This window comes from Tabrizicola soli, from assembly GCF_015999335.1.
Lineage (GTDB): Bacteria > Pseudomonadota > Alphaproteobacteria > Rhodobacterales > Rhodobacteraceae > Tabrizicola > Tabrizicola soli.
The window spans coordinates 54,150-161,754 of sequence record NZ_JAEACP010000008.1 but is presented as its reverse complement, the minus strand read 5'-3'; the positions used below and the strand labels follow the sequence as shown (position 1 = coordinate 161,754).

Genomic DNA, 107,605 nt, shown 5'->3' with positions numbered 1-107,605 from the left:
GGTCAGCACCGACAGCTGGTTGAGGAGCGAGGACATCGCCTTGAACCAGACCGGGTTGCCGTTCGGGTTGAAGGCGCGGCGCAGCTCCAGCTTCAGCTCGGGCTGGGCGACGTCGGGGCCGGTGGCCAGGAAGACCCGCACCTCCTGCTGAACGATGTTGCGCAGGTAGTCCGTGCCGAGCTGCGCCTGCGACACCGCCGTGGCATCGGCAAGCAGCTGCGCGGCGGGCACGCGGCCGGCGATGGCATCGGCGGCAAAGCGGGGCGGGAAGGACAGGACGAACATGATCTCGCCCCGGTCCATCGCGGCGGCGGCCTGATCGGCGCTCATCGCGACCGGCGTCTGGAACCAGGGCGGCATCAGCGCGTCCGGGATCCGTCGCGACAGGGGCGAGCGGTCCTCGTCGACGATGGCGATGGAGGCATTGCGCACCGTGTCGCCCGCGCCCTGGGCCTCGAGCATGACGGCCACGACGAAGGACCAGGCGATCAGGATCACCATGACCGGATCGCCAAGGACGCTTTTCAGCTCTTTCCCGGTCAGCCAGAAGGTGTTGATCAGGGGGCGCATCTACCGCTCCTGCTTCTTCAGGAGGGCAACCGCGATCGCGGTGAAGACCGGCCCGAACAGCGCAAGCCGCATCAGCGCGCCGCCAAGGTCGGCCAGCCCCAGCCCCTTGGTATAGCTGCCGACGCTGGCCATCATGTACCAGGTGGTGGGCCAGAGGCTGCCCATCACCCGCGCGGGACCCTCCAGCGAGGAGACCGGGGTCAGCATCCCGGAAAACTGCAGGGTCGGCATCACCGACAGCACGGTGGCGGCGAAGACCGCGGTGACCTGGGTCGCCGTCAGCATCGACACCATCAGGCCGAAGCCGGTGGCCGCCACGACATAGAGGACGGTCGCCAGCACCAGGGCCAGCGGGTTGCCATGCAGCGGCACCCGCAGCACCAGCACCACAAGCGCCGTCAGGATGGCGAAGTTCAGAAGGCCGATGCCGATATAGACCAGCTGCTTGCCGATCAGGAACTCGGCCCGGCCGGTCGGCGTGACGTAGAAGTTGGTGATCGTCCCGATCTCCTTTTCCCGGGCCACGCTGACCGCCATCAGGATCGCCGGGAACAGCAGAAGCAGCAGCGGCGGGATCGACGGCCCGATCGAGGGCAGGCTGGCCATGTCGGGGTTGTATCGGAATCGCGGCTCCAGCGTGACCGGGGGCGGCATCTGCGCCTCGGCCCGCCCCGGCGCGATCCCGGCCGGCGAGGCGCCATGCGCGCCGGAGACATAGCTTTCGACGGTGCCGGCGCGGCCGGTATCGGCGCCGTCGATGGTCGCGGCGACGGCGGCGCCATGCCCGGCCCGCAGATCGGCGCCGAAGCGGGGCGGGATCTCCAGCGCAAGCGCGAGCTCCCCGCTGGTCATGCGGTCGTCCAGCGCCTGCACGTCCAGGACCGGCGGTTGCAGCTTGAACCAGGGGGAATCGCGGAAGGCCGAGACATAGGCCCGGCTCGCGGGGCTGTCGTCATGATCGAGCACGGCAAAGGGAATGTCGCGCACCTCCTGGGAAATGCCGAAGGACATGACCAGCAGCAGAAGCGCGCTGCCGAGGAAGGCGAAGGCCAGCCGCACCGGATCGCGGCGCACCTGCATCGCCTCGCGCGAGGTGAAAGCGAGGAGACGGCGGAGACTGAAGCCCGCCGCATCCGGCGGGGGGGCCGCCTTGGCGGCCAGCGCGGGCGGCGCCTGTGTCTCCGGGGGCAGTTCGGCGGCCATATAGGCGATGAAGGCCTCCTCCAGCGAGGCCGCGCCGCTGTCGGCCACGATCCTGGCGGGCGGGTCCGACACCAGGACGCGCCCGGCATGCATCAGCGAGATCCGGTCGCAGCGCATCGCCTCGTCCATGAAATGGGTCGAGATGAAGATCGTCACCCGCTCGTTGCGCGACAGGTCGAGGAGCAGCCGCCAGAAATCGTCCCGCGCCTGCGGATCGACGCCCGAGGTGGGCTCGTCCAGGATCAGGATCTCGGGCGAATGGATCACCGCCACCGCCAGCGACAGCCGCTGCCGCAGCCCCAGCGGCAGGTCGCCGGCCTTATGGTCCATGTGCCCGGTCAGCCCGAAGCGGGGCACCAGGTCGGCCAGGCGCTGTTCCGAAAGCGCCGCCCCGAGGTGGTAGAGCCGCGCATGCAGGACCAGGTTCTCCCGCACGGTAAGCTCGCCGTAAAGCGAGAAGGATTGCGACATGAAGCCGACGCGGGCCCGCGCCGCCATGCCCTGATCGGCGACCGGCTGGCCGAAGATCCAGGCCTCGCCCTCGGAGGCGGGCAGGAGGCCGGTGAGCATCTTCATCGTCGTCGTCTTGCCGCAGCCGTTCGAGCCGAGAAAGCCGAAGATCTCGCCCCGGCGGATGTCGAAGCTGACCGAATCCACCGCGACGAAATCATCGAAACGGCGGGTCAGGTTGCGCGCGCGGATTGCGATCTCGCCGCTGTCGGGCAGGGGGGTGGCGGCAGGGGGCTGCGGGGCTGCTTCTTCCTTTTCGCCCGACCGGCGCAGGAGCGAGACATAGGCATCACCGACCGAAGCGGTGCCCGTGCTTGCCATCAGATCCTCCGGCGGACCCTCGGCCAGCACGCGGCCGGCGTCCATCGCCACCAGATGATCGAACAGCGCCGCCTCCTCCATATAGGCGGTCGAGACCAGCACGCTCATCTGCCGCCGGTCGGCGCGGATCGTGGCGATCAGGTCCCAGAACTGCCGCCGGGACAGGGGGTCGACGCCGGTGGTCGGTTCGTCCAGCAGCAGGAAATCCGGGTCGTGGATCAGCGAGGAACAGAGCCCCAGCTTCTGCTTCATCCCGCCCGACAGCTTGCCCGCCGGCCGGTCGAGGAAGGGATGCAGCCCGGTGGCCCGGGTCAGCCGGTCGATGCGGTCGCGCCGTTCGCCGCGGCCGAGGGCGAAGAGCTTGCCGAAGAACTCCATGTTCTCGCGCACCGAGAGGTCGTGATAGAGGTTCCGCCCCAGTCCCTGCGGCATGAAGGCGATGCGCCCGCCCATCGCCCTGCGGTGGCGGGCCTGGGCCATGTCGCCGCCAAGGCAGGTCACCTCGCCGTGCTGCAGCCGCTTGGCCCCGGCGACCAGGCCCATCAGGGTCGACTTGCCCACCCCGTCCGGCCCGATCAGGCCGACCATCCGCCCCGCCGGCAGCGCCAGCGTCAGATCGGCCAGCGCCACCATCCTGCCATAGCGGTGCGTGACACCCTGAAGCTGCGCCACAGGGTCGGGTAGGGCCGTCATGGCCTGGCCTTGCCCGGCAGGCCGACAGGGGGCGGGGTCAGACCCTCGGGCCAGGCGGCCAGCGTGCCATCCGGGGCGGCCAGCCGGACCCAGGCCACGCCCCGCACGCCCGTCTTGACCTGGTCCACGCGGGACAGCACGAATTCGGAGGGTATCCGCACCCGGACCCGGAACATCAGGCTTTCGCGCTCGTTCAGCGTTTCCACCTGCTTGGGCGTGAACTGCGCCTGCGGCGAGACGAAGATCACCTGTGCCGGGATGGATCGGTCGGGTGCCACATCGGCGACGATCCGCGCCTCGTCGCCGATCACGACGCGCGGGGCGTCGGTCGCGGGCAGGAAGAACTCCATATAGACCTCATCGAGGTCGATCAGCGTCAGGATCTTGCCGCCGCTGCCGACGATCTCGCCCTGCTGGGCAAGGCGATAAAGGACCCGGGCAGCGCCAGGCGAGGTGAGCGTCGCATCGGCGATGCGTTCGGCGATCTCGGCCCGGACGGCCTTCTCGGCCTCGACGGCCCGCTCCTGCGACAGGCGCATCGCCTCGGCGGCGGCGAGATTGGCCTCGGCCAGTTGCGTCTCGGTCCGCTTCACGTCCAGGTTCTCGCGCGAGATCACGTCACGTTCGCCCAGCGTCTCGGCGCGGGCCTGTTCGCTTTGCGCCAGCGCAAGCCGCGCCTGCGCTTCCTTCACCTGCGCCGCCGCCACCCCGACCGAGGCCTCGGCGCTGGCGACGGCCGCATCCGCCCTGGCCAGCTGCGCGCGCAATTCGGCGGTGTCCATCACCGCAAGCACATCGCCCTCCTGCACGAGATCCCCCTCGCGCACCCGGACTTCGGCCACCCGACCGGCCAGCCGGGGCGAAATGTCGACCAGGTCGGCCTCGATCCGCCCGTTGCCGCGGGAAAACCCCTCGGGCGGCAGGTCGGAGGGGCGGAACAGCACGGTCCAGGCGCCAAGGCCCAGAAGTCCGGCAAGAAGAAGGACGATGATGAGGATACGGCGTGACATCGCTGGGATCTCCGGCAGCGGCAGGGGTCTTTCAGGGGACTGGCGACGGCTCCCGCGCCTGTGGCCCGGCAAGGAGGCCAGCACGGTAGATCGTCCATACCCGCGCGGCATCGGCCCGCATGCGCGCGCTGTCGCCGTGGATGAGGTGCTGCATCACCAGCCCCTGAATCATCCCGAGGAAAAGCGCGGCGGCGGCTTCGATATCGAGGGTCGGATGCAGGACACCTTCGGCGCGGGCGGCGGCAAGGATCCGGCGCAGCCGGTTGCCGTAGTTTTCCACCAGGGTCCGCGCCATCCGCTTCGCCGGGGTCTCGCCGGCGTTCTGCAACTGGCCCGCCATCATGCGCGGAACGCCGGGATGTTCGGCAATGAAGTCCACATGGCCAAGGAACATCGCCTGAAGCGCGGCCAGCGGGTCCGCCTCGGCCCCCGCCAGCCGGTCGATACGCGCCAGCAGGCGGTCGGAGACCCATTCCATCACGCCCTGCCAGATCGCATCCTTGGTGGGGTAATGCCGGAAAAGCGCCCCCTGGGTAAGCTTCATCCGCGCCGCGATGGCCGAGGTGGTTATCTCTTCGGGATTGGACCTGGCCGCAAGCTCGACCACCGCCTCGACCGCTTCGGCCCGGCGTTCGTCCGACGGCAGATGCTTCGCGCGTGATGTCATGGTAAGCTTCGCATAAAAGTGAGTATCTACTTACTTTGATCAAGACATGAGCTGTTTGTCAATAAATCTAGTATGAGAAGCTGTTCGCACACGCCAGTCCGTCAAGCATGTCCAGATTTCTGTAATAGGCCGCTTGCTTTCCTCTCGGCCAGGAACCGGACCCGGGACGGTTCTTTCAAAGGTTGTCATTGTCCTGCGCATCTGCGGGTCCATTCGACGTGCCGTCGCCCGAGCCTTTCCGGAATCGTCCCTGTGCAGCCTCGGCCCAAGGCAATAAATTTGACAATACTGCACCGCAGAAAGTCAAAAAAATATCAGTTCATCATTCCCCCTGTGGTAGCAGGGCCTGATTCCTTGCGGCAAGATAAGGGTGCAGGGGCGAGCGTCAGGCTCCGCTGCGCCGTGGGGGAGACGCGGCGGAAGGGGGGATCGCATGAAGCCGGATCTAGAAGTCGTCCAGATCGGCCAGGGCCAGTCCTTCAAGGCCTGGGAGCACGGCTATCCGTTCCACACCGTCCGCTGGCATTTCCACCCCGAGCTCGAGGTGCACCAGGTCGTCGCGACCTCGGGCCGGTACTACATCGGCGACTTCATCGGCGAGTTTGCCCCCGGCAATCTCGTGCTGACCGGGCCGAACCTGCCGCACAACTGGGTCTCGCATATTGCCGAGGGCGAAACCGTCCCCCTGCGCAGCCGGGTGCTGCAATTCCCCGAAGAGCTGCTCCTGCGTATCGCCGAGCTGTTTCCCGATACCGGCGGCTTCGCGGGCCTGTTCCAGCTCAGCCGGCGTGGCGTCCTGTTCTCGGACGGCTGCTCGGAGCGTTGCGCGCCGATCCTGGCCGAGCTGACCCAGGCCCGCGGACCGCGCCGGGCCAGCCTGTTCCTTGACCTGCTGGCAACCCTTGCGGCCGACGGCGGGACGCGGGCGCTGGCCTCGGACGCCTACCTGCCCGACCCGTCCGGCTTCATGACGGCCGGGGTCAACAAGGCGCTGGCCTATATCAACGACAACCTGACCGAGGATTTCGGCGAAACCGACCTTGCCGCCACCGCCGGGATGACGCCATCCGCCTTCTCGCGCAGCTTCCGCCGGCATACGGGCATGGGGGTGGTGGAATATGTCAACCGCCTGCGGATCAATCTCGCCTGCCAGATGTTGATGAACGACGCCGGCAAGACGGTGACGGACATCTGCTATGCGGTGGGCTTCAACAACCTGTCCAACTTCAACCGTCAGTTCCTGCGACGAAAGGGAATGCCGCCCAGCCGGTTCCGCGCGCTGCACGAGGACAACAGCACGCTGGCCGCCTGACCCGAACAAGGACCGAGATGACTGGCCGCGCCCGACCCTCCGGTGCGCAGCGCGGCCGGGTGTTGCCTGACGCCGGGCAACCGAACAGCGCAGCCGGGAATGACCGCGCCGTCCCGGACGGCAGGACAGAAGACGTCACCTTAGGGAGAGAGAGAATGAAACGCACCCACCTGACCCTCATGGCCGGCACCGCCCTGGCCCTGCTTTCGGGCACCGCCTTCGCGCAAGAGGCCGCGACCGTGGCCTTCCTGATGCCCGACCAGGCCTCCACCCGCTATGAGGAGCACGACTATCCCGGCTTCCAGGCCGAGATGGCGAAGCTTTGCCCCGACTGCACGGTGATCTATCAGAACGCCAATGCCGACGTGGCGCTGCAACAGCAGCAGTTCAACTCGGTGCTGGCGCAGGGCGCGAAGGTGATCGTGCTGGATCCCGTCGACTCGGCTGCCGCCGCCGCGCTGGTGACGCTGGCGCAGTCGCAGGGCGTCAAGGTCATCGCCTATGACCGCCCGATCCCGGATGCCCCGGCGGATTACTACGTGTCCTTCGACAACAAGGGCATCGGCCAGGCCATCGCGCAATCGCTGGTCGACCACCTGAAGGCCAGCGGCGTGCCGGACGGCGCGGGGGTCCTCCAGATCAACGGCTCGCCCACCGACGCCGCCGCCGGGCTGATCCGCGACGGCATCGACTCGGCGCTCGACGCCTCGCCCTACAAGACGCTGGCCGAGTTCGACACGCCCGACTGGGCGCCGCCGGAAGCCCAGCAATGGGCGGCGGGCCAGATCACCCGCTTCGGGGCCGAGATCGTCGGCGTGGTCGCCGCGAATGACGGCACCGGCGGCGGCGCGGTGGCGGCCTTCAAGGCTGCGGGCGTCGATCCCGTCCCGCCGGTGACGGGCAACGACGCGACCATCGCGGCGCTGCAACTGATCATCTCGGGCGACCAGTACAACACCATCTCGAAACCCTCCGAGATCGTGGCGGCTGCGGCAGCCAACGTCGCGGTGGCCTTCCTCAAGGGCGAGACACCCGAGGCGAAGACCACGCTCTACGACACGCCCTCGGAGCTTTTCGTCCCGGCGGTGGTGACGGCCGAGAACATCAAGGCGGAAATCTTCGACAAGGGCATCAACACGCCCGAGGAAATCTGCACCGGCGAATATGCCGAAGGTTGCAAGGCACTGGGGATCACCCAGTAATTGACCAGGCCCGGTCCCTTAAGGGGCCGGGCACTTCATGGGGGAGGAAGACATGCAGGCACGCGAAAGACTGCCCGCGAAGGGGGAACGCATCCTCTCGCTCCGCGGCGTTTCCAAGCGCTTCGGCGCGGTCTCGGCGCTGACCGACATCGAGCTTGACGTCCACGCGGGCGAGGTGGTGGCGCTGGTCGGCGACAACGGCGCAGGCAAGTCCACGCTGGTCAAGGTGCTGGCGGGCGTCCACCAGCCGACCGAGGGCGCCATCGAATACATGGGCCGCCCGGTCACGCTGGATACCCCCGCGACGGCGCTGGAGATGGGGATCGCCACCGTCTTCCAGGACCTCGCGCTCTGCGAGAACCTCGACGTGGTGGCGAACCTCTTCCTCGGCCACGAACTGTCGCCCTGGCGGCTGGACGAGGTCCAGATGGAGGTCCGGGCCTGGACGCTCCTCAAGGAACTCGCCGCCCGCATTCCTTCCGTCCGCGAACCCGTCGCATCGCTGTCGGGCGGCCAGCGCCAGACCGTGGCCATCGCGCGCTCGCTTCTCCTCGACCCCCGGATCATCATGCTGGACGAACCCACCGCCGCGCTTGGCGTGGCGCAGACCGCCGAGGTGCTGAACCTCATCGAGCGCGTCCGCGACCGGGGTCTCGGCGTCATCATCATCAGCCACAACATGGAAGACGTCCGCGCCGTCGCCGACCGCATCGTGGTCCTGCGCCTTGGCCGCAACAACGGCGTCTTCACCGCCGAGACCTCGCATCAGGACCTGGTCGCCGCGATCACCGGGGCCAGCGAGAATTCCGTCTCGCGCAGGCAGGAACGGCTGGCAGCCGAAGCAGGGGGGACACCGGCATGAGCGACAAACCCACTCTCGACCGGGCCGATGCACGCGTCCACCACGACGACAGCCTGAAAGGCGCGCTGAAGGACTTCTCCGACCGGCTGCGGTCCGGCGACCTCGGGATGCTCCCGGTCATCATCGGGCTGATCCTGATTTCCACCGTGTTTTCAATGCTGAACCCGGTGTTCCTCGCGCCGAACAACCTCGTCAACCTGCTCTTCGACTGCGCCACCGTCGGCGTCATCTCCCTCGGCATCGTCTGCGTCCTGATGCTGGGCGAGATCGACCTTTCCGTCGGCTCGATGAGCGGCCTTGCCTCGGCGATGATCGGCGTCCTCTGGGTCAATGCGGGTGTGTCCCTGCCGCTGGCGATCCTCGCCGCACTCGCCACCGGCGCGCTGATCGGGGCGGTCTACGCGGTCCTTTACAACCGCCTCGGGATGCCCAGCTTCGTCTCCACCCTCTCGGGCCTTCTCGCCATTCTCGGCTTGCAACTCTACATCCTCGGCCCCACCGGCTCGATCAACCTGCCCTTCGCCTCGCCGCTGGTGGGCTTCGGCCAGCTCTGGATCCTGCCCGCCTGGCTCTCCTATCTCCTCGGCCTCGTGCCCGGAGCCGTCATGGTCTGGGTCGGCCTGTCGGTCATGCGGCAGCGCCAGGCGGCGGGTCTCTCCTCGCAGCCCCTGACCCGCCTCGTCCTCAAGGCCGCCGCCCTGACCGTGGCGCTGGAGGGAGCGATCTACTACCTGCACCTCGGGCGCGGCGTGCCTATGATGTTCGGCCTTTTCGTCCTTCTGGCCGTGATCCTGAACTACGGCCTGACCCGCACCCAATGGGGCCGGTCGATGTTCGCCGTCGGCGGCAACAGGGAGGCCGCGCGGCGGTCGGGGATCAACGTCCGCCGCATCTACCTGTCGGCCTTCATGCTCTGCTCCACGCTCGCGGCCTTGGGCGGCATCCTCTCGGCCTCGCGCCTCGCCTCCTCCAGCCAGCAGGCCGGGACCGGCGACGTGAACCTGAACGCCATCGCGGCGGCGGTGATCGGCGGGACCAGCCTTTTCGGCGGGCGCGGCTCGGCCTGGTCGGCGGTGCTGGGGATCATCGTGATCCAGGCGATTTCCAACGGGCTGACGCTGCTGAACCTGTCGTCATCCCTGCGCTACATGATCACCGGGGGCGTCCTTGCCATCGCCGTGATCGTCGACAGCCTGGCCCGCCAGTCGCGCGTCAGCCATGGCCGGGGGTAAGGAGACCGACATGAGACTGCACGGAAAAGTGGCCGCGATCACCGGCGCGGCCTCGGGGATCGGCCTCGAATGCGCCCGCGCGATGCTGGCGGAAGGGGCAAAGGTGGTGCTGATCGACCGCGCCGGGGACCGGCTGCAGGCGCTGTGCCAGGAGCTTGGGCCGGAGGCGAAGCCGCTGGTGGTGGACCTTCTCGACGGCGCGCAGGTCTCGGGCATGCTGCCCCGCATCCTGGCGCTGACCGGCCAGTTGGACATCTTCCACGCCAATGCCGGGGGCTATGTCGGCGGCCCGGTGCAGGACGGCGACCCTGATGCCTGGGACCGGATGCTCAACCTCAATATCAACGCGGCCTTCCGGTCGATCCATGCGGTGCTCCCCCACATGATCGAGCGGAAGACGGGCGACATCCTGCTGACCTCCTCCATCGCCGGTGTCGTGCCCGTGGTGTGGGAACCGATCTACACCGCCTCGAAATTCGCCGTGCAGGCCTTCGCCCATACGATCCGCCGCCAGCTTGCCCCGCATGGCATCCGTGTCGGCGCGGTCCTGCCCGGCCCGGTGGTGACGGCTTTGCTGGACGACTGGCCGAAGGCGAAGATGGAGGAGGCGCTGGCCAACGGCAGCCTGATGCAGCCCACGGAGGTGGCCGAGGCGGTGCTGTTCATGCTGACCCGCCGCAAGGGGGTGGTGGTGCGCGACCTGGTGATCCTGCCCAATACGGTGGACCTGTAAGATGCTGATCGGGGTCGATGTCGGAACGGGATCGGCGCGGGCGGGGGTGTTCGATGCCTCCGGGCGGCTTCTGGGCGTGGGCAAGCATCCCGTCACCATGTGGCAGGAGCCGGGCGAGATCGTCGAGCAATCCTCGGAGCAGATCTGGCAAGCCGTCTGCGCCGCCGTGCGCGAGGCGATGGTCGAGGCAGGCGTCACGCCCCAGTCGATCCGGGGCATCGGCTTCGACGCCACTTGTTCGCTCGTCGCCGTGGGCGACCGGGGACAGGGCATCCCCGTCGGCCCCTCCGGCGACCCGGCCCGCAACGTCATCGTCTGGATGGACCACCGCGCGCAAGCCGAAGCCGAGGAGATCAACGCCGGCGGCCATGCCGTGCTGGACTATGTCGGCGGCCGCATCTCGCCCGAGATGGAGACGCCGAAGCTCCTCTGGCTTGCCCGCCACCTGCCCGACAGCTTCGCCGGGGCGGCGCATTTCTTCGACCTGTCGGACTATCTGACCTGGCGCGCCACCGGCCGCCTGGCGCGATCCTCCTGCACGGTCACCTGCAAATGGACCTACCTCGCGCATGAGGGCCGCTGGGATCCGGGCTATTTCCACGCCATCGGCCTAAACGCGCTGGCCGAGGAAGGCTTCCGGCGCATCGGGACCGAGGTCGTTCCGCCGGGCACCCCGCTGGGGGGCCTCAAGGCAACCGCCGCCGCCGATCTCGGCCTGCCCGCCGGGGTAACGGTCGCCGCCGCGCTGATCGACGCCCATGCCGGGGGGCTTGGCACGCTTGGCGTCATCCTCCCCGGCAGCGTCCCCGATCCGACAAAGCGGCTGGCCTATATCTTCGGCACCTCCGCCTGCTCCATGGCCTCCACCCAAGGCGCCACCCCGGTCCCCGGCGTCTGGGGTCCCTATTTCGACGCCATGCTGCCGGGCCTCTGGCTGAACGAAGGCGGCCAGTCTGCCGCCGGGGCGGCGCTGGACCATCTTGTCCACCTGCACCGCGACGCCCCCGCCCTTGCCGCCGAGGCCGGGGCGCGCGGCCTCTCCCTGATCGCCCATGTCGCGGCCCATGCCGCAACGCTGGGCCCGACCCTGTCGGACACGATCCACGCCGCGGCCGAGATCATCGTCGTGCCCGAGTTCATCGGCAACCGCTCGCCCTTCGCCGAGCCGGACGCACGCGCGGTCATCTCGGGGCTTGGCCTCGATCGCGGGATCGACAGCCTGGCGCAGCTATATCTCGCCGGGCTCTCGGGCATCGGCTACGGGCTGCGGCAGCTTCTCGACCGTTTCGCCGACAAGGGGATCGGGATCGACACGATCATCGCCAGCGGCGGCGCGGCGCAAAGCCCGCTGTCCTGCCAGATCCTCGCCGACAGCGCCGCCCGCCCCGTTGCCCTTCCCGCCGCGCCCGAGCCGGTGCTGCTTGGCTCGGCCATGCTTGCCGCCACCGCTTCGGGCCTCTACCGGACCGCCGCCGAGGCCATGGCGGCCATGTCGGGAAGCGCCAGGGTCTTCCTGCCGGCAAGCGGCGATCTGGCAAGGCTTCATGCCGACCGCTACGAAGCCTTCTCGGCCTTCCAGCGCACCGCGCGGGTGCTGCGGGGGAAACTTCGATCGCGTTAGGCCCGCCCGGCGAGACAAGACCTCATGATCGGCCATGGTGCATGGCCGCCAGCATCCGCATGCGGGGGCCAGCGTGGTGGAAGAACATCCTGTAGGCCTCGCAAAGATAGTTCTTCGGGCCATCGTCTGACCTGAGGAACCGATGTTTCGGGCAGCCGCCGTTGCAGGCAAAGAGAAACGGGCACTTCCGGCATTCGGCCGCCAGGCTGTCCGCCTTGTCCTGGCCGAAGGCCCGCGCCTTTTCGGACCAGACCAGATCGCGCAGGGGCGTTTCCGCGATGTTTCCGATCCGGTAGGGCGGATAGACGAAATGGTCGCAGGCATAGACGTCGCCGTTATGCTCCAGCGCCAGTGCGTTGCCGCAGGTTTCGGCGAAGATGCACAGCATCGAAGGCAGGCCCGCCCAGAGCGCCAGTTGCGTCTCGATGAACTGCACGAAGACGCGGCCGACGTCCTGGCGATACCAGATGTCGAAGATGTCACAGAGGAACTTGCCATAGGCCTTGGGTGCCACGCTCCACGGGGCGGCGGGGAGGTCGGGGCCGGTTTCGATCTGCGGCGGCGCGGCCATCCGCTTGCCGCTGGCCCGTTCCACGATCGGGATGAATTGCAGGTAGGGCGAGCCGAGATCGCGGAGGAAACGGTAAAGCTCCTTGCCGCGATGGATATTGGCGTGGTGCACCGTCGTCAGGATGTTGAACTCGACCCCGGCCGCGCGCAGATGGTCCAGCCCCCGCATCACCATGTCGAAGGTGGGCCTGCCGGCGCGGTCCCTGCGGTAGTGGTCGTGCTTCTGCCGCGGGCCATCGACGCTGAGGCCGACCAGGAAATCCTGCGCGGCCAGAAAGGCCGCCCACTCCGCGTCCAGGAGGGTGCCGTTGGTCTGGATGCTGTTGGTGATCCTGACGCCGTCCGGGCGATGCCTGGCCTGCAGTTCGACGATCCGGCGGAAATACTCCAGGCCAAGCAGAGTGGGCTCGCCCCCCTGCCAGGCGAAGTGGACCTCGGCCTGCCCCGCCTCGAGCGTGGTCGCGATATGCGCGCGGACATAATGGTCCAGCGTCGCCTCGGACATGCGGAATTTCCGCTCGGCCGGGTACTGCTCTTCCTTCTCGGTATAGTAGCAATAGCTGCAGTCGATGTTGCAGCGCGGCCCGACCGGCTTGGTCATCAGGTGGTACGGGGTGGCGGTCATGGTGTCGGCTATTCCCCGCGGGGAAATCGCCTGCTCTCCTCCAGCACGTTCAGGTCCATGTGGTTGCGCATGTAACGCTCGCTCGCCCGTTGCAGCGGCTGGTAATCCCAGGGGAAATAGGCCCCGTTGCGCAGGGCCTCATAGACGATCCAGCGCCGGGCCTGGCTTTGGCGCACCTCGGCGTCGAAGGCAACCATGTCCCATTGCGTCCGGACCCGATCCCGGAAGGCGGCCACGAGATCGGCATGGTCGGGGTCTCCGGCCAGATTGCGCGTCTCGCCCGGGTCTTCGACGAGGTCGAAAAGCTGCGGCGGATCGATCTCGCAATGGATGAACTTGTAGCGTCCGTCGCGGATCGCGACCATGGGCGCATGGCTGCCTTCGGCCGCATATTCCATCAGGACGGGGCCGCGCGATGCTCCGGCGGCGACGGGCAGCAGCGACCTGCCGTCGGTCCAGGGGGTGATCTCGTCCAGCGCGATCCCGGCCAGCGCGGCCAGCGTCGGGGTGACGTCCAGCGTCGAGACAGGCGTTTCGACCAGGTCCGGTTGCAGCGTCGGGCTTGCGATCATCAGCGGCACGCGAGAAGCGCCCTCGCGGAAGCTCATCTTGAACCACATCCCCCGTTCGCCCAGCATTTCGCCATGGTCCGAGACGAAGAGGATGATCGTCTCCTGATCCATCCGGGTCCGCGCCAGCGTGTCGAGCAGCTCTCCGATCTTGCCGTCGACATAGGAGATGTTGGCGAAATACCCCTGACGGGCGCGGCGGACATCCCGGTCCGTGATGTCGAAGCCGCGATAATCGCTTGCCAGGTTCAGGCGCTGGGAATGCGGGTCCTGCCGGTCGAAGGGAATGGCGGGCTGTTCGGGGTCAAGCGCCGGGCAATCGTCGTAGAGGTCCCAGTATTTCTTGCGGGCGACGAAGGGGTCATGTGGATGCGACAGCGACACCGTCATGCACCAGGGGCGACGCGCGGGGTCGTCGCTGCCGCGTGACAGTTCGTAAAGCTTCTGGTTGGCCAGGAACACGACCTCGTCGTCGTATTCCATCTGGTTCGTCGTCTCGGCCACGCCCGCCCCGGTGACCGAGCCGAGGTTGTGATACCACCAGTCGATCCGCTCGCCAGGCTTGCGATAGTCCGGGGTCCAGCCGAAATCGGCCGGATAGATGTCGGTGGTCAGGCGTTCCTCGAAGCCGTGCATCTGGTCCGGTCCGACGAAATGCATCTTGCCCGACAGGATGGTCCGATAGCCCGCCCGCCGCAGATGGTGGGCATAGGTCGGAATGTCCGAGGCGAATTCGGCGGCATTGTCGTAGACGCGGGTCCGGGACGGCAGTTGCCCCGACATGAACGAGGCCCGCGCCGGCGCGCAAAGCGGGCTTGCGGTATAGCTGTTGGCAAAGCGCAGCGAGCGCCCTGCCAATGCTCTCAGGTTCGGCGCATGCAGGAATGCTGCCGGACCGTCCGGGAACAAGGTCCCGTTCAGCTGGTCGACCATCAGGACCAGGATGTTCGGCTGTCGCATCGTGCAGCGCCCTTCGTCGGTTCAGAGGCCAAGCGCGGCTTTCACCGCAGGCTCGCCGGGCTGACCGTCGAGCGTGGTCACGCCGTCAAGCCACCCGGCCAGAACGCCGGGGTTCGCCTTCAGCCACTCCGCCGCCGCCGCCGAGGCATCCTGCCCGCCCAGGATCTTGCCCATGAGCTGGTTCTCCATCCCGATCTCGAAGGCCATGTTGCCGAACAGGCGGGCCGCGTTCGGGCAGGTCTCGGGCCAGCCCTTGCGCGCCAGGGTATGGACATCGGCGCCGCCGTAGTCCGGGCCGAAATAGGCGTCGCCGCCCGACAGGTACTCCAAGGGGAACTGTTCGTTCATCGGATGCGGCGCCCAGGCCAGGAAGACGATGCCCTCCTCCGCCTTCACCGCGCGCTCCACCTGCGCCAGCATCCCTTGCTCGCTGGATTCGACGAGATGCCAGCCCGTCAGCCCGAAGTCGCCCTCGTCGATCATCTTCTGGATACTGGCATTGGCCGGCGCCCCGGCCTCGATCCCGTAGATCGTGCTGTCGAATTCTTCGGCATGGGCGGCAAGATCGGCGAAATCCTTGATGCCACGGTCCTTCATATAGGCCGGCACCGCCAGCGTGAACTTTGCGCCGGCCAGATTTCGGGCCAGGACCTCGATGGCACCGGCGCTGTTCAGGTCGTCGATGAAATGTTGCTGGGCCGGCATCCAGTTGCCAAGGAACACATCCGTATCCCCCGATTTCATCGCCTCGTAGCCGATCGGCACCGAGAGCGAGCGGATGTCCGGCTGGTAGCCCAGCGCCGTCAGCACGACATGCGCCACCCCGTTGGTCGCGGTGATGTCCGTCCAGCCCGGATCCGACATGCGGATCACCTTGCAGCCCGCGTCATCCGCCAGCGCGCCAAGCGTCGTGCAGCCAACCAGCCCCGCCGCGAGCATGACTGTAATGGAAACCCGCATCTTCCCCCTCCTGAGAATGCATTGCAATTTTATATCGGACCGGATGAACTGCCATGTGAAGATGGATTTTTTTCAGATCTGACCAAAGGGAATTTTATATCAGATGCGCGATATCGACCTGGGCTGGATCAGGGTCTTCGTCGAAGTGGGCCGCCGTGGCAGCCTGTCCGAGGCCGCGAGGGCGCTGCACCTGACCCAGCCCGCCGTCAGCTATCAGATCAAGCGGGCCGAGCAGGAATTCGGCACCCCGCTGATCCGCAGGCTGCATCGCGGCGTGGAATTGACCGACAACGGCGAGGCCCTGTTCGACATCCTCTCCGGCAGCGTCGAGCGTATCGACAAGCTGGCAAGCCGGATCAGGGCGCGTCCGGGACAGAACCTGCTGCGGCTTCATACCGACTACGCCTTCTCCGGCCTGTGGCTGATCCCGCGGATCCACCGCTTCAGCCAGGCCAATCCCGGCATCGACATCCAGGTGATCGCCTCGCAGCACAGCGATCCCGGCCAGTTGCAGCCCAACGACGTCGCCGTGTTCTTCGGCTCGCATGACCGCTTCGGCCCGGACGCGACCCTGCTCATGGCGGAAAGGGTGGTGCCCGTCTGCGCCCCCGCGCTGGCAAGCGACCATCCGGCGGGAAGGCCCGGTTCGTTCCGGCTGATCCACCTCGACAGCAAGGATCCGTCGCCCTGGCTTGACTGGCGCCGCTACCTTGCGGCGATCGGCCAGGGGGACGCGCCGCTGAAGGATAGCGGCAACCTGCGGCTGAACACTTATTCCCTGGTGATCGAGGCCGCGATGGGCGGACAGGGTCTGGCGCTTGGCTGGCGGGGGCTGATCGACGGTCATCTGGAACGCGGAACGCTTGTTCCTCTCGGCAGGGAGGTCACCTTGCCCGGGTCAGGGTACTTTCTTGTCGGCAACGGCGACAGCGGCCCGGCGACGCAGCGCCTGAAGGAATGGCTTCTGCGAGAGACGGAAGGCAGAGACTAGACGGGCGGCCCGCCGCATCGGGAACTGTGGGCTGCGGCTTGCAAGCCATTGGAGACCCTGGGTAAACCTTGGAAGCGTGGTGCCGGTGAAGGGACTCGAACCCCCGACCCCATCATTACGAATGACGTGCTCTACCAGCTGAGCTACACCGGCACGCTTCCATGGCCCGGCTATTAGCACCGGCTGCCGCGACTGTGTAGCCCCAATTTACGCCCGTCAGGTCGCGCGGCGGGCGATCTCGTCCAGGGGCGGTTGCTCCTCGGGTTCCTCCGGCGGGGGCAGGGCTTCGGGTTCCGGCGCGGGGCGGGGCTCGATCAGCGGCAGAAGCTCGGCCAAGGCGGGAGAGGCGGCGGCGGTCGCCGGGGGCTCGCGCCAGGAAAGGGTGTCGAAGCTGCCGCAATTGTCGCAGACCGGCTGCCAGCCGTCATGGATCGCGTGGCAATGGTCGCAGACCCATTGCGGGCCGCGCGGGGCAGCGATGGCCTTGGCCACCAGTTCGCGCACGGCGGCATCCTCGGCCCCTTCGCCGCGCGCGATCGAGGCGAGGATCGCCAGCGACCGCTGGGTCGGATGGCGGGTCGGCACATCGCCAAGCGCGCGGCGGGCCTCGGGGAAATCCTCGGCCGCGACCAGAAGCTCGGCCAGAAGCATCCGCGTCTCGTCGTGGTCGGGGTGCAGGGCGGTCAAGGTGCGGAAGCGTTTCAGGCGCTCTTGCGGCGTTTCCTGCGGTTCGATCTCGGCGAAGGCGGCGGCGAGGTCGGGGTGGGGCAGGACCTCCCAGGCCTTTTTCAGCACGCGGGCGGCGTTGCGGTGTTCGCCCTTGCCGACATAGCCGCGCGCGGCCATGGCGGCGGCGGGGATCAGGTCGGGAGAGAGGCGGTTGGCCTCGATCGCGGCCTCGCGGGCCTCGATGCTGGCGCTTTCGTCGATCACGCTGCGTGCCTGTTGCAGCGCCAGCACCGCGTCGCGGCGGCGATAGACGTCCTTGGGCAGGCTGCCGGTCTTGAGTTTCGCCCCCAGCGTCGCCCGCGCGCCGGACCAGTCGCCGGCGTCGGATTGCAGCTTGAGCAGGATGTCCTGAGTCTCGGCATGGCGCGGGCGGAGCTGGAACGCCTTTTCGGCCAGTTTCAGCGCCAGTTCACGGTCGCCCTCGGCCAGTTTCTGCTGCATCAGGCCACGGATGCCGACGAAGCGGGTCGCATCCTGGGCCAGCAGCGCCTTGTAGGCCTCGGTCGCCTCTTTCCGCTCGCCTGCCGCTTCGGCCGCCTGGGCGATCAGGAGCGTGGTGAGTTCGGGCTTGCGCAGCAGGCGTTCGGCGCTGCGGGCGCGGGACAGCGCCTGGCGCGGCTCGCCCGAGGCGAGGGCCAGCATCGCCTCCGACAGGGCGCGATAGCCCTTGCGCTCGCGGTTGCGGTCGAAATAGCGGGAAATCGCGGTCTCGTCGCCATTCAGGAAGCGGATCACCGCGCCCAGAAGGCCAAGGATCCGCAGCGCCAGCCAGACGGCGAGCAGCAGGAGGACGGCAAGGACGACCGCCTGGACCGGGCCGATGGTGAACTCCCAGCCGGCGACGGTGATGCGCATGGCGCCGCCGGTTTCGGCAAGGATCCCGGCCCCGATGGCCAAGGCGGCGACGAGGGCGATGAAGAGGATGACCTTGGTCAGGGATACCAGCATCATTTGCCCTCCAGCGCGGCAAGAACGGCCAGCCGCGCCTCGGCCCGGGCGATCCAGTCGGCGATGGGCGCGCGGATCGGTTCCGGCAGGGTCTTCACCTCGGCCAGGGCGTCGGCCAGACGGCCCTCGGCCAAAGCGAATTCGGCGCGGGAGAGCACGGCGTCGGGGTCGTCGCCTTCGCGCGGGGTGAGGGAGCGTGCGCCGGTCTGGGCGGCGAGGAAATCGGTCAGCCGCGCGCCCCAGCCGGTATCCGGGGCATTGGCGCGGGCGAGTTGCAGCGACTGCCGCGCGGCCTCGGGGAAGTCTGCCTGCAGCGCGGCGAGGGTCGCGATCCCCGCGGCATGGGGCGAGAGGCTGGCGGCGAGGTCGGGGTCGTTCAGCGCGGCAAGCTCGGCCTCGAAGGGGACGCCGGAGGCCACGGTCTCGCGCAGCTGGTCGAGCCGGGCCTTGTGCGCCGCCGCTTCGGCTGCGGCTGTCGCCTCATCGGCGCGGCGGGAAGCCTCGGCTTCGGCTTCGGCCAGGCGGGCGAGGGCGGCGTCCACCTCGGCCTGATCGGCGGCGGGGGGCTGCGCGGAGAGTTGCTGCTCCAGCCTGGCGAGGCGCGCGGCAAGGGCGGCCGTGCCGGCATCGCCGTCCTGGGGCAGGGTCTCGAGCGCGGCAATGCGCTGGTCCAGATCGTCCAGCCGGGCGGTGTCGGGCCGGGACGCGGGTGCGCCTTCCAGCTCGGCAAGGCGGGAGGCGACGGTCGCGACCTCGGAGCGGAGCGCGGCGAGGGCGGCGGCCTGGTCCTGGTCGGCCTGGGCCAGGGGGGCGAGATCGGCGGGCGGCGGGACAAGGCCGAAGACGTTGTAATGCGAGAGCGCAAAGCCCCCCAGCGCGGCCAGGGCGCCGCCAAGCAGGGGGCCGAGGATGCCGGGGCCGCGCCGGGGCGGCGGGGATGGCGAAGGACCGGGCGCGGGGTCGGCGGGTGCGGAATCGGGATGCGGCAGGATCTCGGCGGCCAGGGCGTCCGCAGGCAGGGCATCGGAGGGCAGGGCGGGGCTTTCCGCCGCCGCCTCGGCCGGGGTGTCGGCTGCGGCTTCGGCCTCCGCCTCGGTCAGGGGATCCTTGCGTCTTGCCATGGCAGCGGCCCTTTCACCAATTCCATCCCACCTAAGCACTCGCCGCAGGGGCGTTCAAGGCGGCGGGGCTGCGGCAATCAGCTCGTCCAGACCCTGAAGCATCGCCTCGGCATCCGGCCGCCGGGCCACCACCACCCGCCCCCGCAGGCCCAGCAACTCATCGGCCACGTTCCGGCTCATCGCCACGAGGCCGAGGCTGGCGGCATGGTCCGGCGGCAGGGCGGCCCGGAACAGCGCCGCGCTGCGGGGCGAGAACAGCGGCACGATCACAACGCCAGGCTTCCGGAGCAGTTCCGCCGCCGCCGGGGCGAGGGGCTGCGCCTCCTGCCGGTAGATGACGGTAGCCTCGGCCGGGACACCCGCGACCGTAAGCCTCGGGGCCACGTTTCCGCGCGACTCCGCGCCGCGCAGGTGGAGGAGCCGGCCGGGGGGCGGATTGGCCAGGATCGCGGCGATCAGCGACTCGGCATCGCCCTCGGCAGCGCGGGTCTGGAAGCCCGCCGACCGTGCCTCTTGTGCCGTCCGGCCCCCGACGCACCAGGTGAGGCGCGGCAGCGCGGCGCGATACGGCAGGGCGGCCGTCACCCCTTGCAGCGAGGTGAAGATCACCGCCGCGAAGGGGCCGGGGGGCAGGTCGGGGGAAAGGTTCACCGGCCGCATCAACGGCGAGAGGACCGGCCGCACCCTGTCGCCGTAGCGGCCGCGCAGGGCGGCGGCAAAGCTTCTCGACTGTTCCTCGGGCCGGGTCAGGAGCACCGGCACGACTCTGGATTGTATCGCCATGCCCATGGTGTTACCTGCCCCTGACCCCTTTCGCAACGGCGGCCATGGACCGGACCCTGACCCTCCTCGGCATCGAATCAAGCTGCGACGATACCGCCGCGGCGGTGGTGCGGCTGGGCGGGGCCGGGCCGGAGATCCTGTCCTCGGTCGTGCTGGGCCAGACCGCGCTGCACGAGGCGTTCGGCGGGGTCGTCCCCGAGATCGCCGCCCGTGCCCATGCCGAGCGGCTGGATGGCGTGGTGGCGGAGGCGCTGGCGGCGGCCGGTGTGCCGCTGGCCGGACTGGACGGGATCGCGGTGACGGCGGGGCCGGGGCTGATCGGCGGCGTCCTCTCCGGCGTGATGCTGGCGCGCGGGCTGGCGGCGGCGACGGGCTTGCCGCTGGTCGCGGTGAACCACCTGGCAGGCCATGCGCTGACACCCCGGCTGACCGATGGCGTCGCTTTTCCCTATCTGATGCTGCTGGTCTCGGGCGGGCATTGCCAGTTCCTGTCCGTCGAGGGCGTCGATCGCTTTCGCCGCCTGGGCGGCACGATCGACGACGCGCCGGGCGAGGCTTTCGACAAGACCGCGAAGCTTCTGGCCCTGCCGCAGCCCGGTGGCCCCTCGGTCGAGGCCGAGGCGGCGCTGGGCGATCCGGGCCGGTTCCGCTTTCCCCGGCCGCTTCTGGACCGCGAGGGCTGCGATCTTTCGTTCTCGGGCCTGAAAACCGCGCTGCTGCGGGCGCGGGATGCGCTGGTGGCGGAAAAGGGCGGGATCACGCTTCAGGACCGCCGCGATCTTTGCGCAGGGTTCCAGGCGGCGGTGGCCGAGGTGCTGGCGGTCAAGACCGCGCGGGCGCTGGAGCTGTGCGGGGTCCGGCCCACGGCGCTGTGCGTGGCCGGCGGGGTGGCCGCGAACAAGGCGATCCGGGCGCGGCTGGAGGCGGTGGCGGAGCGCGCCGGGGTGCCGTTCCTGGCCCCGCCCTTGCGGCTGTGCACCGACAATGCGGCGATGATCGCCTGGGCGGGGATCGAGCGGCGGCGGGCCGGACTGGAGACGCCGCCCCATTTCGCGGCCCGGCCCCGCTGGCCGCTGGACGAAACGGCGCCGGCGCTGCTGGGCTCGGGCAGGAAGGGGGCCAAGGCGTGATCGGGATTGTCGGGGCGGGGGCCTTCGGGACGGCGCTGGCGGTGGCGCTGGCCAATGGCGGGCGCGAGGTGCGGATGTGGGCGCGCGATCCGGCGCAGGTGCGCGCGATGCAGACGGCGCGGCAGAACGCCCGGGCCTTGCCGGGGGTGATGCTGCCGGAGAACCTTGCGGTCGAGGCCGAGCTCGCGGCGGTTCTGGGCGGTCGCGCGCTGCTGCTGGCGGTGCCGACGCAGGCGCTGGGCGGGCTTCTGGACCGCTGGCCGCAGATCGGCGCGCGCCAGCCGCTGGTCGCCTGCTGCAAGGGCGTGGACCTTGCCAGCCTTCTCGGCCCGGTCGAGATGATCCTTGCCCGGCGTCCAGGGGCCGAGGCGGCGATCCTGACCGGGCCGAGCTTTGCCTTTGACATCGCGCGGGGATTGCCGACGGCGCTGACCCTGGCCGCGACCGGCGATGCCTCGGCGCTGCAGGAGCTGCTGTCGACCCCGACCCTGCGGCTTTACCGCACGGACGACGTGCGCGGCGCGGAACTGGGTGGGGCGCTGAAGAATGTCATCGCCATTGCGGCGGGCGTGGTGATCGGCGCCGGCCTGGGCGACAGCGCGCGGGCGGCCCTGATGACGCGCGGCTATGCCGAGATGGTGCGCCTTGCCGAAGTCCTGGGCGCGCGGGCCGAGACGCTGGCCGGCCTGTCGGGCTTTGGCGATCTGGTGCTGACCTGCACCTCCAGCCAGTCGCGCAACTTTCGCTTCGGGGTCGCACTCGGCCGGAGAGAGGCCTTCGACCCCGCGGTCACGGTCGAGGGCGTGGCCACCGCCCGCGCCGTGGTGCGGCTGGCCGCCGAACGCGGCGTCGACATGCCGGTGACCGCCATGGTCGATGCCCTTGCCTCGGGCCGGATCACCTTGGAGAGTGCCGAAGCCCATCTGATGAACCGTCCGCTGAAACAGGAATGAGAGATGCGTTACGCCCTGATCTGCCTTGACAAACCCAATGCGCTGCAGACCCGCGTCGAGAACCGCGCCGCCCATCTGGCGCATATCCAGGCCTCGGGCGTGGTCGAGCAGGCGGGGCCCTTCATCGACGCCGCCGGGCAGATGTGCGGCAGCCTCGTGATCCTGAACGTCGCATCGAAGGCGGAAGCCGATTCCTGGGCGGCGGCGGATCCCTATGCCAAGGCCGGGCTGTTCCAGTCGGTGATGATCCAGGAATGGAAGAAGGTGATCGGATGACCTACTGGCTGTTCAAGTCCGAGCCCGACGTCTGGGGCTGGGACCATCAGGTCGCCAAGGGCGACGAGGGCGAGGAATGGCATGGGGTGCGCAACTATCAGGCGCGCAACAACATGCGGGCGATGCGGCTGGGCGACCGGGGGTTCTTCTACCACTCGAACGTCGGCAAGGAGATCGTCGGCATCGTCGAGGTCTGCCGCGAAAGCGCGCCGGATTCCACCACCGACGATCCGCGCTGGGATTGCGTCTGGATCAAGGCGGTCAAACCCTTGAAGCGGGCGATCAGCCTTGAGGAATGCAAGGTCACGCCGGGGCTGGAGAAGATGGTGCTGGTCAACAACACCCGCCTGTCGGTCCAGCCGGTGGCCGCCCCGGAATGGGAGATCATCTGCCGCCTGGGCGGGGTGGAGCCCTGAGCCTCAGCCCCGGATCGGCGGGGTGATCTCACCCGGCGGCGGGGGGATCGGGTCCTGGGGCGGGACCGGCTGCGGATCGGGATAGCCGGGCTGGGGGTCGTCCCCCGGCACCGGCAGGTCGGGCGGCATTTCCGGCAGGTCGGGGCCGGGATTTCCCGGCAGGCTGTCGGGAGTGGCCGGCTGGCGGCGGGGGTCGGGCAGGCCCATCTTCGTCTCCGCTGGTTGTGGTGCGGCGCAATAAACCCCCGGCCCGGCCTTATGTTCCCGGACCTCAGTCCTTGTGTTCGGGCAGGTCGCGCAACTCGTCCTTGGTCCAGTTGCTGACGCCATGCACCTTGCCGTTTTCGTCGCGCATCAGGTCAAGCTGGTCCAGCCCGACCGCCACCGGCTTCGTGCCGATGCCGAGAAAGCCGCCCACGTCGATCACCACCTTTGTCGAGGCGGCGCCCTGGTGCAGGTGGCCGATGGTGCCGATCCGGTTGTCCTCGCGGTCGTAGACCGGGCAGTCGCGCAGGACGGCCTCGGTCATTTCCGAGGCGGCAAGCGGGGTGTGGCGGGAATGGTCCATGAGCGTTCTCCTTGCTTTGGGACCAGAACCCGCTTGCCCGGCCGATGTTCCCGCTTTTGTGGGAACAGTCCGGCACGCCCGGCGGTTGTCCGGGAAAGCGAGGACCCGGTGGAACACCTTCTGTCATCCCTGCCAAGGCTTGTGCGCTTCATGCTGCGGCATTTCGCGAATGGCGCGGTGCTGGGCCTGATCCTGGCCGAACTCTTGCTGTGGGGCGATGTCCTGGGACTGCGCCAGCTGGTCGTGCTGGCCGAGGCCGGGGCGATCCTGACGCTGGCCTTCCTGGCCTATGCGGCGATGCTGTTCGGGACCCTGGCGATGAGCGTCGCGGTGATGAACCTCGGGCCGGAGTGATCGTCACTCCTCCAGCCGGTCCGCGGCACCCTTCAGCGCCTGCAGCCGTCCGAAGGCGGTGGCGGCATCGGCCTTGGCCTCCATCCAGTCGACGGTCTGCCGCGCGATGGTGGCGGTCAGTTCGGTCCGGCGGATGTCGGCCCAGCGGCGGTAGGCGATGTCCACCAGCCCGGCCGCGACCGGGGGCAGGTCGGCGGGCGCGGCGGCGGCGTTGATCGCCTGCATCTGCGCCCGGCTGCGCTCCAGCTGCCCGGCCGCCTGGCGCAGGCCGGCAAGCCTCTGGTCCAGCACCAGCTGCGACAGCGTCGCGAGCATCTGGAGGTCCTTCAGGCGGGTCATCGGCGGCGGGCCCGCCGGCGCATCGCATCGGCAAAGCGGATCGCGGCGGCGACGGCGCGGTAATGCTCGGCCCGGATCTCCTGGCCGATCTCGACCGCGGCGTGCAGCGCGCGGGCGGTCGGGGGGTCGCGGTGGACCGGGATCCCGTTCTCGGCCGCACGCTCGCGGATGCGTTTCGCGATCTCGTCCACCCCCTTGGCGACGCAGACCGGCGCCCCTTTCCCGTCGCGGTCCCAGCGCAGGGCGACGGCGTAATGGGTCGGGTTGACCACCACCACATCGGCCTGGGCCACATCCGCCAGCATCCGGTTCGTCGCCACCTCCTGCGCGCGCTGGCGGCGGGCGGATTTCAGGTGCGGGTCGCCCTCGCTCTCCTTGAACTCGTCCAGCATTTCCTTGCGCGACATGCGGTTGCGCTCACGGTGGCGGTGGATCTGCCACAGGTAATCGACCCCGCCCAGCACCAGCGCGATCAGGAATACGATGAGCAGGAAGTCGATGGTCAGGCGGCCCAAGAGCGCCGCCGACATGCCGGGGCTGAGGTAGAGCGCGCCCAGAACCTCGGGCAGGCGGGCGGCGAGGAAGTGGTAGAGGATCGCCGCGATCAGCCCCAGTTTCAGCGCGCTTTTGGCGAATTCCATCACGCCATCCGGCCCGAACTTCTGCTTTGCCGTCGCGATGGGCGAGATCCGCGACAGTTTCGGCATCAGCTTCTCGGGCGCAAAGACCATCCCGCGCGTGGCGAGGATCACCGCCAGCACCAGGATCCCCGGCACCAGCAGCAAGAGGAGCGGCGGGCCGACGAAGGCGACGAGGAGCCCCGCCAGCGTCGTGCTTGCCCCCGAGGTCAGGATTCCGGCCAGCCGGTCGGCCTGGTCGAGCATCACCATCCCGGCGCTACCCATCCGCTGCACCAGCCAGGTCCCCATACCGGCCAGCGCCAGCAGAAGCCCGCCCTGCGCCGCCGCCCCGAGGAGATCGGTCGAGCGTGGCAGGTCGCCGCGCCGCCGCGCCTCGTCCAGCTTCTGCTGCGAGGGCGCGTGTTCCTTGTCGCCGTCGTCCGCCTCGCTCATGGGGACGGATCGAAGGGTTGGGCCACCTGGGCGGCAAAGGCGTCAAGCCAGACTGCCAGAAGAAGCGGCGTGACCACGGACAGAAGCGCGAGCGCGCCCAGGGTCAGGGCCGGAGCCCCGACCATCGCGACCATGAGCTGCGGCATCGCCCGGTTGATCGCGCCGATGGCAAGGTTGTAGACTGTCGAGGCGATGACGAAGGGGGCGGCCAGCGAGAAGGCCAGCGCAAAGGTCGTGCCCACCCGCTCCAGCCCCCAGTCGAGGATCCGGGCCGGATCGGGATAGGCGCCGGCGGGAAACAGGTCGTAGGACAGCACCAGCATCCCGGCGGCGCGGACATGCAGCCCGGCCGCAAGCGCCAAGGCGACGCCGGCGATCATGAGGAGGTTGCCGATGGCCGGCTGCGGCTCGGGCGCGGCGCCGGCGAAAAGCTGCGAGAGCGTGGTCGCCTGGGCGATGATCGAGGCGGCCGTCTGCAGCGCCATGACGAAAAGCCGCAGCCCGATCCCGAGGATCAGCCCGGCCAGCGCCTCGCCACCCAGGGCGACAAGGCCCGGCTGCAGGCCGGTCGCGGCGACATGTTCGGCCACGAAGGGCGTGACCACCAGGGTCAGGACGATAGCCGCCGCCAGTTTCACCCGCTGCGGAACCGCGGTCCCGCCCAGGCCCGGCATCAGCGCGACCGCCGCGCCGACCCGCAGGAAGGCCAGTGCCGCGGCCCAGACCAGGCCATCGGCCAGATCCAGAAGCCCGGCCAGATCCCGGATCAGCTGGTTCATGCCGGAACCTGCCCAAGAAGGGCGGGCCGGGCGTCGGTGCCGATCTCCTCATAGGAGAGGACCGGCATCTGCAATCCCTTGGCCAGGACGACGGTCCGCAGGAAGCGCCGCCGCACCACCGAAGTGACCAGCGCCGGATAGACCCCGCCCTCGGAGGCGCGGTTGACCCTTTCGGTCAAGCCATTGGCCAGGCGGGCGAAAAGATCGGGCGGCAGGGCGATGTCGCGCTGCCCGTCGATCTGGTAGGTGGTGAAGGCCTTCTCCCATTCCGGCGCAAGCTGGATCAGCGGGACCGAGCCGTCCGCCCGTTTCAGCTCGGCGACGATCTGGAAGCCGAGGCGCTGGCGGACATGTTCGCATATCGCCTCGGGCGCGCCCAGGCTCCGGGCCTCGGCCACCGATTCCAGGATCAGCGGCAGGTTGCGGATCGAGACGCGTTCGTCCAGCAACAACCGCAGCACGGCATGAAGAAGGTCGAGCGGCACCTTGTCGGGCAGAAGCTCGTCCAGAAGGCGGCGGTTGGCCTCGGCCCGGACCGGATCGGAAAGCTTGACGAATTCGTCCAGCAGCCGCCGCAACCCCCGCAGCGTGAGGAGGCGCGAGAGATTGGCCTTCAGCACCTCGAGGAGATGGGTGGCAAGGACCTCGGTCGGAGAGACCACGGTCAGGCCCGAAAGCGCGGCATCCTCTTGCTGGTCGGGGCTGATCCAGCGGGCCGGGGCGCCATAGACCGGCTCTTTCACGTCGAGCCCGTCGGGCGCCTGGGCCCCCTCGGTCAACAGCACCAGCACCCGGTCGGGGAAAAGCCGGTCGGCTGCGCGCTCGACCCCGTGCAGGCGGATGCGATACTGGCCGGGGGCCAGCGTGCCTTCGTCGGTCAGCCGGATCTCGGGCAGGATGAAGCCGAAGGAGACCGCCACATGATTGCGCATGTTGGCGATCCGGCCGTCCAGCCCGGTGGCCGGATCCAGCGCCATCGCCACCAGGTTCGGTGCGAACTCGATATGGATGTCGTCGAAGTCGAGCACGTCGCCGATGGACCTGGCGCGGACCGGCTCGGCCTCGGGCGCGGCGGGTTCGGCGGGCCTTGTGGCCTGTCGCGCCTGCCAGAAGGCCAGCCCGCCAAGCGCGAGGGCCGCCAGCATGAAGGGCAGGAAGGGCATTCCCGGCACGAGGGCGAACAGCGCCATCAGCCCCGCGACCGTGCCCAGCGCGGCCGGATAGCGCCCGAGCTGCTGGAAGAAGGAGACATCGACCGCGCCCTTCTGGCTGCCCTTGGCAAGCAGCAGCGCGGCGGCGATCGAGATGATGACGGCCGGGATCTGGCTGACCAGCGCATCGCCAACGGTGAGGATCGTATAGGTCTCGAACGCGGTGGCGGCGTCGATTCCATGCAGGAAGATGCCGACGATCAGCCCGACCACGATGTTCAGCCCGGTGATCAGCAGGCCGGCGATCGCGTCGCCCTTCACGAATTTCGACGCGCCGTCGAGCGAGCCGAAGAAGTTCGTCTCGGCCAGCTCCTGCTCGCGCCGCCGCCGCGCCTCGGCATGGTCGATGGCCCCGGCGGACATGTCGGCGTCGATCGCCAGCTGGCGGCCCGGCATCCCGTCCAGCGCAAAGCGCGCGCCGACCTCGGCCATGCGGCCCGCGCCCTTGGTGATGACGATGAAGTTGACGATCAGCAGGACGATGAAGATCACCACCCCCAGGATCAGGTTGCCGCCCATGACGAACTCGGCAAAGCCCTGGATCACATGGCCGGCGGCGGCGGTCCCGGTGTGCCCTTTGCCGATGATGAGCTTGGTCGAGGAGACGTTCAGCGACAGCCGCAGCAGGAGCGAGGCCAGCAGGATCGTCGGGAAGGCCGAGAAATCCAGCGGCCGATCGATGAAGAGCGTGACGGTCAGCATCAGGATCGCGAGCGCGAAGGAGACGGCGAGACCCAGGTCCAGAAGGAAGGCCGGGACCGGCAGGATCATCATCACGATCACCGCCATCAGGGCGATGGCCAGCAGGATCGTCGGCCGGAAGATCGCGCCGATGGAAAACCCCGCCATCTCAGTTTCCTCCGATCAGGCGAAGTCCGGCGCCGGTCGCGGGGACCAGCGAGCCGTTTGCCCCGCCCGTCCCGGCAAGGAGCAGGGGAAAGCGGTTCTCGCGCGGTTCGGGATCCCCGGATGTGATCTCGTCCGGGTCCAGGGCGGCATAGACGGTCTCGAACTTCGCTTGGTAGCGTTCGGCATGTTCCGGCGTCTGCGAGTGATAGGCCGCGGCGGCGGCGGCCCAGTCGCCGGTCCGGGTGAAATTCTCGGCCAGGAAGCCCGCCGCATAGGTAGCATTTGCGGCCGGATCCAGCATCTCGGCCAGTGAGGCGAAACCCTTGGAATGCCAGCGCAGGTTCAGCTGGAAGCAGCCCAGGTCGACATTGGTCAGCCCTTGGTCCAGCATCGACCTGGCATGAGCCTCGGCTTCGCTGGCGGTGTCGAACCAGTGACCCTCGCCGCCGACGTTCACCGTCCAGGGCCAGGGCCGGGCATCACGGCCGGTTTCCACCAGCGTCACCGCCACAAGCACCCGCTCCGGCACGCCGGTCTCTTGTGCCGCCGTGCGGGCGGCGTCGATGCAGAGCGCCGAGGGATCGCCGCGGGCGGCGAGGTCCGGCGCAAAGCCCGGAAGGATCAGGATGCTTGCCAGCATCGGTGCAATCGAAGGACGGACAGTCATTCCCAACTCCGCAGTCCGGCTTCTGCCGGGATCGTCTCAGGCTAGCGGGCGAATCTTGCCAAGCGGTTAGCGGGCACGGGGTTTACGGGGCGACCGGCGACGGGACGGCGGCCAGAAGGGCCGCGACGGCCGCGCGCGCGCGGGTTCCCTCCTCGGCCAGGCGGGTGCCGCGGGCCAGAAGCCCTCCCTCCGCTTCAGGGTCCGGTGCGACCACGAGGGTGGCTGCGGCCTTCCACGGCGCGTCGCCCTCGGCGCTCAGGCCGGGCCAGTCCCGCGTCCAGGTCCGAAGGCGCGCCGCCTCCTCGGCCTCGCCTGCGGCCATGAGCAGGGCGCGGGCAGGGGCAAAATCGCCCAGCTGGACATGCGCACGGCCGCGCAGGGTTCGTGCCTCGGGCAGGTCCAGCCCACTCAGCAGGGCCAGCGCCGCCCGGGCATCGCCGCGCGCAAGCTCTCCCTCGGCGGCGAGCAGCCGGTCCCCGGCCGCAGCCTCTGGCCCGAGCGGCCCGAGCCATTGCAGCGCCGGATCGGCAAATCCGAGGTCGAGCAACCGCCGTGCGATCTGGCCACGGACCTCTGGCGCGATTCCGGGCGGGTCCTGATCGGCCGCCAGCACGGCATGGGCCAGAAAGTCGTCATCCCTGGCCAGCCGGCCGGCGATCTGCCAAAGCTCGGGCGGCGCGGTCCCTTCGCTTGCGTCGAAGGCCGCGGCTGTCTGACCGGAAAGGGCCAGGGCAAGCACCAGAGCACGGCGGATCGAAGGTTCATCCGGGCGGCCATCGCTTTCCCCCAGTACGGCGGCAAGCGAGTCCGCCACCTCCGGCGAAAGCGGTTCGGCCTGTGGCAGATGGGTGTCGACCAGGGTGATCAGCGGCGCGATATCCGCCCCGGCCTCGGCAACGGCGGCCGCCGCATGGTCCCGCGCCGCCTCGGGGCGCTCGGCGTGCAGGTCGACCTTGGCGTCCAGAAGGGCGATGGCCCCGGCATCGGCGAAGGGCGCCCGTTCCATCGAATCGCGGATGAGCCTGGCGGCATCGCCGTCCCCGCGCGCCAGCATCTTTTCCGCGAGCCCCGCGCCAAGCGCCGTGCGCAGGTGGGGCGGCAGCGCAAGGAAACCGCGCTGGATCGCCGCTACGTTGACATCCCTCCCTTGCGGCAGGCGATCCAGCGCGAAGGCGGCCCAGAGCGCGGCGGGTCCGTCACAGGGCAGCATCTTCGCGAAAGGTGTCGTCGGATCGCTTTCGCCTTCGACCAGCCGTGACATCGACTGGTACCAGGCAAGCTCTGGCGGTGCCTCTGCGGTGGGAACCAGGGCCGCATACTGCCGCGCCTCGGCCCCGAAGCCGAGAAAGAGATGCCGCCGCACCGACTCGAGCACGGCGTCGGTCTTCACCGCATCGAACTCGCCATAAAAGCCCGAGCGCCCACCCGCCAGAAGATCCAGCGCCGACTGGCCCTCGCCCCAGGCGGGGAGGTCCAGCATCTCCCCGGGCGCACATTCGGCCAGGATCGCGGGTTCGGTCGAGCCGCCGCCCAGGCTGGCGGCGACTCCGGGCAGTTCGCCGATATGGACATGGCTTCCCGGCAGGTCCTCGAGCGCCGCGTCGGCCACCTTCGGCGGCTTGCCCGGAAGCTCCATGTCGACGACACCTTCGGCAGCGCCCCGGCTGATCTCGGCAAGGAGCTGGTCGCGCAGCGGCTCCAGCGAGACCGCGCCGGTCGCGAGTTCCGGCAGGTCCAGCGGGGAATTTGTGCTGCCCGCGGTTCCGGGAAGATCCGACAGCCAGTCGTAGCCTGTCGCTTCGGCCTGCGGCGCAGGCACGGCCTCGGCCGAGCCGGGGTCGAAGGGCTGTTCGAAGCCCGATCCCGCCGGGGCCGGTCCGTCCTTGATGTCCAGGACGATCACCCCCGGACGATATTCGAAGGGCAGGACATGGCAGTCGCATGCCAATGACAATTGCAGCGCGCCAGAGCCGGGTTCGACTCGCAACGCCTGCAGCCGGGTGCGGGGGATGAGGTCCCAGACCCGGCCAAGCTCGTAATCCGGCTGCGAGGGGCCCGCAAAGGCGAAGCCGTATCCCATCGGCGTCCGGCCGAGGGTCCAGCCCGAAGCCGAGGGAAGCTCCACCACCAGGCGGGTGAACCCGTCATGCTCGCCCGATCTGATGCTGGCGGTCTCGGCCAGGGCGGGGAGCGTCAGCGACAGCAGGAAAAGGCAGGCCAGGCGGATCATGCGGCGTCCTGCTTCAGGGTGCGCATCGCCTCCTCCAGCTCGCCAAAGCCGGGGCGGACATGGTGCGGCGTGTTCTGGCGGCCGACCTCGATGCAGATGTTCGCCGGATGGCGGTGCAGGTTGGCGATCAGCACCTCGCGGATGAGCTGGTAGAAATGGATGTCCTCCTCGACCACGGTCTTCACCCGCGCGGCGAAGGGCCCCATCAGCCCGTAGGCGAGGAACACGCCCAGGAAGGTCCCGACCAGCGCGCCGCCGATCATCTTGCCCAGCACTTCCGGCGGCTGGTCGATCGAGCCCATGGTCTTGATCACCCCCAGCACGGCGGCCACGATCCCCAGCGCGGGAAGCCCGTCGGCCATGGTCTGCAGCGCATGGCTGGAGTGCATCGCATGGTGCAGAGTCGATTCCATCCGCTTGTCCAGCACTTCCTCGACCTGGTGGGGGTCGTCGTAGTTCATCGAAGCCGCGCGCAGCGTGTCGCAGATCAGTTCCATCGCCTCGTGGTCGTGCAGGATGCGCTGGTACTTGTTGAAGATCGACGAGGCCTCGGGCGTTTCGATGTGCTCTTCCAATGCGACCGGATTGGCGCGGGCCAGGCGGATCAGCTCGAACAGCAGGCAGAGCAGGTCGCGGTAGTCGTCCGGCTTCCATTTCGGGCCCTTGAAGACCTTGCCCACGTCCTTGAGCGTGTGCTTCACCGCCGACATGTCGTTCGAGATCAGGAAGGCCCCCACCGCCGCCCCGCCGATCATGATCAACTCGAACGGCAAGGCCTTCAGGATGATGCCCATCTTGCCGCCGGCGAGGACATAGCCGCCGAAGACCATGACGAGGATGACGGCAATTCCGACGAAACCAAGCATCTTGCACCCTGACCCTTTGCCTGCCGCCACTATCCGGGCGGCCGGTTAAGACTTTGTCACCCGCCGCATCATTCCTTCGGCGCGCCGGCATTGCGGCCGGCGACGATCACGCTGACGCCATAGGCGGCCTCGGAGGACATGCCGGAGAGGATGGCGGCCGCCGGTTCCGGGGGCATCCGGGCCAGGAATCCAGCCGCGAATTCCGGTGACATGGTGTTGAAAAGCGCGGCCGCGTCCTTGGGTTTCATCGCCTGGTAGACGGCGGTGAGGCGCTGGATGTCCTCCTCGGCGGCGCCATCGGCCAGCGCAAGGGTGGCCTTCAGCTCCTCCTCCATCGCCGCCATCCCGGCCATACGGCCGGCCATCGCCTGATCCGCCAGGGCCAGGGCCGCGAGCCGATCCTGCAGGGCGGCCTCTTGGACGGCAAGGCGATCCTCGCGCAGTTTCAGCGCCTCGGCCACGGCGGCGGGGGTCTCGCAGGCGGCGGGGGCGGCTTCGGGGCCGGGCTCCGGCGCGTCCCCGGACCGAGCCAGCGCGCTGCCCACGCCCGAGCCCAGCCGCAAGGCGCCGGAGGTGGCGAAGAGCATGGCGACGATGAAGAGCGCGCCCTGGCCAGCCTTGCGGCGCGCGCTCATTCCGCCGCCTCCATCGTCTCGCGCCGACGGCGGACGAAGCGGGGGCGGCGGTCGTCCTCCGCCGGGTCCGCCTCGGCGGGTCGGGCGGCGGGCTTCGGCTCGGGCAGGTCGTGCAGGGAAGCGACCAGAAGCTCCAGCCGCCGCGTCACTTCCTCGCCCCTCGCGGTCAGCGCGGCCAGGCTTTCGGCCGAGCCATTGGCCGCCCCCCGCGCCTTGTCCAGGGCGGCCGTCATCTCGTCCACCTGGGCCGAAAGCACCGCGATCGCGCCGCCCATCCCGCTTTCCAGCGTGGTGAAGCGCTTCAGCCGCGCCGCCAGGACGTAGCAATAGACCGCGGCCCCGAAAGAGCCTGCGACAAGAAGGATATCAGCGATCAGGTCCATGGCCCGTCCTTCAGTTCAGCACGAATTCGGTGATCAGCAGGTCGCGGACCCGCCCTTCGCCGGTCACGATCTGGATCCGGCGCAACATTTGCGCCCGCAGCCGCGCCATGGCGGCCGGATTCTCGATGTCCGCCGTGTCGATCGCGCGGAGATAGCTGTTCAGCACGTCCAGGATGCGCGGCGCGAGCAGCGCGACATCGTCCTGCGCCGACTCCACCACCTCGACCTGGGCCGAGAAGCGCAGATGCTCGGACCGCGAATCGGGGCCGAGCGAGATCACCAGCGTCTCCAGCGGCACGAAGGCAACGTCGGTCAACGGTCCTGGCGCTTTCCCGGCCGTGGCGCTCTCCTCGCCCCCGCCCAGCACGAGGCCCGACCAGGTTGCGTAAAAGCCGCCGCCGCCAAGGAGAATCGCCAGGACCAGCCCAATCAGCAGGGGTTTCCTCGACCGCTTCGGCGCGGTCTCCTCGGGGTTCGTATCGGTGGTTGCCACGTCCAGCTCCGTCCATTCGACGAAGGGACCATAGGCGTAAGGTCACTAACCGATTGTTAAGCCGCGCAAGTCATTGCTTGGGCATCGGCAGAAGCCAGGATGCGGAGAATCGCCTTGCAGAATGTGTTCACTCTTTGGTCCTCGCTTGACCTGCGCCGCCGGATCGTCGTGGTGGGCGCCACCCTTGCCATGTTTGCCGCCGTCCTCGGCCTCAGCCGAATGGCCGCGGCACCCGATATGGTGCTGCTCTACGCCGAGCTGGAGCCCGGCGCGGCGGGTGAGGTGATCGCGGCGCTGGACCAGCGCGGCGTGCCCTATGAGGTCTCGGGCGATTCGATCCTTGTCGATGCCGTTCAGCGCGACGGGCTGCGGATGGCGTTGGCCGCCGAAGGGCTGCCGGCGGTCGGGGGCGGTGGGTATGAGCTTCTGGACCAGCTTTCCGGTTTCGGCACCACCTCGCAGATGTTCGACGCCGCTTACTGGCGCGCAAAGGAGGGCGAACTGGCGCGGACTCTCCTCGCCATGCCCGAGATCCGGGCCGCCCGTGTCCATATCGCCAGCGGGCCGACACGGGCCTTCCAGAGCGAGACGGATGCCTCGGCCTCGGTCACGCTGACCACGACCACCGGCTCGCTGACCGAGGCGCAGGCGCGGGCGATCCGGCATCTGGTCGCCAGTGCCGTGGCCGGGATGCGGGCCGACAGCGTGCAGATCATCGACACGGTCGGGGGCCTGATCGGCGGCGAGGAGGATGCCGAATTCGCCTCGGGCCAGGCGGCCGACCGTGCCGCTGCGATCAAGGGCAATGTCGAGCGCCTGCTGGCCGCGCGGGTCGGGGCGGGCAAGGCGGTGGTGGAGGTCGCCGTCAGCCTCGTGTCGGAACGCGAATCCTTTACCGAGCGCAAGTTCGATCCCCAGGGCCGCGTCGCGATCTCGTCGGAGAGCGAGGAGCGGACAGGGTCGTCGACCGAGCCGGGCGGCGATGTGACCGTGGCCTCGAACCTGCCCGAAGGCGATGCGGAGGCCGGGGAGCAGGGCAGGAGCCAGTCTTCCGAAACGCGCGAGCGGGTGAACTACGAGGTCTCGGAAACCCAGCGCGAGGTGCTGCGCACGCCCGGCGACATCCGCCGCCTGACGGTCGCCGTGATGGTCGACGGGGTGGCCAGCGTCGCGGCCGACGGCACGCGGACCTGGGAGCCCCGCAGCGAGGAGGAGCTTGCCACCCTGCGCGAACTCGTCGCCTCGGCCGTGGGTCTGGACGAGGCGCGCGGCGATGTGCTGACGCTGAAGACGCTGGAATTCCAGGAGCTGCCGCTGGCCGAAGGCACCGAGGCCGCCAGCCCGCTTCTGCCCGCGTTCGGCCCGCTGGACCTGATGGGCATGATCCAGACCGCGATCCTGGCGGTGGTGGCGCTGGTGCTGGGGCTGTTCGTGATCCGGCCGATCCTGGCGTCCTCGGCCCGCGCCCTGCCTGCGACCGAGATGCCGCTTGCGCTGCCCCCGGCCTTCGAGATGTCCGGCGCGCTGGATGGCGAGGTCGAGCCCGCCTTCCCGATGCCGGCCTTCGGCAGCGCCATGGCCGATATGCCGGACCTTTCCGCCGTCGAGGAAGATCCCGCCTCGCGTCTGCGCCGCCTGATCGAGGAGCGCCAGGCCGAATCGATCGAGATCCTGCGCAACTGGATGGAAACCGAAGAGGAGCCCGCGTGATGGCAGGTCTGCGGCTCGAGATCTTCGACACCGCCGCCGCGCCGGATGGCGGCCTGCAGCCCCTGGTCGAGGTGAGCGCGCTGGAGGAGGCGAAGATCGCCTCGTATGAACAGGGCTATTCGGCCGGCTGGGAGGATGCCTCGGCTGCACAGCAGGGCGACCAGAGCCGGATCCGCGCCGACCTTGCGCGCAACCTGCAAAGCCTGTCCTTCACCTTCCAGGACGCCCGGAGCCATGTCCTGCAGGCGGTCAGGCCGCTGATCCTGGAGATGGCGGGCCGCCTCCTGCCCGGCATCGCGCGCGAGGCGCTGGCGCCGACCGTGCTGGAGGCGCTGGCACCGATGGCCGAGGAAATGGGGGACGCTCCGGTGACGCTGGTCCTGAACCCGGCGGCGCGCGAGCGGGTCGAGGGGCTGGTGGCGCAGGCGAGCGGCTTGCCGGTGGTGATCGAGGAAGAGGATTCGCTGGGCGAGGGGCAGGTCTACATCCGGCTCGGCCCACGGGAGACGAGCGTCGATCTGGACCGCGTGACCCGGGACATCTCGGCTGCCGTCCACGCCTTCTTCAACCTTTCAGACGAGGAGCCTTCCCATGGATGAACTGGCCGACAGCAACCCCTTCAGCCAGGTCCCGATCGAGGTCACGATCTCGGTCGGCCGCGCCCGTCCCCTGGTGCGCGACCTCCTGCGGCTGTCCAAGGATGCGGTCCTGCAACTGGACCGCAGGGTGGACGATCCGGTGGAACTGTATGTCGGCGACCGGCTGATCGCCCGGGGCGAGCTGACCGAACTGGAGGGCGAGAATGCCGGCCAGCTTGCCGTCCGCCTGACCGAGGTCGCCAATCTTCGCGGTGGACTGTGAGCCGCAGCCTGCTCCTTGCCGCGCTGCTGGCCGGCGTCGCCGGGCCTGCGGCGGCGCAGGCGCTGTCGATCGACCTGGGCGGGGAGGGCTCGCTCTCGATGCGGTCGGTGCAGCTTCTGCTGCTGGTCACGGTACTGAGCATCGCGCCCGGTCTGGCGGTGATGGTGACCTGCTTTCCCTTCATCGTCACCGTGCTGTCGATCCTGCGGCAGGCGATCGGGCTGCAGCAGGCACCGCCGAACATGCTGATCGTCAGCCTTGCGATGTTCCTTACCTGGTATGTGATGGATCCGGTCTTCACCGAGGCCTGGGTCAGCGGGATCGAGCCGCTGACCAGCGGCAGGATGGAGATGGGCCCGGCGTTGCAGGCGGCGATCCTGCCCTTCCGCGAGTTCATGTCGCTGCGGGTCGATCCCGAGACCTTCCAGATCCTCCAGGACCTGCGGGTGACGCCGGGGGCGGCGGTCGCGCCGGTTCCGCCGGGCGAGGCGCCTCTTTCCTTGCTCGTGCCATCCTTCCTGCTCTCCGAGATCCAGCGGGCCTTCGAGATCGGGTTCATGATCTTCCTGCCCTTCCTGATCATCGACCTGGTGGTGGCGGCGATCCTGATGTCGATGGGGATGATGATGGTCCCGCCGGCGGTGGTCTCGCTGCCGTTCAAGCTGATCTTCTTCGTGGTGGCGGACGGTTGGGCGCTGGTCTCGGGGGCGCTGGTGCGGAGCTATTTCTGAGAAAGGGCCGTCCACGCGGGCAGACGCTGAGGATGCCGTGATATCAATGGGTTGCCTGTGGATATTCAGGATTGGTTAACCCGGCTGTGGCTGATTGCTGCGGGCAAGGGTGGTGGGAGCCGTTCCGGAGCGTCATGGCCTGGGGGCCGGCCGCTCTGCCAAGGGGCGGCTCCTCAAGCACTTCGTGCACTCGTCGCAGTGCGTCGGAAAACAGCTGGCGGTGCGGCTCCTCGGGTACTTCGCGGCTCGTCGCGGGACCGGGGCGAGGAGTGCACGAAGTGCTCGACGAGCGGCTGTGGGAGGGGGGCAGGTCAGTCCAGGATCCGGCCGGGCGCCACCCACCAGGCGGGATGCGTGGTGCGGAGGGTCGCGGCGGCGTTCTCTGCGGTGGCGGAGTCGGCGAACAGGCCGAAATGGGTGCCGCCGGAGCCGGACATCCGGGCCAGGAGGCAGTCCGGCGTGGCCTCCAGCGCCGCTTGCACTTCCGCCAGAACCGGGGCGACCTCGCGGGCGGGGGCCGCGAGGTCGTTGCGCGTATGGGCGGAAAGCCAGGCGGCAAGCGCGGGGGCGCAGGCCAGGGCGTGGGCGGGCAGGTCGGGCAGCGGGGGATTGTCGCGCCGGGCGAGGGCGGCGAAGACCGGGGGCGTGGGGACGGGCACACGCGGGTTGACCAGGACGCAGGCCATGGCCGGAAGCGGCGGCAGGGGGTGCAGGATCTCGCCGATGCCGGACATGCGGGTGGGGCGGCCGGCAAGGCAGACCGGCACATCGGCGCCAAGCCGCAGCACCCCTGCCATCGGTGGCAGGGGCCTGCCGGTCAACCGGGCCAGAGCGCGCAGCGTGGCCGCCGCATCGGCCGAGCCGCCGCCGATGCCGGAGGCGAGGGGCAGGATCTTCTCCAGAACCAGAGTCGCGTCCAGGCCCATCGCAAGGGCCGCCCGCAGCACCAGATTGTCGGGCCCGGCCGTGAGATCCGCGGCCTCGGGCCCGGTGATCCTTAGCGTGAGCTCCGGTCCCATGTCCGCGCTTACCCGGTCGCCCACCGAGGCGAAGACCACCAGGCTGTCGAGCAGGTGATAGCCGTCCGGCCGCCGCCCGGTGACATGGAGACAGAGGTTCAGCTTGGCCGGGGCGAAAACCTGGACCGGCTCAATCGCCATTCTCGGCGGCCTTGAGCGGAGGCTTGGCCGGGGCCGAGCCGCCCTCCGCCGCCATCACCGCGTCGAGCCCGAGTTCAAGCTTGCGGCGGATGCGCTCGGCATCGGTTTCGGTCGGCTCGAAGGAAAGCGCCCGGCGCCACTGGAACCGCGCCTCGAGCTTGCGGCCCACCATCCAGTAGACGTCGCCCAGATGGTCGGTGACGACCGGATCGACCGGCTCCAGGAGCGAGGCCTTCTCCATCGGCTCCAGCGCATCGGCATAGCGGCCAAGGCGGAAATAGGCCCAGGCGAGGCTGTCGATGATATAGCCCTTGTCCGGGTCGGCGGCGACGGCCTTCTCGATCATGGCCAGCGCCTCGTCCAGCTTCTCGCCCCGGTCCACGAGGCCGTAGCCGAGATAGTTCAGGACCTGCGGCTGGTTGGGGTTCAGCTCCAGCGCCTTGCGGAAATCGGCCTCGGCCGGGGCCCAGTCCCTCAACTGCTCGTGGCAGATGCCGCGATAGAAGAACAGCACCCAGTCCTCCTTGCCGATCCGGGGCTTCAGATCAATGGCGGCGGTATAGGCGGTTCGCGCCTCGTCGAAACGGTCTTCGGCGCGCAGCATGTCGGCCAGGGCGAACTGGACCGAGACCAGGCCGGGATTGGCGCGGGCCAGGGCCTGCAGCGCCTCGATCGCGGCGTCGACCTTGCCGTCCGACCAGAGCGCCCCGGCGCGGCCGATCTCGGCCGAGACATGGGCGGGATCCTCGGCCGGGAAGCTGGCGTAGGTCTCGGCGGCGAGCTGGTGCTGGCCCAGCGTTTCCAGCACATCGGCGGTCAGAAGCTTGGCGTCGGTATGATCCGGGCGCAGGTAGCCCGCCACGCGCAGGTGCAGGAGGGTATAGACCGGATCGGCGTCGCCGTTCAGCGCGGTGGCGACCGAGAAGAACACCTCGGCGATGCCGTCGCGGGCGGAGCGGACCGTGTCGAACGGCAGGGGCTCGCCGGCCTGGAGCCGGTGGCGCAGGGCATCGACGATCGGGTCGGGGCCGGTGCCGAAGGATTTGTCCAGCAGTGCCAGCGCATCGGCGTTGCGTTCCAGCTGGCTGAGGATCTGGACATGGGCGAAAACGCCGCGACGCATCATGTAGATCGGCCCGGCGGCGCGGCCGGAGAGGATCTCGTCGGCGCCCTCGAGATCGCCGACCGAGGCGAGCGCCAGGCCCTTGTGGTACTGGCCGAAGGCGGCGAGGCCCTCGGTCCGGCTGATCTCGTCGAAGGCGGCAAGGGCGTCGGACATCTTGCCCGCGCCGACACTGGCCCAGGCGCGGACCAGGCCATCGACCAGTTCTCCGACATTGCGACCCTTGTCGGCGGCGGCCAGCAGGGCGGCGTAATCCTCGCGCTGGGCCTCGTCGGCGAGAAGGGCAAATTCGGCGAGCTGGCTGGGCTCGGCCTGCAGGGTCTTGAGCTTGCGCGCGGCCTCGACGGCCAGGGCAAAGTCGCCACTGCCCAGTTCGGCAAGGATCGCGCCTTCCAGCAGGGCCGGGGTGCTGCCGTCCGAGAGGATCGCGCGGCCGTACCAGCCCGAGGCGGCGCGGAAATCGTTCTGCGCTTCGGCCACCCGCGCGGCGAGATAGGCCCCGGCATCCTCGGCCCGCAGCGGGGTGCCCAGGGCTGCGGCAAGCGCAAGCGCGGTGAACAGGCGGGACTTGGGCATCGGACACTCCTCGGGCGGTGCCGGAAAGCTAGCGGGCCGGGCGGGACAAGGCAATGCGGGCGGGCCTTGTCCCGCCCGCCCGCAACCTTTTGCGCAACACGCTTGCGTGAACCGTCACATGTTGGGGTAGTTCGGGCCGCCGCCGCCCTGGGGCGTGGTCCAGTTGATATTCTGTGACGGGTCCTTGATGTCGCAGGTCTTGCAGTGGACGCAGTTCTGGAAGTTGATCCGGAAGGTGGCGTCCTGGCCTTCGCCCAGCACCTCGTAGACTCCGGCCGGGCAGTAACGCTGCGCGGGTTCGGCGTATTTCGGCAGGTTGACGGCGATCGGGACCGAGGGGTCCTTCAGCACCAGGTGGGCGGGCTGGTTCTCGTCATGGTTGGTGAAGGAGAAGGCGACGTTGGTCAGCCGGTCGAAGGACAGCTTGCCGTCGGGTTTCGGATAGTCGATCGGCTGGAAGTCCTTGGCGAGGCCGGTCGCCGCCGCGTCGGACTTGCCGTGCTTCAGTGTGCCGAAGAGCGAGAAGCCCAGCGTGTTGGTCCACATGTCGAGGCCGCCGCCCATCAGGCTGGCAGTCAGGCCGAACTTCGACCACAGGGGCTTGACGTTGCGGACCTTCTTCAGGTCCCTGGCGATCGGGCCGGAGCGGACCTCGGTCTCATAGGCGGCCAGCTCATCCCTGGCGCGGCCGGCGGTGATGGCGGCATGGGCGGCCTCGGCGGCGGCCTTGCCGGAGAGCATGGCGTTGTGGTTGCCCTTGATGCGGGGCACGTTCACCAGGCCCGCCGAGCAGCCCAGAAGCGCCACGCCGGGGGCGACCAACTTCGGGATCGACTGCCAGCCGCCCTCGGAGATCGCGCGGGCGCCATAGGCCACGCGTTTGCCGCCCTTCAGCAGGTCCGCCACCATCGGGTGGTGCTTGAATCGCTGGAATTCCATGTAGGGGTAGAGATGCGGATTCGCGTAGTTCAGGTGGACGACGAAGCCCACGTAGACCTGATTGTTTTCAAGATGATAGATGAACGACCCGCCGCCCGCGTTCTTGCCCAGCGGCCAGCCCATCGTGTGGGTGACGGTGCCCTCGCGGTGCTTCGAAGGGTCGATCTCCCAGATTTCCTTCATGCCGAGGCCGAACTTCTGCGGGCAGTGGCCGTTCGACAGCTGGTATTTGCCGATGACTTCCTTGGCCAGGCTGCCGCGCACGCCTTCGGACAGGAAGACATATTTGCCGCGCAGTTCCATGCCGGGCTCGTAGGAGGGGCCGGGCTCGCGCGTTTCGGGGTCGCGGCCGAATTCGCCCGCCACCACGCCGACGACGGTGTCGCCCTCATAAACCAGCTCGGAACAGGCCATGCCGGGGAAGATCTCGACGCCCAGCCCTTCGGCCACGCCGGCCATCCAGCGGCAGACGTTGGCCATCGAGACGATGTAGTTGCCATGGTTGTTCATCAAGGGCGGCATCGGCCAGTTCGGGATGCGGATCTGGCCCGCCGGGCCGAGGAGGTAGAAGTTGTCCTCCTTCACCTCGGTCTTGATCGGCGCGTCCATGGTCCGCCAGTCGGGCAGCAGGGCATCCAGGCCGCAAGGATCGAGGACGGCGCCGGACAGGATATGCGCGCCGACCTCGGAGCCTTTCTCCAGCACCACGACCGAACGATCGGGATCAAGCTGCTTGAGCCGGATCGCTGCCGAGAGGCCGGCAGGCCCGGCGCCGACGATCACGACGTCATAGTCCATCTTCTCGCGCTGGATCGCGGTCATGCCTGTTCCTCCCCCCGGGGACGCCAAATTCCTGCGGGGTTCCTGTTGCCCCAGCATCGCCCCGAGGTCAACCGTGACGCGGTGGCGCGGGGGTGCTTCGCCGCCGGTTTCCGGCATCCCCCCTTGCAATTCCGGGGCCCATCGGGTGAGGTGAGCGCGAGATCGTATGAAGTCACAGGTCGCAACCCGGCCCGTGGCTTCTTGTTTTGCAGTGGAAGGCCGATGGAAAAGATCCCGATGACGCGGCGCGGTTTCGACGCGCTGGATGGCGAACTGAAGCAGCTGAAAACCGTCGACCGCCCGGCGATCATCCGCGATATCGCCGAGGCGCGCGAGCATGGCGACCTGTCGGAAAACGCCGAGTACCACGCCGCGCGCGAGAAGCAGGGTTTCATCGAGGGCCGGATCAAGGAGCTTGAGGGCCTGCTTTCCCTGGCGGAGGTCATCGACCCGTCGAAACTCTCCGGCTCGGTCAAGTTCGGCGCCACGGTGACGGTGGTGGACGAGGATACCGATGAGGAAAAGACCTATCAGATCGTCGGCGAGACCGAGGCCGACATCGAGAACGGGCTTCTGAACATCCGCTCTCCCCTGGCCCGCTCCCTGATCGGCAAGGACGAGGGCGACAGCGTGGAGGTCAAGACCCCCGGCGGAACCCGGTCCTACGAAATCCTCAGCGTCCGCTATCTTTAGGGCGTTCCGGTGAGACCGACGCGAGATCTGCCGTCCCTGCCGCCGCTGCCCGCCGGGCGCGGGCTGGAGGCGGCCGGCGCGGGGCTGAGCCTGCTCTGGGTCCTGCTGGTCTTGTCGGATGTGTTCCTTGGCGGCGAGACGCGGGGAGTCTTCGGCTGGGTTCTGGTGCTGCTGATGGCAGTGCTGCCGGTCGTGCTGATCTGGGGGGTGGTGTCCACGCTGCGCTCGGTGCACGCGTTGCGGGACGAGGCGGCGCGATTGCAGGCGACGCTGGAGACGATGCGCGCGGCCCCCGTCCCGGCGCAGATCCCGGCGCAGGTGCGGCTGGCGGCCCGGTCCGAGGAACCGCCGGCGGCGCGGCAGAACCGGACGACGACGGCGCGGCCGCAGCCCGAACCTCCCGCGGAACAGCCCGCGCTAGCGCTGGAGCCCGAGGAGGTGCCGCCGCCGCTGTCGATCGCCGATTTCATCCGGGCGCTGCAATTCCCGGAATCGCCCCAGGACAAGGAGGGTTTCCGCGCCCTGCGTCTGGCGCTGGCGGACCGGACGGTGGCCAAGCTGATCCGCGCGGCGCAGGATGTGCTGACGCTGCTCAGCCAGGACGGGACCTACATGGACGACCTGCCGCCCGAGCCCTGTCCGCCCGAGCTGTGGCGGCGCTTCGCGGCCGGAGAGCGCGGCAAGGCGATCGCGGCGGTCGGCGGCATCCGTGACGAGGCTGTGCTGGCGCTGACCGCGGCGCGGATGAAGACGGACCCGGTCTTCCGCGATGCGGCGCACCATTTCCTGCGGACCTTCGACCGGACCTTCGCCGCAGCCGAGCCGAATGCCACGGACGCCGAGGTGGCCGAGCTGTCAGACACGCGCACCGCGCGGGCCTTCATGTTGTTCGGGCGGGTGACCGGCACCTTCGACTGAGGCGTCTTGCAGAACAAACTTGCGAAGATGTCCATGGTGGGGGAACAGTTTTCCTAATTTCAGGAGGAGAGGCCGCGGTTGATGAAACCCTGTTCCGACTGGCATATCTTCGCCCCAATCGCGATTCCAACCAGACGAGGTTTCCATGGCCGTCCGCATCAACGATACCGCCCCCGATTTCACCGCCGAATCGACTGCCGGCACGATCCGGTTCCATGACTGGCTGGGCGACAGCTATGGCATCATCTTCAGCCACCCGCGCGACTTCACCCCGGTCTGCACCACGGAATTCGCCGCCGTGGCCCAGCTGGCTGCCGAGTGGAAGAAGCGCAACACCAAGGTGATCGGCGTCTCGGTCGACTCGGTCGACGACCACGGCAAGTGGAAGCGCGACATCGAGTCCTTTGGCGGCGCTCCGGCGGATTTCCCGATCATCGACGACACCTCGCTCACCGTGGCCAAGGCCTATGACATGCTGCCGGCCGATTTCTACCTGCCGACCGAAGGTCGGACGCCTGCCAATTCGGCGACGGTGCGGACGGTCTACATCATCGGGCCGGACAAGAAGATCCGCCTGTCGATGACCTATCCGATGTCGATCGGCCGCAACTTCGCCGAGATCCTGCGCGCGCTGGATGCGGTGCAGAAGACCGACGGCGTGCCGCTGGCGACCCCGGCCAACTGGGTGCCGGGGCAGGACGTGATCGTTGCGCTGGCGCTGAACAACGAGCAGGCCAAGGAACGCTTCGGCGAACTGGACATCAAGCTGCCGTACCTGCGCTTCGCCAAGGCCTGAGATCGGCGGGGCGCCTTCGGGTGCCCCTACACGCTTTCAAGCTTGGGGAGCAGAAGCACCGGCGCGCCCAGTTCGACCGCGTCGTAAAGCGTGGTGATGTCGTCGTTGACCAGTCGCACGCAGCCGTTCGAGACGGCGGAGCCGATGGTCCAGGGCTCGGGCGTGCCGTGGATGCGCAGGAAGGTGTCGGCGCCGCTGTCGTCGAAGAGATACAGCGCCCGCGCCCCGAGGGGGTTCTTCGGGCCCCCGGGCATTCCCTCGGCCCATTTCGCATAGCTGTCGGGGTCGCGGGCGATCATGTCCTTGGTGGGCGTCCAGCTGGGCCATTCCTTCTTGGCGCCAAGGGTAAACCAGCCGGCTTCATAAAGGTTGCCGCGGCCGACGCCGACGGAATACTGCATCCCCTTGCGCGGGGTCAGGACGTGGTAAAGCGCGAAATAGTCCGGGTCCACGATGATCGAGCCGGGTTCCTGCGGGTCCTGGAAGCGGACCGGACGGGGGAGGAATTCCTCGGGCACGACCCAGGATTCGGCCGATTGCTCGGCATGGCCGAAGGCGCGGAGCGGGAGTGCGGCGGCGAGGCCCGCGCCAAGGATCTGTCGTCGTGTCAGGGGGGGTCGGATCATCTTGCCGTCTCCTTCGCTGGGGCCAAGCTTGCGACAGGCAAGCCGGGGGCGCATCCGACAAAGTCGTGAAAGCGCAGGGAGAGAATGCGAAAAAGGCCCCGGGGTTCCCCCCGGGGCCTTTCGTTCGGCTTGGAAAGTGGTTCAGCCCTCGGCCGATTCCTCTTTCTTTTCCGTGATTTCCTCGCCGGTCTCCTGGTCGACCATCTTCATGCCAAGGCGGACCTTGCCGCGGTCGTCGAAGCCCAGAAGCTTGACCTTGACCTCCTGGCCTTCCTTCAGCACCTCGTTCGGGTGGTTCAGGCGCTTGTTGGCGATCTGGCTCACATGCACCAGACCGTCGCGCTTGCCGAAGAAGTTCACGAAGGCGCCGAAGTCGACCAGTTTCACCACCTTGCCGGTGTAGATCTTGCCGTCTTCAGGCTCGGCCACGATCGACCAGATCATGTCATAGGCCTTCTTGATGGCCTTCTGGTCGTTCGAGGCGATCTTGATCACGCCGTCGTCGTTGATGTCGACCTTGGCGCCCGAGACCTCGACGATCTCGCGGATGACCTTGCCGCCGGAGCCGATCACTTCGCGGATCTTGTCGGTCGGGATCTGCATCGTCTCGATCTTCGGGGCGTATTCGCTGAAGCCCTGCGGAGCGCTGAGGGCCTTGGCCATTTCGCCCAGGATGTGCAGACGGCCGTCTTTCGCCTGGGCGAGAGCCTGTTTCATGATCTCCGGGGTGATCCCGGCGACCTTGATGTCCATCTGCAGCGAGGTGATCCCCGAGGCGGTGCCGGCAACCTTGAAGTCCATGTCGCCGAGATGATCCTCGTCGCCGAGGATGTCGGTCAGCACTGCCCAGGAGCCGTCATCTTCCAGCACCAGACCCATGGCAACGCCCGCGACCGGCGCCTTCAGCGGCACGCCCGCGTCCATCATCGACAGCGAGCCGCCGCAGACCGAGGCCATCGAGGAGGAGCCGTTCGATTCGGTGATCTCGGAGACCACGCGGATCGTGTAGGGGAAGTCGGTCGGCGCCGGGAGAACCGCCTGCAGCGCGCGCCAGGCGAGCTTGCCGTGACCGATCTCGCGACGGCCGGGGCTGCCCACGCGGCCAACCTCGCCGACCGAATAGGGCGGGAAGTTGTAGTGCAGCAGGAAGTTGGAGCGGTAGTTGCCGTTCAGGGCGTCGATGATCTGCTCATCCTCGCCGGTGCCGAGCGTCGTCACCACGAGGCCCTGGGTTTCACCCCGGGTGAACAGCGCCGAGCCGTGGGCGCGCGGCAACACGCCGGTTTCCGCCACAATCGGGCGGACGGTCCTGGTGTCGCGGCCGTCGATCCGGCGGCCATGCTTGACCACGTCGCCGCGCAGGACGGCCGATTCCAGCTGCTTGATCGCCGGGCCGAGGTTGGCGTCGGCCTGATCTTCCTCGGTCATCGCGGCCTTGATCGCCTGGACGGCGGCATCGATGGCGTTGGTGCGGTCCTGCTTGTCGCGGATCGCAAATGCGGCGCGCATCTGCTCCTCGCCCGCGGTTTTCACCTTGGCGTAAAGCGCCGAGTAGTCGGGCGGGGTGAAGTCGAACGGCTCTTTCGCCGAGGCTTCGGCAAAGTCGATGATCAGGTCGATGACCGGCTGCATCTGTTCGTGGCCGAAGACCACGGCGCCGAGCATTTCCTCTTCCGTCAGCTCGTAAGCCTCGGATTCGACCATCATCACGGCGTCTTTCGTGCCGGCGATGACGAGGTCAAGGCGCTGGTCGGGCTTCATGCGCAGTTGCGTCATGTCGTCCATCGCCGGGTTCAGCACATACTGGCCGTCGACGAAACCGACGCGGGCCGCGCCGATCGGGCCCATGAAGGGCACGCCCGAAACCGTCAGGGCGGCCGAGGTGGCGATCATCGCCACGACGTCCGGGTCGTTCACGAGGTCGCAGGAGAGCACGGTCGCCATGACCAGCACTTCGTTGCGGAAACCGTCGACGAACAGCGGGCGGATCGGACGGTCGATCAGACGCGAGGTCAGCGTCTCTTTTTCGCTGGGCCGCGCCTCGCGCTTGAAGAAGCCGCCGGGGATCTTGCCGGCTGCGTAGTATTTTTCCTGATAGTGAACGGTCAGGGGGAAGAAGTCCTGGCCCGGCTTCGCGGCGCGCGCGAAGGTCACGTTGGCCATCACCTGGGTTTCGCCCAGCGTCGCGATCACCGACCCATCGGCCTGGCGCGCAACTTTCCCCGTTTCCAGCGTGAGCGTTTCATTGCCCCACTGGATCGATTTCTTCGTCACATTGAACATGTATCGTTTCCTCTGAGGACCCGGCCCCTGCCGGTGCCCCCGCATATGGCGGCCCCATTGCCGCCGTCCCCCCGATCCTTCGCACGGGCCCCGGGGGCGGGCCTCACGTCTCAGATGGGCGGGGCCATACAGGAAAATACCTGCGATGGAAAGCGAAGTCCTGTCCGGCGGTCACTCCGCCGCCGCGGTGACGCGCATCCGCCCGGTGGCGACCAGCGCCACGCCACCAAGGGTGACGGCGAGGCCGAGGGCCATGGCGAGGGTCAAGGGCTCATGGAACAGGGTCCAGGCCCAGAGCATGGTGACAGGCGGGCTGAGGTAGACGGTGGCCGAGACCATGGCCGGCGGGTAGAGGCGCAGGAAGAGGTAATAGATCAGCCAGCCGCCGTAGGTGGCGAGGATCACCAGCCAGGCCATTCCCATCGCGTAGTCGAGGGTCAGCGGCGGAAAGAGGCTGCCGGTGGTCGCCGCCACGGGGGCGAACATCGCGGCGGCCCAGAGGCATTGCAGGCAAAGCCGCTGCGGGATGCTCAAAGGCAGCGCGGCGCGGCGTTCCTGCATCACGGTGGAGAGGGCGAAGGCCAGCATCCCGAGGATCGGCAGGGCATAGGCATGGGCCGGGGCCGCGCCCAGCGACAGCGCGTCGGCCGAGACGAGGAGGACTCCGGAGAGGGCGACGGCGGTGCCGAGCCATTGCTGCGGCGAGAGCGGCTGCGCAAGGAGGGGGGCGGAGAGGACGGCGATGCCCAGGGGCACGAGGTCCGCCATCAGCGCGACAAGGCCGGTCGGCACGCCCTCGCCGATCGCGAGGGCGAAGCCGCCGAGGTAGAGGAACATGCCGAGGAAGGCATAGGCGCCCTGCTCGAGCACGGCGCGGGGGGTGATCCTTGGACCGCGCATGAGCGCCAGAGGAAGAAGGCAGAGGCCGGAAAGCAGGCTGCGGCCGAACAGGATCTGCGGCACGGTGGCGCTGTCGGTGGTGAAGCGGATGCCGACGAAGCCCGAGCTCCAGCAGATCACGAGGGCGGTGGTGAGGGTGAGGAACAGGAGGGGAGAGGGGCGGAGCGGCATGAGCGCACTCTGCCAATGCGCGAGGAGCCGGAAGCTCTGGCCCCGACGCCTGGCGTGCCGGTTGCGACGGGCAGTGAAAAGGGGCAAAAGAAAACGCCCGGCCTTGCGGTCGGGCGTCTGGCGGGAGCGGGTCAGATCGCCGACTTGATCCAGGTCTCCAGCGCGGCCTTGGGGGCGGCGCCGACCTTGTTCGAGACGACCTGGCCGTCCTTGAACATGAACAGCGCCGGGATGCCGCGCACGCCGAGGACGGCGGGGCTGTCCGGGTTCTCGTCCACGTTGACCTTCACGATCTTGACCTTGCCGGCATATTGCGCGGCGAGCTCTTCCAGCGCCGGGCCGATCTGGCGGCAGGGGCCGCACCATTCGGCCCAGAAATCCACGACAACCGGAATCGGCGACTTGCGGACTTCGGCATCGAAAGTGGCATCGGTGACTGCGACAGTGGCAGCGCCCATGGTCGTTCTCCTACGGGATTTGTCGGGCAAGAAGGTATGGACGCAGGGCGGGAAGGTCAAGGGATCGTGGTGCGGGCCAGGGCCTGCCTCACCATCTCGGGATCGATGGGCATCAGCGCAGGCGTGCGGGTCCAGAGGATCGCGGTCTCGATCCGCCGGCCGGGGTAGATCTGGGCGAGCATGTGGGCATAGGCGCCAAGCTGGCGCAGGATACCCTCGGGAACCTGAGCCGGGCTTTGCGGCACGACGGCGTTCGACTTGTAGTCGATGACCAGCACCCGCTCGGGGGTCACGATCAGGCGGTCGATGCTGCCCGCAAGGGTGCGGCCCTGCCAGGGGGCGGTCACGGCGACCTCGGCCATTGTGTCGGGGGAAAAGAGCGGGGCGAGGGCGGGGTGATCCAGCACCAGCCGCGCCTCGGCCAGGATCTCGGCGGCCAGCGTCGGGTCGGGGATCAGGCCGGCGGCATGGGCGGGCCAGCTGGCGGGGGCAAGGCCGGGCAGGCGTTCGAGGAGGAGGTGCAGCGCGGTGCCGCGCGCCTTGGCGACGGCTTCGGGCCAGGCCGGTTCGCCCGGCAGCGCCTTGGCCCCGCCGAGATCGGAGGGGGAGAGCGACTTCGGGGGCTCGAGATGCGCGGGGGCGGGGCGGGTCAGCCAGTCCGGAAGCGCGCCGGGGGACATCTGCGCGGCGGGAAGCCGGGTCAGCGGCTCGGGCCAGTCGCCGAAGGCATGGCGGCGGACACCCGCGCCCGCGTCGAAGGCCGTGGCGCGGTCCACCCCGGCGCGGATCAGGTTGTACCAGCAATCGGGCTGCGTCACCTCGCCTGCGGCCGCCGTGATCAGCCAGCAGCGCGCCCTGGTCATGGCGACGTAGAGGAGGCGCAGGCGTTCGGCGGCCTCGCGCGTCTTGCGGGCGGCGCGTTCGGCGGCGATGGGCGCGGGGCTTTCTGCGGCGGGCATCTTCCAGACGGCGGGGCCCTCGGGCAGGCGGAAAAGCTGGTCGCGCTCCTGTGGCTTGCGATCGCCGGTGTCGGGAAGGATGACGATCTCGCCCTCCAGCCCCTTGGCGCCGTGGACGGTCATCACCCGGATCAGCCGCCCCTCGCCGTCGAGTTGCCGCTTCACCTCGACGTCGTCGGTCTGCATCCAGACCAGGAAGCCGGTCAGGCTGGGCACCTCGTGGCCCTCGTAGACCAGGGCTTGCGACAGAAGCTCGTCGATGCCGTCCTGCGCCTCGGGACCGAGGCGGGCGAGGAGCTTGCGGCGGCCGTCGTGACGCTGGAGCGCGCGTTCGATCAGGTCGTAGGGCCGCAGGAAATCGGCCTGGGCGCGCATGTCGTTCAGAAAGTCGAGCGTTTCCCGGTGGTTGGCGTCGTCGCGCAGCACTTCCCACAAATAGCCCTTGCGGGGGTTCGCAAGACGGAAAAGCTCGGTTTCGGACCAGCCGCAGAGGGGAGAGCGGAGGAGGCAGGCGAGGGAGAGGTCGTCCTCGGGCGTATCGAGGAAGGCGAGGAGGGCGGTGAGATCGCGGACGGCAAGCTCGCCGCCCAGTTTCAGGCGGTCGGCCCCGGCGATGGGCAGGTCCAGCGCCTTGCAGGCGCGGATGATCTCATGGAACAGGGGCGAGCGGCGCTGGACCAGGATCAGGAAGTCGCCGAAGTGTACGGGACGTTGCGGCGGTTTTCCATCGCGCGCGACCTGTGGGATCTGCACCCCGGCGGCGACGGTGTCGCGGATCCATTCGGCGATGCGGCGGGCGAGGATGACGCGGGGATCCTCGGCGCTGCGGGCATCGACGGGGTCGAACCAGTCGCCCGGTTCCGGCGCTTCGGCTTTTTCCTCGACCGGCCAGACATCGACGCGACCGGGCAAGCGTTCATTGAAGGCGCGGTGGCGGGATTCGCCGCCGAGGGCCTGGAATTCGGCCTGGGTGAAGGTCTGGTCCACCACGTCGAGGACCGCGCGCGAAGAGCGGAAGGAGTGTTCCAGCAAGCGGTCGACAAGGCCCGGCCCACCCTCGAGCCGACTGTGGAAATGGTTGCGCTTGAGGTCGAAGGCGGCGACATCGGCGCCCTGGAAGGAGTAGATCGACTGTTTCTTGTCGCCCACGACGAAAAGCGTGCGGGGGCGGAGGGAGGAACCTTCGCCCGCGATCAATTCGGACGCGAGATGCTCGATCAAGTCCCATTGTTCGGGGCTGGTATCCTGCGCCTCGTCGACGAGGATGTGGTCGATACCGCCGTCGAGACGGTAGAGGACCCAGGCCGCAAGCGAAGGGTCCTTCAGCAGTTTCAGGGCCTTGCCGATGAGATCGTCGAAATCGAGCAAGCCGTGTGCGGCCTTGCGGCCCTCATAAAGCGGGAGGAAGGCGGCGGCGAAGCGGTGGAGGGCGAGGGATTTCTCGGCCGCTTCAAGGCAGATGCGACGGGCACGGGTGGTTTCAACCCTGGCCATCAGCGCCTCGCAACGGTCCATGAGGGGATCGAGGCGGGCGCGGGTGTCCTTGGTGGGGAAGGTCCCGATCTTTGCGGCAAAGGGGGTCTTGGCCCCCTCGCCGAACAGGAACAGGCCTTCCAGTGCGACGAGGGTCGCACGGTCGGGATTGCCAAGGTCCAGAGGGCGCAGCCGGTCGGCGGCCTTGCCGTCGGTGGAGGAGCCCTGCGCCAGCCCGGCGATCAGGTCGGAGAACCAGAGCGGTTCGTCGCCCAGGAAGGCCTCGGCCAGGAGGTCGGTGGACCCGTAGCCCTGCGGCAGGTCGAACAGCGCCCAGATCGCAGGCCCGTCCAGCGGCGTGGCGAAGGCGGCGCGGTGGCGGGACAGCTCCTCGACCAGGGGGGCGAAATCCTCGGCCCCCTGCACCTCCGCCAGGCGGCGGACGAGGGGGGCGTGCGGGCCGTCGGCCAGTTCCTCGACGATCTCGGCGCGCATCTGGCGGGCGGAGCGGTCGTCAAGCTCGGCGAAACCTGGGGGGACCCCGGCCTCGAGCGGGAAGCGGCGCAGGAGGCTGCCGCAGAAGCTGTGGATGGTCTGGATGCGCAGGCCGCCGGGGGTCTCGATGGCGCGTGCAAAGAGTTGCCGGGCGCGGGCGAGGCGGGGGGCGGAGAAGTCGGCCTCGCCCAGGTCGAGCAGCGCCTTGCGCAGGTCGGGCTCGGGCGCCATGGCCCATTCGCCCAGCCGCTTGAACAGGCGGTTCTGCATCTCCGACGCGGCGGCCTTGGTATAGGTGAGGCAGAGGATGTGCTGCGGTTCCACCCCCGACAGGAGAAGCCGCGCCACCCGGTCGGTCAGCACGCGGGTCTTGCCCGAGCCGGCATTGGCGGACAGCCAGGTGTTGCGCTCGGGATGGGCGGCGGCGATCTGGGCCTCGAAGGCGGGGTTGATCGTCATGTCAGATCCTCGGCCCTGGGGTCCTGGGTCATGTCCCATTCGCCATAGCGCGACAGGTGGTCATAGTCGGAGCTGTCGTTTTCCGACATCAGCGCGCGGCGGGCGGTGTAGCCCTGGGCGGGTTCGGCATAGGCCCGGATCAGGCGCACGAACTCTTCCCATACCGCGCCGACCTGGCCGGGTTTCAGCTCGGTTTCCACCTTCTTCAACTCGGCCTTCAACCCGATGAAAGCCAGCTGCGCCACCTCGGAGGGACCGAGCTTGGCGAAACCGCCGCGTTCGGCCATGGCGGCGGCGAGGAGAAGCTGCTTGTCGAAGGTGCGCTGCTGCTTTTCGCTGGGCGGATCGCCGGTCTTGTAGTCGATGAGGAGAAGCCGGCCGTCGGCAAGCCGGTCGATGCGGTCGGGCTTGCCGGTCAGGGTGAAGTCGAAGCCTGCGACAGGGGTGGCGCCCTTCTCCTCGAGCAGGACGGGGGTGCCGCCGGTGCTGGCGGAATAGCGCAGGAAGGCGTCGGCGGCCTTGGCGATGCGGACGCGCCAGACGGTGCGGGCGAGCGGCCAGGCGACGCGATCCGCCAGGACCTCGTCGGCCACGGCCAGAAGCGTGGCGCGGTCGGCGCCGCCGCGCCGGATGAAGCTTTCCAGGATCTCGTGCAGGACCACGCCGCGCAGGCGGGGGTCGGCCTCGGGGCGGAGGGGGTCGAGCGGCGAGAGGCGCAGGACGTGGCGGGCGTAGATCGCGTAGGGATCGCGGACGAGGCGGCCGATTTCGGTGAGCGACAGGCGTTTCGGCCGTGCCGTCACCGGCGGGCGGGGCGAGGGGCGAGGGGCGGGGAGAACGGGATCCACCTGGTCGAAGCGGGCAGTGAGGGCGAGCCAGTGCTGGCCCCGTTGCCGCATCTGCTCCAGCGCCTGCGGTCCGTCGCGGTCGGGCAGGCCGGACATCAGGTTGACCAGCCGGTTCAGCCAGCGCGCGGGGACGGTTTCCGCCTCGGCCCCCCTGGTGGCGCGGGAGAGGACGACACGTGGCGCGGCCACGGCCTGCTGGTAGTCATGCGCGGAAAGGCCGATCCGGCGTTCCGGCAAAAGGAGACCGGCCGCCTTGCGCATCGCGCGGTTCAGCCAGGGGTCGGGCGGCGGCTGGGCGGGCCAGGCGCCTTCGTTGAGGCCGCCGAGGATGACGAGTTCGGCCCCCTGCACCCGGGATTCGATGGTGCCCCAGATCATGATTCCGGGATGGACGCTTTCCGCCTCGCGCACCTCGTGCCGTTGCAGGACGCCGTGGAACAGGCGGCCGTAGTCGCCGGGGGTCAGGATGCCGGCGACCCCGGCCTCGGCCTTCAGTTCCGCCACCGCCTCGGCCGCCTTCTGGCCGGCCTCCTTCTCCCACAGCGCGCCGGAGCCTTCGGTCGCGAAGCCCTGGGCGAGGCGTTCGGCGGTGGCAAGGTGCGTCTCGACGAAGGCGGCAAGCGGCAGGGGGCCGATGGCGGCCAGCGGCGGCAGCGTCTCGCCCAGGATCCGTGCCCAGTCCCGTGCCCCCTGGATCCGGCTGGTCCCGGCCCAGGTGGCCAGGCTTTCGGCCGTGGGAAAGGCCGGGCCGTGGCGGCGAAGGTGAAGCTCAAGCTCGCGGGTCAGGATCAGATGCGCGCCGCGACCGGGGCCGGAGAAGGCGAGCGGGTGTTTCAGCAGCGAAAGCAGCCGGTCCGAGGTCAGCCTTTCGCCGATGAGCCCCGCAACCTGGCGCAGGAAGCGGCCGGGTGCGGAGAGCGGCAGCGGGCGGCCGGCGGAATCATCGGGGCGGATCCCCCAGCGGTCCAGCGCGGCGGTGACGCGGCGGGTCAGGTTGCGGTCGGGCGAGATCAGGGCGGCGCGGATCCCGTCCTCGGCCGCCTTGCGCAGGATCAGGGCGATGGCAAAGGCCTCGGCCCTTTCGCCGGGAGCCTCGATCAGGGTCAGGTCCTGCGTCGCCGGGATCAGCGGCGGCAGCGAGGGTCCTTCGGCGAGCCATTGGTCGGTGATCGGCGCGGGGCGAAGCGAGAGGGAAATCAGTCGGTTGCGCTCTGGCGACGGAGGGGCGGCGGTGGTCCAGGGGTGGACGGCGTCCGGCCCGCAGTCCAGAAGGTCCATCAGCGCGCGGAAGCGGAATTGCGGGTGATCCTCGGCCGTCAGGGCGTCGTCGAGCCGGTCCCAGACGGCGGTGGGCTGGTCGAAGTCGTAGCCGGGCAGGACGACCGCCCCCTGCGGCAGCCGCGCCACCGCCTGCATCAGCAGCGCCGTCGTCCCGCGCGAGCCGGTGGACCCGGCGAGGATCACCGGACCGGCGGGCGGCGTCGCCTTCCAATGTGCGGCGAGGGACAGGACCGCCTGCCGCAGCCGTCCCTCGCCGTCCTCGTCGCGGTCCATGGTCTGGGCGACGATGCCGAGGAAGGCCTGGGTCCGCGCCCAATGGGCGGAATGGTCGGCCACATCCAGCGCGGCGATGTGTGCGGGCGGGACGCCCTCGCCCTCCATCTCCTCCATCAGCGCGGCAAGGCTGTCGGCCAGGTCATACAGCGCGCTGCGGGGGAAATCGGTGGTGCCGGTCTGCAGGAGCTTGTCGAGCAGCACGGTCAGTTCCAGCCGCCGCCGCAAGGGAGGCACGGCGGCGGGCAGGGGGGCAGGGCCAAGGCTGGCGGCATCGGGCAGGAGAAGGAGGCGGGGCAGAAGCCGCGCGCCTTGGGCCAGCAGGCAATCGGTCACCCGCCGCCGCATCCGCTGGGTGTTCAGGATCAGGGTGATCCGGGCCAGGGCCTCGGGCGGCTGGCCCTGCATGCGGCCGAGAAGGCCCGCGACCAGTTCGGCCGGGAAATCGACGCCGGGAGGCAGGGCGTAGAGCGCGGGGTCAGCCATGGTCACACAACAGCCGTTCGGCCTCGGCGATCCCCTCGGGATGGCCCACGTCGCACCAGTGCCCCCGGTGGACAAGGCCGAAGGCGGTGCCGGCCGCGATCATCTCGTTCCAGGGGCGGTTGAGCGAGAAGACTTCCTCCCTGCTTGCGGCCACGCGGTCGGGAGAGAGGATGCAGGCGCCGATGTAGACGTGATCCTCGCTGCCTTGACCGCGCGAGATGCGGCCCTGCGGATCCAGTCGGAAATCGCCCTTCGGTCCATGCGCCAGGGTCTGCGCCAGCGGCAGCAGGAGGAGGAGCGCCTCCATCCGGGCGGGATCCCAGACGGCGGCAAGCTGGGCCAGCGGGTTCGCGCCGGTCCAGATCCCGTCGCTGTTCAGAAGCGCGACCGGGCCGGGACCGAGAAGCGGCAGGGCGGCCTTGAGCCCGCCGCCGGTCTCCAGGATGCGGTCGGCCTCATGGCTGATGTGGACGCCATGGGGTTGCAGGTGGGCGGCAAGCTGACCGGCCCGGTAATGCGTGTTCGCCACCACCCGCCGCACCCCCGCCGCGGTCGCGGTCCGCAGCGCGTGGTCGATCAGCGGCCGGCCGGCGACGGGGATCAGCGGCTTGGGCCGATCGGCGGTCAGCGCGCCCATCCGGGTGCCGAAACCGGCGGCGAAGATCATCAGCGGGAAGGGAAAATCGGGCATTGGGCTTCGATGCGGGCAAGGATGGAAGGGCTGGGGTCGGGCAGGACCCGGTCGCAGATCGCGCGGAGGTCGGCGAGTGCCGGATGGGCGAGGTTCTGCCGCAGCTGGCCCCAGACGCGAGGCATCAGGCGCAGGTAGCCGGGCTTGCCCGCGACGGTGCAGAGCCGGGCGAAGACGCCGAGGATGCGCAGGGCGCGCTGGGCGCCGAGGGTGGCGTAATGGGCGGCGAAGCTTTCGGGGCCGGCGGCGGTTGCGGCGGCGAAGCGGGCGATCATCGCCGTTTCGGTCGCGGGCCGGACATCGCGGCGGGCGTCCTGGAGGAGCGAGACCAGGTCATATCCCGGCTGCCCCAGCTGGCCGAGCTGGAAGTCGAGGAGGCCCACCCGTGCGGTCCCTTGGCGGCTGGGTAGCCAGAGTAGGTTCTCGGCGTGGTAGTCGCGCAGGATCAGGACGCGGGGGCCGTCGGCATGAGTCTGCAGCGCGCGGGTGAGGCTGTCCGTGAAGTGGTCGGGATCGGGCGCGGTTCCGGTGGCGGCTTTTGCGTAGACGGACAGGGCCATGGCGGCGGCCTCGGCCCAATTGCGGGCGGAGAGGTTCGGCAGGCCGGGCGGGGGCGGGGCGGCCTGGAGCCGGACCAGGACATCGACGGCGGCGGCGTAAAGCCCGGCTTCCGCGTCGGGATCGCTCGCCAGGAGCCGGGCGAAAAGATCGTCGCCGAGGTCCTCCAGGAGGAGGAGGCCAAGGGCGGTATCCTCGGCCAGCAGGCGGGGCGGCGAGAGGCCGAGGGCGGCCAGATGCCGGGCCATGGCGGCGAAGGCGTCGGGATCGTCGGCCCCTCCGGGCGGGTTGTCCATCAGGACGGCCGTGTCCTTTCCCCGCCGCAGCCGCCAGTAGCGCCGGTCCGAGGCATCGCCGGCCAGATGGCGGCGGTCGGCCCTGTCCCAGCCGGTGCCGGCGAGAAAGGCTTCGATCAGGCGCTCGCGATCAGACATCCAGCGCCGCCTTGCGCAGGACCCCGCGCCCGCCGGTCAGGGTGGCAAGTCGCCCCTCGCCGGCAGCGGAGAGCTCCAGCCGCAGCGCGTCCGGCGGCAGATGCGCGCCCAGCCGGTCGGGCCATTCGACCAGGCAGATCGCGCGGGTGAAGGCCTCGTCGAGGCCGAGTTCCCAGACCTCGTCAGGATGGGTGAGGCGGTAGAGATCGGCGTGGAAGATCTCGTCCTCGGGTGGACCATAGGTCTGGATCAGGGTGAAAGTGGGCGAGGGCACCTCCTCGTGGCGTCCGAGACGGGCACGGATGAAGGCGCGGGCGAGGTGGCTTTTCCCCGCGCCGATCGGGCCGGAGAGGAGGATCACGTCGCCCGGTCGCGCCAGGGCGGCCAGCCGGGCGCCAAGGGCGGCGGTTGCGGCCTCATCGGGCAGGATCAGGGTGACGGTCTCGGGGGCCATGGAGCGAGTCTACCCGGTGCCCGGCGGGCCGCAAGGGGTGGCGGGCACCGGGTTGACCTTGCAGTGGAACCCTCATCGCCTCTGGCTGGTGGCGGAGCGGGGGTTTCACACCCCCGCACCCCCGTGGAGTATTTCTCCAAGAGGAAGCATCTTGCGGTGTTTCAGAGGGCCAGGGCAGCGAGGCGGTGGGGGGCGGGATCCTTCCGTGCACCGGCGAGGAAAAGGGGCGACCAGGGCCGCTTCACGGGTATTCTTTGCGCCGGGCCGACGAGTGCGCGAAGTGCTTGAGGAGGCGCGTCGGAGGACAGCGCGCTCATGCCTGGACGGGCAGGCGGGCGAGGTGGCTGACGGAGGGGTTCGGCATCGTCTCGGCCATCTGGCGCAGACGGAAGGTGATCAGCGTCGCCCCGCCGGTCAGGGGGCGGAACTTGCAGTCGATCAGACGTCCGTCCAGAAGCCGCGCCTCGCCGTTCCAGCCGGTGCGGTCGCTGAGGGTCAGGACGAAATCGGTCGCATCCTCCCACAGGAGGCTGGGCGCGGTATGGTCGCGCCACCAGCTGCAGAGCGTGCCGATCCCTGCGTCCGAGAGGAGCACGGCCGGATCGTGGCCCCAGAGCCGGGCATAGGCGAGGTTCGACATCACCAGCTGGCCGCCCTGCGAAAAGACGGCCACGGCCTCGTCCACGGTGTCGATCACGGACTGGCCCAGCTCCAGATCGGCGCGGTAGCGGCGGGTGCGGGTCATCTCGGTCGAGATGTCCTCGAACATGAAGGCAAGGGCGCCGTTCGGATGAGGGCGGCCGATCACGCGGTAGGTCTGGCCGCCCGGCAGGCTCCAGGTTTCCTCGAACCGGCCAGAAGCGGCCTCTTCCTCGAGGCGGACGAGCTGGCGGCGCCAGCTGCGGTAATCCTTGGGCTCGGGGATCATCGAGCGGGCCCGCATCGCATCCAGCACCGCGCTGAGGGTCGGGCGGGCGATCAGGAAATCCGGGGCCAGCGCGGTGAGGTCGGTGAGGGCGGGGTTGAAGAGCTGCAGCACCCGGTTGCGGTCGAAGATCGCCAGGCCGATCGGCAGGTCGGCGAAGGTCTTGGTCAGGGTCTGCATGAACTCGCGCAGGGCGGTTTCGGCCTGGACGGCGGCGTTGGCGGCCAGGGCGTAGCAGAAGGTCTCCTCCCCGACCGGGACGCGGAAGAGGTCGAACCATTCCGGCCCGCTCTGCATCTGCAGCCGGGCGCGGGGCGGGGTGGCGCTGCGGTTGTCGGGGCGGTCGAAGAGCCGGGGCAGGGGCCAGGTCAGATCCTCGCCCTCGGCCAGCAGCTCGACCGCGCGGATGAGATAGGCGTGGTTGGCCCAGATGACCTGGCCCTGCTCGTCCTCCTTCCACATCAGGACGGGGGAACGGGCCAGGACCGCCCGTTGCGACAGGACCTCTTGCTGGAGGGCGGCGGTGGCGGCGGCATCGCGGCCGGACTGCGGGCCATCGGCCGGGGCCACCATGGTCAGCCGGGTCATGCCTGCGACATGTTCGGCATGGATCGCCATGGCCGGGACCACGCCGGAGCCGGAGGGGACATGGACCTGACCCAGCCGCGGCAGGCTGTCGATCCGGTCGGCGAGGCCGGGAAACATCGGCCCGAGGCGGAGGAGGAGCTTTTGCCAGGCGCCGGCGCCATCGGCTTCGGGCACCAGCTGGCGCGCGGCGGGGCTGGCGTCGAGCAGGCGGTCGCCGTCGAAGAGGAAGACCGTCGCCTCCGGCCTGCCGTCGCGGAAGATGCTGGCCACGGGCCGCGTTTGCCGCGACTGCCAGGCCGACAGGAGGAGGAGGCTGGAGAGCACCACCAGCGTGGCCGAGACCACCATGCCGAAAACGTAGATCAGTTCCGTCGCCATGCCGCTTCCCCTTTGCGGCAGGCTAGGCGGAAAGTCGTTAATCGGCGGTTAATGCAGTTTCAGCCCTCGATCCGCTGGTTTTCCCCCAGGGCACCCGCGGCCGGGGCGAGGAGATCGGCGAGCGGCCAGACGGCCTCGACCACGGCACCGCAGCGGGCGGGGCGGTCCTCGTAAGGAAGGAAGGGATCGGTCGCATTGGCGAAGGTCAACTCGGCGCCCGAGCGTTCCAGGAGCGTCTTGGCGATGAAGAGGCCAAGGCCCATCCCCTCGTAGCCGGGGCGCTGGGGGGCTTCCGGCTCGGCCCTTCGCGCGCGGACGAAGGGGTCGCCGATGCGGCCGATGACGCTCTGGGGGAAACCCTCGCCATCGTCGATGATGCGCAGGGTCACGGTGCTGTCGGACCAGTCGACCTCGATCCAGACGGTCGAACGGGCAAAGTCCACCGCGTTCTGGATCAGGTTGCGCAGGCCGTGGATGATCTCGGGGCGGCGCAGGATGGTGGGCTGGGTCCTGCCCTCGGGGATCAGGATGAACTCCACCTGCTTGCCGCGTGAAAGGTGGGGTTCGGCCGCCTCGCGCAGGACGGCGGAGAGCGGGGCCTGGCGCAGGTGGAGGTCGTCCTTCCCGGCGCGGCCCATGTCGCGCAGGATGTCGCGGCAGCGGTCGGCCTGCGCGCGGATCAGGCGGGCGTCCTCTTGCAGGTCGGGGTGGTCGGACAGCTCCTCGATCAGCTCGGCGCTGACCAGCTTGATGGTGGCCAGGGGCGTGCCCAGCTCATGCGCGGCGGCGGCGACGACGCCGCCGAGATCGGTCAGCTTCTGCTCGCGCGCGAGGGCCATCTGGGTGGCCAGCAGCGCCTCGGACATCGAGCGGATCTCGGTCGCGACGCGGCGGGCGTAGAGGCCGAGAAAGAGGATGCCGATGACGATGGCCAGCCAGAAGCCGAAGGCGAAGGTGGGGGGAACGACCAGCTCGCGCCCGTCGGAAAAGCGCAGGGGCTGGTACCAGAAGGCGGCGATGGTGACGAGAAGGATCGCCACCCCGCCGATGATGACGGTGGAGCGCAGCTGCAATGCGCTGGCCGAGATGGTGACGGGCGCAAGGACCAGCAGGGCGAAGGGGTTGGTCAGCCCGCCGGCCAGGAGGATCAGGAACCAGAGCTGGCCCAGGTCGAACAGGAGGGTGAGGCAGGCCTCGGTCTCGGACAGGCGGCGGTTCTCGGGGAAAAGGGTGCTTGCGAAGATGTTCGCCAGGACCGAAAGGGCGACGACGGCGAAGCAGAGGCCGAGCGGCAGTTCCAGCCCGTAGAAGCGGTCTGCGACCAGGAGCGCGGCGATCTGGCCCAGGATCGCCAGCCAGCGCAAAAGGATGAGCGTGCGCAGGCGCACCCAGTTGGCCCGCGCTTCATGCGCCGGGGTGGTAATGCCCGCAGTCACCATGGTGCGATCCGTTGTCCTTTTCTGACGGTTTGCCATTGTTATGCCGCGCCGCATCTGGGATCAATGCGGCGCTGGAAAGAACGGAGGGTCGGATGACCAGGCTTTATGCGGGAGTTGCAGTGGGGGTCGTCGCGGCCTTCCTGGGAGGTTCTGCCTGGTATGTGATTGCGAATCGCGCCGGCGATGCCTTTGCGCAATGCCGCCAAGGCCAGATTGCCGGCGGCGAAATCGGCGGGCCCTTCACGCTGGTCAATCCGGCGGGCGAGACGGTGACGGATGCCGAAGTGATCACCAAGCCGAGCCTGGTCTATTTCGGCTATACCTTCTGTCCCGATGTCTGTCCCTTCGACATGCAGCGCAATGTCGAGGCGGTGGATATCCTGGACGAGCGGGGGATCGACGTGAACCCCGTCTTCATCTCGATCGACCCGGATCGGGATACGCCCGAGGCGCTGGGCGATTACGCCCACAACATGCATCCCAAGCTGATCGCCCTGACCGGGAGCGCCGAGCAGGTCAAGACGGCCAGCCAGGCCTACAAGACCTATTATCGCAAGCAGCCCGGGGATGACGAATTCTATCTGGTGGATCATTCGACATTCACTTATCTGATGATCCCCGGCACCGGCTTTGTGGACTTCTTCCGCCGCGAGGTTACACCCGAGCAGATGGCCGACAGCGTTGCCTGTTTCGTCGAAGCGGCCTCGGCCGGGAAATAAGCACCAGAAGGGAGGGCGCATGACCGAGCATATCGAGGCCGATCTGGGAGCGGACCGTTCGCTTCTTCTGGTCGATGACGACGAGTCCTTCGTGAAACGTCTGGCGAAGGCGATGGAAAAACGCGGGTTCCAGCCGGAAACCGCGCAATCGGTGGCCGAGGGGCGGGCCAAGGCCCTGGCCCGGCCGCCCGCCTATGCGGTGGTCGACCTGCGGCTGGAGGATGGCAACGGGCTTGAGGTGATCGAGACCCTGCGCGAGAAACGTCCGGATTGCCGGATTGTCGTCCTGACCGGCTATGGCGCGATTGCGACGGCGGTGGCGGCGGTGAAGATCGGCGCGGTCGATTATCTCTCGAAGCCGGCCGATGCCAATGACGTGACGCAGGCCCTGCTTTCGCGCGGCGAGGCAATGCCCGAGCCGCCGGAAAACCCGATGTCGGCCGATCGCGTCCGCTGGGAACATATCCAGCGGGTCTACGAGATGTGCGACCGCAATGTCAGCGAAACGGCGCGGCGGCTTTCGATGCATCGCCGGACACTCCAGCGTATTCTTGCGAAACGCAGTCCGAAGTGAAACGGAATTGTTGCCAACCGGGATATACGCGCCTATGCAATGGATGCGGATATTCGAGAGGGGACAATCTTGAACAACGATCTGAATTCGCTTTCGCTGAAAGAGCTGAAGGACCTGCAATCCCAGGTCGCAAAGGCGATTGCCGGTTATGAGGACCGCCGCAAGCGCGAGGCGCTGGCGGAACTGGACGAGAGAGCCCGGGCAATGGGCTTTTCGCTGGCCGAACTGACCGGCGCGGCCTCGCCGCGCAAGCGTACGGCCTCGACGGCGAAATACGCAAATCCGGCCAATCCGTCAGATACCTGGTCGGGTCGCGGGCGCAAGCCGCGCTGGTTCAGCGAGGCGCTCGCCAAGGGCCGCCGCCCGGAAGACATGGCGGTCTGAGACCGTCAGTCGCAGGCGGCCAGCAGCCGGGCCACGGTAGCGATATAGTCCGCCCGCACCTCTGCGGGCGGGCGTAGCCGGATTTCCAGCCGCCAAAGCACCTCGGGCGCGGGGCGGCCGAACAGCCGGTCGGCCTCGGCCTCCTGAAACCCCGCGATCCGCACCGCCTCGAGCCAGGCGGAAACCTTGTCGGCCGCCTTGATCTGCTTCTTGATCGGCGCCGGCAGCACGGCGGGCAGGCCGAAGCGACGATGCACCGCCGCGGTCAGCCGCTGGTCCAACTCGCCATAACCCGGCCCCACGGCCGCCTTCACCGGGCTGATCATGTCGCCGATGACATATTCCGGCGCGTCATGCAGCACGGCGGCCAGCCGCCAGCGGGCGGCGATGCCGGGGTTCATCCGGGCGAAGATCTCCTCGACCAGCAGCGAGTGTTCGGCCACCGAATAGGCGAAATCGCCCCGCGTCTGGCCATTCCAGCGCGCGACGAAGGCAAGACCATGGGCGATGTCCTCGACCTCGATGTCCATCGGCGTCGGGTCCAGCAGGTCCAGCCTGCGGCCCGAGAGCATGCGTTGCCAGGCGCGGGGAGGCATGTCAGATCCGCGCCCGGTAGGGATCGGGGTGACGGTCGATCATCGCCTTCACCAGCCCCATGCCGCGGAAATGCCGCAGCATGATGCGCGAAGCCTCGACCAGCGGTATCGGCGCAGGATCGCAGGGCGGGGCAAGCTTCTCCAGCGCCTCGGGGAAGAAGGTGGCGTAGAACTCGCGGTAGGCGTGGTTGAAACGGGTGTCGAACCAGCCCGAGGAATCGCGGTCCGGTTTCTTGCGCGAGACGAAATGGCGGAAGAACACGGGATAGCGCACCGGGATCAGCGGATAGCGGCCATTCAGCTGCCAGTTCCAGCAGGGCGCCAGCTGGGCGAACTTGCCGCGCAGCGCGAGGTTGGTGAGCGACTGGTCGGTCAGCACGATGGCATGCGGATGGGTGTTGCAGATGTCCAGCGACCGCCGCTCGACCTCCTGCTCGACATAGGCGCGGGTCTCGATCAGCTGGAAGCCGGTATTGGCATAGGCGAGTGCGGGAAGGCCCGCCTTCACATATTCTTCGGCATGGAAGTTGGGCCGGAAGAAATAATATGCGTCCAATGCGGCGGCGATCGGATGCGGGCCGATGTCGATCTGGAACAGACCGTTCAGATCGCCGCCTTCGACGAACATGTCGCAGTCGAGATAGAGGATGCGGCGGTAGCGGTCGCCGAGTTCGCGCGCGAGAGTCAGGCGATAGAGCGGCGCCATGGTGCCGATGAAGCGGGCGACCTCGGCATGGGCGGGAAGCTCTCCGGTCCGGTGCAGGATCAGGCCCAGGTCGCGGGCCCAGTCGGGCAGGGGCAGGTCATCGCGCGAGGCGACCACGAAGTCGAAGCGGCGGAACGGGTTGTGAAAGGCGATCTGGCGCAGCATGAACAGCGCCATGGGATAATAGTTCCGGTCGCAACAGAAGACGACGGCCTGGTCGTGGCGCTGGGGATCGGTCATCGAAAGCCTCGCTTGACTATGCACGCATCAAGACCAGGTGCATTTGGCGGGTGGCCCACGTTGTCTTGACCCGACACATTTGCTATGGCCGCGCGGGAAACGAAAGACAGGAATTTCAGGACGCCATGGACCATATCGTCAAGGACATCTCGCTCGCCGAGTTCGGCCGCAAGGAACTGACCATCGCGGAAACCGAAATGCCGGGCCTGATGGCCTGCCGCGAGGAGTTCGGTGCGTCGCAGCCGCTGAAGGGCGCGCGGATCGCCGGTTCGCTGCACATGACGATCCAGACCGGCGTGCTGATCGAGACGCTGAAGGCCTTGGGCGCGGATGTGCGCTGGGCGTCCTGCAACATCTTCTCGACCCAGGACCACGCCGCCGCCGCCATCGCGGCCTCGGGCACTCCCGTCTTCGCCATCAAGGGCGAGAGCCTTGAGGAATACTGGGACTATACCGACCGCATCTTCCAGTTCGGCGGGGAAGGCGGCACCTGCAACATGATCCTCGACGACGGCGGCGATGCGACGCTCTATATCCTGCTCGGCGCGCGGGTCGAGGCGGGCGAGACCGACCTGATCGCCGTCCCGACCTCGGACGAGGAAGTGTGCCTCTTCAACCAGATCCGCAAGCGCCTCGCCGCCAGCCCCGGCTGGTTCACCAAGCAGCGCGAGGCGATCCAGGGTGTCAGCGAGGAAACCACCACCGGCGTGCATCGCCTCTACGAGCTGCACAAGAAGGGCGAGCTGCCCTTCCCGGCGATCAACGTCAACGACTCGGTTACCAAGTCGAAGTTCGACAACAAGTATGGCTGCAAGGAAAGCCTGGTCGACGGCATCCGCCGCGCCACCGACACGATGATGGCCGGCAAGGTCGCCGTGGTCTGCGGATATGGCGACGTGGGCAAGGGCTCGGCGGCGTCGCTGCGCGGGGCCGGAGCACGAGTGAAGGTAACCGAAGTCGACCCGATCTGCGCCCTGCAGGCCGCGATGGACGGCTATGAGGTGACGCTGCTGGAGGACGAGGTCGCCACGGCCGACATCTTCATCACCACCACCGGCAACAAGGACGTGATCCGCATCGAGCACATGCGCGCGATGAAGGACATGGCCATCGTCGGCAACATCGGGCATTTCGACAACGAGATCCAGGTCGCGGCGCTGCGCAACCACAAGTGGACCAACATCAAGGACCAGGTGGACATGATCGAAATGCCTTCAGGCAGCCGGATCATCCTTTTGTCCGAAGGCCGCCTCCTCAACCTCGGTAATGCCACCGGCCACCCGTCCTTCGTGATGTCGGCCAGCTTCACCAACCAGGTGCTGGCGCAGATCGAGCTGTGGACCAAGGGCAAGGACTATGCGCCGGGCGTCTACATCCTGCCGAAGGCGCTGGACGAGAAGGTCGCGCGGCTGCATCTGAAGAAGATCGGCGTCAAGCTGACCGAGCTGAAGCCGGAACAGGCCGCCTATATCGGCGTCAAGGTCGAAGGTCCGTTCAAGTCGGATCATTATCGCTATTGATCGGGCAGCGGGCCGGGCAGCTGTCCCGGCCCCCTTCCGCAGGGCGACATTTTTTCCCATTGCCTCGTAGGATCGTTGTCCTAAGCTGCCGCCGTCCCGCAGCGACGGGAGACTTTGGCAATTGAAACGAGGGATAGCATGGGCAAGCGCGACGAATTGATCGCAAAATATGCGGACGACCTGAAGACCAAGTGCAAGGTCACCCCGGACATGGACCTTCTGACCAAGGTGACCATCGGCTGCGGCCCGTCGATCTATGACAATGACGCCCAGACCGTCGCGGCCTCGGACAAGGACGAGCTGGAGCGGATCCGGGCGAATTTCCTGGTGAAGAAGCTGGGTCTGCAGGATGGCCCCGCGCTGATGGACGGGATCAATGCCGCCATCGAGACCTATGGCAAGTCCGAGCGCAACAAGTTCCGCGCGGTGTTCTATTACCTGCTAGTCAAGCATTTCGGCAGGGAAGCCGCCTACAGGTAAACGGCATCCGGCCGCATGTGACAAGCCCGCGCGTCCGGCGTGCGGGCTTTTGACTGTGTGGGATTTGTAACGAATGCGAGGCACTCCCCGCTTGCCCACAGCGGGGGATTCGGGTGAAAACAGTCTTGTCAGGGCAGGACGCCCGGGACCCTTATACAGATCACGCGGTGCTTGGGGTGTGCGCGTGGGGTGGATGAAGGGTCCCGTAGGGGTGCGGGGCCCTTCATTCCTTTTCAGTCATCCTGCCGGGGCCGGGTCCAGTCGACCTCGCCGCAGCTTTCGCAGGTGGTGACCGGGGCCGATGCGATCCGTCCGCATTCGATGCAGCAGCCGGGGTCTCCCGGCGCGGGCGGATCGCGTTCGGCCAGTTCGATTGGCGGGACGATGCGCAGGCCCGCGATGGGGCGGTCGCGCAGGAACACCGACAACTCGCCCGAAGGCTCCAGATAGGCGCGGTCGATCTGGCCAAGGTTGCGGATGCCCGCCAGGCGCAACTTCTCCATCAGCTCGGTTGCGCCATGGTCGCGCGCCGTGATTCCGTCGCGCCGGATGACCCCGTCGCGGATCACCTCCACCGGCCCGCCGTCCAGCACCCGCTTGGCCGTCCGCCAGCGGGCAAGCATCAGGTCGGCCGCCTTGTCGAACAGGACGACGAGAAGGATCACCAGCATGGCCGGCAAGAGCGGCACATCGGGCTGGAACATCGGGTCGCCCACGGCCGAGCCGAGTGCGATGACCAGTAGGAACTCGACCACCGACATCTGCGCGATGCTGCGCCCGCCGATCCAGCGCAGAAGCACCATGGTCCAGACCAGGATGATGACGACCCGCAAGGCGACCTCGGCCAGGAATAGCGGCGGCAGGTCGCCCAGGATCAGGCGCGACAGGTCGAAAGGCACGATCTCGTCCATCAGACATTTCCTCCGCCAGGGCAACCCGGCCGCGAAGCGCGTGGTTCCGCAGGAACTTTCCGGCCTTCCCGGTGTTCTTCCGGGCAGCAACCGAAAGGGCAGCCGATGGAACAGAGCGACATCGAACGCATCCGCCTGCGTGCCTACGAGATCTGGGAAGCGGCCGGTCGCCCGGCAGGCAAGGACCGCGAGCACTGGGAGCAGGCCCAGGCCGAGCTTGCGGCAAAGGACGCCTACGGGCTGGACCGCGAGGAGGTCGTCGCGATGCGTGAGGGCGCGGAGCGGGTGGAAGACGAACCCTAGCGGGAACATTGCGCGGGGTCTGGCGGTTTCAGGGGGACAGGAAGGGAGCGCCTCATGTCCGCACCGCGTACAAATCTGGAAAAGCAGAAGCGCCGCCACATCGTCCCACTTCTGGGGATGCTTCTGGTGGTGGTGTTTGCCGCCGGGCTGATTCTCTACTGGCAATTCGAGGAAGCCTCGCAGGGGGATGGCCCCGGCATCGAGGAACCCTCGGATCCCGGCGCCTCGCCCGAGGTCGGCTCGGGCACTGCCGACTGATCATTCGCCGCCGTCGGTGGCCCGGTCGTTGGTCCGGGTCTTGCGGTCCCCCTCTTCGCGGTTGACGCCGCCGGCATTCGCCTCGCGGTTTCCCGGCATGGTCGAAGGCGGGTGCTTCGTCGCCTCCTCGTTCATCTTGCGGACCTGCGCCTTCATCTGGATGCGGGCCCGAGTGTTCTGCTGGTCATTCGCGGATTGCTTCACGTCCATGCCTTTCGCAGATCGAGGACCCGGTCTTGCGGCCGGGTCCGTCCGATTGTTCGCGCTGGGTCAGTTCCCGGCGGGAAGCGTGCTGGTGGCCCAGGTCGCCGGGTCGTCGGCATTGTAGGCGGGAACGGCTTCAAGCTGCTCGCGGCTCCAGGGGAGATAGACGCGGGTGTCGTCACCGTTGCGATAGAAGGCCAGGTCGCTGACCGGGACTGCCACGCGGTGCTCGCCTATCCCGAGGAAGCCGCCGATGTCGAGCACGACATGGGTGACCTCGCCGACCGTCGCGGCCGTCGCGGTGGTCGTGTCGCCAGCCGTCGTTGCGGTATCGGCCGCGCTGTCCGAGGGAGCCGGAGCCGTATAGGCCGTGTCGTCGGCCGTGCCGGAATCGGCGGCCGTCGTGTCCGCGGTGCCGGTGTCGGGCGTGGCCGTGCCGTCATCGGTCGCGGTGGCCGTGTCGTCCGGTGCCGTAGCGTCGCCGGTGGCGGTGGTTGTATCCATCGCCGTGGAGCCATCCGTGGCCGGGGCAGTCGTGCCGTCCGTCGCGGTCGCGTCATCCGTCGCCGGAGCGGTGGTCGTGTCGGTTGCGGTGGCGTCGTCTGCGGCCGGAGCGGTCGCGTCGGTCGCTGTGCCGTCAGCCGCTTCCGGGACGGTGGTGGTTGCCGCATCGCCGGTCGCGGGGGCGGCGGTCGTGCCATCCGTGGCGGTATCGCCGGTGGTCGGTGTGGTCGTGGCGTCGGCGGTGCCGTTGCCCGTCGCCGTGGGCGCCTCGGTGCCCTCGGTGTCGGTCATGGTGAAGACCAGGTCGCCGACTTCGCCGATGGACTCTCCGGTCACGTCATAGACCTTTTCGCCCAGAAGCTCTTCGGCGGAGAGCATCGCCTCCTGGGGCTCGAAGCCTTCGGGAACCGTCACTTCGACCTGGGGCGCCGCCGGATCGGCGGTCTGGGCGAAGGCCGCGGCGGGCAGGAAAGCCGCCACCAGGGCGGTTGTCAGGGTCAGGCGTCTCATGCTTGCACCTCCGAGGGATGAAAAAGCGGCGCGAGGGTTGCTCGCGCCGCAAGGGGGTCAGTCGCGCCGCTGGTTCTGCTGGCCTTGGCCGCCTTGTTGGCCACCCTGCTGACCCGGACGCTGGGACGGGTTCTGCTGCTGCTGCTGGCCCTGGCCGCCTTGCTGACCACCTTGCTGGCCGGGACGCTGGTTCGGATTCTGTTGCTGCTGCTGGCCTTGCTGGTCTTTCCGCGGGTCGTTCTGATTAGCCATTGGTCTTCTCCTCCTTACAGGCCGGTATCCGGCGTGTGGCAAAGAAACCGCCAGCGCGCCGGGTTGTTCCCGCTGCGTGCGGCGGAACCGGGGGGAACCGCCGAAGTTGGCGGGCGTTTGCGCAGGAAGGGGGAGGCCATGGCACCGCGCACGTTCTGGAAGGGCTATCTCAAGCTGTCGCTGGTCACCTGCCCGGTCGCGATGAGTCCGGCCACGACCGAAGGCGGCAGGCTGCGGTTCCATACGCTCAACCGCGCGACGGGCAATCGTCTCGTCCAGCAATATGTCGATGCGGAAACCGGCAAGCCGGTCGCCGAGGAGGACGAGGCCAAGGGCTATCCACGGGGCGAGGACGACCATGTCCTGCTGGAGGACGAGGAGATCGAGGCCGTCGCGCTGGAAAGCACCCGCACCATCGACATCGAACGCTTCGTTCCCCAGGGCTCGATCGGCTGGATCTGGTATGACCGGCCGCATTTCCTGGTCCCGAACGACAAGGTGGGAGAAGAGGCCTTCTCGGTGATCCGCGAGGCGATGGCCGAGACCGGAATGGCCGGGATCGCGCGGCTGGTGCTGTATCGCCGCGAGCGCGCGGTGCTGCTGCGGCCGAGGGGGCGGGGGATCGTGCTGTGGACGCTGCGCTATGGCGACGAGGTGCGGCCGGAGGCGGAGTATTTCGCGCGGCTGGAGAAGGCCCCGGTGGACAAGGAGCTGCTGAAGCTGGTCGAGAAGCTGATCGACACGCGCAAGGCGGACTGGTCGCCGGGCTTCGTCGTCGATCCGGTGCAGGACCGGCTGGTGGAGATCATCGAAGCCAAGCGGAAGGGGCGAAAGACGCAGAAGCGGAAAGCTGCTGCGCCGCAGAAGCCGGACAATGTGGTCAGCATCATGGATGCACTGAGGCGCAGCATCGCGGCCGAGAAGGGCGGCTAGCCTTTCGGCAGCGGCCGCGCCCTGGCGAAGAAGTCTGCCCAGGGATCGGTCACGGCGGCAAGGCGGGCGGGAAGGTTCAGCACGGTGAAATGCGCCGGGCCGATCTCGGGGCCCAGTTCCTCCCAGGTGATCGGCGTCGAGACGGCGGCTCCGGGGCGGGCGCGGGTGGACCAGGGGGCGACCGCCGTCGCCCCGCGCTGGTTGCGCAGGTAGTCGACCAAGATCCTGCCCTTGCGCTTGGCCTTGGCGATCGTCGCGACATAGCGGTCGGGCTGGTCGGCAGCCATGGCGCGGGCAAGGGACTGGCACCAGGCCTTGACCGCCGGCCACTTCGCCTGCGGCTTCAGGGGCGCAACCACATGCAGGCCCTTCCCGCCCGAGGTCTTGAGGAACACCGCCAGCCCCGCCTGTTCCATCCGTTCGCGCACGTCCCTTGCCGCTGCGATCATCTGTGGCCAATCCACGCCCTCGCCGGGGTCGAGGTCCATCACGATGCGGTCGGGCGTCTCGATCTGCGCCAGGGTCGAGCCCCAGGGATGGATCTCCAGCGCGGCGGACTGCACCAGGCCGAGAAGCCCGTCGAGATCGGCGATCGCGATCACGCTTTCGCCCGGATCGCCGGGGTCCTGCGGCGTCAGGATCCTGCCGTTCATCCCCTTCCAGCCGTGTTTCTGGAAGAACTGCTGCCCGTCGATCCCGTCGGGGCAGCGGAGAAGCGCAAGCGGGCGGCCCACCAGATGCGGGGCGATCAGGGGCCAGACTTCGGCATAATGGTCGGCGAGCCCCGCCTTGGTGACGCCCGCCTCGGGCCAGTAGATCCGGTCGGGATGGGTCAGTCTCACCGTCCGCTTCGGCTCGGGCGCCGTCTTTGCCGGAGGTGCCGCCTCGCGGACCACTTCATGCGCGGGCTTGTCCTCGCGCAGGCCGCGGAACGAGGCGTGGCGCAGGTGGCCGTCGCCGGTCCAGGCGCGGAACTCGACCTCGGCCACCAGTTCGGGGCGGACGAAGCGGACGCCGCGCACCTCCTCGGAGGTCAGGCGGCCGGCGAAGGGGTTTTCGCGGGTCTCCAGGGCTTGCAGCCGGTCGAAGACCTGCCGCGAGGTCTGGTTGCTGAACCCGGTGCCGACGCGGCCGACATGGTTCAGCTGCCCGTTCTCGAACACCCCCATGACCAGCGAACCGATGGCCTTCTCCGAAACGGTCGAGGGCACATAGCCGCCGATGACGAACTCCTGGCGGGCTGAGCATTTCGACTTGACCCAGTTGCGTCCCCGGCCCGAGCGATAGGGGCTGTCGCGCAGCTTGGAGACCACGCCCTCCAACCCCAGGCGGCAGGCGTGGCGCAGGACGATCTCGCCGCCGTCGTCGAAATGACCGCTGTAGCGCAGGGCGGGGGGCGCTGCGTCCAGCAGGCGCTCCAATCGCGCCTTGCGTTCGGTGAGCGGCAGCTTGCGCAGGTCCTCGGCGTCCAGATGCATCAGGTCGAAGGCATAGAACACCAGCCGGTCGGCGCGGCCTTCCGACAGGTCGGCCTGCAGCGCCGGGAAATCGCTGGCGCCCGAGCCGCTCTCGACCACCAGTTCGCCGTCGATCAGGGCCGACGCCACCGGCAGGGCCGCCAGCGCCTTGGCCAAGGGGGCAAGCCGTTCGGTCCAGTCGAGGCCCGAGCGGGTCAGGAGCCGGGCCTCGCCGCGCTCGATACGCGCCTGCAGGCGGTAGCCGTCGAACTTGATCTCATGCAGCCAGCGGTCGTCCGTCGGGGTCGCGCTGACCAGGGTCGCCAGCATCGGCGGCACGAAATCGGGAAGGGTGGCCGCGCGCGTCTTCCTTGTCTTGGACTTCGAGGCTTTCGGTGGCGCGCCCTTCGCGACCTCGTCCAGATCGCGGCCGGTCTTCACCGAGAGCGGGCTTTCCTCAAGGATGTCGGGGGCATCCTCGCTGCGCGCCGCCGCATCCTCGCCCTTGATCAGCAGCCAGTTCTCGCGCTTTTCGCCGGGCTTGCCCTTGATCCGCACCAGATGCCAGCGGCCGGAAAGCTTTTCGCCGTTCAGCTCGAACTCCAGATGGCCCTTGGCATAGCCCCGCTCGGGATCGGCCACGGGGGTCCAGGTTCCCCGGTCCCAGACGATGACCGTGCCGCCGCCATACTGGCCCCTGGGGATCGCGCCCTCGAAATCGCCATAGTCCAGCGGGTGATCCTCGACATGGACGGCGAGGCGCTTCTCGCCCGCTACCAGGCTGGGACCGCGTGTCACGGCCCAGCTCTTCAGCACGCCGTCCATCTCCAGCCGCAGGTCGTAATGCAGCCGCCGCGCCGCGTGTTTCTGGATGACGAAGCTGTTGCCGGCCCTCGTCGCCCCTTCGCCCGACGGTTCGGGAGTCGCCTGGAAGTCGCGCTTGCGGCGGTAGGTTTCCAGCGCCATCTCAGCCCGCCTTCCGGCGCGGTGCCGGTTTCTGCGCCTTTTTGCCATCGCCGCCCCCGACGCTTTCGCGCAACGCGGTCAGGAGGTCCACGACCTTTTCCGGACGCTTCGTCTTGCGCGGGGCGATCTTGCGGCCTTCCAGCTTGGCCTTCACCAGCTCGGCCAGGGCGGATTCGTAACGGTCGTCGAATTCGGCCGGGTCGAAGCGGCCGGTCTTGGTCCGGATGATATGCGCGGCAAGGTCGAGCATTTCGCCTTCGAGCTTCAGCTTCGGAATCTCGTCGAAGACCTCGGCCGGGGATTTCACCTCATGCTCGAATTGCAGCGTGCTGGCCACCAGCCCCAGGCCCTGCGGCCGGATCAGCAGTGTTCGCACCCGGCGGAAAAGCACGGTCCGCGCCAGAGCGGCGACGCTGCGGGCCTCCATCCCCGCGCGGATCAGCGCGAAGACCTCGACCGAGGCGGGATCGCTGGGGGCAAGGTAATAGGGGCGGTCGAAGAACAGCGTGTCCACATCGTCGCAGTCGATGAAGCGGTCCAGCCGCAGCACCTTGTCGCTTTCGGGGATGGCGCCGGCCAGGTCCTCGTCCTCGAGCAGGACATAATCGCCTTCATCGACCTCGTAGCCTTTCACCTCGTCCTCGCGCGGGACGGGTTTTCCGGTCTCGCTGTCGACAAAACGGCGCTGGACACGGTTGCCGGTGGCCCGGTTGATGGTGTGAAAGGCGATGCGGTCCGAGGTGGAGGCGGCGGTGTAAAGCCCGACGCCGCAGCCGACCTCGCCCACCACCATCCGGCCCTTCCAGTTCGCGCGCGGAGCCATGCCGCCCTCCCGTGGCTGTCCTGCGGAAACGGCGGGAGGGGCCAGGGGGTTCCGCCGCCGCGATGCCGCCGGGATTCACGCGGGGACGGTCGGCGGGCATTCGCCTGCGGCGGGAAATGGTCCACGGCGGTGCGGAACTGGCGCCGGGCATGTGCATTGCCTTTGCGGGTGGGCTGCCCCGGGCCCTCGCGCCGGGGAGAAAACCGGAAGGCAATATCTTCATGTCGGACGACATCCTGAGTTACATCCCCGCGCTGCGTCTGTTTGCACGGTCCCTCTGCGGCCGGACCGGCGACCCGGACGACCTGGTGCAGGACACGCTGCTGCGCGCGATCGAGAAGGTGGAGTCCTATACTCCCGGAACCAACATGCGGGCCTGGCTTTTCACCATCATGCGCAACCGCTTCTACAGCCAGTGCGTCAAGCTCTCGCGCGAACGCCCGGCGGCCGAGGATTGTGCTTCCTCGGTGCCGGTGAGCCAGCCGGTGCAATACTGGCACATGCGCGGCAAGGAGGTGGAAGCGGCCCTTCTGGACCTGCCGCAGCCCTACCGCGAGGCCATCGTCCTGGTGCTGGTGACCGGGGAAAGCTACCTCTCGGCGGCCGAGATCCTGGGCTGCGACATCGGCACGATCAAGAGCCGGATCAACCGCGGCCGCCGCCAGCTGCGCACGGCGCTGGGAGAGGAGGTCTAGGCCGCGCCGGATGGGGAACAATTCCACCGCCTGCCGGTTGCCTGCACCGATCCGCTGTCCCGCATGCAAGGAGACGACCATGAAGACCCAGAACCTCGAGACCCTGTTTCACGACACGCTGAAGGACATCTACTACGCCGAGCGCAAGATCCTGCGGGCCCTGCCCAAGATGGGCCGCGCGGCCCAGTCGCCCGACCTGAAGGCGGCGTTCGAGAAGCACCACGACGAGACCCAGATGCATGTCGAACGCCTGCAGCAGGTGTTCGAACTGATGGGGAAGCCCGCGCGCGGCAAGACCTGTCCGGCGATCGACGGGCTGATCGAGGAGGGTGAGGAAGTGATTGAATCCTTTGCCGGCAGCCCGGCAGTGGACGCAGGCCTGATCGCCGCGGCGCAGGCGGTCGAGCATTACGAGATTGCGCGCTATGGCACGCTCTGCCGCTGGGCCCAGCTTCTGGACATGGGCGACGCTGCCCGCCTGCTGGAGTCCACCCTGCAGGAGGAAGGCGCGACCGACGAGGCGCTGACCAAGGTGGCGGAAAAGTCCGTCAACCAGGCTGCGCTGGCGGCCTGACACCCGGTCTTCCGCCTGTCCGGGCGCTCCCCCCGGACAGGTAAGAAGGGGAACGGCCCCGCGCGTCCTGCGCGGGGCCGTTTTCGTGAGCGATTCCATTGTGCCCGATTTCATCTGGCACGACTATATCAGCGGCGTCGGCGGCGGCCGGAGGGAGTGGTGGCCGGTCCCTCCGGGGTTGCGGCCATGCTTGCGCTGTCCTCGCCCTGCCAGACCGGGTCGACGGCCTCGCGCAACAGCTCGCTCTCGGCGCGCAGCCAGTTCGCTTCGGCCCGGCCCGGGGGTGCGCCCTCCTCCTGCCAGATTTCGTAGGCGCGCTGCCGGATGCGGGCTTCCTGGTTCTGCGTCATCTGATCCCTCCGTTCACATCGACCGGGGGCAACCGCGAGGCTGCAGGAATGTTCCGGCCGCCGTTCCCCCTGGGAACAAAGGCGAGGGGCCTGGCGTTGGACGCAGGATTCCCTGCCAGAGGATGCCTGACCATGACGGACCTTCCCAAGAACGAGGAACTGCGCCACCCGAAGCCCGGAGTGATCGACCAGCGCCAGCAGCAGATCGACCCGGCCGGCCATTTCCGCGTGGACCCGGACGTGCGACCCGATGCCAACAGCAAGCAGCCCGGCGGCTCGGTCGACCGGGAGGGCGGGCGATGACCGAGCATCCGAAACCCCCGTTTCCGCCGCAAAGCCAGGAACCGCCCGGCAGCTTCATCCCGATGCAGCCCCGCCCCGACCATGGCGAAACCTCGTGGCGCGGGGCGGGGCGGCTGCAGGGCCGCGTCGCGCTGATCACAGGGGCGGACAGCGGCATCGGCCGTGCGGTGGCCATCGCCTATGCCCGCGAGGGGGCCGATGTCGCGCTGTGCTACCTGAGCGAGACCGAGGACGCCGCCGACACCGCCCGCGTGGTCGAGGCGGCGGGGCAGAGTTGCCTCAAGCTTGCCGCCGACCTGTCCGATCCCGATGCCTGCCGCAAGATCGTTGACCGGGTGGCGGAGGAATGGGGCCGGATCGACATCCTGGTCAACAATGCCGCGCACCAGAGCGTGATCGAGACGCTGGAAGATCTGACGCCGGAGGAATGGGACAAGACCTTCGCCATCAACATCGACGCGATCTTCCACCTGGTCCGGGCGGCGCTGCCGCATATGGGGCAGGGCAGCTCGATCATCAACACGACCTCGATCAATGCCGACAAGCCGAATCCCTCGCTGCTGGCCTATGCCACGACGAAGGGGGCGATCCAGAACTTTACCGTGGGTCTGGCGCAGCTTCTGGCCGAGCGGGGGATCCGGGTGAACTGTGTCGCGCCCGGTCCGGTCTGGACGCCGCTGATCCCCTCGTCGATGGAGCCGGAGAAGGTGGCGCATTTCGGTGAGGACTATCCGATGAAGCGCCCGGCCCAGCCGGTCGAGCTGGCCACCGCCTATGTCATGCTGGCCGAACCGATGTCGAGCTATGTTTCGGGCGCGACCATCGCGGTCACGGGCGGCGGACCCATGCTGTAGGGGCGGACGGGGGCGGAACATCGGCGCAACTCGCGGGTTGTCGGGGCCTGACGTCCCGAAATCGAAAGGACACCCGATGCACAATCCACCGCCCCCTGAGGGCACGCGCCCGGTCGACGGCCGCCGCGTCCCGGCCCCGCGCAGCCGCCAGACCGGCATGTGGCTGGTGCTGGCCGTGCTGGCTGCGATCATCATCGCGATCCTGGCCTTCAGCTTCGACCGGACCGAACCCGACCCGGCGATCATCCCGGCCGAGTCGCCGGCTGCGCCCGCGACGGACGGTGCCGCCACCGATGGCGCGGCGACCGACGGCGCTGCGACCGACGGGACGGCAACCGACGGCGCTGCGCCCGAAGGTACGGGCGCGCCCGAGACCGCCCCTCCGGCGACGACGCCCTGACGCCGAAGCGACGACAAAGGGCCCGGCACTGGCTGCCGGGCCCTTCTTCTGTCTTGCCGCCGGGTTCAACGGCTTGCGCTCCGGTCCGCTGCCACGCGGGCAAGGAACTGGCGTGTGATCTCGCTGCTGTGGTTCGCCAGCCAGTCCGCCATCGCCTCCTCCTCGGCCAGGCAGCGGCGGAAGACCTCGACGGCAGCGGTCTCGCCCAGCTCTCCCGCCGCCGCGATCAGGATCCGGTACGAGGCGATCTCCATGTGTTCGAAGGTGTAGCTGGCCAGCGTACCCTTCACCACCTCGTCCGAGGCGAACATCCCGCTGACCGCCTGCCCGACGGCAGCAAGTTTGCCCAGGGCATCCTTTACCATCGAGGCGGAGGAGTCGTGGATTTCCAGCAACCGGGCGAGTTCGGCCTCCTGACCCTCGGTCTCCTTGATATGCGCCCGGATCCGATCGCGCAGTTCCGGGTAGTGTTCCAGCCGGTTGACCATGCCCTGCATCATGGTGAGGGCCTGGCCCTCCATCGCATGGGCGTCGCGCAGCCAGCTCAGGTAACTTTCCCGCATCCGTTCCATCGCCTGCTCCTTTCAGGATCAAGACCGGGCCGCCACGGATGGCGGCCCGGACGTCGGGCTGGGGTCAACGGCGCGAGAAACGCGATCCGCGACGGTCGTCGTCATCACGATTCTCCCAGCCGCGACGGGCGGCCTCGGCATGGCCTTCGCGGTCGCCGAACCAGCCACCCTGCCCCCGGTCATCGCCGCGTCCGCGCGAGGAGGAGCGACGGTCGTCGTCGTCGTCGCTCATGAAGCGGCCGTATGCGTCGCGCTCGCGGTCATTGCTGCCCCGGCCCCCGCTGCTGCGCGAAGAGGAGTAGGAACGGTGGTCGTCGTCGTCCCGGCGTTCCCAGCCGCGACGGGCGGCCTCGGCATGGCCTTCGCGGTCGCCGAACCAGCCACCCTGCCCCCGGTCATCGCCGCGTCCGTGCGAGGAGGAGGAGCGACGGTCGTCGTCATCACTCATGAAACGGCCGTATTCATCGCGCCCGCGGTCATTGTCGCTGCTCCGGCCCCGGCCACCATTGCCGCGCGAGGAGGAGCGGCGGTCGTCATCGTCACTCATGAAGCGGCCGTATTCGTCACGCTCGCGGTCATTGCCGCTGCCCCGGCTGCTGCCGCCGCGCGACGAGCGGTGGTAATCATCGTCGCTTACGAAGCGACCGTATTCGTCACGTTCGCGGTCGCTGCCGCGCGAGCTGCGGCCATCGCGGTCGTCATAGGCGCCGCGGCGCTCCCACCCAAGGCGCGAGGCTTCGGAATGGCCCCGGCTGTCACCGTACCAGCCCTGGCCGCGGTCACTGTCGTCATCGTCGCGGCGGCTGCGCGAATAGCGGCGATCGTCGTCGTCATAGCGGCCAAAACTGCGGCCCCGGCTGCCGCCGCGGTCATCGTCACCGATGAAACGGCCGCGGTCGTCTCGTTCGGGGGTGTTGGAATTTCTTGGCATTCTATCCTCCTCGGTTGTCATGGGTTGCCGCAAGCGCGGCTGTCGTGCGCAGGGGAGTCGCGTCCTACACGGTCTTGCAGGCAGCGAACTGCCTTCCCAGGTTCGGGCCTGGAGCCCTCGGCCCTGAGCCGTTCCAGAAGCGGCGCTTGGGCCATGCAGCACCTCCTTCGTCGGACGAGGTGAACAGGTCGGGGGCGGCGATTGTTCCCCGGTCGCGACGGGCCGGGCTGCGGCAAATTTGCCGTGATCCATTGCGTCACTTCGGCGTATAGTCATGACGAAAGTGGTGTTTGGACCGGGTCCCGGGCGGCGGAAATGAAGCAGACGAATGAAGGCGAAGGGCCCGAAACCCTTCTGGACGACGAGTTTTCGGCCGCGCTGGAAGCAATAATCGAGGAGATCCGCACTCAGCCCGTCAGCGAAAGGTTGCGCGACCTGAGCCGCCAGTTGCAGGAGGCGCTGAACCGCGCAGGAAAAGTCCGGAAAGGCTGATCTTCGCCGGGTTCCGAAGCCGGCGGAACAAATCCGTGACCTGCGTGTTGCCGTGGAGATGGGCGAATCTGCGGCTGCCCAGACTGGAGGAGTTCCGGGGGCATGGGGTGAGCGACAGGGAACCGGATGTCCGGCAGTTGATGCAGGGGATGGATCAGCCGAACAGCATGTCGGGCCGGATGGAGGGACTGCCCTTGTGCCTGCGCCAGGCGTCCTCCCTTGTGCAGGCGGCTATCGCACCGATGGTTATGGTCACCGGCCCGGATGGCGTGATCCTGGGCAACGAGGCCTGGGCCCGGCTGACAGGGCGGCAGGCGGCCGATCTGCCGGAGATGCTGCGTGCGGCCGCGCAGGATGTCCTGGACCACCCCGCCGCGCGGTCTCTGCTTGTGCCATGCGACAAGGCGCCGGCTGCCGCGCTTTGGCCGGTGCTGGATGAGGCGGGACAGGCGCAGGGGGTGCTGATCCTGCTGATCGCCTCTTCCGAACCTCAGGATGCCGCTTGCGCTGCCGCGATCATCGCCGGCGCCGAGGATGCGGTCCTGTCGGTGGACCGGCACCTGCGGATCACCAGCTGGAACGGCGGCGCGCGGAGGCTGTTCGGCCATGCCGCCGAGGAGGTGCTGGGTCATCCGGTCACGCTCCTCTCGCCGCATCCCGACGAGGACCGGGCCACCCTCGACCTGATCCTGCACGGCGAGCGGGTCGCTACGCGCCAGACGCTGTGGCTGCGCAAGGATGGCAAGCGGTTGCATGTCTCGCTGGCGGTCTCGCCGATCCGGGATCGGGCGGGGCAGATCACCGGGGCGGCCGTCATCGCGCGCGACAGCTCGGCCAGTCACGATCTGGAGCGGCTGCAAAAGGTCCTGATCGGCGAGATGAAGCATCGGGTGAAGAATGTCCTGTCGACCGTGCAGGCCATCGCGCGGCAGACCATGGGGAGCGAGCGGACCGAGGCCTATGTCACCTTCGAGAAGCGGATCCTCGCCCTGGGACGGGCGCAGGACCTGATCACCCGCGATGCCAGCGAAGGGGTCGACCTGCAGGGGGTTGTCGCCTCGGTCCTGGCCCCGTTCCCACAGTCGCAGTTCCGCTTCGAGGGACCGCCGGTCCGGGTATCCTCGCGCGCGGCGGTGGCGTTGGCGCTGGGGCTGCACGAGCTGGCGACCAATGCGGTGAAATACGGCGCACTTTCGGTCAGGTCCGGCTGCGTGCGGATCCGCTGGGCGGTGACGGCGGGGCCGCCGGCCGAATTCGTGCTGCACTGGCGCGAGGAAGGCGGGCCAGCCGTGGCCCCGCCCCAGCGGAAGGGTTTCGGCACCGTGGTGATCCAGGACGTCCTGGCGGCCGAACTGCAGGGCAGGGTCCGGCTCATCCATGCCGAGGAGGGTGTGATCTGCGACCTTACTGCGCCGATGGCCTCGGTGCAGGAGCAGGAGCTGTAGGCCGCGAGAGCCAGAGCCGGAACCAGGGCGTCCCGGCCTCGCCCAGGGCGGCGAGGGGCAGGGCGGTCCTGCCCTCGGGCGCGGTCCGATCCGGGGCCGAGGCGCTTGTCGGCTGGAAGGACAGCGCCGCCCGCACCGTGCCTGTGCGGAAATGCCAGTCGGCGACCAACGCCCCCGGGCCGGTGATCACCACCGTCGCGGGGTGGGCCCGGCCAGTGCGATAGATCGGCAGCAGCACCTGGCGCCGCAACTCCAGCATCCGCCGTGTGAGGTCCAGCCAGGACTCCTGGTCCGGAGCGGGTCTGGCATAGGGATGCGCCAGCGTCGCGGTCGCCGGATCGAACGGGTCGAGCATGTCCAGCCCGCCGCCCGGCAGCCCGCGGAACTGCTTGCGCCGTTCCTCCGCCATGTCCGCGGCCACCTGGCCCGCATAGTCGGCGAACCAGGGAAAGGCGCTTTGCGCGCCGCATTCCTCGCCCATGAAAAGCAGCGGCACATAGGGCGCGGTGAGGAGAAGCGCATGGGCGACCTGCGCCCGCTCCACCCCGACCAGCGAAACCAGCCGCTCGCCCCTGGGACGGTTGCCGGCATGGTCGTGGTTGAGATTGAAATTGATGAAACGGGATGGCGGCAGATGGGCGGAGGGCTCGCCCTTGGCGGTGCTGCCATCGGGGCGGGTCTGGCCCTGCAGCGCCTGCCCGTCGCGTAGCGCCACCGAAAGATCCCGCAAGGGCTGCAGCGTGAACTCGCGGTAATAGCCGAAGCTTTCCCCGGTCAGATGGACATGCAGCGCATGGTGATAGTCGTCGTTCCAGGCCGCGTCATACAGCCGGTTCGCCGGATCATAGGGAGCGGTGCGGTTCCGGCTGTCCTCGGCCAGCAGATGCACCTCGGGAAACTCGCGCCGCAGGGCCAGGGCCAGTTCGGTCTCGATCGGCAGGGCGCTGTCGTCCTTCATCTCCTGGATTGCGTCGATGCGCAGCCCGTCGAAGTGGTAGTGCCGCAGCCAGTGCCGGGCGCAGTCGACGAAGAAGGCCCGGGCGGCGGGGCGGGAATAGTCGATCCGGGGTCCCCAGTCGTTCTCCTCGGCCAGGAAGAATTCCGGGCAGATCCGGGCCAGCGCATTTCCCTGCGGACCGAAGTGGTTCAGCACCACGTCCAGATAGACCAGCAGACCCAGCCGATGCGCGGCATCCACCAGGGCGGCCAGATCCTCCGGCGGGCCATAGCTGTCCTGCGGGGCATAGGGCAGCACGCTGTCATAGCCCCAGCCGCGCGTGCCGGGGAACTGTCCGAGCGGCATCAACTCGATGGCGGTGATGCCCAGCGCGGCCATCCGGCGCAACTCGGGCGTGCGGGCGGCGGCGGCAAAGCTGCCCTCGCGGGTGAAGCTGCCGACATGGATCTCGGTAATCACCTGACGGGCAAAGGGGCCGGGGGCTGCGCGCTGCGCGCGCCGGGTCATGGGCGCAAGATCGCGCAGGACCGAATGGCCTTCGACCCCGCCCTCCTGCTGCAGCGAGGCCGGATCGGCAAAGCGGAAATCCCCGGCGCGAAAGCGGTAGAGCCCGCCTTCCGAGGCGCGGGCGATACAGCGATGCACACCGTCCGCACCCCGGACCATCGGCAAGTCCAGCCCCTCCAGTTCCAGCCGGATCGCGCTGGCCGACGGCGCCCAGAGCGCAAGGCTCCACTCATCCGGAGCGGAGCGCCGCGCGCCCCAGAACGGGGCGGCGGGCATGTCCGGCGGTTGCGCATCCGGATGTGCCGGAATTTGCGCCACGTTCAGGCGCCCGAGCCAAGCTCGCGCGACCAGAGGCGCAGGCGGCGGCAGGAGTCGACGAAGCCCTGTGGCGAGCCGGAGGCCAGTTCGACCATTCCTTCATCGGCGTCCGGCAGCACCCCGGCGGTCGAAAGCAGCGGGACCGCGCCTTCGGAGAAGCCGATGAACTTGCAGTGCACGAAGGCATCCTTGACGAAATCGACGGCGGCCACCTCGCGGCACAGGGCCTCGGCCCCGCTGCGTGACATCAGGAGACACACCGCGTCGAACAGGACCGAGGCCCCGGCCGCCACCGCGTAATGCGCTGCAACTTGAGTGCCGTCGGCCGAGAGTGCGCCGCCGACCGTGGGGGCGATCAGCTCGACCATCGCGCCTTCCGCCGTCATCGCTGCGTTCAGTTCGGCCAGAAGTGCCGCGTCAAAGCCGTTTGCAAACAGCACGCCCAGCTTACGCCCGGCGAAGGTCCCGCGCGAGTTCTGAAGGATCGACAGCGCGGGCGAGGGTGGCAGATCGCGCACGGGCACCGCCGGGGTCGCCGCCTCCGGCAGTTCGGAAACGCCCAGAGCGTCACCGACCGCCACGGCCAGCGTCTCGTCGATGCTGCGCAGATGCGCCAGCATCCGCAGCCGGATTGCGGGCACCTCGCACCGGCCCAGTTCGAAGGCCAGGGCGTTGACGATATGGCGCTGCTCGACCGCGGTCTGGCTGTGGAAGAACATCCGCGCCTGGCTGTAATGATCGGCGAAACTTTCCGGCCGCAGGCGTGACTTCGGCCCCACCTCCTGCGCCGGATAGCTGCGGAAGCCGCGGGCGGGATCCTCGCGCGGGCCGATCCCGAACGAGTTCGGCTGATAGATCGCCCGACCAGTCGGATTGCGCATCGCCATGTGGCCGTCCTGCTGGAAATTCGCGAACCGACATTTCGGCGCGTTGATCGGCAGCTGCGCAAAGTTAGGGCTGCCCAGCCGCTTCAGCTGCGTGTCGAGATACGAGAAGTTGCGCCCCTGCAGCAGCGGGTCGTCCGAGAAGTCGATCCCCGGCGGCACGTTCTGGGTCATGAAGGCGACCTGCTCGGTCTCGGCGAAGAAGTTGTCGGGCATCCGGTCCAGCACCAGCCGGCCGACCGGGACGGGGGGCAGGATCTCCTCGGGGACAAGCTTGGTGGGGTCCAGCACGTCGAAGTCCAGCCCGTCGGCGAAATCCTGGTCGAAGAGCTGCAGCCGCAGCTCCCATTCCGGGAAATCGCCGGCCTGGATGGCGCCCCAGAGGTCGCGGCGGTGGAAATCGGGGTCCGCGCCGTTGATCTTCACCGCCTCGTTCCACAGGACCGACTGCATCCCCTGCTTCGGCTTCCAGTGGAACTTGACGAAGGTGGACTGGTCCTGCGCGTTGACCAGCCGGAAGGTATGGACGCCGAAGCCCTCCATGAAGCGGAACGACCGGGGAATGGCGCGGTCGGACATCACCCACATCACCATGTGCATGCTTTCCGGCGTCAGCGAGATGAAGTCCCAGAACGTGTCATGCGCCGACTGGGCCTGCGGAAAGGCGCGGTCGGGCTCGGGTTTCACCGAATGGATCACATCGGGAAACTTGATCGCGTCCTGGATGAAGAACACCGGCATGTTGTTGCCGACGAGATCCCAGTTGCCCTCTTGCGTGTAAAGCTTGACCGCGAATCCCCGCACGTCCCGCGCCAGGTCCATCGACCCTTTCGAGCCCGCCACGGTGGAAAAGCGCACGAAGGCCGGGGTGATCTCGCCCGCGCGCTGGAAGATATTGGCGCGGGTGAATTGCGCCAGCGAATCGTAGGTCTCGAAATAGCCGTGCGCACCATAGCCGCGGGCATGGACCACACGTTCGGGGATGCGCTCGTGGTCGAAGTGGAACAGCTTCTCGCGGAACTGGAAGTCCTCGATCAGAAGCGGGCCGCGCTGGCCGACCTTCAGCGTGTTCTGGTCATCCGCGACCGGCGCGCCCTGGGCCGTGGTCATCGTGGGGGCGCCGCCTTCCGCGATCTGGTGGTACTCGCCGCCCGATCCCCGGCGAAGGGTAAGGTCGTGTAGCCGAGCAGGTTCCGATGCAGGCGATGGGGGTTTCGGGACAGAGGGGCGGCTGGCCATGGCGGACTCCTTCGGCTGTGATGGGACGGTTGCGGCCGGGAGGCAACCGCGCGGCCGCCAGGTTGTTCCCGGAACCTTTCCGGCCCCGATCGGCCGGATCCCGCCCAGGAGCCGCAAGGAAAGCGTTGGGCCTGCCACTCGCCTTGCGGGAGAGGAGGGCGGACCCCATAGTCTTGATCAGGTTTCGGGCTGTCCGGATCTGCGGTGGTCAGCGACTCTGGCCAGAGGCAGGAAGGAACGGGCCACATGCAGCAACTCGCCGGCAAACGCATTCTGATCGTGGAAGATGATTACCTCGTCGCCTGGATGCTGGCGGACCATTTCCGCAGCGCCGAGGCAAGCATCCTTGGCCCCTACGCCACGCTGGATGCGGCGGAATGCCATGCCTTTGGCGCCGATCTGGCGGTCCTGGACGTAAATCTGCGCGGCGAGCAGGTCTTTCGCCTTGCCGATAGGCTGCAGCGGGCGCGGATTCCCTTCGTGTTCTACTCCGGCCGCGACATGGCCGAGATCCCGGCCCGCTTCGCCGATGTGGCGCGGCTGGGCAAGCCCTGTTCACCCGACGAGGCTGTCAGCCTTGCCCGGGCCGAGCTGGACGGGCAGGAGACCACCGTGGACCAGGTCCTGCCCCGTCTTCGCGTCTCGGCCCGGCTCCTGGTCCCCGATTCGCTGGCCGCCGACCGCCTGGTCGAGGCGACCCTCAAGCTGGCGCTGGAGGAGGAGATGGATCTCTCCGGCACCACGCTGGCGGGCTGGCTGCATCAACTGATGGCGCGGGCGCTGGAGGCGCGGGCGCATCACCTGCTCAACTAGACTGTGACAGCATCTCGGCCAGGAGGCGGAATTCATCGGTCAGCGCCAGGTCGATGGCGCCGGCCTCGGACGGCACCGCGCCGGGATCCTCCTGCCCGTCGCGGGGAATCGAGCGGTCGGCCAGCCATTCGGCCAGTTCTGCCTGTCGGGCGGCGGGCAGGGATTGCAGCAGCAGCACCAGCAGGCGGCGGTGGGCCAGCAACCGGCCCTCCAGCGCGACGGACGGGTGCGGGTCGGGGTTGTCCATGGCGGTTCTCCGGGGCATGTGCAGGGCAAACCCGGCCGGATGGCCGCAGTTCCCATCGGGGGCGAGATGGACTTTGACCAGGATGTCGTGACGCTTGCCCGTACCCTTCTTGGCGCAAGGCTGGTCGTGCGCGGCGCCGGCGGGACGGTCCTCGAGACCGAGGCCTATGGCCGCGACGACCCCGCCTCGCACAGCTTCCGTGGCCCGACCTTGCGCAATGCGGCCATGTTCGGTCCGCCGGGCACGGTCTATGTCTACCTGTCCTACGGATGCCACCTTTGCCTGAACGTCGTCGGACGGCCCGGCGAGGCGGTGCTTCTGCGCGCGCTTTGCCCCGAGGTCGGGGTCGAGGAGATGGCGCGGCGGCGCGGCCTGCCGCCGGACAGTCCCAGGCTGGCCTCGGGGCCGGGGCGGCTGGGGCAGGCATTGGGGCTGGAGCTACGTGACAGCGGCAAGAGGTTCGGCGCGGACGGTTTCGTGCTTTTGCCCGCTGCCGGGCCCCTGCCGTTTCTCGAAGGTCCCCGCATCGGCATCAGCCGCGCCACCGACCTGCCCTGGCGCTTCGGCCTTGCCGGAGCCGCCGGGATCAGCCGGCCGTTTCCCGCGCTTAGCGCAATCCGAGGACGGACAGGATGATCAGGACGATGACGACCAGGCCGACAAGGTAGATGATGCGGTTCATGGCACTCTCCCGGTTTCTGCCCGGCTGAACCCGCCCGGATCGGCAATGTTCCAGCCGTCGCCGCCGGGAACCTTCCTGCCTAGCAGCAGTTGACGCGGTCCCGCCGGAGGAGAGGTCCCGATGCCCAACGAACCGAAACCCGCCGCCGCCAAGCGCACCCCGCCGCAGGACCGGAGCAATGCGGCGGGCGACCAGGAAGGCTCGCCCCATCGGTCCGAGGAATTTGACCGGGTGAACCCGGCAAGGCAGGTGCCCGATCCCGATCAGGGGCGGGAATGATCGGCTATCACGCCTCGCACGAGCAATTCGGGCCGGGAGAGCTTCTGGAACTGGTCCGCCTGGCCGAATCCGCGGGCTTTGCGACTGCGAAATCCTCGGACCATTTCCACCCCTGGAGCGAGCGGCAGGGCCAGTCCGGGTTCGCATGGTCCTGGATCGGTGCGGCCCTGCAGGCGACGCGCTTTCCCATTGGTCTGATCTCCGTCCCCGGTTGGCGCTATCACCCGGCCATAATCGCCCAAGGGGCGGCCACGCTTGGAGAGATGTTTCCAGGCCGTTTCTGGCTGGCCCTTGGCAGTGGCGAGGCGATCAACGAGGCGATCCTGGGCCAATACTGGCCCGACAAGGCCGAGCGCAACGCCAGGCTGCGGGAGTGCGTGGAGGTCATCCGGGCTCTCCTTGGCGGCGAGACCGTAACCCATCGTGGCAGGATCACCCTGGTCGAGGCGCGGCTCTACTCGCGCCCAAGGGTGCCGATCCCGTTGTTCGGTGCGGCGGTATCGCCCGACACCGCGGCCGAGGTCGCGGGATGGGCGGACGGGCTTCTGACCGTGGGGGGCGATCCGGCGCTTCTCTCGCGGGTGATCGAGGCGTTCCGTGCGGGCGGCGGCGAGGGCAAGCCCGTGCATGTCCAGCACGCCCTGGCCTGGGGCCGTACCGAGGCCGGCGCTCTGGCCGGGGCGATGGACCAATGGGCCCCTTCCATCGCGGGCGGCGAAGTCGCCTGGGATCTGCGCCGCCCCGCCGATTTCGACCTGATCGCGGAGCTGGTGACGCCCGAGGCACTGTGTCGGCGGATCGACGTATCCGCGGATCTGGGCTGGCACGCCGAAAGGATCGCCGCGCTCTGCGCCTTGGCCGATACGGTTCATCTGCACTGCGTTACCCGCAACCAGCGCACCTTCATCGAGGCCTTCGGTTCCAGCGTCCTGCCGGGGCTTGGGGAACATTCCCGGGGAGCTGCCGGTTGACCCTGCCCGCACGGAAAGGAGCCGCCGATGCCCGCAAGATCCAAGGCGCAGCAGAAGGCCGCCGGGGCCGCACTGTCTGCCAAACGCGGCGAGACCGACAAGGGCGAGTTGCGCGGCGCCTCGCGCCAGATGGTCGAAAGCATGACCGAGAAAGAGCTTGAGGATCTGGCCTCCACCCGCCGCAAGAGCCTGCCCGAGAAGAAGGACAAGGGTTAGCTGTCCTGCCGGGCGATGTCGGTGATCAGCACATCGCGGATCGCCGGCCCCAGGATCAGCCCCCCCGCCTCCTTCAGGCTGGTGCGCAGGGTCAGGAGGTTGGTGCCATCGGTGAAGGAGCCATTGAACCCGCCGACATTGGCATGATCGAACAGCACCTGCAGGAAGGCGTCGCGCAACTTCGGCTCGCGCTGGTAGACCGCTTCGGTATTGCCTGCCTCGACCTCGACCGAAAGCGACAGCACCACCATCGCAGCCACCCGGCCCTTTTCGACCACGGGAACGACGAACTGGTTGTTCATCTTCACATATTCCGGGCCGCCTTCAGCATGCCCGGCGTCCTCCTTTCCGGCAGACTCTGCCTCGTGTTCGGCAGCGGGGGGCTGGCCGCCCGGATCCGGGGCCGGGCGCAGGAAGAGACCCGCACCGGCGCCGCCGCCAAGGCCCAGCAGGGCAAGGATGATCGGGAGAATCCTGCGCATGATCAGAACGGAAGCAGAAGGTCGGCGGCCTGCTGGCCATAGGTCGGCTGTTGCACATCGGTGATCTGTCCGCGCCCGCCATAGGCGATGCGTGCGCCCGCGATCTTGTCATAGGTTATCTCGTTCTGCCGGGAGATGTCGGCGGGCCGGACATAGCCAGTCACGATCAACTCGCGCATCTCGAAGTTCACCCGCACTTCCTGCTGGCCCTCGATTCGCAGCACCCCATTCGGCAGTTCCTCGACCACGGTCGCGGCGACGCGCAAGGTCAGCTGCTCGGTCCGCGCTACGTTGCCCGAGCCCTTGAAGGTCGAGGAGGACCGAGTTTCCACTGCCTCGGCCATGCTCGCACCATCCGGCAGGCGGTCGTCCAGACGTTGCGGGATGCCGAAGAACTCCGGCAGGCCCGCCTTGACGCTGCCGTTGCGGTTGCGTCCGGTGGAATTCGAGATCGAGGCGCTGTCGTCGATCTCGATCACCACGGTCAGGATGTCGCCCCGCCGCGCCGCGCGCCGGTCGCCGAAGAGCGACTCCGTCCCGGCCGCCCAGAGCGAGGAGTCATCCGACGGCGTCGCGGCGGCCACATCGGCGGGCAGCTGGGCGGAATACATCGCGTAATGCTGCGCGCTGCCCTCCAGCAGCGAGAACTCCGGAGCCCGGCCGACCTGGCCAAGCTTGCCGCAGCCGGCAAGGGCCAAGGCGCAGATCAGGACTATTCGCGTCATCATTCGGTCCATCCTACATAGAGTGCTCCGTCCGGGCCCACACGGCCGCGGACGGTGGTACGGGAGGCAAGGTTCAGCGCACGGATCACTTCGCCCTCGGCGCCGCGTGCAAGCGCCCGGCCCTCGGTCGCGATCGCCAGCCCGCCGGAGAGGAAGAACAGCTTTACCAGCTGGTTGCGCTCCACCAGCGCGGGTGCGGCCAGATCCTTTGCCCGGACCGGCCGTCCGGCATGGATCGCGACCCGCGCTTCAAGACCGATCGCCAGCCCCGGATCGTCCAGCGCGGCGGGCAGGGCGGCCTCGACCAGGGCGACATCCTCTGCCGCGATCACGCTTTGCGCCCGGATCGTCCGCGTCGCGACGAGGCTCTCGGCCAGCGCCGGGGCGGTGAGGAGCAGAAGGGCGATGAGGCTGCGCATCACCGCACCTGGGTCGTCGCGCCAAGCATCTGGTCGGCGGCGGTGATGACCTTGGCGTTCAATTCATAGCCGCGCTGGGCCTTGATCAGCTCGGTCACCTCGCGCACCGCATCGACCGAGCTGCCTTCAAGGTAACCCTGCCGCAAGGTGCCGATCCCCTCCTCCCCCGGCACCGCCGAGAGCGGTGCGCCTGAGGCCGGGCTTTCCAGAAAGAGGTTCGAGCCTACCGCCTCCAGCCCCTTCTCGTTCGGGAAGGCCGAAAGCGTCAGCTGGCCCAGCAGCTCCGGTTCCACCCGGTCGGAGAAATCGGCCCAGACCTCGCCCGTGGGGCTGATCGTCAGGCCGCTCGCGTCCGAGGGAACGGTGATCCCCGGCGCGACCGGAAAACCGTCCGAGGTGACGATCAACCCGTCGGCCGAGCGTTTCAGCGCCCCGTCGCGGGTATAGCCGGTGACGCCCGAGGGCATCTGCACCTCGATATAGCCGTTGCCGTCGATCGCCACGTCGAGATCGCCGTTGGTCTGTTCCAGCGGACCCTGGCCCAGGATGACCGAGATCGCGGCCGGCCGTACCCCAAGCCCGACCTGCACCCCCGTCGGCAGCATCGAGCCATCCGAGGCCGAGATACTGCCCGGCCGGGCCAGCTGCTGGTAGTGAAGGTCGGCGAAATCGGCGCGGCGGGGGTTGTAGCCCGTCGTCGACATGTTCGCGAGGTTGTTCGACACCACATCGACCCGCATCTGCTGGGCCGACATGCCGGTCGCGGCGATCTGCAAGGCTTTCATGGCTGTTCCCTATCGTCCAAGCGTCTGGATCACGCCCCGGACGCGTTCGTCCTCGGCATCCAGGAATTTCTGGCCCAGCTCGTAGGCGCGCTGGACCTCGATCATGCGGGCGATCTCCGAGACCGGCTGGACGTTGCTGTCCTCGAGCATCCCCTGCAGGACCTGCCCGTCCTCCACCGGCTCCAGCTCTCCACCGTCGAACAGGGTGCCCGACTGGTGGCGCAGCGCCAGCGGGTCGCTCGGCCGCCAGAGGCCGACCTGCGCCACCGGCTCGCCATTGGCCGAGAGCGTTCCATCGCGGGCCAGTGCCACCTTGGCATCCGGCGGCACGAAGATCGGTGCGCCGCCTGCATCCAGCAGGCGGAAGCCGTCCGGGGTCACCAGCTCGCCCTCGGCCGAAGGGGTGAAGCTGCCTGCACGGGTCAGCCTTTCGCCCTGCGGCGTCTCGACCAGGAAGAAGCCCTCGCCCTGGATGGCGAAGTCGAAGGTCCCGCCGGTCTGCGACAGCGTCGCCTGCGACAGGTCGACGTGCCGCCCGCTGGCATGGGCCATCGAGAGCGACGGGTCCCGGTCCATCGCCGCGACATATTCCGAGAAGACCACCCCCTCGCGCCGGAAGCCGGCGGTCGAGCCGTTGGCGATGTTGTTGGCGATCACCCCCATTTCGCGCATCAGGCCGGACTGGCGGTTCAGCGTGGTGTAGAGTGCGGCGTCCATCTCAGCCCCCCGCGATCCGTGGCACGATCGTGTCGGTGAAGAAGGCGACCAGCGTCGTGGTCATGAAGCTCATCGAGACCCAGAAGACCACCAGCATCAACCCGGCCTTGGGCACGAAGGTCAGCGTCATCTCCTGGATCGAGGTCAGCGCCTGGAAAAGGCCCACCACCACGCCCGCAACCAGCGCGACCGTGAGCAGCGGGGCCGAGATCAGCACCGCGACCCAGAGCCCCTGACGCAGGAGGTCGAAGATCTGCGTCTCGGTCATACCGGCATCCTCAGGATCTCCTGATAGGCCTCGACCACCCGGTCGCGCACCGTGGCCACCGTCTCGACCGCCATCTGCGACGAGGCGAGTGCCTGGACCAGCGCATGCGGGTCGGCGTCGCCGGTCATCGCGGCGCGGGCGGTCGCCTCATGCTCCTGCAGGGCGTTTACGAAATTCCCGGCAAGGCCGGCGAGGCCCTGCTCCGCCGCTCCCGCCTTCGGCAGGGGGGCGGCAGCGGTGCGGGCGCTCGCGTAAGCCCTGGAAACGGCCGAGGTATTCACATCCATTCTGGATCTCCTATCTGCGCAGAAGGTCGAACAGGCTTTGCGTCATCTGACGGGTCTGGTCGAACATCCTGAGGTTCGCCTCGTAGCTGCGCTGCGCTTCACGCGCGTCAGCGATCTCGATCACCAGATCGACATTCGAGCCGTCGTAGTGACCTGTCTCATCCGCCAGCGGGTGGCCGGGGTCGTAGATCTTCGCAAGGTCGCTCTGGTCAAGCCGGACCTTGCCGGGTTCCACCAGACCCGTCTCCATCGTCTCGGCGAAGGTCATCACCTTGCGGTGGTAGCCGGGGGTGTCGGCGTTGGCGATGTTCTCCGAAACATGCCGCAGCCGCATCGCCTGGGTCTCCATTCCGGCGGCCGCGAAGGAGAGCGAACTGATCAGGTCGTTGCCCATTCCGTGCCCCCTACCGTGTCCGGCCGAGGCTGGCGCGCAGGACATCCGAGGTCGCCCGGTAGATCGCCAGTGCCATCTCGTGGCCCTGCCGCGCCTCGACCGATTTCACCATCTCGCCCTCCAGCGAGACGGTGTTGCCGTTGGGCGATTCGCGTCCCGGAGCCCGTTCCGGCACCAGCGCCGCGCTCTCCGGGCTTGCGGCCAGATGCCCCGGCCGAGTGGCGCGCATCTGGCCCCTGTCTGCGAACACCTTGTCGAAGGAGGGCAGGTCCTGCGCCTTGTAGCCCGGCGAATCCGCATGGGCCACGTTGCGCGCGATCACCGCCATCCTTGCGCCGGAATGCGCCGCCAGGGCCTGCGCCATCCGGGTGAGTTCCAGTTTCTCGAACATCGGGGCTTCTCCCTCGAGTTGTTTCACCAAGGCTTAAGAGTGATTCCTTTAGAAACGGTTGAGAGCGAACAAAGGGAGAATCCCGTGACCGGAATTTTCGATGGTCTTCTGGCGGAAATCGCCGGGGTCGCCACCGTGCGGCGTGTCGGCCGGGTGATCGAGACACGGCGCGGACTGGCCGAGGTCGGGGGCCTTGACGCCGCGGCGATCGGCGACCGGGTGCTGATTCACAGCCGCGACGCTGCCGCCGGGGGCGAGGTCCTGCGCCTTTCGCCCGGTCGCTGCTCGATCCTGCCCGATGCCTCGGGTGATGGAATGGCGATCGGCGACCGGGTGGAGCTGCTGGGGCGGGCCGAGATCGCGCCGGACGACAGCTGGATCGGCCGGATCGTCGACCCTGCCGGCCGGCCCCTCGACGGACGGCCGCTGTTGCGCGGCCCGCGCCCGCGCGCCTTGCGTGCCCCCGCGCCGCCCGCTGCCTCGCGCCGCGGGCTGGGGGTGCGGCTTGGCACGGGGACGGCGGTGTTCGACACGCTGCTGCCTCTGGTGCGGGGCCAGCGGATCGGGCTTTTCGCCGGGTCCGGGGTCGGCAAGTCCTCGCTTCTGGCCCGGTTCGCGCGGGGGGTGGAGGCGGACTTGGTCGTGATCGCGCTGGTCGGCGAACGCGGCCGCGAGCTGCGTGAATTCACCGAACGCGTCCTTGGTGCCGAGGGGATGGCGCGCTGCGTGGTGGTCACGGCGACATCGGACCAGTCGGCGCTGATGCGGCGGTCCTGCGCGCTGACCGCGATGGCCGTGGCCGAGCATTTCCGCGACCAGGGGCTGCATGTGCTCCTCCTGGTCGATTCGATCACCCGTTTCGCCGAGGCGCACCGCGAGGTCGCGCTGGCAGGCGGCGAGGAGGCCGCGCTGCGCGGCTTTCCGCCCTCGCTGAACCAGGCGATCATGGGTCTGGCCGAACGGGCCGGCCCGGGGCCCGAGGGGGCGGGCGACATCACGGCGGTCTTCTCGGTCCTCGTGGCCGGGTCCGACATGGAGGAGCCGGTGGCCGACATCCTCCGCGGGGTGCTTGACGGCCATGTGGTGATGGACCGCCGGATTGCCGAGCGGGGCCGCTTTCCGGCGATCGACCTTTTGCGCTCGGTCAGCCGGTCGCTGCCGGATGCGGCCGATGCGGATGAAAACGCCCTGATCGCCGAGGCGCGGCGGTTGCTGGGGGCCTATGACCGGGCCGAGCTGATGATTCAGGCCGGGCTTTATGCCTCCGGATCCGACCCGGTGATCGACCGGGCGATCCAGGTCTGGCCCCGGCTCGACGCCTTCCTGGCGGAACCCGCGCCCGCAAACGGGGTCGCGGGGAGTTTCGAGCGGCTGCGGACCTGCCTGTCGGAATAGGCGACGAGGCGGGCGGATGTCGCCTGCCCGATGGCGAATCCTGTTCACGTACCGCGCAGCAGCGTCAAGGCGATGGCGGCCGGCGAACTGCCCGCCCCTTGCTCTTGTGCCTGGGACTGGAACATGTACCGCCGCACCAGCGCCTCCATCTTCGCCGGATCGCCGAACTGGCTGATGTCGGGCGAGCCGAAGGCCGCGCGGGTCTTGTCCTGCAGGATCGCGACCTGCTGGTCGAGGTCGATCGCGGAGAAGCTTTTCGGCAGGCCAAGCGCGGTCTGCACCACCTCGCGCAGCGGCGCGTTGCCGAGGACGGTGTACCATTTTGCCGTCTCGCCGGTCTTGCGCGCCGCCAGCGCCGGGATCTCGCGTTCCGCGTTCAGCGCCAGCCGGTAGCTGTTGTTCTGCTGTCCGACGGCAGTCTCAAAACTCCGGGCGCGGAACTGCGCCAGGATCTCCTCGGGAAAAGTGGAAACGGCGGTCCGCGGAACGGAGTAGTCGCCAAAGCCGAAGGCTGCCGCGAATTTCTGGTACTGCTTGTTGGCGAGCCTGTTGGCGAGGCTTCCCTCCTTCAGCGTCCCGCCCTCGAGCACCTTGCGGATGAAGGCCTTGCTGTTCAGATCGGCTTCCAGTCCGAAGGCCGCCAGCGAGATCCGCAACAGCCGCTTGTCGCCGACCAGCTGCTCGGCCGTCGTCACTTTGCCGATCCTCTCGCGGAAATAGGCCTCGTCCCGCTGCTGCACGGGCGAGGCCTGCTGCGCCACCTGCTGACGCGCCAGGGTGCGTTTCAGGAAGCTCCAGCCGGCATAGCCGGCCAGGGGCAGGACCGGCTGGAAGCTCATGCCCGGCCCGCAGCGAACAGCCGCTCTTCGCGTGGCAGAAGGCTGCGAAGCGCCTTGAGCGCCTGGTAATGCTGGTCCTCCAGCACCGCGCGGCTGGCCACCGTCAATTGCAGGCGACTGTCAGGATCGGTCAGGACCTGGCTCAACTGCTCGATGCCGCGCAGAAGCTGCTGGCGCGCCTCGCCCGCCTCGGCATCGCCGGACAGGACCAGCTGTGCGATATAGCAGACGCGGCGGACGGGGGTATTCACCTGCTCGGGGTGGATCGCGTCGCGAAGGCGCAGGATGTTGGCATTTGGCGTCACGATGGCCAGCCGCGACCGCTTTTCGCCGTTCTCGACCACGGCGCCGTTGATCAGGACCCGTTCATGCGGGCCAAGCTTCAGGACAAGGCCGGTCATGTTCCGCCCCCTTCGCCGCGAAGGCCGCGCATGACGGCGGTGTTGATGTCGGCCAGGACCTCGATGGAGGCGCGGTCCTCCAGCACGGCGCGGCTGTGCTGGACGGTGAATTCGTAAAGATAGAACAATCGGGCGCGCAGCACGGCGGGCAGCGTATTGCCGGGCAGGGCAACGTCCGAGGCCAGGGTGGACCAGAGTTGCTGGTTGTCGGCCAGCGCGCGGACAAGGCCGGGGAAATCCTCGGCCCGGCTGGTCCAGGCGGACCGGAGCCGGCGGGTGATCTGCGCCAGTAGGTCGTATTCGACCGAGCGGGGCGAGCGGGCCGGCGTCTCGCGCCGAGCATAGGCGATAGGGGCTTGATAGGACATGGGGGTTCCGTCTGTGCGAAGCTGCGGGGTGAGATGGGCCGCGGAGGTTTACCCCGCGGCCCGGGTCGCTTAGCGGAACAGAGACAGGAGGCCCTGCGGCTGCTGGTTGGCGATCGACAGCGCCTGGGTGGCCAGCTGCTGCTGGACCTGCAGCGCCTGAAGCCGGGCCGAAGCCTCCTCCATGTCGGTGTCGACCATCACGCCGATCCCGGTCTTGAGCGAGTCGGTCAGGTTGCCGACGAACTCATTCTGGATGTCGATGCGCTTTTGCGACGAGCCGAAGGACGCCGCGGCGTTGATCGAGGTCTGCAGCATCCCCTCGATCGCATTCAGCGCATCCGCGGGCTGGTTCACCACGTCGATGGTGTTCAGGCCCGCCAGCCCGCCGGTGCCGCGCGTCGCCGAGGCCGAGATCGCGACCGGCTGGTTGGTGTTGTTCGCCACCTCAAGCTGGCCCGCGTTCAGAGTCAGGGTGAAGTCGCTGTCAGACAGCCCGTTCGTGGCGAGCGAGGATTTCAGGCCTGCCACCAGCGCATCGGCGGTGTCGCCCTTCTGCACGACATAACGGCCCTGGACCGACCCCACATTCAGGGTGATCGCATCGCCCGCGACGAGGCCGGTCAGGTCGGCCGGATCGGCGGTGGCGTCGTTCGCGGCAAGCGCCCCGGCGCCGCCCTGGAAGGCGAAGCCGTCCAGCGTGACCGGCGTGCCGGTGACGACGTTCGCTGCCGAGAGCGTGCCGCCCCCTGCCGTCAGCGCCGCCCCGGCATCGGTCGACAGGTTCTGCGCGTCGACGGTTATGTTCGACGAGGTCACGCCCGTCTGGCTGCGGTCAAGCGAGGAGAGCACGTTGACCGTGGTCTGCGAGCCGTTCACCAGGTTCAGCCCGTTGAACTGTGCCGCGCCGACGGTCGATTCGATCTGCTTCGTGAGCGCGTCGATGTCGGTCTGGATCTTCGAGCGGTCGACGTTCTCGGCCTGGGAGGCGACGATCTTGCCCTTCATCTCGGTCAAAAGCTTGGTCACGGTTTCCGAGGCGTTGCGGGCGACGGTCAGCGTGGCCGAACCGACGGAGAGGCTGTCGGCAATGCCCTTGAAGCCCTGAACATCCGATTCCATCACCTTCGAGATCGCCCAGACGGCGGCATTGTCCTTGGCGGTGGCCACCGACTTGCCGGTCGAGATGTCGGCCTGGGTCTTGTTCAGGTTGGCGCTGATGCCCTTCATCGTCTGCAGGGCGACCATCGCGCTAGTGTTCGTCAGGATCGACGTCATCTTGGGTTCCTTATCAATCGGCCGCAGGTTTCACGGCCTTGGAAAGCCACCGGAGTGGCAGGACGGGCATTCTGTCCGATGCCGCCGGAGGGCCCGGCAGGCGCCGCCCCGTCATGGGACGCAGGACCCATCAAGCCGCCGATAGCCTAACCAACCCCTAATGCCGCCGTGCCGAATGCCGGGCATTTGAACCAACTCAGAGACGTTTCGCCGCTACCTGGGGCAGGGGGACCGATGCCCGCCGCCCCAGCGCGTCATAGGTGGTAAGGACCGGGCCCGAGGCGATCTCGGACAGCCGCCCGCGCGCGGCCCGCACGCCCCGCGCCGCGGCCTGGGCAAGGCGCGCGTTGCGGTCGGCCTTCTCGCGCAGCCGCTCGGCACCGGGCACATCCGCCGCCGCCGAGCCGGTCTCGGAGTCGATCGCCTCGGTCAGGGCCGGCAGCGCGGCAAGGTCACCCCGAAGCAGGGCCTCGGCTGCCTGGTCAAGCAATTCCTCAAGCCGCGCCATTCTCGGTCTCCACCATCGACTGGAAGATCATCTCCGCCAGCCCGATTCCCCCCTTTTCCACCATGAGCCGTGCCTGTTCCTGCCGGAGGAACGAGGCGAACTGCGTCTCGCCCGGGCCGCCGCCGAACTCGCCCCCGCTCTCGCCAAGGCCGGTGTGCGCCAGCATCTCCGCAAGGAAGGCGGCCTCGAGCTCTCGGGCCTTGGCGTGGAGCGCCTGGTGACGCGCGGCCGGCGGATCGGGGGGCTGGGGCAGGGCGGCCGGGGGAGAGAGCATGAAGACCTCGCGAGATAGGTTGAATTTTCCGAACCATGTGCGAGGCGGGTAAAGAATGGGTAACCTATGGCCAGGATAACGGGGCGAAAGCGACAGAAGTCGTGAGGTAGCCATGCAAGCAGTCCACGCAATTGTCTCGATCGCCAAAGGAACGGGGCCCGCAATCGGCCCTGCCCCCCTCGCCCTGGTCGAGGTTGCGGAGTTTGCGGCTGTCCTGGCTGAAGGCGAAAGTGCGCGCGAGGTGACGCGCTCGGGGCTGACCTTCGATCTTGATGAGGAGGTCTCGACCATCGGCGTGCCCGTCCACTGGTCCCCGATGCCGGAATCCGCCGTCCAGGCCTCAATGGAAGGCGATCCCCTGCTGGACGAGGAGAGCGGCCCTCCGGCCAGGGTTCCCGAGGCCACTCCTGTCGCGGCGTTCGAACCGACCGAAGCCGTCGAGCCGATGGCAGCGCCAGCTATCGCGGAAACGGCAGAAACCGGGACGCCCCTGTTCCGGATTACCGCAGTTTCCGCACGGGACCTCCCTGCCAGACCCGGCAGGGAGGATGGGGCGCTTGTCCAGGCTCCCGCAATGGAGCCGCCCGTGCGTCCGGCGCCATCCCCATCGTCCGACCAAGGGCAGGCTTCGCCGCTGTCACCCGTTCCTGCCAGCGCCGATACCGATGTGCGGCGAAGTGCATACTCGGCGCGGGAGGGGATGCCCGCTTCCGACCGGGCAGAAACGGTGTTGGCGGATGTGCCGCGCGGCCCGGCGGTCTACCCGCCGATGCGGGCCGACACGTTGTCCTCGGCCGCCGCCGCAGTTCCAGCGCCCGGGATCCCCCCCGTCCCAGACGCCAGGGCCACCCCTGTCCTGCGCGCGGCTGTACCTGCTTCCGACCGGACATACGCGGTTCTGCCGGATGCGCCGGATGGGACGGCAGCCGCGCCGTCGATGTCGGCCGAGGCAACGTCTTTGGCCGTCGCGTTTCCGCCGCCACCGCCCTCCGGAAGCCCGCTCCGCCCCGATCTTCCCCGAACGGAGGCGCCGGAGTTCACCCCGCCCGTGCAGGACCCCATCGCTACCACGGTATCGGCCTCTCCGGCCGCCCAGCCCGACACGCCGCATCCTCCCGCCCCGGTCCCGCTGGCCGAAGCCATTCCGGCGGAAAATGCTCCTCCCGAAGTCCGTGATTCCCCACCGATCAAGGACACTCCCGCTTCGCAGCTCCGCGCCGATCTCCAGCCAGACATCGGGGGGCGCCCAGTGGAGCTTGTGGCCGTGCCGGCCTGGCTCCGGGTGATTCCCGCCTGGCTGGAGATCGCCACGCTGGAACAGGGCGAGGTGGAAAGCATGGCCGGCCTGGGCCAGGCACCCGGCAGTCCGGCCGCCGCCCCAGGGGCACCTCTCGCGCCCGCTCCGCCGCCGATTGCCACCCCTGTCCTGCAGGGGCTGGCGCGGCACCAGGACGGCACGACCGAGATCACCCTCTCGCCCGAGGAATTGGGAACCGTGCGCCTGCGCCTGCGCCCCGATCCGCGCGACCATGAGCGGATGGTGGTCATGCTCAGCTTCGACCGGCCCGAAACGCTGGACCTCTTTCGCCGCCACGGCGAGCAGCTGGCAGAGGCGATCCGCAGCGCGGGCTACGCCGGAGTGGACATCGGCTTCGACCAGGGCGGCGAGGCCCCGCGGCATTCCGAGCGGTCTCCCGACGGACCCGCCACGGCGGAGACCGCCCTGCATCCCCCCTTGCCCCCAGCCCGCAGCCTCACCGGGGCTGCCCTTGACCTTCGCCTGTGAGACCCATGATGGATGTAACCGCCGTTTCCACCCCGACCCGTTCCGCCTCTGCCGCCCAGGCGGGGACAGGCAAGATCAGCTCGGACTTCAACACCTTCCTGAAGATGCTGACCGTGCAGATGCAGAACCAGGATCCGATGAACCCGATCGATTCGGCCGACTACGCCGTGCAGCTGGCCACTTTCTCGGGGGTGGAGCAGCAGGTGCGGACCAACCAGCTTTTGCAGGACATGCAGTCGAGCTTTGCCCAGATGGGAATGGCGGACATGGCCAGCTGGATCGGCAAGGAGGCGCGGTCGGATGCGGCCGTGGTCTATGATGGCGGGCCGGTCACCCTCTCGCCCAATCCGGCCGCCGGGGCGACCGGCGTGACGCTGGCCGTCCGCAACGAAAGCGGCGCCCTGGTCGCGCGCGAGGAGATTCCGGTCAGCGCCCAGCCCTATCAATGGCTTGGCGCGGGGGCCGATGGCTCTCCCCTGCCGCCGGGGCGCTACACGATCACCCAGGAAAGTCTGATCGACGGCGAGGTGGTGGACAGCCGCGCCGTCGAGCACTACGCCCGCGTGGTCGAGGCGCGCGGCGGGCCGGGAGGCACCAGCCTTGTGCTGGAGGGGGGGATCGAGGTTCCGGCGACCCGGGTCACCGCGCTGCGTGAAGCAAGCTGATCAGAAAAGCGCGCTGAGACCGAACCCGGACGCGAAGGCCGCCCCGACCAGAAGCCAGGCCAGCGGCGGCACACGCCGCTCCACCACGGCCGGCATCGGCGGATTGCCCGAGCGGATCAGCTGCGCCTCGATCAGGGCCGGAAGCCGTGGTCCGAAGCGCGCCAGCACACGCGCTGCCTTGACCATGTCGCGCAGCATCGCCTTGGGCCCGATGCTCTCCGCGATGTAGCGCTCGACGATCGGCTGCGCGACCTCCCAGATGTTGATCCGGGGGTCGAGAGAGCGGGCGACGCCCTCGACCACCACCATGGTGCGCTGGAGAAGGATCAGCTCGGTCCGGGTCGCCATTCCGAATCGTTCCGTGACTTCAAAGAGATAGGACAGAAGCCGGGCCATGCTGATCCGGCTGGCGTCCATGCCGAAGATCGGCTCTCCCACCGCCCGCAGGGCGCGGGCGAATTCGTCGATGTCGCGGTCGGCGGGGACGTAGCCCGCCTCGAAATGCACCTCGGCGACGCGGCGGTAGTCCTTGCGGATGAAGCCCATCAGGATCTCGGCATAGACCCGGCGGGTGTATTCGTCGATCCGGCCCATGATCCCGAAATCATAGGCGATGATGTCGCCATTCGCCGCGACCTTCAGGTTGCCCTGGTGCATGTCGGCATGGAAGAAACCGTCGCGCAGCGCGTGGTTCAGGAACAGCTGCAACACCCGCGCGGCGATGATCCGGCGGTCGAGCCCCGCGGCGTCGATCAGGTCGTTGTCGTTCAGCCCGATTCCCTCGGCCCAGCCCAGCGTCATCACGTTGCGCGAGGACAGGAACCAGTGCGGCTTCGGCACCCGGAAGCCCTCGTCCTTCTCGGTGTTCGCGGCAAATTCGGCGGCCGAGGAGGATTCCAGCCGCAGGTCCAGCTCGCCCATCACCACGCCCTCGAAATGGGCGATCACATCCAGCGGACGCAAACGGCGCGAGAAGGGGGCGAGGCGCTCGATCCAGCGGGCGGCAAGGTAGAAGGCGTCGATGTCCTTGCGGAAGGCGCGCTCAATTCCGGGACGCAGGACCTTGACCGCGACCTCCTCTCCGCTATCCGCCAACTGCGCGCGGTGGACCTGGGCGATGGAGGCGGCGGCGACGGGTTCGGAGAATTCGCTGAAGATCTCCGAGACCGGCAGTTCCAGCTCGGCCTCGATCATCTGCTTGGCGATTTCGGTCGGGAAGGGCGGCAGCTTGTCCTGCAGGTATTTCAACTGCTGCGCCAGTTCCTCGCCCACGATGTCGGGGCGGGTGGAGAGGACCTGGCCGAATTTGATATAGGCCGGCCCCAGCGCGGTCAGCGCACGGGTCGCGGGGGGCAGGGCGGGATCGCCCTTCAGACCCAGCCATTTGAACGGCCAACCCAGAAGGCGGGCGGCAAAGCGCAGGTGCGGCGGGGCGCGAAAGGCCTCCAGCACCACATCCATGGCCCCCGTCCGCTCCAGCGTGGCGCCGGTGCGGATCAGGCGGATGATGTTGTGGGGACCCTTCACAGCTTCCAGCCGGAATGCAGCGCGGCGATGCCGAGCGAGAGGTTGCGGTATTTCACCTGGCCGAATCCCGCCTCGCGGATCATCGTGGCGAAGGTGTCCTGGTCGGGGAACTTTCGGATCGATTCGACGAGATACTGGTATGAGTCCCGATCACCGGCAACGATCTGGCCCATCACCGGGATCACGTTGAAGGAATAAAGGTCATAGGCCTTTTGCAGCAAATCATTGGGAATATGGCTGAATTCCAGCACCATCAACCGCCCGCCCGGCCGCAGCACGCGGTAGGCCTCGCGCAGCGCATCGGGGATGCGGGTCACGTTCCGGATCCCGAACGAGATCGTGTAGACGTCGAAACTCCGGTCCGGAAAGGGGAGCGCCATGGCATCGCCCACCACCCAGTCCAGGCTTTGCGCCATCTGCTCGGCCTCGGCCCGCTTGCGACCCTCGATCAGCATCGGCTCGGTCATGTCGCAGACGACGGCGCTGGCCCCCGGCGCGCGCTTGAGGAAGCGGAAGGCCACGTCGCCGGTGCCGCCCGCCACGTCCAGCAGGCGCTGGCCGGGGCGCGGGGCCAGCCAGTCCATCATCGCGTCCTTCCAGATGCGATGGATGCCCACCGACATCAGGTCGTTCATCACGTCGTATTTGCTGGCCACCCGGGAAAAGACGCCATGCACCATCCCGGCCTTTTCGGCCTCGGGCACGTCCTGAAAGCCGAAATGGGTTGTCTTTTCGTCCTGCATCGGGGCTTGCGGTCCTTGTCTCTCGCCCCCTTATAGTCCGCGAACCCGCGCCCGCAATGCGCCGAACTGTCCAAGAGGTCAGGATGCCCGAGCTGCCCGAGGTCGAAACCGTCCGCCGGGGCCTGCTTCCAGTGCTGGAGGGGGCCGTGATCGTGCGGGCCGAGGTCAACCGCCCCGACCTGCGCTGGCCCCTGCCCGAGCGGATGGCCGAGCGGCTGACCGGCCGCGAGGTGACGGCGCTGCGGCGGCGGTCGAAGTATATCCTTGCCGACCTCGACTCGGGCGAGACGCTTCTGGTGCATCTGGGCATGTCGGGCCGGATGCTGATCTCGGGCGCGCAGGTCGGCGTTCATTACCGCGACCACCCGGCCCCGCAGAAACATGACCATGTCGTGCTGCACATGGAATCCGGTGCGCGGATCACCTTCAACGACGCCCGCCGCTTCGGCGCAATGGACCTGATGCCCACGGATGGCGCGCATCCGCTGCTGGAGGGGCTGGGGCCGGAACCCTTTGGCAACGATTTCAACGGGCCCTACCTGGCCGCCCGCCTGAAGGGCCGCAGGACCCCGATCAAGTCCGCGCTGCTGGACCAGCGCATCGTCGCGGGTCTGGGCAACATCTATGTCGCCGAAACGCTGTACCGCGCGCGGATCAGCCCGCTGCGGCTTGCCGGTGACCTTGCGGAAGCGCAGGCGCAGGCCCTTGTCCCCCTGATCCGCGAGGTCCTGGCCGAGGCGATCGAGGCCGGCGGCTCCAGCTTGCGCGACTTCCGGCAGGCGAATGGCGAGCTTGGCTATTTTTCCAAGCATTTCCAGGTATATGATCGTGAGGGCCAGCCCTGCGAAACCCCCGGTTGTTCTGGCACGATCATCCGCACGGTGCAGTCCGGCCGCTCCTCCTTCTGGTGCCCCGCCTGCCAGAGGTGACTTGCCATCCCGGCTTTTGGTGCTAGGAGTCTCCGCGACTGCCAACAGGGGAGGCCACCGTGGCCTATGAAACGCTGATCGTCGAGATCGAGGATTATGTCGCCCTGATCCGGCTCAACCGCCCCGATGCGATGAATGCGCTGAACTCGGCCCTGATGCGTGAGCTGGCGCAGGCGGTCACGGCGGCGGAACAGAACGAACGCGTGCGCTGCATCGTCATCACCGGCTCGGACAAGGCCTTTGCCGCCGGGGCCGACGTGCGCGAGATGTCCGAGAAAAGCTTCATCGACGTCTTCTTCGACGACCTCTTCGGCCCCGAGGCCGCCACCATCGCACGCGCCCGCAAGCCGATCATCGCCGCCGTCGCGGGCTATTGCCTTGGCGGCGGCTGCGAACTGGCGATGCTGGCCGATTTCATCATCGCCGCCGACAGCGCCAAGTTCGGCCAGCCCGAGATAAACCTGGGCATCGTCGCCGGTCTGGGCGGCACCCAGCGCCTGACCCGCGCCGTCGGCAAGTCCAAGTCGATGGACATGCATCTGACCGGCCGTTTCATGGATGCGGCCGAGGCGGAGCGCTGCGGCCTCGTTTCCCGTGTCGTCCCGGCGAAATCGCTGATCGAAGAGACGATGAAGGTCGCGCAGAAGATCGTCGAGAAATCCATGCTGACCGCGATGGTGGTCAAGGAATGCGTGAACCGCGCCCAGGAAGGCAGCCTGTCCGAGGGAATGCTGTTCGAGCGCCGCATGTTCCATGCCGTCTTCGCGACCGAAGACCAGAAGGAAGGCATGGCCGCCTTCCTGGAAAAGCGCCAGCCGCAGTTCCGCGACCGATAAGGCCCTCCTCCTCGATGCATTTCATGCACTCGTCGGCAGCGGTCGGCCAGGAATGCACGACGAGCGGTTCGGGCCTTTCCTTTCCCCGCGACTTGCCCTATAGGCCAGCCCCACATGCGCGTGGGCCCGCTTAGGCAAGAATCACTCCCGGCCCCGGTCGGGGCCTTGTGGTCTTTCGTGCAACCGAAACGCAAAGACCACAAGGAAGCCAGATGGCCAATACCGAACAGTCCAAGAAGCGCGCCCGCCAGTCCGAGGCGCGTTATGCCGTGAACAAGTCGCGCCGCTCGCGCATTCGCACCTTCCTGCGCAAGGTCGAGGAAGCCATCGCCTCGGGTAACGGCGAAGCTGCTGCCGCTGCGCTCAAGGCCGCCCAGCCGGAACTGGCCCGTGGCGTGACCAAGGGCGTGCTGCACAAGAACACCGTCGCCCGCAAGATGTCGCGCCTGTCGTCGCGTGTGAAGGCCGTCGTCAAGGCTTGAAACGGACCGAATCCGGAACAGAAGGGCGCAGTCGCATCGGCTGCGCCCTTTCGCTATTTTACGCCCGTTCCGACACGATTTCCGGCGCTCCGTTGCCGATTTGCAAGGGGTCGCGGATTCGGTTTCGGGGAACCTCTGTCAAGCACGTTGTTCGGTTGCAGGCCCCGCTCCGGGCTTGCTAGCGTCTCCCTGCGATTCACTTCGTCCTGGGGGGACAAGCGCAGATCGTGACGGAAAGACTGCTGCACAGACCGGGCGCTGCCGTGCCACAGGGTCTGAGTTTTTCCTTGGCGATCAATGATTTGGGGTGGCGTCTCGCCGCCTTTCGTCATGCGTGGGCGGTTGCCGGATTCCGGCGGCCGGATTGCCTGCGCCCCTGTCCCCGCACGGACTGCCGGTGGGCCCGCCCTTAAGGGTGCCGGTCCGCCCCGGGGTGCCTCGCGTGTGTGGAAGGCTTCTGTGCGGCCGGTGGCTTTTCTGCCGGCTCAGGGAATATTGGCAGGCGACAGGATGACGAACGAAACTTGGGGTCAGGTCCGCGAAGAGCTGATCAAACGTGTAGGGAAGAACAATTATGTCACCTGGATCGAACCGCTCAAGCTCTCCGGGCTGAAGAACGGCGTCGCCCGCTTCGAGGTGCCGACGATCTTCTTCGGCGACTGGGTGCAGCGCAATTATGCCGATCATATCCGCACCCAGCTGGCCAATGCCGGCGCCGCGGTCGAGCGGGTAGAGTTTTCCGTGGGCCAGGCCGCGGCCGAATCCCGCCCTGCCGCCCCGAAACCGGCCGCCGCCAAACCCGCCCGCACCCGCGCCGTCGCGGATGAGGAGCTGCCCGGTGCGCCGCTCGATCCCCGTTTCACCTTCGACAGCTTCGTCGTCGGCAAACCGAACGAACTTGCCCACGCCGCCGCCCGCCGGGTGGCCGAGGGCGGGCCGGTCACCTTCAACCCGCTGTTCCTTTACGGCGGCGTCGGCCTCGGCAAGACCCACCTGATGCACGCCATCGCGCACGAGCTGCAATCCCGCCGCCCCGACCTGCGCGTCCTCTACCTGTCCGCCGAGCAGTTCATGTACCGCTTCGTGCAGGCCCTGCGCGAACGCCAGGTCATGGACTTCAAGGAGCTGTTCCGCTCGGTCGACGTGCTGATGGTGGACGACGTGCAGTTCATCGCCGGCAAGGATTCCACCCAGGAGGAATTCTTCCACACCTTCAACGCGCTGGTGGACCAGAACAAGCAGATCGTGATCTCGGCCGACCGTGCGCCCGGCGAGATCAAGGATCTCGAGGAGCGCATCAAGTCGCGCCTGCAATGCGGGCTGGTCGTCGACCTGCATCCCACCGACTACGAACTGCGTCTTGGCATCCTGCAGCAGAAGGTCGATTTCTACCGCAGCCAGTATCGTGGCCTGGTGATTGCCGGCGGCGTGCTCGAATTCCTGGCCCACCGCATCACCACCAATGTCCGTGTGCTGGAAGGCGCGCTGACCCGCCTCTTCGCCTTCGCCTCGCTCGTCGGCCGCGAGATCACGCTGGACCTCACCCAGGATTGCCTGGCCGACATCCTGCGCTCCTCCGACCGCAAGCTTTCGATCGAGGAGATCCAGCGTAAGGTGGCCGAGCACTACAACATCCGCCTCTCCGACATGATCGGGCCGAAGCGCCTGCGCACCATCGCCCGGCCGCGGCAGGTGGCGATGTATCTCGCCAAGCAGCTGACCCCGCGCAGCCTGCCGGAGATCGGCCGCCGCTTCGGGGGCCGCGACCACACCACGATCATGCATGGCGTGCGCAAGATCGAAGAGCTGATGACCACCGACAGCCAACTGGCCGACGACCTGCAGCTTCTGCGCCGCTTGCTGCAGGGATGAACCGGGGGCGGTCTTGACGGCCCCCTGAAACCTTCGCACAGTCCGAACCAAACACTTGTGAGCCGGTGGAAACCGGGTAGATTTGTCGTCCCTTCGGGGATCGGCAGGGAGAGTATGATGAAGCTCAGCATCGAACGCGTCACGCTCCTGAAGGCGCTGGCGCAGGCGCAATCGGTGGTCGAACGCCGCAACACGATCCCGATCCTCGCCAACGTGCTGATCGAGGCCGAGGGCAACCAGGTCTCGTTCCGCGCCACCGACCTGGATATCGAGGTGGTGGACCGCGCGCCCGCCATGGTCGAACGCGCCGGGGCGACCACGGTCTCGGCGGTCATGCTGCACGAGATCGTCCGCAAGCTCCCCGATGGCGCGCTGGTCAGCCTCTCCGAGGATGCCGCCGCCGGCCGCCTGACCATCACTGCCGGCCGCTCGACCTTCAGCCTCGCCACGCTGCCGAAGGAAGACTTCCCGGTGATGGCGACCAGCGAATATTCCTCGAACTTCTCGGCCAAGGCGCCCGAGCTGCGGCGCCTGTTCGACAAGGCGAAATTCGCCATCTCGACCGAGGAAACCCGCTATTACCTGAACGGCGTCTACATGCATGTCGCACAGGGCGAGGGCGGCAAGGTCCTGCGTTGCGTGGCCACCGACGGCCACCGCCTGGCCCGCATCGACGCGCCCCTGCCCGAAGGCGCCGATGGAATGCCCGGCGTCATCGTCCCGCGCAAGACAGTGGGCGAACTGCGCAAGCTCCTCGACGATGACGAGGCCACCATCGCCGTCTCGGTTTCCGAAACGAAGGTCCGCTTTGCCACCCCGGTCATCACCCTGACCTCCAAGGTCATCGACGGCACCTTCCCCGACTACACCCGCGTGATCCCAACCGGGAACACCCGTCGGCTGGAAGTGGACGCCTCCGAATTCGCCAAGGCGGTCGATCGCGTTGCCACCGTCTCCTCCGAACGCTCGCGCGCGGTGAAACTGTCGCTGGAGGAGGACCGGCTGGTGCTCTCGGTCAACTCGCCCGATTCCGGCGCGGCCGAGGAAGAACTGGCCGTCGCCTATGCCGACGAGCGGCTGGAGATCGGCTTCAACGCGAAATACCTGCTGGAAATCGCCAGCCAGGTCGATCGCGAGAATGCGGTTTTCCTGTTCAACTCGGCGGCCGACCCGACCCTGATGCGCGAAGGCAATGACACCTCGGCGGTCTACGTCGTCATGCCGATGCGGGTTTGATCCGTCGTAACTGACTGTTCCGAAAGGGAAAAGCCTTGGGCGGTCTGGTGATCGAAACCCTCGCCCTGTCGCATTTCCGCAGCCACCGCGCCCAGCGGCTGCGGTTTGACGGCCGCCCGGTCGCCATTGTCGGCCCGAATGGCGCCGGCAAGACCAACATCCTGGAAGCCGTTTCCCTCCTCTCCCCCGGTCGTGGCTTGCGCCGCGCCGCGGCCGAGGACCTGGCCCGCCGCCCGGAATCCCTGGGCTGGAAGATTGCCGCCAGCGTGCAGGGCCTTTCCGCCGCGCATGAGCTGGAGACCTGGGCCGAGCCCGGCGAGTCGCGCCAGGTCCGCATCGACGGCAAGGCCGCGACGCAAGCCAGCCTTGGCCGCATCCTGCGCGTGCTCTGGCTGGTTCCGGCGATGGACCGCCTCTGGATCGAGGCGGCCGAGGGGCGGCGGCGTTTCCTTGACCGGATGACGTTGTCGTTCTTCCCCGAGCATGCCGAACATTCGCTCATATACGAAAAGGCAATGCGCGACCGGAACCGGCTGATCCGGGACCAGGTGACCGATCCGCACTGGTATGCCGCGCTGGAAAGCCAGATGGCCGAGGCCGGGCACAGGATCACCGCCCACCGTCGCGCCGCTCTGGCCCGTATCGCCTCTGCAACTGATCCCGCCAGCGCCTTTCCCTGCGCCGACCTTGCCCTAACGGGCCCGGAGGACGAGGATCTGGCCCTTGCCCTGGCCGAGGGCCGCCGCCGCGATCTGGCTGCGGGGCGCACCCTGACGGGCCCGCACCGGGCCGATCTGCTGGCGTGCTATGGCGCGAAGAATACGCCGGCCGATCAATGCTCTACCGGGGAACAGAAGGCGCTTCTGATCAGCCTGATCCTCTCTAATGCTCGTGCCCTTGCGCAGGAGCTTGGCCGCGCTCCGATCCTGCTTCTGGACGAAGTCGCCGCCCATCTCGATCCCAGGCGCCGCGCCGCGCTTTATGACGAGATCTGCAGCCTGCAGGCGCAGGCCCTGATGACGGGCACCGAGCCGTCGCTTTTCGAGGCCTTGGGTCAACGGGCACAGCAAGTTTCTGTCCGCGAATCGAATGATGGTTCCGAAATTCAGCAGGATTAACGAATGAGTGTTTCAATATACCAGCTTAGTCTCTACGCCCTGGGCATGGCCGGCCTCTGGGCGGTGCCGGGTCCGGTCTGGGTGGCGCTGACCGCCCGGGCGCTGGCTGGCGGTTTCGCGGCCGCCTGGCCTCTGGCGATCGGGGTGGCCCTCGGCGACCTGATCTGGCCCCTCGCGGCGATCCTGGGCCTCTCCTGGATCGAAAGCAGCTATGGCGACGCGCTTGCGCTCTTGCGCTGGGTGGCGGCCGCGATCTTCCTGGTGATGGGCGTGCTTCTGATCCGCAAGCCCGCCGCCACGCTTTCCGCCGACAGCCGCCTGACCCGGCCCGGTCTCTGGGCGGGCCTGACCGTCGGCCTCGCGGCGGTGATCGGCAATCCCAAGGCGATCCTGTTCTACATGGGCGCCCTGCCGGGCTTCTTCACGCTCGAGGCGCTGACGAGCGCCGATGTCGTCGCGATCATCGCGCTTTCCGCGCTGATCCCGATGGCGGGAAACCTTGGCCTCGCGCTGTTCCTCCATCGGGCGCGGCAGCTTCTGTCCAGCCCTGAAAGCGTGCGGAAACTGAACATCACCTCGGGTGTCCTGCTGATCGGGGTCGGGCTGGTGATCCCCTTCCTGTAACTACCAAATCTTGTGGCGATGGGGTGACATTCCCGGCTTGAAACGCTATAAATCGCGCGCAACGACAAGGGTTTCCCACGCATGGCTGACCAGCCCAGGAAGGCTGCCGAATACGGCGCCGAATCCATCAAGGTTCTCAAGGGGTTGGAGGCTGTTCGCAAACGGCCCGGCATGTATATCGGCGATACCGACGACGGCTCGGGCCTGCACCACATGGTCTATGAGGTCGTGGACAACGGCATCGACGAGGCGCTGGCCGGTCACGCG

117 protein-coding genes and 1 tRNA gene (2 of these 118 only partly in view) are annotated in these 107,605 nt (G+C 68.3%); 50 read left to right on the top strand and 68 right to left on the bottom strand.

Going from position 1 to position 107,605, the window contains the following annotated elements; all coding sequences use genetic code 11:
- The 4 genes in view from I7S92_RS09280 to I7S92_RS09265 are tightly spaced (at most 31 nt apart) and all read right to left on the bottom strand, a layout consistent with a single transcriptional unit that may run on beyond the window.
- Window positions 1-570, bottom strand: partial view of an ABC transporter permease gene (locus tag I7S92_RS09280; RefSeq protein WP_197643221.1) — the 5' portion only. It extends 555 nt beyond the left edge of the window; the window shows 570 of its 1,125 coding nt (coding positions 1-570); it begins with the start codon at window positions 568-570; the stop codon falls past the left edge of the window.
- Entirely contained in the window at window positions 571-3,297 is a 2,727-nt protein-coding gene (gene rbbA, locus I7S92_RS09275; protein ID WP_197643219.1) for a ribosome-associated ATPase/putative transporter RbbA, read from the bottom strand.
- Complete coding sequence (locus I7S92_RS09270; protein WP_197643217.1) at window positions 3,294-4,307, bottom strand: HlyD family secretion protein; 1,014 nt, start codon at window positions 4,305-4,307, stop codon at window positions 3,294-3,296. The genes rbbA and I7S92_RS09270 overlap by 4 nt, the downstream gene beginning before the upstream one ends.
- Before the next feature lie 31 nt (window positions 4,308-4,338).
- Window positions 4,339-4,974, bottom strand: a complete 636-nt coding sequence (locus tag I7S92_RS09265; protein ID WP_197643215.1) for a TetR/AcrR family transcriptional regulator — start codon at window positions 4,972-4,974, stop codon at window positions 4,339-4,341.
- 433 nt (window positions 4,975-5,407) lie between these two features.
- Here I7S92_RS09265 and I7S92_RS09260 point away from each other — a divergent pair, with 433 nt between their 5' ends.
- The 6 genes from I7S92_RS09260 (at window position 5,408) to I7S92_RS09235 (ending at window position 11,936) form a co-directional block, all read left to right on the top strand.
- Entirely contained in the window at window positions 5,408-6,286 is an 879-nt protein-coding gene (locus tag I7S92_RS09260; protein ID WP_197643213.1) for a helix-turn-helix domain-containing protein, read from the top strand.
- A 155-nt stretch (window positions 6,287-6,441) separates the two neighbouring features.
- A complete protein-coding gene (locus I7S92_RS09255) occupies window positions 6,442-7,488 on the top strand; it encodes an ABC transporter substrate-binding protein (protein ID WP_242070132.1) in 1,047 nt (348 codons plus the stop codon).
- 52 nt (window positions 7,489-7,540) lie between these two features.
- Entirely contained in the window at window positions 7,541-8,350 is an 810-nt protein-coding gene (locus I7S92_RS09250) for an ATP-binding cassette domain-containing protein (protein WP_197643212.1), read from the top strand.
- Window positions 8,347-9,582 (top strand): sugar ABC transporter permease, encoded by a 1,236-nt coding sequence (locus I7S92_RS09245; RefSeq protein ID WP_197643211.1) that lies wholly within the window; start codon window positions 8,347-8,349, stop codon window positions 9,580-9,582. Before I7S92_RS09250 ends, I7S92_RS09245 begins: the two co-directional genes overlap by 4 nt.
- Window positions 9,583-9,592: 10 nt before the next feature.
- The gene (locus I7S92_RS09240) at window positions 9,593-10,315 is read left to right on the top strand and encodes an SDR family oxidoreductase (protein ID WP_197643210.1); all 723 of its coding nucleotides are present in this window, start codon (window positions 9,593-9,595) and stop codon (window positions 10,313-10,315) included.
- A gap of 1 nt (window position 10,316) precedes the next feature.
- Window positions 10,317-11,936, top strand: a complete 1,620-nt coding sequence (locus I7S92_RS09235) for an FGGY-family carbohydrate kinase (protein WP_197643209.1) — start codon at window positions 10,317-10,319, stop codon at window positions 11,934-11,936.
- A gap of 22 nt (window positions 11,937-11,958) precedes the next feature.
- Here I7S92_RS09235 and I7S92_RS09230 read toward each other — a convergent pair whose 3' ends face one another.
- Genes I7S92_RS09230 through choX form a run of 3 tightly spaced genes read right to left on the bottom strand, consistent with a single transcriptional unit; the run spans window position 11,959 to window position 15,620 of the window.
- The gene (locus I7S92_RS09230; protein ID WP_197643208.1) at window positions 11,959-13,131 is read right to left on the bottom strand and encodes an anaerobic sulfatase maturase; all 1,173 of its coding nucleotides are present in this window, start codon (window positions 13,129-13,131) and stop codon (window positions 11,959-11,961) included.
- Window positions 13,132-13,139: 8 nt separating this feature from the next.
- Window positions 13,140-14,660 carry a choline-sulfatase gene (gene betC / locus I7S92_RS09225; protein ID WP_197643207.1) on the bottom strand — a complete coding sequence of 507 codons (1,521 nt, stop codon included), beginning with the start codon at window positions 14,658-14,660 and terminating at the stop codon, window positions 13,140-13,142.
- A gap of 21 nt (window positions 14,661-14,681) precedes the next feature.
- On the bottom strand, window positions 14,682-15,620 hold the full coding sequence (choX, locus tag I7S92_RS09220; protein ID WP_197643206.1) for a choline ABC transporter substrate-binding protein: 939 nt from the start codon (window positions 15,618-15,620) through the stop codon (window positions 14,682-14,684).
- Window positions 15,621-15,723: 103 nt separating this feature from the next.
- Here choX and I7S92_RS09215 point away from each other — a divergent pair, with 103 nt between their 5' ends.
- Complete coding sequence (locus I7S92_RS09215) at window positions 15,724-16,611, top strand: LysR family transcriptional regulator (protein ID WP_197643205.1); 888 nt, start codon at window positions 15,724-15,726, stop codon at window positions 16,609-16,611.
- Between the two features lie 77 nt (window positions 16,612-16,688).
- On the opposite strand, the gene I7S92_RS09210 is transcribed toward I7S92_RS09215, so the two are convergent.
- The 4 genes from I7S92_RS09210 to I7S92_RS09195 all read right to left on the bottom strand — a co-directional run bounded on the left by I7S92_RS09210 (window position 16,689) and on the right by I7S92_RS09195 (window position 20,192).
- Window positions 16,689-16,764, bottom strand: a tRNA-Thr gene (locus I7S92_RS09210).
- A gap of 63 nt (window positions 16,765-16,827) precedes the next feature.
- Window positions 16,828-18,288, bottom strand: coding sequence for a heme biosynthesis protein HemY (locus I7S92_RS09205; protein ID WP_197643204.1), 1,461 nt, complete (start codon window positions 18,286-18,288; stop codon window positions 16,828-16,830).
- The gene (locus tag I7S92_RS09200; protein ID WP_197643203.1) at window positions 18,288-19,409 is read right to left on the bottom strand and encodes a COG4223 family protein; all 1,122 of its coding nucleotides are present in this window, start codon (window positions 19,407-19,409) and stop codon (window positions 18,288-18,290) included. The genes I7S92_RS09205 and I7S92_RS09200 overlap by 1 nt, the downstream gene beginning before the upstream one ends.
- Window positions 19,410-19,463: 54 nt before the next feature.
- Window positions 19,464-20,192, bottom strand: coding sequence for a uroporphyrinogen-III synthase (locus I7S92_RS09195; protein WP_197643202.1), 729 nt, complete (start codon window positions 20,190-20,192; stop codon window positions 19,464-19,466).
- A gap of 44 nt (window positions 20,193-20,236) precedes the next feature.
- Between I7S92_RS09195 and tsaD the strand changes: the two genes are divergently transcribed.
- Genes tsaD through I7S92_RS09175 form a run of 4 tightly spaced genes read left to right on the top strand, consistent with a single transcriptional unit; the run spans window position 20,237 to window position 22,967 of the window.
- Window positions 20,237-21,322 carry a tRNA (adenosine(37)-N6)-threonylcarbamoyltransferase complex transferase subunit TsaD gene (gene tsaD, locus I7S92_RS09190; protein WP_197643201.1) on the top strand — a complete coding sequence of 362 codons (1,086 nt, stop codon included), beginning with the start codon at window positions 20,237-20,239 and terminating at the stop codon, window positions 21,320-21,322.
- Complete coding sequence (locus tag I7S92_RS09185; RefSeq protein WP_197643200.1) at window positions 21,319-22,275, top strand: NAD(P)H-dependent glycerol-3-phosphate dehydrogenase; 957 nt, start codon at window positions 21,319-21,321, stop codon at window positions 22,273-22,275. The genes tsaD and I7S92_RS09185 overlap by 4 nt, the downstream gene beginning before the upstream one ends.
- A 3-nt stretch (window positions 22,276-22,278) precedes the next feature.
- Complete coding sequence (locus tag I7S92_RS09180; protein ID WP_197643199.1) at window positions 22,279-22,551, top strand: YciI family protein; 273 nt, start codon at window positions 22,279-22,281, stop codon at window positions 22,549-22,551.
- Window positions 22,548-22,967: an EVE domain-containing protein gene (locus I7S92_RS09175; protein WP_197643198.1), complete on the top strand. Its 420-nt coding sequence runs from the start codon at window positions 22,548-22,550 to the stop codon at window positions 22,965-22,967. Before I7S92_RS09180 ends, I7S92_RS09175 begins: the two co-directional genes overlap by 4 nt.
- Before the next feature lie 3 nt (window positions 22,968-22,970).
- Here the strand turns inward: I7S92_RS09175 and I7S92_RS09170 are convergent, their stop codons facing one another.
- Together I7S92_RS09170 and I7S92_RS09165 are read right to left on the bottom strand one after the other, a co-directional pair.
- Entirely contained in the window at window positions 22,971-23,174 is a 204-nt protein-coding gene (locus I7S92_RS09170) for a hypothetical protein (protein WP_197643197.1), read from the bottom strand.
- Between the two features lie 64 nt (window positions 23,175-23,238).
- Complete coding sequence (locus I7S92_RS09165) at window positions 23,239-23,535, bottom strand: PRC-barrel domain-containing protein (protein WP_197643196.1); 297 nt, start codon at window positions 23,533-23,535, stop codon at window positions 23,239-23,241.
- Window positions 23,536-23,685: 150 nt separating this feature from the next.
- Here I7S92_RS09165 and I7S92_RS09160 point away from each other — a divergent pair, with 150 nt between their 5' ends.
- On the top strand, window positions 23,686-23,889 hold the full coding sequence (locus I7S92_RS09160) for a hypothetical protein (protein WP_197643195.1): 204 nt from the start codon (window positions 23,686-23,688) through the stop codon (window positions 23,887-23,889).
- 3 nt (window positions 23,890-23,892) lie between these two features.
- On the opposite strand, the gene I7S92_RS09155 is transcribed toward I7S92_RS09160, so the two are convergent.
- From I7S92_RS09155 to I7S92_RS09110, 10 genes are all read right to left on the bottom strand, one after another.
- Window positions 23,893-24,228 (bottom strand): hypothetical protein, encoded by a 336-nt coding sequence (locus tag I7S92_RS09155; RefSeq protein WP_197643194.1) that lies wholly within the window; start codon window positions 24,226-24,228, stop codon window positions 23,893-23,895.
- On the bottom strand, window positions 24,225-25,301 hold the full coding sequence (locus tag I7S92_RS09150; RefSeq protein ID WP_197643193.1) for an EscU/YscU/HrcU family type III secretion system export apparatus switch protein: 1,077 nt from the start codon (window positions 25,299-25,301) through the stop codon (window positions 24,225-24,227). Before I7S92_RS09150 ends, I7S92_RS09155 begins: the two co-directional genes overlap by 4 nt.
- Window positions 25,298-26,080, bottom strand: a complete 783-nt coding sequence (locus I7S92_RS09145; RefSeq protein WP_197643192.1) for a flagellar biosynthetic protein FliR — start codon at window positions 26,078-26,080, stop codon at window positions 25,298-25,300. The genes I7S92_RS09150 and I7S92_RS09145 overlap by 4 nt, the downstream gene beginning before the upstream one ends.
- Window positions 26,077-28,140 (bottom strand): flagellar biosynthesis protein FlhA, encoded by a 2,064-nt coding sequence (gene flhA, locus I7S92_RS09140; RefSeq protein WP_197643191.1) that lies wholly within the window; start codon window positions 28,138-28,140, stop codon window positions 26,077-26,079. The genes I7S92_RS09145 and flhA overlap by 4 nt, the downstream gene beginning before the upstream one ends.
- A 1-nt stretch (window position 28,141) precedes the next feature.
- Window positions 28,142-28,807, bottom strand: coding sequence for a transglycosylase SLT domain-containing protein (locus I7S92_RS09135; RefSeq protein ID WP_242070131.1), 666 nt, complete (start codon window positions 28,805-28,807; stop codon window positions 28,142-28,144).
- 82 nt (window positions 28,808-28,889) lie between these two features.
- Window positions 28,890-31,037, bottom strand: a complete 2,148-nt coding sequence (locus I7S92_RS09130) for a hypothetical protein (protein WP_197643190.1) — start codon at window positions 31,035-31,037, stop codon at window positions 28,890-28,892.
- Entirely contained in the window at window positions 31,034-31,903 is an 870-nt protein-coding gene (gene motA, locus I7S92_RS09125) for a flagellar motor stator protein MotA (RefSeq protein WP_197643189.1), read from the bottom strand. The genes I7S92_RS09130 and motA overlap by 4 nt, the downstream gene beginning before the upstream one ends.
- A 68-nt stretch (window positions 31,904-31,971) precedes the next feature.
- Window positions 31,972-32,538 (bottom strand): MotE family protein, encoded by a 567-nt coding sequence (locus I7S92_RS09120; RefSeq protein WP_197643188.1) that lies wholly within the window; start codon window positions 32,536-32,538, stop codon window positions 31,972-31,974.
- Window positions 32,535-32,921 (bottom strand): hypothetical protein, encoded by a 387-nt coding sequence (locus tag I7S92_RS09115; RefSeq protein ID WP_197643187.1) that lies wholly within the window; start codon window positions 32,919-32,921, stop codon window positions 32,535-32,537. The genes I7S92_RS09120 and I7S92_RS09115 overlap by 4 nt, the downstream gene beginning before the upstream one ends.
- A 10-nt stretch (window positions 32,922-32,931) precedes the next feature.
- Window positions 32,932-33,414, bottom strand: coding sequence for a flagellar basal body-associated FliL family protein (locus I7S92_RS09110; protein WP_197643186.1), 483 nt, complete (start codon window positions 33,412-33,414; stop codon window positions 32,932-32,934).
- 99 nt (window positions 33,415-33,513) lie between these two features.
- Between I7S92_RS09110 and fliF the strand changes: the two genes are divergently transcribed.
- The 4 genes from fliF to fliP are packed head-to-tail and all read left to right on the top strand — an operon-like array spanning window position 33,514 to window position 36,716.
- On the top strand, window positions 33,514-35,124 hold the full coding sequence (gene fliF / locus I7S92_RS09105) for a flagellar basal-body MS-ring/collar protein FliF (RefSeq protein WP_197643185.1): 1,611 nt from the start codon (window positions 33,514-33,516) through the stop codon (window positions 35,122-35,124).
- Window positions 35,124-35,723, top strand: coding sequence for a FliH/SctL family protein (locus I7S92_RS09100; RefSeq protein WP_197643184.1), 600 nt, complete (start codon window positions 35,124-35,126; stop codon window positions 35,721-35,723). Before fliF ends, I7S92_RS09100 begins: the two co-directional genes overlap by 1 nt.
- Window positions 35,716-35,985 carry a FliM/FliN family flagellar motor switch protein gene (locus I7S92_RS09095; RefSeq protein WP_103257611.1) on the top strand — a complete coding sequence of 90 codons (270 nt, stop codon included), beginning with the start codon at window positions 35,716-35,718 and terminating at the stop codon, window positions 35,983-35,985. Before I7S92_RS09100 ends, I7S92_RS09095 begins: the two co-directional genes overlap by 8 nt.
- Window positions 35,982-36,716: a flagellar type III secretion system pore protein FliP gene (gene fliP / locus I7S92_RS09090; protein ID WP_197643183.1), complete on the top strand. Its 735-nt coding sequence runs from the start codon at window positions 35,982-35,984 to the stop codon at window positions 36,714-36,716. The genes I7S92_RS09095 and fliP overlap by 4 nt, the downstream gene beginning before the upstream one ends.
- Window positions 36,717-37,027: 311 nt before the next feature.
- On the opposite strand, the gene I7S92_RS09085 is transcribed toward fliP, so the two are convergent.
- The 3 genes from I7S92_RS09085 to I7S92_RS09075 form a co-directional block, all read right to left on the bottom strand.
- The gene (locus I7S92_RS09085) at window positions 37,028-37,876 is read right to left on the bottom strand and encodes a 4-(cytidine 5'-diphospho)-2-C-methyl-D-erythritol kinase (RefSeq protein ID WP_197643182.1); all 849 of its coding nucleotides are present in this window, start codon (window positions 37,874-37,876) and stop codon (window positions 37,028-37,030) included.
- Window positions 37,866-39,575: a tetratricopeptide repeat protein gene (locus I7S92_RS09080; protein ID WP_197643181.1), complete on the bottom strand. Its 1,710-nt coding sequence runs from the start codon at window positions 39,573-39,575 to the stop codon at window positions 37,866-37,868. Before I7S92_RS09080 ends, I7S92_RS09085 begins: the two co-directional genes overlap by 11 nt.
- Before the next feature lie 114 nt (window positions 39,576-39,689).
- Window positions 39,690-41,336, bottom strand: a complete 1,647-nt coding sequence (locus I7S92_RS09075) for an electron transfer flavoprotein-ubiquinone oxidoreductase (RefSeq protein WP_197643180.1) — start codon at window positions 41,334-41,336, stop codon at window positions 39,690-39,692.
- 222 nt (window positions 41,337-41,558) lie between these two features.
- Between I7S92_RS09075 and greA the strand changes: the two genes are divergently transcribed.
- The 3 genes from greA to I7S92_RS09060 all read left to right on the top strand — a co-directional run bounded on the left by greA (window position 41,559) and on the right by I7S92_RS09060 (window position 43,743).
- Window positions 41,559-42,029, top strand: coding sequence for a transcription elongation factor GreA (gene greA / locus I7S92_RS09070; RefSeq protein ID WP_197643179.1), 471 nt, complete (start codon window positions 41,559-41,561; stop codon window positions 42,027-42,029).
- 9 nt (window positions 42,030-42,038) lie between these two features.
- Window positions 42,039-42,947: a hypothetical protein gene (locus tag I7S92_RS09065; RefSeq protein ID WP_287864355.1), complete on the top strand. Its 909-nt coding sequence runs from the start codon at window positions 42,039-42,041 to the stop codon at window positions 42,945-42,947.
- A 145-nt stretch (window positions 42,948-43,092) separates the two neighbouring features.
- Entirely contained in the window at window positions 43,093-43,743 is a 651-nt protein-coding gene (locus tag I7S92_RS09060; protein WP_197643178.1) for a peroxiredoxin, read from the top strand.
- Between the two features lie 26 nt (window positions 43,744-43,769).
- On the opposite strand, the gene I7S92_RS09055 is transcribed toward I7S92_RS09060, so the two are convergent.
- The 11 genes from I7S92_RS09055 to regB form a co-directional block, all read right to left on the bottom strand.
- The gene (locus I7S92_RS09055; protein WP_197643177.1) at window positions 43,770-44,369 is read right to left on the bottom strand and encodes a L,D-transpeptidase; all 600 of its coding nucleotides are present in this window, start codon (window positions 44,367-44,369) and stop codon (window positions 43,770-43,772) included.
- 141 nt (window positions 44,370-44,510) lie between these two features.
- Window positions 44,511-46,652 (bottom strand): polyribonucleotide nucleotidyltransferase, encoded by a 2,142-nt coding sequence (gene pnp / locus I7S92_RS09050; protein WP_197643176.1) that lies wholly within the window; start codon window positions 46,650-46,652, stop codon window positions 44,511-44,513.
- A 171-nt stretch (window positions 46,653-46,823) separates the two neighbouring features.
- The gene (locus I7S92_RS09045) at window positions 46,824-47,723 is read right to left on the bottom strand and encodes a DMT family transporter (protein ID WP_197643175.1); all 900 of its coding nucleotides are present in this window, start codon (window positions 47,721-47,723) and stop codon (window positions 46,824-46,826) included.
- A 131-nt stretch (window positions 47,724-47,854) separates the two neighbouring features.
- On the bottom strand, window positions 47,855-48,181 hold the full coding sequence (gene trxA, locus I7S92_RS09040; RefSeq protein WP_197643174.1) for a thioredoxin: 327 nt from the start codon (window positions 48,179-48,181) through the stop codon (window positions 47,855-47,857).
- A 56-nt stretch (window positions 48,182-48,237) separates the two neighbouring features.
- On the bottom strand, window positions 48,238-51,567 hold the full coding sequence (gene addA, locus I7S92_RS09035; protein WP_197643173.1) for a double-strand break repair helicase AddA: 3,330 nt from the start codon (window positions 51,565-51,567) through the stop codon (window positions 48,238-48,240).
- On the bottom strand, window positions 51,564-54,455 hold the full coding sequence (gene addB, locus I7S92_RS09030; protein WP_197643172.1) for a double-strand break repair protein AddB: 2,892 nt from the start codon (window positions 54,453-54,455) through the stop codon (window positions 51,564-51,566). The genes addA and addB overlap by 4 nt, the downstream gene beginning before the upstream one ends.
- Window positions 54,448-55,146 carry a nucleotidyltransferase family protein gene (locus I7S92_RS09025; protein WP_197643171.1) on the bottom strand — a complete coding sequence of 233 codons (699 nt, stop codon included), beginning with the start codon at window positions 55,144-55,146 and terminating at the stop codon, window positions 54,448-54,450. The genes addB and I7S92_RS09025 overlap by 8 nt, the downstream gene beginning before the upstream one ends.
- Window positions 55,122-56,138: an aminoglycoside phosphotransferase family protein gene (locus I7S92_RS09020; RefSeq protein ID WP_197643170.1), complete on the bottom strand. Its 1,017-nt coding sequence runs from the start codon at window positions 56,136-56,138 to the stop codon at window positions 55,122-55,124. The genes I7S92_RS09025 and I7S92_RS09020 overlap by 25 nt, the downstream gene beginning before the upstream one ends.
- Window positions 56,131-56,592, bottom strand: coding sequence for a tRNA (adenosine(37)-N6)-threonylcarbamoyltransferase complex ATPase subunit type 1 TsaE (tsaE, locus tag I7S92_RS09015; protein ID WP_197643169.1), 462 nt, complete (start codon window positions 56,590-56,592; stop codon window positions 56,131-56,133). The genes I7S92_RS09020 and tsaE overlap by 8 nt, the downstream gene beginning before the upstream one ends.
- Window positions 56,593-56,905: 313 nt before the next feature.
- Window positions 56,906-58,483, bottom strand: coding sequence for a PAS-domain containing protein (locus I7S92_RS09010; RefSeq protein WP_197643168.1), 1,578 nt, complete (start codon window positions 58,481-58,483; stop codon window positions 56,906-56,908).
- 59 nt (window positions 58,484-58,542) lie between these two features.
- Window positions 58,543-59,922 carry a sensor histidine kinase RegB gene (regB, locus tag I7S92_RS09005; RefSeq protein WP_197643167.1) on the bottom strand — a complete coding sequence of 460 codons (1,380 nt, stop codon included), beginning with the start codon at window positions 59,920-59,922 and terminating at the stop codon, window positions 58,543-58,545.
- Window positions 59,923-60,014: 92 nt separating this feature from the next.
- On the opposite strand from regB, the gene I7S92_RS09000 reads away from it, so the two are divergent.
- The 3 genes from I7S92_RS09000 (at window position 60,015) to I7S92_RS08990 (ending at window position 61,599) form a co-directional block, all read left to right on the top strand.
- Window positions 60,015-60,641 (top strand): SCO family protein, encoded by a 627-nt coding sequence (locus I7S92_RS09000; RefSeq protein ID WP_197643166.1) that lies wholly within the window; start codon window positions 60,015-60,017, stop codon window positions 60,639-60,641.
- 19 nt (window positions 60,642-60,660) lie between these two features.
- Window positions 60,661-61,215 carry an ActR/PrrA/RegA family redox response regulator transcription factor gene (locus tag I7S92_RS08995; protein ID WP_197643165.1) on the top strand — a complete coding sequence of 185 codons (555 nt, stop codon included), beginning with the start codon at window positions 60,661-60,663 and terminating at the stop codon, window positions 61,213-61,215.
- Between the two features lie 69 nt (window positions 61,216-61,284).
- Window positions 61,285-61,599, top strand: coding sequence for an H-NS histone family protein (locus I7S92_RS08990; protein ID WP_197643164.1), 315 nt, complete (start codon window positions 61,285-61,287; stop codon window positions 61,597-61,599).
- Window positions 61,600-61,604: 5 nt separating this feature from the next.
- Here I7S92_RS08990 and I7S92_RS08985 read toward each other — a convergent pair whose 3' ends face one another.
- Entirely contained in the window at window positions 61,605-62,195 is a 591-nt protein-coding gene (locus tag I7S92_RS08985) for an HD domain-containing protein (RefSeq protein WP_197643163.1), read from the bottom strand.
- A gap of 1 nt (window position 62,196) precedes the next feature.
- Window positions 62,197-63,141 carry a glycosyltransferase family 8 protein gene (locus I7S92_RS08980; protein WP_197643162.1) on the bottom strand — a complete coding sequence of 315 codons (945 nt, stop codon included), beginning with the start codon at window positions 63,139-63,141 and terminating at the stop codon, window positions 62,197-62,199.
- Between the two features lie 125 nt (window positions 63,142-63,266).
- Here I7S92_RS08980 and ahcY point away from each other — a divergent pair, with 125 nt between their 5' ends.
- Window positions 63,267-64,661: an adenosylhomocysteinase gene (gene ahcY, locus I7S92_RS08975; protein WP_197643161.1), complete on the top strand. Its 1,395-nt coding sequence runs from the start codon at window positions 63,267-63,269 to the stop codon at window positions 64,659-64,661.
- Window positions 64,662-64,799: 138 nt separating this feature from the next.
- Window positions 64,800-65,141, top strand: coding sequence for a DUF2853 family protein (locus I7S92_RS08970; protein WP_197643160.1), 342 nt, complete (start codon window positions 64,800-64,802; stop codon window positions 65,139-65,141).
- 233 nt (window positions 65,142-65,374) lie between these two features.
- Here I7S92_RS08970 and I7S92_RS08965 read toward each other — a convergent pair whose 3' ends face one another.
- Complete coding sequence (locus I7S92_RS08965; RefSeq protein ID WP_197643159.1) at window positions 65,375-66,052, bottom strand: DUF421 domain-containing protein; 678 nt, start codon at window positions 66,050-66,052, stop codon at window positions 65,375-65,377.
- Window positions 66,053-66,157: 105 nt separating this feature from the next.
- Here I7S92_RS08965 and I7S92_RS08960 point away from each other — a divergent pair, with 105 nt between their 5' ends.
- Window positions 66,158-66,355: a DUF2934 domain-containing protein gene (locus I7S92_RS08960; RefSeq protein WP_197643158.1), complete on the top strand. Its 198-nt coding sequence runs from the start codon at window positions 66,158-66,160 to the stop codon at window positions 66,353-66,355.
- A 54-nt stretch (window positions 66,356-66,409) separates the two neighbouring features.
- Window positions 66,410-66,613 (top strand): hypothetical protein, encoded by a 204-nt coding sequence (locus tag I7S92_RS08955; RefSeq protein ID WP_197643157.1) that lies wholly within the window; start codon window positions 66,410-66,412, stop codon window positions 66,611-66,613.
- Here I7S92_RS08955 and I7S92_RS08950 read toward each other — a convergent pair whose 3' ends face one another.
- Genes I7S92_RS08950 through I7S92_RS08940 form a run of 3 tightly spaced genes read right to left on the bottom strand, consistent with a single transcriptional unit; the run spans window position 66,614 to window position 68,083 of the window.
- The gene (locus I7S92_RS08950) at window positions 66,614-66,823 is read right to left on the bottom strand and encodes a hypothetical protein (RefSeq protein ID WP_197643156.1); all 210 of its coding nucleotides are present in this window, start codon (window positions 66,821-66,823) and stop codon (window positions 66,614-66,616) included. It abuts the gene before it with no gap.
- 60 nt (window positions 66,824-66,883) lie between these two features.
- Window positions 66,884-67,831, bottom strand: coding sequence for a PRC-barrel domain-containing protein (locus tag I7S92_RS08945; protein ID WP_197643155.1), 948 nt, complete (start codon window positions 67,829-67,831; stop codon window positions 66,884-66,886).
- 57 nt (window positions 67,832-67,888) lie between these two features.
- A complete protein-coding gene (locus I7S92_RS08940) occupies window positions 67,889-68,083 on the bottom strand; it encodes a hypothetical protein (RefSeq protein ID WP_197643154.1) in 195 nt (64 codons plus the stop codon).
- Window positions 68,084-68,221: 138 nt separating this feature from the next.
- On the opposite strand from I7S92_RS08940, the gene ku (I7S92_RS08935) reads away from it, so the two are divergent.
- Window positions 68,222-69,016, top strand: coding sequence for a non-homologous end joining protein Ku (gene ku / locus I7S92_RS08935; protein ID WP_197643153.1), 795 nt, complete (start codon window positions 68,222-68,224; stop codon window positions 69,014-69,016).
- On the opposite strand, the gene ligD is transcribed toward ku (I7S92_RS08935), so the two are convergent.
- Entirely contained in the window at window positions 69,013-71,439 is a 2,427-nt protein-coding gene (gene ligD / locus I7S92_RS08930) for a DNA ligase D (protein WP_197643152.1), read from the bottom strand. The genes ku (I7S92_RS08935) and ligD overlap by 4 nt on opposite strands.
- Window position 71,440: 1 nt before the next feature.
- Window positions 71,441-72,262, bottom strand: coding sequence for a non-homologous end joining protein Ku (ku, locus tag I7S92_RS08925; protein WP_197643151.1), 822 nt, complete (start codon window positions 72,260-72,262; stop codon window positions 71,441-71,443).
- Between the two features lie 221 nt (window positions 72,263-72,483).
- Between ku (I7S92_RS08925) and I7S92_RS08920 the strand changes: the two genes are divergently transcribed.
- The gene (locus I7S92_RS08920; protein ID WP_197643150.1) at window positions 72,484-72,957 is read left to right on the top strand and encodes a sigma-70 family RNA polymerase sigma factor; all 474 of its coding nucleotides are present in this window, start codon (window positions 72,484-72,486) and stop codon (window positions 72,955-72,957) included.
- A gap of 79 nt (window positions 72,958-73,036) precedes the next feature.
- On the top strand, window positions 73,037-73,531 hold the full coding sequence (locus tag I7S92_RS08915; RefSeq protein ID WP_197643149.1) for a YciE/YciF ferroxidase family protein: 495 nt from the start codon (window positions 73,037-73,039) through the stop codon (window positions 73,529-73,531).
- Window positions 73,532-73,659: 128 nt separating this feature from the next.
- On the opposite strand, the gene I7S92_RS08910 is transcribed toward I7S92_RS08915, so the two are convergent.
- A complete protein-coding gene (locus I7S92_RS08910) occupies window positions 73,660-73,881 on the bottom strand; it encodes a DUF2934 domain-containing protein (protein ID WP_197643148.1) in 222 nt (73 codons plus the stop codon).
- A 132-nt stretch (window positions 73,882-74,013) separates the two neighbouring features.
- On the opposite strand from I7S92_RS08910, the gene I7S92_RS08905 reads away from it, so the two are divergent.
- From I7S92_RS08905 to I7S92_RS08895, 3 genes are all read left to right on the top strand, one after another.
- Window positions 74,014-74,184 carry a hypothetical protein gene (locus I7S92_RS08905; RefSeq protein WP_197643147.1) on the top strand — a complete coding sequence of 57 codons (171 nt, stop codon included), beginning with the start codon at window positions 74,014-74,016 and terminating at the stop codon, window positions 74,182-74,184.
- Window positions 74,181-75,038 (top strand): SDR family oxidoreductase, encoded by an 858-nt coding sequence (locus I7S92_RS08900; protein WP_197643146.1) that lies wholly within the window; start codon window positions 74,181-74,183, stop codon window positions 75,036-75,038. Before I7S92_RS08905 ends, I7S92_RS08900 begins: the two co-directional genes overlap by 4 nt.
- A gap of 76 nt (window positions 75,039-75,114) precedes the next feature.
- The gene (locus I7S92_RS08895; RefSeq protein ID WP_197643145.1) at window positions 75,115-75,438 is read left to right on the top strand and encodes a hypothetical protein; all 324 of its coding nucleotides are present in this window, start codon (window positions 75,115-75,117) and stop codon (window positions 75,436-75,438) included.
- Between the two features lie 65 nt (window positions 75,439-75,503).
- On the opposite strand, the gene I7S92_RS08890 is transcribed toward I7S92_RS08895, so the two are convergent.
- The gene (locus I7S92_RS08890; protein ID WP_197643144.1) at window positions 75,504-76,010 is read right to left on the bottom strand and encodes a ferritin-like domain-containing protein; all 507 of its coding nucleotides are present in this window, start codon (window positions 76,008-76,010) and stop codon (window positions 75,504-75,506) included.
- A gap of 64 nt (window positions 76,011-76,074) precedes the next feature.
- Window positions 76,075-76,941, bottom strand: a complete 867-nt coding sequence (locus I7S92_RS08885) for a hypothetical protein (RefSeq protein ID WP_197643143.1) — start codon at window positions 76,939-76,941, stop codon at window positions 76,075-76,077.
- Window positions 76,942-77,142: 201 nt separating this feature from the next.
- Here I7S92_RS08885 and I7S92_RS08880 point away from each other — a divergent pair, with 201 nt between their 5' ends.
- The gene (locus I7S92_RS08880) at window positions 77,143-77,433 is read left to right on the top strand and encodes a hypothetical protein (RefSeq protein ID WP_197643142.1); all 291 of its coding nucleotides are present in this window, start codon (window positions 77,143-77,145) and stop codon (window positions 77,431-77,433) included.
- Between the two features lie 107 nt (window positions 77,434-77,540).
- Window positions 77,541-78,878 carry a PAS domain-containing protein gene (locus tag I7S92_RS08875; RefSeq protein WP_197643141.1) on the top strand — a complete coding sequence of 446 codons (1,338 nt, stop codon included), beginning with the start codon at window positions 77,541-77,543 and terminating at the stop codon, window positions 78,876-78,878.
- Here the strand turns inward: I7S92_RS08875 and I7S92_RS08870 are convergent.
- Both I7S92_RS08870 and I7S92_RS08865 read right to left on the bottom strand, forming a co-directional pair.
- Complete coding sequence (locus I7S92_RS08870; protein ID WP_197643140.1) at window positions 78,838-80,619, bottom strand: alpha-amylase family glycosyl hydrolase; 1,782 nt, start codon at window positions 80,617-80,619, stop codon at window positions 78,838-78,840. The genes I7S92_RS08875 and I7S92_RS08870 overlap by 41 nt on opposite strands.
- 44 nt (window positions 80,620-80,663) lie before the next feature.
- Entirely contained in the window at window positions 80,664-82,784 is a 2,121-nt protein-coding gene (locus tag I7S92_RS08865; protein ID WP_197643139.1) for a catalase, read from the bottom strand.
- A 246-nt stretch (window positions 82,785-83,030) separates the two neighbouring features.
- Between I7S92_RS08865 and I7S92_RS08860 the strand changes: the two genes are divergently transcribed.
- Window positions 83,031-83,597, top strand: coding sequence for a response regulator (locus tag I7S92_RS08860; protein WP_197643138.1), 567 nt, complete (start codon window positions 83,031-83,033; stop codon window positions 83,595-83,597).
- On the opposite strand, the gene I7S92_RS08855 is transcribed toward I7S92_RS08860, so the two are convergent.
- Window positions 83,590-83,844 (bottom strand): hypothetical protein, encoded by a 255-nt coding sequence (locus I7S92_RS08855; RefSeq protein ID WP_197643137.1) that lies wholly within the window; start codon window positions 83,842-83,844, stop codon window positions 83,590-83,592. The genes I7S92_RS08860 and I7S92_RS08855 overlap by 8 nt on opposite strands.
- A gap of 39 nt (window positions 83,845-83,883) precedes the next feature.
- Here I7S92_RS08855 and I7S92_RS08850 point away from each other — a divergent pair, with 39 nt between their 5' ends.
- The 4 genes from I7S92_RS08850 to I7S92_RS08835 all read left to right on the top strand — a co-directional run bounded on the left by I7S92_RS08850 (window position 83,884) and on the right by I7S92_RS08835 (window position 85,992).
- Window positions 83,884-84,480 carry a DNA-3-methyladenine glycosylase gene (locus I7S92_RS08850; protein ID WP_242070130.1) on the top strand — a complete coding sequence of 199 codons (597 nt, stop codon included), beginning with the start codon at window positions 83,884-83,886 and terminating at the stop codon, window positions 84,478-84,480.
- Window positions 84,481-84,646: 166 nt separating this feature from the next.
- Window positions 84,647-84,805 (top strand): hypothetical protein, encoded by a 159-nt coding sequence (locus I7S92_RS08845; protein WP_197643136.1) that lies wholly within the window; start codon window positions 84,647-84,649, stop codon window positions 84,803-84,805.
- On the top strand, window positions 84,802-85,776 hold the full coding sequence (locus tag I7S92_RS08840) for a TIGR03885 family FMN-dependent LLM class oxidoreductase (RefSeq protein ID WP_197643135.1): 975 nt from the start codon (window positions 84,802-84,804) through the stop codon (window positions 85,774-85,776). The genes I7S92_RS08845 and I7S92_RS08840 overlap by 4 nt, the downstream gene beginning before the upstream one ends.
- A gap of 27 nt (window positions 85,777-85,803) precedes the next feature.
- Window positions 85,804-85,992 carry a DUF3008 family protein gene (locus I7S92_RS08835; protein WP_197643134.1) on the top strand — a complete coding sequence of 63 codons (189 nt, stop codon included), beginning with the start codon at window positions 85,804-85,806 and terminating at the stop codon, window positions 85,990-85,992.
- On the opposite strand, the gene I7S92_RS08830 is transcribed toward I7S92_RS08835, so the two are convergent.
- The 9 genes from I7S92_RS08830 to I7S92_RS08790 are packed head-to-tail and all read right to left on the bottom strand — an operon-like array spanning window position 85,989 to window position 90,460.
- The gene (locus I7S92_RS08830; protein ID WP_197643302.1) at window positions 85,989-86,477 is read right to left on the bottom strand and encodes a flagellar basal body-associated FliL family protein; all 489 of its coding nucleotides are present in this window, start codon (window positions 86,475-86,477) and stop codon (window positions 85,989-85,991) included. The genes I7S92_RS08835 and I7S92_RS08830 overlap by 4 nt on opposite strands.
- On the bottom strand, window positions 86,477-87,199 hold the full coding sequence (flgH, locus tag I7S92_RS08825; RefSeq protein WP_197643300.1) for a flagellar basal body L-ring protein FlgH: 723 nt from the start codon (window positions 87,197-87,199) through the stop codon (window positions 86,477-86,479). The genes I7S92_RS08830 and flgH overlap by 1 nt, the downstream gene beginning before the upstream one ends.
- Complete coding sequence (flgA, locus tag I7S92_RS08820; protein ID WP_197643133.1) at window positions 87,199-87,618, bottom strand: flagellar basal body P-ring formation chaperone FlgA; 420 nt, start codon at window positions 87,616-87,618, stop codon at window positions 87,199-87,201. The genes flgH and flgA overlap by 1 nt, the downstream gene beginning before the upstream one ends.
- Window positions 87,618-88,403 carry a flagellar basal-body rod protein FlgG gene (gene flgG, locus I7S92_RS08815; RefSeq protein WP_197643132.1) on the bottom strand — a complete coding sequence of 262 codons (786 nt, stop codon included), beginning with the start codon at window positions 88,401-88,403 and terminating at the stop codon, window positions 87,618-87,620. Before flgG ends, flgA begins: the two co-directional genes overlap by 1 nt.
- Window positions 88,404-88,412: 9 nt before the next feature.
- Window positions 88,413-89,120 carry a flagellar hook-basal body complex protein gene (locus I7S92_RS08810; protein ID WP_197643131.1) on the bottom strand — a complete coding sequence of 236 codons (708 nt, stop codon included), beginning with the start codon at window positions 89,118-89,120 and terminating at the stop codon, window positions 88,413-88,415.
- Between the two features lies 1 nt (window position 89,121).
- A complete protein-coding gene (locus tag I7S92_RS08805; protein WP_197643130.1) occupies window positions 89,122-89,388 on the bottom strand; it encodes a flagellar biosynthetic protein FliQ in 267 nt (88 codons plus the stop codon).
- Window positions 89,385-89,675, bottom strand: a complete 291-nt coding sequence (fliE, locus tag I7S92_RS08800) for a flagellar hook-basal body complex protein FliE (protein WP_197643129.1) — start codon at window positions 89,673-89,675, stop codon at window positions 89,385-89,387. The genes I7S92_RS08805 and fliE overlap by 4 nt, the downstream gene beginning before the upstream one ends.
- Window positions 89,676-89,685: 10 nt before the next feature.
- Complete coding sequence (flgC, locus tag I7S92_RS08795; RefSeq protein WP_197643128.1) at window positions 89,686-90,069, bottom strand: flagellar basal body rod protein FlgC; 384 nt, start codon at window positions 90,067-90,069, stop codon at window positions 89,686-89,688.
- Window positions 90,070-90,079: 10 nt separating this feature from the next.
- A complete protein-coding gene (locus I7S92_RS08790) occupies window positions 90,080-90,460 on the bottom strand; it encodes a FlgB family protein (protein ID WP_197643127.1) in 381 nt (126 codons plus the stop codon).
- 84 nt (window positions 90,461-90,544) lie between these two features.
- On the opposite strand from I7S92_RS08790, the gene I7S92_RS08785 reads away from it, so the two are divergent.
- Window positions 90,545-91,855 carry a FliI/YscN family ATPase gene (locus I7S92_RS08785; protein WP_197643126.1) on the top strand — a complete coding sequence of 437 codons (1,311 nt, stop codon included), beginning with the start codon at window positions 90,545-90,547 and terminating at the stop codon, window positions 91,853-91,855.
- A 44-nt stretch (window positions 91,856-91,899) separates the two neighbouring features.
- Here I7S92_RS08785 and I7S92_RS08780 read toward each other — a convergent pair whose 3' ends face one another.
- The 6 genes from I7S92_RS08780 to I7S92_RS08755 form a co-directional block, all read right to left on the bottom strand.
- Window positions 91,900-92,694 (bottom strand): DUF1217 domain-containing protein, encoded by a 795-nt coding sequence (locus I7S92_RS08780; protein WP_197643125.1) that lies wholly within the window; start codon window positions 92,692-92,694, stop codon window positions 91,900-91,902.
- Window positions 92,691-93,095 (bottom strand): flagellar biosynthesis repressor FlbT, encoded by a 405-nt coding sequence (gene flbT, locus I7S92_RS08775; RefSeq protein ID WP_197643124.1) that lies wholly within the window; start codon window positions 93,093-93,095, stop codon window positions 92,691-92,693. Before flbT ends, I7S92_RS08780 begins: the two co-directional genes overlap by 4 nt.
- A complete protein-coding gene (flaF, locus tag I7S92_RS08770) occupies window positions 93,092-93,463 on the bottom strand; it encodes a flagellar biosynthesis regulator FlaF (RefSeq protein ID WP_197643123.1) in 372 nt (123 codons plus the stop codon). The genes flbT and flaF overlap by 4 nt, the downstream gene beginning before the upstream one ends.
- A 69-nt stretch (window positions 93,464-93,532) precedes the next feature.
- Window positions 93,533-94,738 (bottom strand): flagellin N-terminal helical domain-containing protein, encoded by a 1,206-nt coding sequence (locus I7S92_RS08765; RefSeq protein ID WP_197643122.1) that lies wholly within the window; start codon window positions 94,736-94,738, stop codon window positions 93,533-93,535.
- A gap of 196 nt (window positions 94,739-94,934) precedes the next feature.
- The gene (locus I7S92_RS08760) at window positions 94,935-95,246 is read right to left on the bottom strand and encodes a hypothetical protein (RefSeq protein WP_197643121.1); all 312 of its coding nucleotides are present in this window, start codon (window positions 95,244-95,246) and stop codon (window positions 94,935-94,937) included.
- Window positions 95,233-95,520 (bottom strand): rod-binding protein, encoded by a 288-nt coding sequence (locus tag I7S92_RS08755; protein ID WP_197643120.1) that lies wholly within the window; start codon window positions 95,518-95,520, stop codon window positions 95,233-95,235. Before I7S92_RS08755 ends, I7S92_RS08760 begins: the two co-directional genes overlap by 14 nt.
- 1,249 nt (window positions 95,521-96,769) lie before the next feature.
- Between I7S92_RS08755 and fliK the strand changes: the two genes are divergently transcribed.
- Both fliK and I7S92_RS08745 read left to right on the top strand, forming a co-directional pair.
- Entirely contained in the window at window positions 96,770-97,306 is a 537-nt protein-coding gene (gene fliK / locus I7S92_RS08750; RefSeq protein WP_197643119.1) for a flagellar hook-length control protein FliK, read from the top strand.
- 5 nt (window positions 97,307-97,311) lie between these two features.
- A complete protein-coding gene (locus tag I7S92_RS08745; RefSeq protein WP_242070129.1) occupies window positions 97,312-97,971 on the top strand; it encodes a flagellar hook capping FlgD N-terminal domain-containing protein in 660 nt (219 codons plus the stop codon).
- Here I7S92_RS08745 and ubiB read toward each other — a convergent pair whose 3' ends face one another.
- Both ubiB and ubiE read right to left on the bottom strand, forming a co-directional pair.
- Window positions 97,972-99,498, bottom strand: coding sequence for a 2-polyprenylphenol 6-hydroxylase (gene ubiB / locus I7S92_RS08740; RefSeq protein ID WP_197643118.1), 1,527 nt, complete (start codon window positions 99,496-99,498; stop codon window positions 97,972-97,974).
- The gene (ubiE, locus tag I7S92_RS08735) at window positions 99,495-100,241 is read right to left on the bottom strand and encodes a bifunctional demethylmenaquinone methyltransferase/2-methoxy-6-polyprenyl-1,4-benzoquinol methylase UbiE (RefSeq protein WP_197643117.1); all 747 of its coding nucleotides are present in this window, start codon (window positions 100,239-100,241) and stop codon (window positions 99,495-99,497) included. The genes ubiB and ubiE overlap by 4 nt, the downstream gene beginning before the upstream one ends.
- A gap of 83 nt (window positions 100,242-100,324) precedes the next feature.
- Here ubiE and mutM point away from each other — a divergent pair, with 83 nt between their 5' ends.
- The 8 genes from mutM to gyrB all read left to right on the top strand — a co-directional run.
- Window positions 100,325-101,170, top strand: coding sequence for a bifunctional DNA-formamidopyrimidine glycosylase/DNA-(apurinic or apyrimidinic site) lyase (gene mutM / locus I7S92_RS08730; RefSeq protein ID WP_197643116.1), 846 nt, complete (start codon window positions 100,325-100,327; stop codon window positions 101,168-101,170).
- 59 nt (window positions 101,171-101,229) lie between these two features.
- On the top strand, window positions 101,230-102,006 hold the full coding sequence (locus tag I7S92_RS08725) for an enoyl-CoA hydratase (protein WP_197643115.1): 777 nt from the start codon (window positions 101,230-101,232) through the stop codon (window positions 102,004-102,006).
- Between the two features lie 212 nt (window positions 102,007-102,218).
- Window positions 102,219-102,488 (top strand): 30S ribosomal protein S20, encoded by a 270-nt coding sequence (gene rpsT / locus I7S92_RS08720; protein WP_197643114.1) that lies wholly within the window; start codon window positions 102,219-102,221, stop codon window positions 102,486-102,488.
- A 510-nt stretch (window positions 102,489-102,998) separates the two neighbouring features.
- A complete protein-coding gene (gene dnaA / locus I7S92_RS08715) occupies window positions 102,999-104,360 on the top strand; it encodes a chromosomal replication initiator protein DnaA (RefSeq protein ID WP_197643113.1) in 1,362 nt (453 codons plus the stop codon).
- Window positions 104,361-104,477: 117 nt separating this feature from the next.
- Window positions 104,478-105,596 (top strand): DNA polymerase III subunit beta, encoded by a 1,119-nt coding sequence (dnaN, locus tag I7S92_RS08710; protein WP_197643112.1) that lies wholly within the window; start codon window positions 104,478-104,480, stop codon window positions 105,594-105,596.
- 35 nt (window positions 105,597-105,631) lie between these two features.
- Entirely contained in the window at window positions 105,632-106,714 is a 1,083-nt protein-coding gene (gene recF / locus I7S92_RS08705) for a DNA replication/repair protein RecF (protein ID WP_197643111.1), read from the top strand.
- 3 nt (window positions 106,715-106,717) lie between these two features.
- Window positions 106,718-107,338, top strand: coding sequence for a LysE family translocator (locus tag I7S92_RS08700; protein ID WP_197643110.1), 621 nt, complete (start codon window positions 106,718-106,720; stop codon window positions 107,336-107,338).
- 81 nt (window positions 107,339-107,419) lie between these two features.
- A protein-coding gene (gene gyrB / locus I7S92_RS08695) for a DNA topoisomerase (ATP-hydrolyzing) subunit B (protein ID WP_197643109.1) crosses the window boundary here: on the top strand, window positions 107,420-107,605 show its start. Its footprint extends 2,265 nt past the window's final position; 186 of the gene's 2,451 nt are visible here — the first part of the coding sequence; the start codon lies at window positions 107,420-107,422; its stop codon lies off the right edge, out of view.

Coding starts and splice junctions, on each gene's coding strand:
- pnp (WP_197643176.1), bottom strand. CDS start 46,652: ATGTTCAATGTGACGAAGAAATCGATCCAGTGGGGCAATGAAACGCTC.
- I7S92_RS08870 (WP_197643140.1), bottom strand. CDS start 80,619: ATGCCCGCCGCCCCGTTCTGGGGCGCGCGGCGCTCCGCTCCGGATGAG.
- I7S92_RS09235 (WP_197643209.1), top strand. CDS start 10,317: ATGCTGATCGGGGTCGATGTCGGAACGGGATCGGCGCGGGCGGGGGTG.
- I7S92_RS09080 (WP_197643181.1), bottom strand. CDS start 39,575: ATGCCCAAGTCCCGCCTGTTCACCGCGCTTGCGCTTGCCGCAGCCCTG.
- I7S92_RS09205 (WP_197643204.1), bottom strand. CDS start 18,288: ATGCTGGTATCCCTGACCAAGGTCATCCTCTTCATCGCCCTCGTCGCC.
- I7S92_RS09010 (WP_197643168.1), bottom strand. CDS start 58,483: ATGGCGACGGAACTGATCTACGTTTTCGGCATGGTGGTCTCGGCCACG.
- I7S92_RS08845 (WP_197643136.1), top strand. CDS start 84,647: ATGCCCAACGAACCGAAACCCGCCGCCGCCAAGCGCACCCCGCCGCAG.
- I7S92_RS09265 (WP_197643215.1), bottom strand. CDS start 4,974: ATGACATCACGCGCGAAGCATCTGCCGTCGGACGAACGCCGGGCCGAA.
- I7S92_RS09200 (WP_197643203.1), bottom strand. CDS start 19,409: ATGGCAAGACGCAAGGATCCCCTGACCGAGGCGGAGGCCGAAGCCGCA.
- I7S92_RS09075 (WP_197643180.1), bottom strand. CDS start 41,336: ATGACCGCGATCCAGCGCGAGAAGATGGACTATGACGTCGTGATCGTC.
- I7S92_RS08865 (WP_197643139.1), bottom strand. CDS start 82,784: ATGGCCAGCCGCCCCTCTGTCCCGAAACCCCCATCGCCTGCATCGGAA.
- I7S92_RS08885 (WP_197643143.1), bottom strand. CDS start 76,941: ATGCCAAGAAATTCCAACACCCCCGAACGAGACGACCGCGGCCGTTTC.
- I7S92_RS08965 (WP_197643159.1), bottom strand. CDS start 66,052: ATGGACGAGATCGTGCCTTTCGACCTGTCGCGCCTGATCCTGGGCGAC.
- I7S92_RS09060 (WP_197643178.1), top strand. CDS start 43,093: ATGGCCGTCCGCATCAACGATACCGCCCCCGATTTCACCGCCGAATCG.
- ubiE (WP_197643117.1), bottom strand. CDS start 100,241: ATGCAGGACGAAAAGACAACCCATTTCGGCTTTCAGGACGTGCCCGAG.
- I7S92_RS08810 (WP_197643131.1), bottom strand. CDS start 89,120: ATGGACGCCGCACTCTACACCACGCTGAACCGCCAGTCCGGCCTGATG.
- I7S92_RS08760 (WP_197643121.1), bottom strand. CDS start 95,246: ATGGCGCGGCTTGAGGAATTGCTTGACCAGGCAGCCGAGGCCCTGCTT.
- I7S92_RS09100 (WP_197643184.1), top strand. CDS start 35,124: ATGGCAGGTCTGCGGCTCGAGATCTTCGACACCGCCGCCGCGCCGGAT.
- I7S92_RS08765 (WP_197643122.1), bottom strand. CDS start 94,738: ATGACGTCGATCCTGACGAACACTAGCGCGATGGTCGCCCTGCAGACG.
- dnaA (WP_197643113.1), top strand. CDS start 102,999: ATGACGAACGAAACTTGGGGTCAGGTCCGCGAAGAGCTGATCAAACGT.
- I7S92_RS08840 (WP_197643135.1), top strand. CDS start 84,802: ATGATCGGCTATCACGCCTCGCACGAGCAATTCGGGCCGGGAGAGCTT.
- greA (WP_197643179.1), top strand. CDS start 41,559: ATGGAAAAGATCCCGATGACGCGGCGCGGTTTCGACGCGCTGGATGGC.
- I7S92_RS08805 (WP_197643130.1), bottom strand. CDS start 89,388: ATGACCGAGACGCAGATCTTCGACCTCCTGCGTCAGGGGCTCTGGGTC.
- I7S92_RS08905 (WP_197643147.1), top strand. CDS start 74,014: ATGACGGACCTTCCCAAGAACGAGGAACTGCGCCACCCGAAGCCCGGA.
- I7S92_RS08920 (WP_197643150.1), top strand. CDS start 72,484: ATGTCGGACGACATCCTGAGTTACATCCCCGCGCTGCGTCTGTTTGCA.
- I7S92_RS09120 (WP_197643188.1), bottom strand. CDS start 32,538: ATGAGCGCGCGCCGCAAGGCTGGCCAGGGCGCGCTCTTCATCGTCGCC.
- rpsT (WP_197643114.1), top strand. CDS start 102,219: ATGGCCAATACCGAACAGTCCAAGAAGCGCGCCCGCCAGTCCGAGGCG.
- I7S92_RS08835 (WP_197643134.1), top strand. CDS start 85,804: ATGCCCGCAAGATCCAAGGCGCAGCAGAAGGCCGCCGGGGCCGCACTG.
- I7S92_RS08955 (WP_197643157.1), top strand. CDS start 66,410: ATGTCCGCACCGCGTACAAATCTGGAAAAGCAGAAGCGCCGCCACATC.
- I7S92_RS09020 (WP_197643170.1), bottom strand. CDS start 56,138: ATGTCTGATCGCGAGCGCCTGATCGAAGCCTTTCTCGCCGGCACCGGC.
- I7S92_RS09145 (WP_197643192.1), bottom strand. CDS start 26,080: ATGAACCAGCTGATCCGGGATCTGGCCGGGCTTCTGGATCTGGCCGAT.
- flgC (WP_197643128.1), bottom strand. CDS start 90,069: ATGGGCAACGACCTGATCAGTTCGCTCTCCTTCGCGGCCGCCGGAATG.
- flbT (WP_197643124.1), bottom strand. CDS start 93,095: ATGACCGGCCTTGTCCTGAAGCTTGGCCCGCATGAACGGGTCCTGATC.
- I7S92_RS09130 (WP_197643190.1), bottom strand. CDS start 31,037: ATGATCCGCCTGGCCTGCCTTTTCCTGCTGTCGCTGACGCTCCCCGCC.
- dnaN (WP_197643112.1), top strand. CDS start 104,478: ATGAAGCTCAGCATCGAACGCGTCACGCTCCTGAAGGCGCTGGCGCAG.
- I7S92_RS09195 (WP_197643202.1), bottom strand. CDS start 20,192: ATGGCGATACAATCCAGAGTCGTGCCGGTGCTCCTGACCCGGCCCGAG.
- I7S92_RS08700 (WP_197643110.1), top strand. CDS start 106,718: ATGAGTGTTTCAATATACCAGCTTAGTCTCTACGCCCTGGGCATGGCC.
- I7S92_RS09000 (WP_197643166.1), top strand. CDS start 60,015: ATGACCAGGCTTTATGCGGGAGTTGCAGTGGGGGTCGTCGCGGCCTTC.
- I7S92_RS09215 (WP_197643205.1), top strand. CDS start 15,724: ATGCGCGATATCGACCTGGGCTGGATCAGGGTCTTCGTCGAAGTGGGC.
- I7S92_RS09180 (WP_197643199.1), top strand. CDS start 22,279: ATGCGTTACGCCCTGATCTGCCTTGACAAACCCAATGCGCTGCAGACC.
- ligD (WP_197643152.1), bottom strand. CDS start 71,439: ATGGCGCTGGAAACCTACCGCCGCAAGCGCGACTTCCAGGCGACTCCC.
- I7S92_RS09260 (WP_197643213.1), top strand. CDS start 5,408: ATGAAGCCGGATCTAGAAGTCGTCCAGATCGGCCAGGGCCAGTCCTTC.
- ku (WP_197643153.1), top strand. CDS start 68,222: ATGGCACCGCGCACGTTCTGGAAGGGCTATCTCAAGCTGTCGCTGGTC.
- I7S92_RS08900 (WP_197643146.1), top strand. CDS start 74,181: ATGACCGAGCATCCGAAACCCCCGTTTCCGCCGCAAAGCCAGGAACCG.
- I7S92_RS09255 (WP_242070132.1), top strand. CDS start 6,442: ATGAAACGCACCCACCTGACCCTCATGGCCGGCACCGCCCTGGCCCTG.
- mutM (WP_197643116.1), top strand. CDS start 100,325: ATGCCCGAGCTGCCCGAGGTCGAAACCGTCCGCCGGGGCCTGCTTCCA.
- I7S92_RS08970 (WP_197643160.1), top strand. CDS start 64,800: ATGGGCAAGCGCGACGAATTGATCGCAAAATATGCGGACGACCTGAAG.
- I7S92_RS08755 (WP_197643120.1), bottom strand. CDS start 95,520: ATGCTCTCTCCCCCGGCCGCCCTGCCCCAGCCCCCCGATCCGCCGGCC.
- tsaD (WP_197643201.1), top strand. CDS start 20,237: ATGGACCGGACCCTGACCCTCCTCGGCATCGAATCAAGCTGCGACGAT.
- I7S92_RS09045 (WP_197643175.1), bottom strand. CDS start 47,723: ATGCCGCTCCGCCCCTCTCCCCTCCTGTTCCTCACCCTCACCACCGCC.
- I7S92_RS09095 (WP_103257611.1), top strand. CDS start 35,716: ATGGATGAACTGGCCGACAGCAACCCCTTCAGCCAGGTCCCGATCGAG.
- fliF (WP_197643185.1), top strand. CDS start 33,514: ATGCGGAGAATCGCCTTGCAGAATGTGTTCACTCTTTGGTCCTCGCTT.
- betC (WP_197643207.1), bottom strand. CDS start 14,660: ATGCGACAGCCGAACATCCTGGTCCTGATGGTCGACCAGCTGAACGGG.
- I7S92_RS09175 (WP_197643198.1), top strand. CDS start 22,548: ATGACCTACTGGCTGTTCAAGTCCGAGCCCGACGTCTGGGGCTGGGAC.
- I7S92_RS08985 (WP_197643163.1), bottom strand. CDS start 62,195: ATGCCTCCCCGCGCCTGGCAACGCATGCTCTCGGGCCGCAGGCTGGAC.
- I7S92_RS08940 (WP_197643154.1), bottom strand. CDS start 68,083: ATGGCTAATCAGAACGACCCGCGGAAAGACCAGCAAGGCCAGCAGCAG.
- I7S92_RS08960 (WP_197643158.1), top strand. CDS start 66,158: ATGGAACAGAGCGACATCGAACGCATCCGCCTGCGTGCCTACGAGATC.
- regB (WP_197643167.1), bottom strand. CDS start 59,922: ATGGTGACTGCGGGCATTACCACCCCGGCGCATGAAGCGCGGGCCAAC.
- I7S92_RS09155 (WP_197643194.1), bottom strand. CDS start 24,228: ATGACCCGCCTGAAGGACCTCCAGATGCTCGCGACGCTGTCGCAGCTG.
- flgH (WP_197643300.1), bottom strand. CDS start 87,199: ATGACGCGAATAGTCCTGATCTGCGCCTTGGCCCTTGCCGGCTGCGGC.
- I7S92_RS09055 (WP_197643177.1), bottom strand. CDS start 44,369: ATGATCCGACCCCCCCTGACACGACGACAGATCCTTGGCGCGGGCCTC.
- I7S92_RS09150 (WP_197643193.1), bottom strand. CDS start 25,301: ATGAGCGAGGCGGACGACGGCGACAAGGAACACGCGCCCTCGCAGCAG.
- rbbA (WP_197643219.1), bottom strand. CDS start 3,297: ATGACGGCCCTACCCGACCCTGTGGCGCAGCTTCAGGGTGTCACGCAC.
- I7S92_RS09160 (WP_197643195.1), top strand. CDS start 23,686: ATGCTGCGGCATTTCGCGAATGGCGCGGTGCTGGGCCTGATCCTGGCC.
- I7S92_RS09230 (WP_197643208.1), bottom strand. CDS start 13,131: ATGACCGCCACCCCGTACCACCTGATGACCAAGCCGGTCGGGCCGCGC.
- addA (WP_197643173.1), bottom strand. CDS start 51,567: ATGACGATCAACCCCGCCTTCGAGGCCCAGATCGCCGCCGCCCATCCC.
- flaF (WP_197643123.1), bottom strand. CDS start 93,463: ATGTCCTATCAAGCCCCTATCGCCTATGCTCGGCGCGAGACGCCGGCC.
- I7S92_RS08745 (WP_242070129.1), top strand. CDS start 97,312: ATGATGGATGTAACCGCCGTTTCCACCCCGACCCGTTCCGCCTCTGCC.
- I7S92_RS09025 (WP_197643171.1), bottom strand. CDS start 55,146: ATGCCCGATTTTCCCTTCCCGCTGATGATCTTCGCCGCCGGTTTCGGC.
- flhA (WP_197643191.1), bottom strand. CDS start 28,140: ATGGCGGGGTTTTCCATCGGCGCGATCTTCCGGCCGACGATCCTGCTG.
- I7S92_RS09115 (WP_197643187.1), bottom strand. CDS start 32,921: ATGGACCTGATCGCTGATATCCTTCTTGTCGCAGGCTCTTTCGGGGCC.
- I7S92_RS08910 (WP_197643148.1), bottom strand. CDS start 73,881: ATGACGCAGAACCAGGAAGCCCGCATCCGGCAGCGCGCCTACGAAATC.
- flgA (WP_197643133.1), bottom strand. CDS start 87,618: ATGCGCAGCCTCATCGCCCTTCTGCTCCTCACCGCCCCGGCGCTGGCC.
- I7S92_RS08850 (WP_242070130.1), top strand. CDS start 83,884: ATGGCCGCAGTTCCCATCGGGGGCGAGATGGACTTTGACCAGGATGTC.
- I7S92_RS08855 (WP_197643137.1), bottom strand. CDS start 83,844: ATGGACAACCCCGACCCGCACCCGTCCGTCGCGCTGGAGGGCCGGTTG.
- I7S92_RS09240 (WP_197643210.1), top strand. CDS start 9,593: ATGAGACTGCACGGAAAAGTGGCCGCGATCACCGGCGCGGCCTCGGGG.
- trxA (WP_197643174.1), bottom strand. CDS start 48,181: ATGGGCGCTGCCACTGTCGCAGTCACCGATGCCACTTTCGATGCCGAA.
- I7S92_RS09135 (WP_242070131.1), bottom strand. CDS start 28,807: ATGACTGTCCGTCCTTCGATTGCACCGATGCTGGCAAGCATCCTGATC.
- choX (WP_197643206.1), bottom strand. CDS start 15,620: ATGCGGGTTTCCATTACAGTCATGCTCGCGGCGGGGCTGGTTGGCTGC.
- I7S92_RS09245 (WP_197643211.1), top strand. CDS start 8,347: ATGAGCGACAAACCCACTCTCGACCGGGCCGATGCACGCGTCCACCAC.
- I7S92_RS09270 (WP_197643217.1), bottom strand. CDS start 4,307: ATGTCACGCCGTATCCTCATCATCGTCCTTCTTCTTGCCGGACTTCTG.
- I7S92_RS08980 (WP_197643162.1), bottom strand. CDS start 63,141: ATGACCGATCCCCAGCGCCACGACCAGGCCGTCGTCTTCTGTTGCGAC.
- fliE (WP_197643129.1), bottom strand. CDS start 89,675: ATGGATGTGAATACCTCGGCCGTTTCCAGGGCTTACGCGAGCGCCCGC.
- I7S92_RS08895 (WP_197643145.1), top strand. CDS start 75,115: ATGCACAATCCACCGCCCCCTGAGGGCACGCGCCCGGTCGACGGCCGC.
- I7S92_RS09165 (WP_197643196.1), bottom strand. CDS start 23,535: ATGGACCATTCCCGCCACACCCCGCTTGCCGCCTCGGAAATGACCGAG.
- I7S92_RS08915 (WP_197643149.1), top strand. CDS start 73,037: ATGAAGACCCAGAACCTCGAGACCCTGTTTCACGACACGCTGAAGGAC.
- I7S92_RS08950 (WP_197643156.1), bottom strand. CDS start 66,823: ATGGACGTGAAGCAATCCGCGAATGACCAGCAGAACACTCGGGCCCGC.
- tsaE (WP_197643169.1), bottom strand. CDS start 56,592: ATGGCCCCCGAGACCGTCACCCTGATCCTGCCCGATGAGGCCGCAACC.
- flgG (WP_197643132.1), bottom strand. CDS start 88,403: ATGAAAGCCTTGCAGATCGCCGCGACCGGCATGTCGGCCCAGCAGATG.
- I7S92_RS08790 (WP_197643127.1), bottom strand. CDS start 90,460: ATGTTCGAGAAACTGGAACTCACCCGGATGGCGCAGGCCCTGGCGGCG.
- I7S92_RS08890 (WP_197643144.1), bottom strand. CDS start 76,010: ATGGAACGGATGCGGGAAAGTTACCTGAGCTGGCTGCGCGACGCCCAT.
- I7S92_RS08995 (WP_197643165.1), top strand. CDS start 60,661: ATGACCGAGCATATCGAGGCCGATCTGGGAGCGGACCGTTCGCTTCTT.
- addB (WP_197643172.1), bottom strand. CDS start 54,455: ATGGCTGACCCCGCGCTCTACGCCCTGCCTCCCGGCGTCGATTTCCCG.
- I7S92_RS08860 (WP_197643138.1), top strand. CDS start 83,031: ATGCAGCAACTCGCCGGCAAACGCATTCTGATCGTGGAAGATGATTAC.
- I7S92_RS09085 (WP_197643182.1), bottom strand. CDS start 37,876: ATGGCGATTGAGCCGGTCCAGGTTTTCGCCCCGGCCAAGCTGAACCTC.
- ku (WP_197643151.1), bottom strand. CDS start 72,262: ATGGCTCCGCGCGCGAACTGGAAGGGCCGGATGGTGGTGGGCGAGGTC.
- I7S92_RS08780 (WP_197643125.1), bottom strand. CDS start 92,694: ATGAGCTTCCAGCCGGTCCTGCCCCTGGCCGGCTATGCCGGCTGGAGC.
- motA (WP_197643189.1), bottom strand. CDS start 31,903: ATGCTTGGTTTCGTCGGAATTGCCGTCATCCTCGTCATGGTCTTCGGC.
- I7S92_RS09170 (WP_197643197.1), bottom strand. CDS start 23,174: ATGGGCCTGCCCGACCCCCGCCGCCAGCCGGCCACTCCCGACAGCCTG.
- I7S92_RS08945 (WP_197643155.1), bottom strand. CDS start 67,831: ATGAGACGCCTGACCCTGACAACCGCCCTGGTGGCGGCTTTCCTGCCC.
- I7S92_RS09250 (WP_197643212.1), top strand. CDS start 7,541: ATGCAGGCACGCGAAAGACTGCCCGCGAAGGGGGAACGCATCCTCTCG.
- ahcY (WP_197643161.1), top strand. CDS start 63,267: ATGGACCATATCGTCAAGGACATCTCGCTCGCCGAGTTCGGCCGCAAG.